This is a genomic window from Pseudomonas alkylphenolica (genome assembly GCF_016009175.1).
In the GTDB taxonomy this organism is placed as follows: Bacteria; Pseudomonadota; Gammaproteobacteria; order Pseudomonadales; family Pseudomonadaceae; genus Aquipseudomonas; species Aquipseudomonas alkylphenolica_B.
Genome location: NZ_JADUCM010000020.1, coordinates 1 through 96,832 on the forward strand (window position 1 = coordinate 1; position 96,832 = coordinate 96,832).

Annotated in this window: 69 protein-coding genes; 44 read left to right on the forward strand and 25 right to left on the reverse strand. The window is 61.4% G+C overall.

All coding sequences use genetic code 11. The annotated features are described in order from the left end of the window. Positions 1 to 105 precede the first annotated feature (105 nt). Positions 106 to 2,325, reverse strand: a complete 2,220-nt coding sequence (locus I5S59_RS17185) for a primosomal protein N' (protein WP_197877676.1) — start codon at positions 2,323 to 2,325, stop codon at positions 106 to 108. Positions 2,326 to 2,493: 168 nt separating this feature from the next. Here I5S59_RS17185 and rpmE point away from each other — a divergent pair, with 168 nt between their 5' ends. The 3 genes from rpmE to I5S59_RS17200 all read left to right on the forward strand — a co-directional run bounded on the left by rpmE (position 2,494) and on the right by I5S59_RS17200 (position 4,980). Beyond that, the gene (gene rpmE / locus I5S59_RS17190) at positions 2,494 to 2,709 is read left to right on the forward strand and encodes a 50S ribosomal protein L31 (protein ID WP_128321752.1); all 216 of its coding nucleotides are present in this window, start codon (positions 2,494 to 2,496) and stop codon (positions 2,707 to 2,709) included. A 2-nt stretch (positions 2,710 to 2,711) separates the two neighbouring features. Continuing rightward, positions 2,712 to 3,533 (forward strand): thermonuclease family protein, encoded by an 822-nt coding sequence (locus I5S59_RS17195; RefSeq protein ID WP_197877677.1) that lies wholly within the window; start codon positions 2,712 to 2,714, stop codon positions 3,531 to 3,533. Between the two features lie 178 nt (positions 3,534 to 3,711). Then, positions 3,712 to 4,980, forward strand: coding sequence for a malic enzyme-like NAD(P)-binding protein (locus I5S59_RS17200; protein ID WP_197877678.1), 1,269 nt, complete (start codon positions 3,712 to 3,714; stop codon positions 4,978 to 4,980). Between the two features lie 187 nt (positions 4,981 to 5,167). Here I5S59_RS17200 and I5S59_RS17205 read toward each other — a convergent pair whose 3' ends face one another. After that, on the reverse strand, positions 5,168 to 7,612 hold the full coding sequence (locus I5S59_RS17205) for a penicillin-binding protein 1A (protein WP_197877728.1): 2,445 nt from the start codon (positions 7,610 to 7,612) through the stop codon (positions 5,168 to 5,170). Between the two features lie 180 nt (positions 7,613 to 7,792). Here I5S59_RS17205 and pilM point away from each other — a divergent pair, with 180 nt between their 5' ends. The 11 genes from pilM to I5S59_RS17260 all read left to right on the forward strand — a co-directional run bounded on the left by pilM (position 7,793) and on the right by I5S59_RS17260 (position 22,822). Further along, complete coding sequence (pilM, locus tag I5S59_RS17210; protein ID WP_197877679.1) at positions 7,793 to 8,728, forward strand: type IV pilus biogenesis protein PilM; 936 nt, start codon at positions 7,793 to 7,795, stop codon at positions 8,726 to 8,728. Next, positions 8,716 to 9,243 (forward strand): PilN domain-containing protein, encoded by a 528-nt coding sequence (locus I5S59_RS17215; protein ID WP_197877680.1) that lies wholly within the window; start codon positions 8,716 to 8,718, stop codon positions 9,241 to 9,243. Before pilM ends, I5S59_RS17215 begins: the two co-directional genes overlap by 13 nt. Before the next feature lie 65 nt (positions 9,244 to 9,308). Beyond that, on the forward strand, positions 9,309 to 10,178 hold the full coding sequence (locus I5S59_RS17220; protein WP_197877681.1) for a pilus assembly protein PilP: 870 nt from the start codon (positions 9,309 to 9,311) through the stop codon (positions 10,176 to 10,178). Between the two features lie 24 nt (positions 10,179 to 10,202). Beyond that, positions 10,203 to 11,492, forward strand: coding sequence for a type IV pilus secretin PilQ family protein (locus I5S59_RS17225; RefSeq protein WP_197877682.1), 1,290 nt, complete (start codon positions 10,203 to 10,205; stop codon positions 11,490 to 11,492). Positions 11,493 to 11,496: 4 nt separating this feature from the next. After that, positions 11,497 to 12,015 (forward strand): shikimate kinase AroK, encoded by a 519-nt coding sequence (gene aroK / locus I5S59_RS17230; RefSeq protein WP_128321744.1) that lies wholly within the window; start codon positions 11,497 to 11,499, stop codon positions 12,013 to 12,015. A 99-nt stretch (positions 12,016 to 12,114) separates the two neighbouring features. Then, a complete protein-coding gene (gene aroB / locus I5S59_RS17235) occupies positions 12,115 to 13,212 on the forward strand; it encodes a 3-dehydroquinate synthase (RefSeq protein WP_197877683.1) in 1,098 nt (365 codons plus the stop codon). A gap of 16 nt (positions 13,213 to 13,228) precedes the next feature. Further along, positions 13,229 to 14,836, forward strand: a complete 1,608-nt coding sequence (locus tag I5S59_RS17240) for an AAA family ATPase (RefSeq protein ID WP_197877684.1) — start codon at positions 13,229 to 13,231, stop codon at positions 14,834 to 14,836. A gap of 366 nt (positions 14,837 to 15,202) precedes the next feature. Further along, positions 15,203 to 19,648: a glutamate synthase large subunit gene (gene gltB / locus I5S59_RS17245; protein WP_197877685.1), complete on the forward strand. Its 4,446-nt coding sequence runs from the start codon at positions 15,203 to 15,205 to the stop codon at positions 19,646 to 19,648. 33 nt (positions 19,649 to 19,681) lie between these two features. After that, positions 19,682 to 21,100 carry an FAD-dependent oxidoreductase gene (locus tag I5S59_RS17250; protein WP_197877686.1) on the forward strand — a complete coding sequence of 473 codons (1,419 nt, stop codon included), beginning with the start codon at positions 19,682 to 19,684 and terminating at the stop codon, positions 21,098 to 21,100. 198 nt (positions 21,101 to 21,298) lie between these two features. Then, positions 21,299 to 22,363, forward strand: a complete 1,065-nt coding sequence (gene hemE, locus I5S59_RS17255; RefSeq protein WP_197877687.1) for a uroporphyrinogen decarboxylase — start codon at positions 21,299 to 21,301, stop codon at positions 22,361 to 22,363. A 111-nt stretch (positions 22,364 to 22,474) separates the two neighbouring features. Then, positions 22,475 to 22,822 (forward strand): YgiW/YdeI family stress tolerance OB fold protein, encoded by a 348-nt coding sequence (locus I5S59_RS17260; protein ID WP_197877688.1) that lies wholly within the window; start codon positions 22,475 to 22,477, stop codon positions 22,820 to 22,822. Positions 22,823 to 22,878: 56 nt separating this feature from the next. Here the strand turns inward: I5S59_RS17260 and I5S59_RS17265 are convergent, their stop codons facing one another. Next, positions 22,879 to 24,138: an MFS transporter gene (locus I5S59_RS17265; RefSeq protein WP_197877689.1), complete on the reverse strand. Its 1,260-nt coding sequence runs from the start codon at positions 24,136 to 24,138 to the stop codon at positions 22,879 to 22,881. A 113-nt stretch (positions 24,139 to 24,251) separates the two neighbouring features. On the opposite strand from I5S59_RS17265, the gene I5S59_RS17270 reads away from it, so the two are divergent. Together I5S59_RS17270 and I5S59_RS17275 are read left to right on the forward strand one after the other, a co-directional pair. Then, positions 24,252 to 25,139, forward strand: a complete 888-nt coding sequence (locus I5S59_RS17270; protein ID WP_197877690.1) for a LysR family transcriptional regulator — start codon at positions 24,252 to 24,254, stop codon at positions 25,137 to 25,139. Between the two features lie 86 nt (positions 25,140 to 25,225). Beyond that, positions 25,226 to 25,999, forward strand: coding sequence for a ParA family protein (locus I5S59_RS17275; protein ID WP_197877691.1), 774 nt, complete (start codon positions 25,226 to 25,228; stop codon positions 25,997 to 25,999). On the opposite strand, the gene trxC is transcribed toward I5S59_RS17275, so the two are convergent. The 7 genes from trxC to betI form a co-directional block, all read right to left on the reverse strand. Next, on the reverse strand, positions 25,996 to 26,430 hold the full coding sequence (gene trxC / locus I5S59_RS17280) for a thioredoxin TrxC (protein ID WP_197877692.1): 435 nt from the start codon (positions 26,428 to 26,430) through the stop codon (positions 25,996 to 25,998). The two genes, I5S59_RS17275 and trxC, sit on opposite strands and share 4 nt — an antisense overlap. 160 nt (positions 26,431 to 26,590) lie before the next feature. Further along, on the reverse strand, positions 26,591 to 28,051 hold the full coding sequence (selO, locus tag I5S59_RS17285; RefSeq protein ID WP_197877693.1) for a protein adenylyltransferase SelO: 1,461 nt from the start codon (positions 28,049 to 28,051) through the stop codon (positions 26,591 to 26,593). 58 nt (positions 28,052 to 28,109) lie between these two features. Then, complete coding sequence (mscK, locus tag I5S59_RS17290; protein ID WP_197877694.1) at positions 28,110 to 31,463, reverse strand: mechanosensitive channel MscK; 3,354 nt, start codon at positions 31,461 to 31,463, stop codon at positions 28,110 to 28,112. A gap of 39 nt (positions 31,464 to 31,502) precedes the next feature. Continuing rightward, positions 31,503 to 33,245 carry a potassium/proton antiporter gene (locus tag I5S59_RS17295; RefSeq protein WP_128321714.1) on the reverse strand — a complete coding sequence of 581 codons (1,743 nt, stop codon included), beginning with the start codon at positions 33,243 to 33,245 and terminating at the stop codon, positions 31,503 to 31,505. A gap of 309 nt (positions 33,246 to 33,554) precedes the next feature. Next, on the reverse strand, positions 33,555 to 35,252 hold the full coding sequence (gene betA, locus I5S59_RS17300; protein WP_197877695.1) for a choline dehydrogenase: 1,698 nt from the start codon (positions 35,250 to 35,252) through the stop codon (positions 33,555 to 33,557). 81 nt (positions 35,253 to 35,333) lie between these two features. Continuing rightward, a complete protein-coding gene (betB, locus tag I5S59_RS17305) occupies positions 35,334 to 36,806 on the reverse strand; it encodes a betaine-aldehyde dehydrogenase (RefSeq protein ID WP_197877696.1) in 1,473 nt (490 codons plus the stop codon). 30 nt (positions 36,807 to 36,836) lie between these two features. Beyond that, complete coding sequence (betI, locus tag I5S59_RS17310; RefSeq protein ID WP_128321711.1) at positions 36,837 to 37,502, reverse strand: transcriptional regulator BetI; 666 nt, start codon at positions 37,500 to 37,502, stop codon at positions 36,837 to 36,839. Positions 37,503 to 37,922: 420 nt separating this feature from the next. Between betI and I5S59_RS17315 the strand changes: the two genes are divergently transcribed. Further along, entirely contained in the window at positions 37,923 to 39,926 is a 2,004-nt protein-coding gene (locus I5S59_RS17315; RefSeq protein WP_232239820.1) for a BCCT family transporter, read from the forward strand. Positions 39,927 to 39,991: 65 nt separating this feature from the next. On the opposite strand, the gene I5S59_RS17320 is transcribed toward I5S59_RS17315, so the two are convergent. Then, positions 39,992 to 41,476: a trypsin-like peptidase domain-containing protein gene (locus I5S59_RS17320; protein WP_197877697.1), complete on the reverse strand. Its 1,485-nt coding sequence runs from the start codon at positions 41,474 to 41,476 to the stop codon at positions 39,992 to 39,994. 147 nt (positions 41,477 to 41,623) lie between these two features. Here I5S59_RS17320 and I5S59_RS17325 point away from each other — a divergent pair, with 147 nt between their 5' ends. Beyond that, complete coding sequence (locus I5S59_RS17325; protein ID WP_197877698.1) at positions 41,624 to 46,330, forward strand: dermonecrotic toxin domain-containing protein; 4,707 nt, start codon at positions 41,624 to 41,626, stop codon at positions 46,328 to 46,330. Between the two features lie 5 nt (positions 46,331 to 46,335). Here the strand turns inward: I5S59_RS17325 and I5S59_RS17330 are convergent, their stop codons facing one another. From I5S59_RS17330 to gpmI, 4 genes are all read right to left on the reverse strand, one after another. Further along, entirely contained in the window at positions 46,336 to 47,112 is a 777-nt protein-coding gene (locus I5S59_RS17330) for a divergent polysaccharide deacetylase family protein (RefSeq protein WP_197877699.1), read from the reverse strand. Beyond that, positions 47,109 to 48,434 (reverse strand): S41 family peptidase, encoded by a 1,326-nt coding sequence (locus I5S59_RS17335; protein ID WP_197877700.1) that lies wholly within the window; start codon positions 48,432 to 48,434, stop codon positions 47,109 to 47,111. The genes I5S59_RS17330 and I5S59_RS17335 overlap by 4 nt, the downstream gene beginning before the upstream one ends. Before the next feature lie 93 nt (positions 48,435 to 48,527). Beyond that, complete coding sequence (locus I5S59_RS17340) at positions 48,528 to 49,811, reverse strand: murein hydrolase activator EnvC family protein (protein ID WP_197877701.1); 1,284 nt, start codon at positions 49,809 to 49,811, stop codon at positions 48,528 to 48,530. A 128-nt stretch (positions 49,812 to 49,939) separates the two neighbouring features. Then, positions 49,940 to 51,475: a 2,3-bisphosphoglycerate-independent phosphoglycerate mutase gene (gene gpmI / locus I5S59_RS17345; protein WP_197877702.1), complete on the reverse strand. Its 1,536-nt coding sequence runs from the start codon at positions 51,473 to 51,475 to the stop codon at positions 49,940 to 49,942. Positions 51,476 to 51,691: 216 nt separating this feature from the next. Here gpmI and I5S59_RS17350 point away from each other — a divergent pair, with 216 nt between their 5' ends. From I5S59_RS17350 to secB, 3 genes are read left to right on the forward strand one after another with little or no spacing between them, the layout of a single operon-like run. Next, positions 51,692 to 52,108 (forward strand): rhodanese-like domain-containing protein, encoded by a 417-nt coding sequence (locus I5S59_RS17350; protein WP_197877703.1) that lies wholly within the window; start codon positions 51,692 to 51,694, stop codon positions 52,106 to 52,108. Position 52,109: 1 nt separating this feature from the next. Then, positions 52,110 to 52,364 (forward strand): glutaredoxin 3, encoded by a 255-nt coding sequence (gene grxC / locus I5S59_RS17355; RefSeq protein ID WP_128321701.1) that lies wholly within the window; start codon positions 52,110 to 52,112, stop codon positions 52,362 to 52,364. 41 nt (positions 52,365 to 52,405) lie between these two features. Further along, positions 52,406 to 52,894, forward strand: coding sequence for a protein-export chaperone SecB (gene secB, locus I5S59_RS17360; RefSeq protein ID WP_128321700.1), 489 nt, complete (start codon positions 52,406 to 52,408; stop codon positions 52,892 to 52,894). Positions 52,895 to 52,943: 49 nt separating this feature from the next. Here secB and I5S59_RS17365 read toward each other — a convergent pair whose 3' ends face one another. Next, a complete protein-coding gene (locus tag I5S59_RS17365; RefSeq protein WP_197877704.1) occupies positions 52,944 to 53,399 on the reverse strand; it encodes a tRNA (cytidine(34)-2'-O)-methyltransferase in 456 nt (151 codons plus the stop codon). Between I5S59_RS17365 and I5S59_RS17370 the strand changes: the two genes are divergently transcribed. Further along, positions 53,398 to 53,835 carry a hypothetical protein gene (locus I5S59_RS17370; RefSeq protein WP_197877705.1) on the forward strand — a complete coding sequence of 146 codons (438 nt, stop codon included), beginning with the start codon at positions 53,398 to 53,400 and terminating at the stop codon, positions 53,833 to 53,835. The two genes, I5S59_RS17365 and I5S59_RS17370, sit on opposite strands and share 2 nt — an antisense overlap. A gap of 325 nt (positions 53,836 to 54,160) precedes the next feature. Here I5S59_RS17370 and ntrC read toward each other — a convergent pair whose 3' ends face one another. From ntrC to glnA, 4 genes are all read right to left on the reverse strand, one after another. After that, the gene (gene ntrC / locus I5S59_RS17375) at positions 54,161 to 55,597 is read right to left on the reverse strand and encodes a nitrogen regulation protein NR(I) (RefSeq protein WP_197877706.1); all 1,437 of its coding nucleotides are present in this window, start codon (positions 55,595 to 55,597) and stop codon (positions 54,161 to 54,163) included. Then, positions 55,594 to 56,679, reverse strand: a complete 1,086-nt coding sequence (gene glnL, locus I5S59_RS17380) for a nitrogen regulation protein NR(II) (protein WP_128321696.1) — start codon at positions 56,677 to 56,679, stop codon at positions 55,594 to 55,596. Before glnL ends, ntrC begins: the two co-directional genes overlap by 4 nt. A 256-nt stretch (positions 56,680 to 56,935) precedes the next feature. Then, on the reverse strand, positions 56,936 to 57,481 hold the full coding sequence (locus tag I5S59_RS17385) for a chorismate mutase (protein ID WP_197877707.1): 546 nt from the start codon (positions 57,479 to 57,481) through the stop codon (positions 56,936 to 56,938). A gap of 142 nt (positions 57,482 to 57,623) precedes the next feature. After that, positions 57,624 to 59,030, reverse strand: a complete 1,407-nt coding sequence (gene glnA / locus I5S59_RS17390; protein ID WP_128321694.1) for a type I glutamate--ammonia ligase — start codon at positions 59,028 to 59,030, stop codon at positions 57,624 to 57,626. A gap of 331 nt (positions 59,031 to 59,361) precedes the next feature. On the opposite strand from glnA, the gene thiI reads away from it, so the two are divergent. The 3 genes from thiI to I5S59_RS17405 all read left to right on the forward strand — a co-directional run bounded on the left by thiI (position 59,362) and on the right by I5S59_RS17405 (position 64,368). After that, positions 59,362 to 60,816 (forward strand): tRNA uracil 4-sulfurtransferase ThiI, encoded by a 1,455-nt coding sequence (gene thiI, locus I5S59_RS17395; protein WP_197877708.1) that lies wholly within the window; start codon positions 59,362 to 59,364, stop codon positions 60,814 to 60,816. A gap of 128 nt (positions 60,817 to 60,944) precedes the next feature. Continuing rightward, positions 60,945 to 62,768: a translational GTPase TypA gene (gene typA, locus I5S59_RS17400; protein ID WP_128321692.1), complete on the forward strand. Its 1,824-nt coding sequence runs from the start codon at positions 60,945 to 60,947 to the stop codon at positions 62,766 to 62,768. 289 nt (positions 62,769 to 63,057) lie between these two features. Then, positions 63,058 to 64,368, forward strand: a complete 1,311-nt coding sequence (locus I5S59_RS17405; protein WP_332262083.1) for a PhoPQ-activated protein PqaA family protein — start codon at positions 63,058 to 63,060, stop codon at positions 64,366 to 64,368. Between the two features lie 5 nt (positions 64,369 to 64,373). On the opposite strand, the gene I5S59_RS17410 is transcribed toward I5S59_RS17405, so the two are convergent. Further along, positions 64,374 to 64,775, reverse strand: a complete 402-nt coding sequence (locus I5S59_RS17410) for a YkgJ family cysteine cluster protein (RefSeq protein WP_197877710.1) — start codon at positions 64,773 to 64,775, stop codon at positions 64,374 to 64,376. Positions 64,776 to 64,986: 211 nt separating this feature from the next. On the opposite strand from I5S59_RS17410, the gene I5S59_RS17415 reads away from it, so the two are divergent. From I5S59_RS17415 to I5S59_RS17425, 3 genes are all read left to right on the forward strand, one after another. Next, on the forward strand, positions 64,987 to 67,437 hold the full coding sequence (locus I5S59_RS17415) for a glycogen/starch/alpha-glucan phosphorylase (RefSeq protein WP_197877711.1): 2,451 nt from the start codon (positions 64,987 to 64,989) through the stop codon (positions 67,435 to 67,437). Positions 67,438 to 67,580: 143 nt separating this feature from the next. Then, a complete protein-coding gene (locus tag I5S59_RS17420) occupies positions 67,581 to 68,591 on the forward strand; it encodes a class 1 fructose-bisphosphatase (RefSeq protein ID WP_128321688.1) in 1,011 nt (336 codons plus the stop codon). A gap of 3 nt (positions 68,592 to 68,594) precedes the next feature. After that, positions 68,595 to 69,191, forward strand: a complete 597-nt coding sequence (locus I5S59_RS17425; RefSeq protein ID WP_197877712.1) for a DUF924 family protein — start codon at positions 68,595 to 68,597, stop codon at positions 69,189 to 69,191. 132 nt (positions 69,192 to 69,323) lie between these two features. On the opposite strand, the gene I5S59_RS17430 is transcribed toward I5S59_RS17425, so the two are convergent. Next, positions 69,324 to 71,216 (reverse strand): methyl-accepting chemotaxis protein, encoded by a 1,893-nt coding sequence (locus tag I5S59_RS17430; RefSeq protein WP_197877713.1) that lies wholly within the window; start codon positions 71,214 to 71,216, stop codon positions 69,324 to 69,326. Positions 71,217 to 71,451: 235 nt separating this feature from the next. Here I5S59_RS17430 and bamE point away from each other — a divergent pair, with 235 nt between their 5' ends. Together bamE and I5S59_RS17440 are read left to right on the forward strand one after the other, a co-directional pair. Beyond that, a complete protein-coding gene (gene bamE / locus I5S59_RS17435) occupies positions 71,452 to 71,706 on the forward strand; it encodes an outer membrane protein assembly factor BamE domain-containing protein (RefSeq protein ID WP_128321685.1) in 255 nt (84 codons plus the stop codon). After that, on the forward strand, positions 71,703 to 72,278 hold the full coding sequence (locus I5S59_RS17440) for a lipocalin family protein (protein ID WP_128321684.1): 576 nt from the start codon (positions 71,703 to 71,705) through the stop codon (positions 72,276 to 72,278). The genes bamE and I5S59_RS17440 overlap by 4 nt, the downstream gene beginning before the upstream one ends. A 52-nt stretch (positions 72,279 to 72,330) precedes the next feature. On the opposite strand, the gene I5S59_RS17445 is transcribed toward I5S59_RS17440, so the two are convergent. Then, the gene (locus tag I5S59_RS17445; RefSeq protein ID WP_197877714.1) at positions 72,331 to 73,695 is read right to left on the reverse strand and encodes a formimidoylglutamate deiminase; all 1,365 of its coding nucleotides are present in this window, start codon (positions 73,693 to 73,695) and stop codon (positions 72,331 to 72,333) included. 143 nt (positions 73,696 to 73,838) lie between these two features. On the opposite strand from I5S59_RS17445, the gene hutC reads away from it, so the two are divergent. The 10 genes from hutC to hutG all read left to right on the forward strand — a co-directional run bounded on the left by hutC (position 73,839) and on the right by hutG (position 85,056). Next, on the forward strand, positions 73,839 to 74,549 hold the full coding sequence (gene hutC / locus I5S59_RS17450) for a histidine utilization repressor (RefSeq protein WP_197877730.1): 711 nt from the start codon (positions 73,839 to 73,841) through the stop codon (positions 74,547 to 74,549). After that, positions 74,546 to 75,124 carry a HutD family protein gene (locus tag I5S59_RS17455; RefSeq protein ID WP_197877715.1) on the forward strand — a complete coding sequence of 193 codons (579 nt, stop codon included), beginning with the start codon at positions 74,546 to 74,548 and terminating at the stop codon, positions 75,122 to 75,124. Before hutC ends, I5S59_RS17455 begins: the two co-directional genes overlap by 4 nt. Positions 75,125 to 75,437: 313 nt before the next feature. Then, positions 75,438 to 77,117 carry a urocanate hydratase gene (gene hutU, locus I5S59_RS17460; protein WP_197877716.1) on the forward strand — a complete coding sequence of 560 codons (1,680 nt, stop codon included), beginning with the start codon at positions 75,438 to 75,440 and terminating at the stop codon, positions 77,115 to 77,117. 132 nt (positions 77,118 to 77,249) lie between these two features. After that, a complete protein-coding gene (locus tag I5S59_RS17465; RefSeq protein WP_197877717.1) occupies positions 77,250 to 78,218 on the forward strand; it encodes an ABC transporter substrate-binding protein in 969 nt (322 codons plus the stop codon). A 30-nt stretch (positions 78,219 to 78,248) separates the two neighbouring features. Then, a complete protein-coding gene (locus I5S59_RS17470; protein ID WP_197877718.1) occupies positions 78,249 to 79,100 on the forward strand; it encodes an ABC transporter permease in 852 nt (283 codons plus the stop codon). Continuing rightward, positions 79,097 to 79,927: a quaternary amine ABC transporter ATP-binding protein gene (locus I5S59_RS17475; RefSeq protein ID WP_197877719.1), complete on the forward strand. Its 831-nt coding sequence runs from the start codon at positions 79,097 to 79,099 to the stop codon at positions 79,925 to 79,927. Before I5S59_RS17470 ends, I5S59_RS17475 begins: the two co-directional genes overlap by 4 nt. Before the next feature lie 8 nt (positions 79,928 to 79,935). Beyond that, complete coding sequence (locus I5S59_RS17480; protein ID WP_197877731.1) at positions 79,936 to 81,459, forward strand: HAL/PAL/TAL family ammonia-lyase; 1,524 nt, start codon at positions 79,936 to 79,938, stop codon at positions 81,457 to 81,459. A 21-nt stretch (positions 81,460 to 81,480) separates the two neighbouring features. Then, the gene (gene hutH, locus I5S59_RS17485) at positions 81,481 to 83,013 is read left to right on the forward strand and encodes a histidine ammonia-lyase (protein ID WP_197877720.1); all 1,533 of its coding nucleotides are present in this window, start codon (positions 81,481 to 81,483) and stop codon (positions 83,011 to 83,013) included. A gap of 23 nt (positions 83,014 to 83,036) precedes the next feature. After that, the gene (gene hutI / locus I5S59_RS17490) at positions 83,037 to 84,242 is read left to right on the forward strand and encodes an imidazolonepropionase (protein WP_197877721.1); all 1,206 of its coding nucleotides are present in this window, start codon (positions 83,037 to 83,039) and stop codon (positions 84,240 to 84,242) included. Positions 84,243 to 84,252: 10 nt separating this feature from the next. Then, positions 84,253 to 85,056, forward strand: a complete 804-nt coding sequence (gene hutG / locus I5S59_RS17495) for an N-formylglutamate deformylase (RefSeq protein ID WP_197877722.1) — start codon at positions 84,253 to 84,255, stop codon at positions 85,054 to 85,056. A 6-nt stretch (positions 85,057 to 85,062) separates the two neighbouring features. Here hutG and I5S59_RS17500 read toward each other — a convergent pair whose 3' ends face one another. Together I5S59_RS17500 and I5S59_RS17505 are read right to left on the reverse strand one after the other, a co-directional pair. Beyond that, the gene (locus tag I5S59_RS17500) at positions 85,063 to 85,890 is read right to left on the reverse strand and encodes an NEL-type E3 ubiquitin ligase domain-containing protein (protein ID WP_197877723.1); all 828 of its coding nucleotides are present in this window, start codon (positions 85,888 to 85,890) and stop codon (positions 85,063 to 85,065) included. Further along, positions 85,803 to 90,572: a leucine-rich repeat domain-containing protein gene (locus I5S59_RS17505; RefSeq protein WP_197877724.1), complete on the reverse strand. Its 4,770-nt coding sequence runs from the start codon at positions 90,570 to 90,572 to the stop codon at positions 85,803 to 85,805. The genes I5S59_RS17500 and I5S59_RS17505 overlap by 88 nt, the downstream gene beginning before the upstream one ends. A gap of 181 nt (positions 90,573 to 90,753) precedes the next feature. Here I5S59_RS17505 and pip point away from each other — a divergent pair, with 181 nt between their 5' ends. The 4 genes from pip (at position 90,754) to mdoH (ending at position 96,703) form a co-directional block, all read left to right on the forward strand. Further along, positions 90,754 to 91,725: a prolyl aminopeptidase gene (gene pip, locus I5S59_RS17510; RefSeq protein ID WP_197877725.1), complete on the forward strand. Its 972-nt coding sequence runs from the start codon at positions 90,754 to 90,756 to the stop codon at positions 91,723 to 91,725. Beyond that, complete coding sequence (gene dtd, locus I5S59_RS17515) at positions 91,722 to 92,159, forward strand: D-aminoacyl-tRNA deacylase (protein WP_197877726.1); 438 nt, start codon at positions 91,722 to 91,724, stop codon at positions 92,157 to 92,159. The genes pip and dtd overlap by 4 nt, the downstream gene beginning before the upstream one ends. 262 nt (positions 92,160 to 92,421) lie before the next feature. Further along, entirely contained in the window at positions 92,422 to 94,137 is a 1,716-nt protein-coding gene (locus I5S59_RS17520) for a glucan biosynthesis protein G (RefSeq protein ID WP_332262084.1), read from the forward strand. Next, the gene (gene mdoH, locus I5S59_RS17525) at positions 94,130 to 96,703 is read left to right on the forward strand and encodes a glucans biosynthesis glucosyltransferase MdoH (protein WP_197877727.1); all 2,574 of its coding nucleotides are present in this window, start codon (positions 94,130 to 94,132) and stop codon (positions 96,701 to 96,703) included. The genes I5S59_RS17520 and mdoH overlap by 8 nt, the downstream gene beginning before the upstream one ends. Positions 96,704 to 96,832 lie beyond the last annotated feature (129 nt).

Here is a 96,832-nt window from a genome sequence, read left to right on the forward strand (position 1 = left end):
TGAACCCGCTTCCATCGACATCTACAGTCTGCTATTCGTCAGAAGCGTCAGATGTGTATAAGATACTGGCGAAAGGTCTTTGCGGATAAATCCGCGCCTGCAGAGTCAATACAGATCGACGGGGTCCACATCCAAAGACCAGCGCACCTGGCGGCCTGACGGCATGTTTTCCAACAGTAGCAACCAGGCACTGATCAGTCGATGCAAAGGCGCCCGTGCATTGGCCTGGAGCAATAGTTGCGCACGAAAACGCCCCGCACGTCGCTCCATCGGCGCCGGTACCGGGCCGAGCAGCTCGATACCGTGCAGGTTGTGCTCCGCCAGCAACTGCTCGGCCGCACTGCAGGCTTCGTCCAGAAAGCTTTCCGCCTGACCCGGTTTGTGCGCCTCGGCGCGCAGCAGGGCCAGGTGGGCAAAGGGTGGTAGCCCTGCGGCACGACGCTCGCTCAACGCTTGCTCGGCGAAGGCGAAGTAGCCTTGCTCGGTCAGTTGTACCAGCAGTGGATGATCGGCCAGGTGCGTCTGGATGATGACTTTGCCCGGTTCCTCGGCGCGCCCGGCCCGGCCAGCGACCTGCACGATGAGCTGGGCCATGCGTTCGCTGGCGCGAAAATCGCCGGAGAACAGGCCGCCATCGGCATCGAGGATGGCCACCAGGGTCACCCGCGGAAAGTGGTGACCCTTGGCAAGCATCTGCGTGCCGACCAGGATGCACGGCTGGCCCCGCTGAATGGTGTTGAACAGCTGGTTCATCGCGTCCTTGCGCGAAGTGCTGTCGCGGTCGACCCGCAGCACCGGGAAATCCGGAAACAGGGTATTCAGGCGCTCTTCGGCGCGTTCGGTGCCGGCGCCTACCGGGCGCAGGTCGACCTTGTTGCACTGCGGGCACTGGCGGGGGACGCGCTCGTCATAGCCGCAATGATGACAGCGCAACTCGTTCGAGCGCTGATGCACGGTCATGCGTGCATCGCAGCGCGGGCATTCGGACATCCAGCCGCAATCATGGCAGAGCAGCGTCGGGGCAAAACCGCGGCGGTTGAGAAACACCAGCACCTGCTGGCCGGCAGCCAGAGTCTGGCCGATGGCTTGTTGCATCGGCCCGCTGATGCCGCTGTCCAGCGGCCGGCTCTTCACATCCAGGCGCAGAAAACGCGGTTGCTGGGCACCGCCCGCACGCTGGTTGAGGCGAAGCAGGCCATAGCGGCCGCTGTGGGCGTTGTGCAGGCTTTCCAGCGACGGTGTTGCCGAACCCAGCAGAATCGGGATGTTTTCCTGGCGAGCGCGCACCAATGCGAGGTCGCGGGCGTGATAGCGCAGGCCTTCCTGCTGTTTATAAGAGCCGTCGTGCTCTTCGTCGATGATGATCAGGCCCGGGTGCTTCATCGGCGTGAACAGCGCCGAGCGGGTGCCGATGATGATATCGGCCTCGCCATCACGGGCTGCCAGCCAGGCGTCCAGGCGCTCACGGTCATTGACCGCCGAGTGCAGCAGGGCGATGCGGGCGTTGAAGCGCTGTTCGAAACGCGCCAGGGTCTGCGGCCCGAGGTTGATTTCCGGAATCAGGATCAGTGCCTGCTTGCCGGCCTCCAGGGTTTCGCGGATCAGTTGCAGGTAGACCTCGGTCTTGCCGCTGCCGGTCACCCCGGCCAGCAGGAAGGCATGAAAACTGTCGAAGCCTGAGCGCACCGCATTGAACGCTGCGCGTTGTTCGTCGTTCAGCGGCAGTTCAGGCTGGGCCAGCCAGTGTTCATGGCGGGCCAGGGGTAGATGGCGCCGTACTTCGACCTGTACCAGTTCCTTGGCCAGCAGCAGGTCAAGGCTGTCCTTGCTCAGCATCAGCTTGCCCAGCAGGGTGTGTGCAACACCATGCGGGTGCTGCGCCAGCGTGGCCAGGGCTTCCCGCTGGCGCGGTGCACGGGCGATGCGCGGGTCGTCCAGGCGTGCGCCTGGCGCAACCTGCCAGAAGCGCTCCTGGCGGGCTTCGGCCGGTTCGCCCTGTCGCAGCAGCACGGGCAACGCCCAGCTCAAAGTGTCGCCGAGGCTGTGCTGGTAGTACTGCGCCGTCCACAGGCAGAGCTTGAACAAGGCCGGTGGCAGTGGCGAAACGGGGTCGAGCAGGGCGATGGCCGGCTTGAGCTTGTCGGCGGGCACTTCGCTTTTGTCGGCGATCTCGATCAGAATGCCGATCATCTCCCGGCGCCCGAACGGCACGCGGATGCGCATGCCCGGGGTGAGTGCCTGGCGCGCCATGTTTGCCGGCGCCCTGTAGTCGAACAGCCGCCGTAGAGGCGAGGGCAGGGCGAGGCGCAGAATGACGTCGGACACGCGAAGAGTTCTCTGAAGGGAATTTCCAAGACCCGGCGAGCCTAGCAGACGACAGCCGGTGCAAGCGACAACTTGCGTTGACTGCATGCTCTGGTATTATTCGCCGCCTAATTACGTGCGGTATTCAACAATGGTGTTGGGTGGCGGCACGCAGTCGAGGAAGTGACCATGAAACCAGAAATTCATCCGAATTATGAAGTAGTCGCAGTCACCTGCAGCTGCGGCAACTCGTTCGAAACCCGTTCGACCCTGTGCGCTCCACTGGGCACCGACGTGTGCAACGAATGCCACCCGTTCTACACCGGTAAGCAAAAGGTGCTGGACACTGGCGGCCGCGTACAGAAGTTCGCAGATCGCTTCGGCATGTTCGGTGCCAAGAAGTAAGATTGCGCGTAGCTGGCCCTGTGGGCTTGGCAATGCTGCTGAAAAAGGCGTCCCTCGTGGGCGCCTTTTTTGTGGGCGCGATTTGGCAACTGCCGGCGCTGGCCTTCTGCGCAGCGCCCGCTGATCCGCAGGTTGTCGGCGTGCGTCAGGTGGTGGACGGCGATACCTTGCGTCTGAATGATGGGCGCAGTGTTCGCCTTATCGGCATCAATGCGCCGGAAATTGGCCGCAAAGGCCGCACCAGCGAGCCCTTCGCCGAGGCTGCCCGTCAGCGACTGCAGGCTTTTGTCAAGGCCAGCGGCGGTGAGGTCGGGTTGGTGCCGGGCGTCGAGTCCAGAGACAAGTACGGACGCACCCTGGCGCATATTTATGGCCGTGCTGGCGACAATTTCGAAGCACAGCTGTTGAGTGAGGGCCTCGGCTTCCGTGTGGCAGTCGCCCCCAACGTGGCGCTGACAGACTGCCAGGGCCAGGCAGAGCGTACCGCTCGTCAGCAACGACTGGGGGTGTGGCGCACACCTCCGGTGGTCGCCGCGGATAAGGTGCAGCAATCCGGTTTTGCGCTGATCGGCGGGAAAGTCGTGGGTATCGAGCGCAATCGCGGCGGAACCTGGATCGAAATCGACAACTCGCTGGTCCTTCAGGTGCCCGCGCGTCTGCAACGCAATTTCCCTGCATCCTTCTTCAACGGCCTCAAAGGGCAGACCATCGAAGCGCGGGGTTGGGTGCTGGATCGTTCCCGCAAAGGCGGCCTGAAAGCCGGGCAGAGACGCTGGTTGCTGCCATTGACTGATCCGTCGATGCTGGAACGGGTCAATCGATAAAAAATTGTGAACATTTTTTTATTCGATTGTACACATTGAAACCCTTGCAGGCTGCGGGTCTTGGCGGAAAGTCGTAGGTTAAAGGCCTTGACACAAGTGACCGGCCAGTCTTGTCGGCCCTTTGCTCTTTGCGTATCCTCGGCGGTCCGTCAGAACAGTAAATAGCGGAATGCCCACCATGTCAGATTTGAAAACTGCCGCTCTCGAATATCATGCTCAGCCTCGTCCGGGGAAACTGAGCGTCGAGCTCACCAAACCTACCGCGACTGCTCGCGACCTGTCGCTGGCCTACAGCCCAGGCGTGGCTGAGCCGGTACGTGAAATTGGTCGCGATCCGGAGCTGGCCTATAAGTACACCGGCAAGGGCAATCTGGTAGCAGTCATTTCCGACGGCACCGCCATTCTCGGCCTGGGTAACCTCGGCCCACTGGCGTCCAAGCCTGTCATGGAAGGCAAGGGTGTTCTGTTCAAGCGTTTCGCCGGCATTGACGTGTTCGACATCGAAGTCGACTCGGAAAGCCCGCAAGCCTTCATCGACACCGTCAAGCGCATCTCCATCACCTTCGGTGGCATCAACCTGGAAGACATCAAGGCACCTGAGTGCTTCGAGATCGAGCGCGCGCTGATCGAACAGTGCGACATCCCGGTATTCCACGATGACCAGCACGGTACTGCAATCGTGACCGCTGCCGGCATGATCAACGCCCTGGAAATCGCCGGCAAGACCCTCTCCGACGCCAAAATCGTCTGCCTGGGTGCCGGTGCTGCCGCTATCTCCTGCATGAAGCTGCTGGTGAGCATGGGCGCACAGATCGAAAACATCTTCATGGTTGACCGTACCGGTGTGATCCACGCCGGCCGTGACGACCTGAACCAGTACAAGGCTGTCTTCGCTCACGCGACCGACAAGCGCACCCTGGCAGACGCTCTGGATGGCGCTGACGTGTTCGTTGGTCTGTCCGGTCCGAACCTGCTGAGCCCTGAAGGCCTGAAGTCGATGGCACCTAACCCGATCGTCTTCGCCTGCTCCAACCCTGATCCGGAAATCTCCCCGGAACTGGCGCACGCTACCCGTAGCGACGTGATCATGGCCACCGGTCGTTCCGACTACCCGAACCAGGTCAACAACGTGCTGGGCTTCCCGTTCATCTTCCGTGGTGCCCTGGACGTTCGCGCCAAGCGCATCAACGAAGAAATGAAGATTGCTGCCGCCAACGCCCTGAAAGACCTGGCCAAGCTGCCAGTGCCCAAGGAAGTGTGCGCAGCCTACGGCGTCGACGCGCTGGAATTCGGCCGTGAGTACATCATTCCGAAGCCAATGGATGCCCGTCTGATCACCCTGGTTTCCGACGCTGTGGCCAAGGCAGCAATCGAGACCGGTGTGGCGACCCTGCCGTATCCGAAGAACTACCCGCTGAAAAGCGTGGATGACGTGTTCAACGGCTAAGCCGTTGTAGCGCTCAACAAAAAGCCCCGGCTCGTGAGAGTCGGGGCTTTTTTGTGGGTGCTTGCCGGTGGGTCCGGTTATCGCCAGCTCCCACATGGGGCACCGATCCTGTGGGAGCTGGCGATAGCCTGCGATTGAGCGCGAAGCGCTCACCTGGGCTTGCTGCCGTGAAGGCTGCTTCCGTCGGTCAGAACAGATCGATCGGTGCCGCCTCATCCGCTGGCAGCGGGCTGCCTGGAGCGGTGCCGTTACCCAGCTCGTTCACCGATGGCGGTGTGTCTTCTGCCTTGAACAGCTCGAAGTAGGCATTAGGCGTGTCCGGCGTTGCCGCTCGGCCGCTGACCGGGTCGATACGCAGGCTCAGGATGCCCTCGGGTTCTGCCGGGGTGTGATTAGGCTTGTCTTTGAGGGCCGGGCCCATGAAGTTCATCCAGATCGGCAATGCCACGGTGCCGCCGTACTCGCGGCGCCCCAGGGTTTCAGGCTGATCGAAGCCACTCCAGACGGTGGTCACCAGGTCAGCGTTGTAACCGGAGAACCAGGCATCTTTGGATTCGTTGGTGGTACCGGTCTTGCCTGCCAGGTCGGTGCGGCCCAGCGCCAGGGCGCGTCGCCCGGTGCCGCGCTTGATCACGTCCTGAAGCATGCTGGTGAGGATGTAGGTGGTACGCCCGTCAATGATGCGTTCGGCAATTGCCGGCGGCTGGGCGGCGGCGTTGCCTGTGCTTGCGGCGGCTTCACCGGGGAACTGCACGCTGATCGGCGCCTCTGGCGCGGCAATGCCTGCCTCGACCTGCTCACCTGTCTGCGGTACACGCGGCGGGTTGGCGGTAAACAGGGTCTCGCCGTTGCGGCTTTCGATGCGCTCGATCAGGTACGGGGTGATCTTGTAGCCACCGTTGGCAAAGGTGCTCCAGCCCGTGGCGATTTCCATCGGCGTCAGGGTGGCGGTGCCCAGGGCCAGCGACAGGTTGGGCGGCAGGTCCTGCTTGTTGAAGCCGAACTTGGTGATGTAGTCGATGGTCCGGCCGACACCCATGGCTTGCAGCAGGCGGATCGACACCAGGTTGCGCGACTTGTACAGCGCTTCACGCATGCGGATCGGGCCCAGGAAGGTATTGGTGTCGTTCTTCGGGCGCCAGACCTTGTCCAGGTATTCGTCGACGAACACGATTGGCGCATCGTTAACCAGGCTGGCGGCCGTGTAGCCGCTGTCCAGGGCTGCGCTGTAGACGAACGGCTTGAAGCTGGAGCCGGGCTGACGCTTGGCCTGCATGGCGCGGTTGTAGTTGCTCTGTTCGAAAGAGAAGCCACCGACCAAGGCGCGAATGGCGCCGGTATTCGGGTCCAGCGAGACCAGCGCGCTTTGCGCGCCAGGAACCTGGCTGAACTTCAGGCTGCCGTCATCCAGGCGCTGTACACGGATCAGGTCGCCAACCTTGGCCACATCGGCAGGTTGTTGCGGAGCGCGGCCCTGGCTATTGGTGTTGAGGAAGGGGCGGGCCCACTTCATCGTTTCCCAGGCCACTGCTTCCTGTTCGCCGCTGCGGGTCAGTACCCGCAGTCCGGTCTTGTCGACGTGAGTGACAATCACCGGTTCAAGGCCACCCAGTGGGCGTTGCTTGCTCAGCTCTTGCAGCCAGGCCGCTTCGGTCTTGCCTGGGAAGCGTGCTTCGGGACCACGGTAACCATGGCGTTCGTCATAAGCGCTCAAGCCATCGAGCACGGCCTTGTTGGCGATTTCCTGGAGGTCGCTCGGCACGGTGGTGGTGACGCGGAAACCTTCGGTATAGGCGTCGCTGCCATAGCGGCCAACCATCTCTGCGCGGGCCATCTCGGCAATGTACGGAGCGCTGACTTCTGGCGTGGGCACGTGGTAGCTGGCGTTGATCGGTTCGGCCAGCGCAGCCTGGTAGCTGGCTTCGTCAATTTTGCCGAGCTTGTACATGCGCCCCAGGATCCAGTCGCGACGCTCTTTGGCGCGCACCGGGTTGGCCAGCGGGTTGAAGCGTGATGGCGCCTTGGGCAGGCCGGCGATCATCGCCATCTGGGCCAGGCTGATGTCGCGGATGGACTTGCCGTAGTACACCTGGGCAGCGGCTTCGATGCCGTAGGCACGGTTGCCCAGGTAGATCTTGTTCACGTACAGCTCGAGAATTTCGTCTTTGGTCAGTTCGCGTTCGATCTGCAATGCCAGCAGGATTTCGTTGGTTTTGCGCGAGAAGCTGCGTTCACTGCTGAGGAAGAAGTTCTTCGCCACCTGCATGGTGATGGTGCTGCCGCCGGTTTGAATGTGCCCGGACTTGAGCAATTGTGTTGCAGCGCGCATCAAACTGCTGGGGTCGACCCCATAGTGATTGGCGAAATTGTCGTCTTCGGCCGAGAGCAACGCCTGGATGAAATGAGGCGGAATGTCGGCGAAACGGATGGGAGAACGGCGCATCTCGCCGAACTCTGCGATCAGCTTTCCATCGCTGCTGTAGACCCGCAAAGGGATCTGCAACTGGATGCTTCTGAGTGCCTCTACCGAGGGCAAGCTGGGGCTAAGATACAGAAACGCGCCGCTCAGACCGAGCACGATGGCGCAAATGACTGCGACGAAAGACCACCAGAAAAACTTCAGCAGACGTATCAAGGCTTTTGGGCGTCCAGGTTAAAGAGTGGGTTGCGCGCAGGACCAGCGGACAAGGAAAAACGCTGGGCATTATAAGCATTTTTCGCGCGGCCGCGTTATCGGCGCCGCCGTCAGGGAATCAGCCAGGTTTACCGGGGGTATGCCCCCTGTTGACCTGCAGCGATCAAGGAAAAACCGATGCTTGGACGCTTTGGCAGGGATGCCGGTTCACTTCTCGGGGTGGAATTTACCCCTCCGTTCATCAGGCTGGTGCAACTGCGACGTCAGCGAGGTCGTTACAGCGTAGTGGCCTGGGCCCTTGAGCCCTTGTCTGAGGCGGTCATGCATAACGGCTGGATTGGCGACCCCGAACAGGTCGGCGCGCTGCTGCTGCAGGCTGTTCGGCGCAGCGCCTGTACCACCCGGCAGGTGGCTGTGGCGCTACCCGGCGGGTTGGTCATCGAGAAGGTACTGACGGTACCGGCCGGAATCGACGAGCACGCCATTGCAGAGCGTTTGCCCGCAGATGCCGGGCCGTTCATTCCCTACGCGCTCGAAGATGTGGCAATGGATTTTCAGGTCCTTGGCACGGCCCTTGGCGATGCTCAGCTTCAGCGCATCAGCGTTGCCGCCTGCCATCAAGGGTTGCTGGAAGTGCTTGATGCTTGCCTTGAGTGTGCAGGGCTGCAGGTGTGCAGCGTGGAGCCGGACGGACACGCGCTGTGTCGTGCTGTGCAGGTCGGTGGCGAGCCGGAGGCGCTGATTCTGCAAATTGAAGGGGATGGGTTGGTTTTTCATGAGCCGGTAGGGGGGATGCTGCAGCGTCGTGAATGCCAATTGCCGCGGCATGAAGACATCGTGCAGTCCTTGGCCGCGGCGGTGGACAGCTACGTGTTATCCCATCCGGGCCGCAGTTTACCGGCTCAAGTGCTGCTCTGCGGGGCGGGGTTGGCGAACGGGCGCGTGCCCGAGCAGCTGCAGTGTCGCCTGGGCATCGATGTACGCCTGGTCAATCCCTTTACGCAGATGGCGCTGGCCAATGGCATAAAGCGCCAAACGTTGCTGGCACAGGCCTCATTGCTGGCCGTTGCCTGTGGCGTTGCCATGAGTGAGGGGCCGCTATGCAGGGGATGAATCTGCTGCCCTGGCGTGAGCGCCAGCGTCGAGTGGCTACCCGTCGTTTGCAGGCACAGTTGCTGGGGGTGGGTCTGGCAGCCGTGCTGATGGTCTGGTTCATCGATGTCCAGGCACGGCAGGCCGAACATCGCCAGCGACTCGACAAGGGCTCGGTTCAGCAGGCCCTCGATGTACTCGACGACCAGCTGGCGCAGCTGGCTCGGCAGCAGATCGAGCACAGCCAGGTAGAGCAGCGGCTTGGCGGGCTGACAGTCCTGCAGGGCAAGCGCTGGGCGCTGGTTGACCTGTTCGAGCGTGTGCAGCGTGCAGTGCCGCAGGACGTATACCTTACAGCGCTCACTCAACACGACGAGCGCTTGAATCTTCACGGGGTGGCTCGTTCGGGGGCTCTGGTCGCACAGCTGATGCGCAACCTGGCCGACGAAATCGGTATGGCTGACATGCAGCAGCTCAAGGCAGTCGACGAAGGCGAGGCGTTTGAACTGACCGTGGTGTTGAGAGGCTTGCCTTGAGCGGGCTGCCACGGCTGAGCTGGCAACGCTTGGCGAGTGTCTCCGGCCCCAGGAAAGCCGGACTGTTGGCCGTTTGCCTGGTGCTGATGCTGGGGCTGGCGTTTGTCTTCCACCTGCGTTCGCTGTTCTTGGCAATCGAGATACAAGGCGAGCAGGCACAACGTCTACGTCTGGAATTGGCAGAAAAAGCGCCTGAGGCCCAGCAGCGCGCGGCCGGTCACGCCCGCTTGATGGCGGCACAGCTAAGCCTCGAGGTGGAGTACTGGCGGCTTGCAGCAGGAGGTGAGCTGGCTGGCCTGGTCGAGGACATTGCCTATCAGGGCCAGTCCCATGGCGTGTTTGTCGAACAGATGGAGTTGATACCGGAGGTGCTGCACGACCACCACATAGAAATGCCGATACAGCTTCGCGTGCGTGGCACTTATGCCGCGTTGTCCGGGTTTTCTCAGGGGCTGGCACAACTGCCACGGCTCATTATTCCGAAGGAATTTGACTTGATACCGACTGAAGAGCAGGGCCCGGCGAGCCTGCAACTGCAGGTTCGCATCAGTGCTTACCGCAGTCGCGAGCAGCGTACGGCGCCAACGTTGCCTGAGTTGGCGCCGGCGCTGGCACGCCCAGTCCCGGGTGTCGTGCGCAGTCCGTTCGAACCGGCGCCATTGACGCAGCAGCGCCAGTACCTGGAAACCTTGCCGCTCGATCAGTTCGAAATGATTGGCAGCCTTGCCCGGCGCCAGGTCCGTCATGCGTTGCTGCGCGTTGGCAGGGTGGTGCATCGGCTGCAGGTGGGTGACCGGCTGGGTCGCGACAATGGCCGGGTGACAGTCATTGAAGAGCATAAGGTGGAAATTGCCGAGAAGATCTTCGTGCCAGACCAGGGGTGGGTCGAGCGGCAGCGCACGTTGCGTTTGAAATCGTCCGCTTTGGCGGGCTAGAGGGGTAGACCAGGGAGGTCGCAGATGGGGGCAAGGTGGTGCAGGGGGGTAATCGCAGGCGTGTTTGCGGTTCAGGCTGTCGTCGCACAATCAGCCAGTGGCAAGCCGGCAGGCGAGGTGTTGTCGCTGAACTTCCAGGACGTCGAGGTACGTGCGGTGTTGCAGGTGTTGGCGGACTTCTCCGGGGTCAACCTGGTTGCCAGTGACTCGGTGCAGGGCGCGATCACCCTGCGGCTGCAGGAGGTGCCCTGGGAGCAGGCACTGGATCTGGTGCTGCGCAGCAAGGGGCTGGAAAAACGCGACGAAGGCAATGTGTTGCTGGTGGCCCCCATTGGCGAATTGAGCGGGCATGAGCGGCAGTTGCTGGAGGGGCGGCAGGAGGTGGCGGGGCTGGCGCAAGCACAACGCGAGCTGTTGTCCATTCACTATGCCAAGGCTGCAGATATCGCCGCCGTGTTCCAGGCGTTGATGGTTGACGACCCGTCAGCGCCCGGCCAGGGCACACTGAGTGTCGACGACAGGACCAATACCCTGGTGGTCAGCCAGACGCCGGCGCGGCTGGACGTATTGCGCCAGCTGGTCGCGCGCCTGGATGTTCCGGTGCGCCAGGTAATGATCGAAGCGCGGATCGTCGAGGCCAATGTCGATTACGAAAGGAGCCTTGGCGTGCGCTGGGGTGCAGAGGTGAACCTGGGTAACGGTCTGGTCCTGGGAGGCGACGGTACCTTTGTCGACCTGGGTGTGGTGCCGGCCGGTTCGGCAATCGGTTGGGGGCTGATCCGCGACAACACCCTGCTCGATCTTGAACTCAGTGCCATGGAAAAGTCCGGTAACGGCGAGATCATCTCGCAGCCCAAGGTGGTCACCGCCGACAAGCAGACCGCACGGATACTCAAGGGCGCCGAGGTGCCCTATCAGGAAACCAGCGGCAGCGGCGCCACGTCTGTGACCTTCCGCGAGGCCTCGCTGTCTTTGGAAGTGACCCCACAGATCACCCCGGACAACCGGGTGATCATGGCGGTGAAGGTGACCAAGGATGAGCCCGATTACCTCAATGCCGTGGACCAGGTGCCTGCCATCCGCAAAAACGAGGTGAATGCCAACGTTCACATCCGAGATGGCGAGACCATCGTGATTGGCGGGGTGTACTCGACAATGCAAAGTAAAGTTGTCGACAAGGTGCCATTTTTCGGTGATCTGCCGTATGTTGGGCGGCTGTTTCGTCGCGATGTTCTACAAGAGAAAAAATCCGAGCTGCTGGTCTTCCTGACTCCGCGTATCATGAGTGACCAGGCGATTGCTGTGAGTCGTTGATTCTGTGCGAAATTTGATACTTGTGGGGCCCATGGGTGCTGGTAAAAGCACCATCGGCCGCCTGCTGGCTAAAGAGCTGCGCCTGCCGTTCAAAGATTCCGACAAGGAAATTGAATTGCGCACGGGCGCCAATATCCCGTGGATCTTCGACAAGGAAGGCGAACCGGGCTTTCGTGATCGTGAGCAGGCGATGATTGCCGAGCTGTGCGCATTCGACGGCGTGGTCCTGGCCACCGGTGGGGGTGCCGTGATGCGCGATGCCAACCGCCAGGCCCTGCATGCCGGGGGGCGTGTGGTGTATCTGCATGCCTCGGTCGAGCAGCAGGTCGGGCGCACGGCGCGTGATCGCAATCGTCCGTTGCTGCGCACGGCCAACCCGGAAGCAACGCTGCGGGCACTGCTGGAAGTCCGTGATCCGCTCTACCGCGAGATCGCCGACCTGGTGGTAGAAACCGACGAACGGCCACCACGAATGGTCGTGCTCGATATTCTCGAGCGTTTGCAGAAGTTGCCGCCCCGTTAAGCCAGGACTATCCTCGGCGACCAGTCATGCCGTGACAGGGCACACCGTTATCGCGCGGGTCGACGCATCGATACCGCGCCTTGTTCATTGTGGGGACACATGCAGACACTAAAGGTCGAATTGGGCGAGCGCAGCTACCCGATCTACATTGGCGAAGGCCTGCTGGACCAGCCTGAACTGCTGGCGCCGCATATTGCCGGTCGGCAAGTCGCCATTGTTTCCAATGAAACGGTCGCTCCCCTCTATCTCGAACGTCTGAGCAAGACCCTGGGCGCCTACTCGGTGCTGCCGGTGGTGTTGCCTGACGGCGAAGCCTTCAAGACCTGGGAAACCCTGCAGCTGATTTTCGATGCGCTGCTCACCGCCCGTCACGACCGTCGTACCACCGTGGTCGCCCTCGGTGGCGGGGTGATCGGCGACATGGCCGGGTTTGCCGCTGCCTGTTACCAGCGCGGTGTGGACTTTATCCAGGTGCCGACCACCCTGTTGTCCCAGGTTGACTCGTCAGTGGGTGGCAAGACCGGTATCAACCACCCGCTGGGCAAGAACATGGTCGGCGCCTTCTATCAGCCCAATGCGGTGCTGATCGACACTACCAGCCTTAATTCCCTGCCACCGCGCGAGCTTTCCGCCGGCCTCGCCGAAGTGATCAAGTACGGCCTGATTTGTGACGAACCGTTCCTGGGCTGGCTCGAAGCCAATATGGATGCGCTGCGGGGGCTGGAGCAAGCGGCGCTGACCGAGGCGATCCGTCGCTCCTGTGCGGCCAAGGCAGCGGTGGTCGGTGCGGATGAGCGTGAGTCGGGCATACGTGCCACGCTCAACCTGGGCCACACCTTCGGTCACGCGATCGAGACCCACATGGGGTATGGTGTCTGGCTGCATGGCGAGGCCGTGGCGGCGGGGACGGTGATGGCGCTGGAGATGTCCATGCGTCTGGGCTGGATCAGCCAGCAAGCGCGGGATCGCGGCATTCGCCTGTTCCAGCGTGCCGGTCTGCCGGTAGTGCCGCCCGAAGCGATGACGCCCGCCCAGTTCATGGAACACATGGCGGTCGATAAAAAAGTACTCGACGGTCGTCTGCGTCTGGTTCTGCTGCGCCAAATGGGCGAAGCGGTGGTCACCGACGACTATCCGAAAGAGATTCTTCAGGCCACGTTGGCCGCGGATTACCGCGCGATCGTGGCCCAGCTTTGAGGTTGATGAGCGTCCGATGACTAGTTTGCATGCTGACGAGGCCTTTCTCGGCCATTACCAGTTGAATCACGACCCCTTTGCTGCGCGGGTGCCCGGCTTCAAGTTTTTCCCGGCGCAACGCAAGCCTGTGCTGGGTCAACTGCATCACCTGGCGCGCTACAGCCAGCTGTTGCTGGTGGTAACCGGCCCGCAAGGCAGCGGCAAGACCTTGCTGCGCCAGGCGCTGGTGGCCAGCACCAACAAGCAGTCGGTGCAGAGCGTGGTGATTTCCGCGCGTGGCGCCAGCGATGCTGCCAGCGTGCTCGCCCAGGTAGCCCAGGCCCTGGGCGTTGCCCAGCCCGAGGTCCCGGAGTTGCTGGCGCAAGTGGTGCAACTCGCACTCACCGGCCAGGAAGTCTATCTGTTGGTGGATGATGCGGAACAACTGGACGCGTCGGCACTCCAAGCCTTGCTGGAATTGGCAGCGGGCACTCCTGAAGGGCGTCCGCATGTGTTCCTGTTCGGTGAGCCGTCATTGATCGCCGGGCTGGAAGAGCTGAGTGAAGACCTGGAGCGTTTCCATGTCATCGAGCTTGCGCCCTACAGCGAAGAAGAAACGCGGGAATACCTTGAGCAACGCCTTGAGGGTGCGGGGCGTGGCATCGAGGTGTTCACCAGTGAACAGATTGTCGATATTCACCAACATTCGGACGGCTGGCCTGGCGCAATCAACCAGGTCGCTCGCGATACCTTGATCGAAGCCATGATCGCCAGCCGGACAACGGCCAAGCGACCATCAATGGGGTTCAATATGCCTAAGAAACACGTGCTGGCACTCTCTGCTGTGGTGGTCGTTGCTGTTGCGGCTGCCGTGCTGATGCCGAAAAAGGGCGACCAGGCGCCCACCGCACCGGCAGAGCAGGCTCAACTGCCGCTGGGTCAGGGCCAGCCAGGTGCTGCGCAGTCGAACAATGGTGGCCCTGCCATCGAATTCGCCGGCAACTCGCAACCGATGCCACTGCCGCTGGTAGGCCAGTCGCAGCCGGTGATGCGTGGCCCGCTGGCCGAAGCGGCTGGCATGAATGAAGGTGAAGAGGGTGGCCCGGCTGGCGATACCGCGCTGCAGCCGCCTACCGTAACCACCATTGCGCCGCCTGCAGGTGTGCAGCCAGGCCCTGCACCGACGCCGGCACAACCTGTTGTTGCCCAGGCACAGCCAGTGGCGCCTGCGGCTAAGCCGGTTGCTCCGGCTGCCAGCAAGCCGGTTGCGCCAGCTGCCAAGCCTGCCCCGACCCAGGTTGCGACCGCCAAGCCTGCGCCGAAGCCTGCCGAGAAGCCCGCAGCCAAGCCGGCCGCTGGCGGCAGCTGGTACGCCGGGCAGAAGCCGGGTAACTATGTCGTGCAGATTCTCGGCACCAGCTCCGAGTCTACGGCCCAGGCCTACGTGAATGCCCAGGGTGGCGACTATCGCTACTTCAAGAAAACCCTGCAGGGCAAACCCCTGTATGTCATCACTTATGGCAACTTCGCCAGCCGTGATGCAGCGCTGGCTGCAATCAAAGCCTTGCCAGCCAAGGTCCAGGCTGGTAAACCTTGGCCACGTACCGTCGCCAGCGTCCAACAAGAACTGGCCGCGACCCGCTGATAAAGCTGGGTGGCATTACCCCCGCCACCCCTGCTGAGCGACTCCTGAATTACGGTCAAGCCTGCTGCGTGAATGCGCGGCAGGCTTTTCTGTCCCAGACTGCCGGCCACAAGCCCATCTTGCAGTCCAGGCTGAAACGCTTCAGACTCAAGCCATGCTGTTACCACGGCGCACGCTTAAAAACATTCAAAAATGCGACATGGACTTACGACATTTCGTCGTAAATTTGTGGGCTTCCCTGTCGCTGTGCAACAATGGCTCCCCTATTGCCCCCGCAAAGCTGGCATTCGTTCGGCGTGGATGGTAAGTGGTTGTACTAAAAAGAGATTTGCCTTGGTGAGAGGCGAACCTGGTGAGAAAGTGTCTATGAAAACAGGTCTGTACCATCCCGAAGAATTCAAGGATAACTGTGGTTTTGGCCTGATCGCCCATATGACGGGTGAACCCAGCCACCACCTTCTGCAAACAGCTATGCAGGCACTGACCTGCATGACCCACCGCGGTGGTATCAACGCTGACGGCAAGACCGGCGACGGTTGTGGCCTGTTGATGCAAAAGCCTGATCAGTTCCTGCGCGCAGTCGCCCAGGAGCAGTTCGGCGTTGAGCTGCCCAAGCAGTACGCGGTCGGCATGGTGTTCTTCAATCAGGACGCCACCAAGGCAGAAGCGGCACGCGACAACATGAACCGCGAGATCCTCGCCGCGGGCCTGACACTGGTGGGCTGGCGCAAGGTGCCGATCGACACCAGCGTCCTCGGTCGCCTGGCGCTGGAGCGCCTGCCGCAGATCGAGCAGGTGTTCGTCGGCGGTGACGGCCTGAGCGATCAGGAATTCGCCATCAAGCTGTTCAGCGCCCGTCGTCGCTCGTCCGTGGCCAACGCCGCCGACACCGACCACTACATCTGCAGCTTTTCGCACAAGACCATTATCTATAAAGGCCTGATGATGCCGGCGGACCTCGCCGCCTTCTATCCGGACCTGGACGACGAGCGCCTGCAGACCGCCATTTGCGTGTTCCACCAGCGCTTCTCGACCAACACCCTGCCGAAATGGCCGCTGGCGCAGCCATTCCGCTTCCTCGCCCACAACGGCGAGATCAACACCATTACCGGTAACCGCAACTGGGCCCAGGCCCGCCGGACCAAGTTCGAGAACGACCTGATCCCGGACCTGGAAGAACTCGGCCCGCTGGTAAACCGTGTCGGCTCCGACTCTTCGAGCATGGACAACATGCTCGAGCTGATGGTTACCGGCGGCATCGACCTGTTCCGTGGCGTGCGGATGATCATTCCGCCAGCGTGGCAGAACGTCGAGACCATGGACGCCGACCTGCGCGCCTTCTACGAATACAACTCCATGCACATGGAGGCGTGGGACGGCCCGGCCGGCGTGGTATTGACCGAAGGTCGCCACGCGGTCTGCCTGCTCGACCGCAACGGCCTGCGTCCGGCGCGCTGGGTCACCACCAAGAACGGCTACATCACCCTGGCGTCGGAAATCGGCGTGTGGGACTACAAGCCTGAAGACGTGATCGCCAAGGGGCGTGTCGGCCCGGGCCAGATCTTCGCCGTGGACACCGAGACCGGCCAGATTCTCGACACCGACGCCATCGACAACCGTCTGAAGTCGCGCCACCCGTACAAGCGCTGGTTGCGCCAGAATGCCCTGCGCATCCAGGCCGACCTCAGCGACGACCAGGGCGTGGCCAGCTACGACGCCGACCAGCTCAAGCAATACATGAAGATGTTCCAGGTCACTTTCGAAGAGCGTGATCAGGTGCTGCGTCCGCTCGGCGAACAAGGCCAGGAAGCGGTCGGCTCGATGGGTGACGATACGCCGATGGCGATCCTCTCCCAGCGCGTGCGTTCGACCTACGACTACTTCCGTCAGCAGTTCGCCCAGGTCACCAACCCGCCGATCGACCCGTTGCGTGAAGCAATCGTCATGTCGCTGGAGATCTGCCTGGGTGCCGAGCGCAATATCTTCCAGGAATCCCCTGAGCACGCCTCGCGGGTCATTCTCAGCTCGCCGGTGATTTCGCCAGCCAAGTGGCGTTCGCTGATGAACCTCGACCGCCCAGGCTTCGAGCGTCAGCTGATCGACCTCAACTATGAAGAAAGCCTGGGTCTGGAAGCCGCGGTGCGCAACATCGCCGACCAGGCCGAAGAAGCCGTGCGCAGCGGCAAGACCCAGCTGGTGCTGAGCGATCGTCATATTGCTCCGGGCAAACTGCCGGTGCATGCCTCGCTGGCTGTCGGTGCGGTGCATCACCGCCTGACCGAACTGGGCCTGCGTTGCGACAGCAACATCCTGGTTGAAACCGCCACCGCGCGTGACCCGCATCACTTCGCCGTACTGATCGGTTTCGGTGCTTCGGCCGTATACCCGTACCTGGCCTACGAAGTGCTGGCCGACCTGATCCGCACTGGCGAAGTGCTCGGTGACCTGGACGAAGTGTTCAAGTACTACCGCAAGGGCATCTCCAAGGGCCTGCTGAAGATCCTGTCGAAGATGGGTATCTCGACCATCGGTTCCTACCGTGGTGCGCAGCTGTTCGAAGCCGTCGGCCTGTCCGAAGAAGTCGTCGAGCTGAGCTTCCGTGGTGTCGCCAGCCGCCTCAAAGGCGCGCGCTTTGTCGACATCGAGAACGAGCAGAAGCTGCTCGCCGCCGAAGCCTGGAGCCCGCGCAAGCCGATCCAGCAAGGTGGTCTGCTGAAGTTCGTCCACGGCGGTGAGTACCACGCCTACAACCCGGATGTGGTCAACACGCTGCAGGCTGCCGTGCAGCAGGGCGACTACGCCAAGTTCAAGGAATATACGGCGCTGGTCGATTCGCGTCCGGTGTCGATGATCCGCGACCTGCTCAAGGTCAAGGTCGCCGACCAGGCTCTGGCGCTGGAAGAAGTCGAGCCGTTGCAGGACATCCTCAAGCGTTTCGACTCCGCCGGTATTTCCCTCGGCGCACTGTCGCCGGAGGCACACGAAGCCCTGGCCGAAGCAATGAACCGCCTCGGTGCCCGCTCCAACTCCGGTGAGGGCGGTGAAGACCCGGCCCGCTACGGCACCATCCGTAGCTCCAAGATCAAACAAGTGGCCACCGGCCGTTTCGGTGTCACGCCGGAGTACCTGGTGAACGCCGAGGTGTTGCAGATCAAGGTCGCTCAAGGCGCCAAGCCGGGCGAAGGCGGTCAGCTGCCAGGCGGCAAGGTCAACGGCCTGATCGCCAAGCTGCGCTACGCCGTGCCTGGCGTGACCCTGATTTCGCCACCGCCGCACCACGACATTTACTCGATCGAAGACTTGTCGCAGCTGATTTTCGACCTCAAGCAGGTCAATCCGCAGGCGTTGGTTTCGGTCAAACTGGTGGCAGAAGCCGGTGTCGGCACCATCGCCGCCGGTGTGGCCAAGGCCTACGCTGACCTGATCACCATTTCCGGCTACGACGGTGGCACCGGCGCCTCGCCGCTGACCTCGATCAAGTACGCTGGCGCGCCGTGGGAGCTGGGCCTGGCTGAAACCCACCAGACCCTGCGCGGCAACGACCTGCGCGGCAAGGTCCGGGTGCAGACCGACGGCGGCCTGAAAACCGGCCTCGACGTGATCAAGGCCGCCATCCTCGGTGCCGAAAGCTTCGGCTTCGGCACTGCACCGATGATCGCCCTGGGCTGCAAATACCTGCGTATCTGTCACCTGAACAACTGCGCCACCGGCGTGGCGACCCAGAACGACAAGCTGCGCAAGGACCACTACATCGGTACCGTCGACATGGTGGTGAATTTCTTCACCTACGTGGCCGAAGAGACCCGCGAGTGGTTGGCCAAGCTGGGCGTTCGCAGCCTCGGCGACCTGATCGGTCGTACTGACCTGCTGGAAATGCTGCCGGGCGAAACCGAGAAGCAGAAGCACCTCGACCTCAGCCCGCTGCTGGGCAGCCCGCACGTGCCGGCCGACAAGCCGCAGTTCTGCGAAGTCGACCGCAACCCGCCATTCGACAAGGGCGTGCTGGCCGAGAAGATGGTGCAGATGGCCTTGCCGGCGATCCGCGACCTGTCCGGTGGCGAATTCGAGCTGGATATCTGCAACTGCGACCGCTCCATCGGTGCACGCATTTCTGGTGAAGTTGCCCGTCTGCATGGCAACCAGGGCATGGCCAAAGCGCCGATCACCTTCCGCTTCAAGGGCACTGCCGGTCAGAGCTTCGGGGTGTGGAACGCCGGTGGCCTGAACATGTACCTCGAAGGTGATGCCAACGACTATGTCGGTAAAGGCATGACCGGCGGCAAGCTGGTCATCGTGCCGCCTGCGGGCAGCCCGTTCGCTACCCAGCACAGCGCCATTGTCGGCAACACCTGCCTGTACGGCGCCACTGGTGGCAAGCTGTTCGCCGCCGGTACCGCGGGCGAGCGCTTTGCTGTGCGTAACTCCGGTGCCCACGCGATTGTCGAGGGTACAGGCGATCACTGCTGTGAATACATGACCGGTGGTTTTGTCTGCGTACTGGGCAAGACGGGCTACAACTTCGGCTCTGGCATGACCGGCGGTTTCGCCTACGTGCTGGACATGGACAACAGCTTCGTCGACAAGCTCAACCACGAGCTGGTGGAAATCCAGCGCATCACCGGTGAGGCCATGGAGGCGTATCGCAGCCACCTGCACCGCGTGCTGACTGAGTACGTCGAAGAAACCGGCAGCGAATGGGGACGCGAGCTCTGGGAAAACCTGGACGACTACGTGCGTCGCTTCTGGCTGGTCAAGCCAAAGGCGGCCAACCTGAAGAACCTGCTGTCCAGCACCCGTGCCAATCCGCAGTGATATGCGCCTGAAGAGTTTGATGAGGTTTTGAACATGGCTGAACGTCTGAGTAATGACTTCCAGTTCATCGAGGTCGGGCGCAAGGATCCGAAGAAGAAACTGTTGCGTCAACGCAAGAAAGAGTTCGTGGAGATCTACGAGCCCTTCAAACCCCAGCAGTCGGCCGAACAGGCCCACCGCTGCCTGGGCTGTGGCAACCCGTACTGCGAGTGGAAGTGCCCGGTACACAACTTCATCCCCAACTGGTTGAAGCTGGTTTCCGAAGGCAACATCCTCGCCGCCGCCGAGCTGTCGCACCAGACCAACACCCTGCCGGAAGTGTGCGGCCGGGTGTGCCCGCAGGATCGCCTGTGCGAGGGTGCCTGCACCCTCAACGACGGGTTCGGCGCGGTCACCATCGGTTCGGTGGAGAAGTACATCACCGACACCGCCTTCGCCATGGGCTGGCGCCCGGACATGTCCAAGGTCAAGCCGACCGGCAAGCGTGTTGCCATCATCGGTGCCGGTCCGGCCGGCCTGGGTTGTGCCGACGTGCTGGTGCGCGGGGGTGTGGCCCCGGTGGTGTTCGACCGCAACCCGGAAATCGGTGGCCTGCTGACCTTCGGTATCCCCGAGTTCAAGCTGGAAAAGACCGTGCTGAGCAATCGTCGCGAAGTCTTCACCGGCATGGGTATCGAGTTCCGCCTCAACACCGAGGTGGGCAAGGACATCAGCATGGAACAACTGCTCGAAGAGTTCGATGCAGTGTTCATGGGCATGGGCACCTACACCTACATGAAGGGCGGCTTCCCCGGTGAAGACCTGCCAGGTGTGCACGATGCCCTGGATTTCCTGGTGGCCAACGTCAACCGCAACCTGGGCTTTGAAAAGTCGCCGGAAGATTTCGTCGACATGAAGGGCAAGAAGGTTGTGGTGCTCGGTGGTGGCGATACGGCAATGGACTGCAACCGCACCTCCATCCGCCAGGGCGCCAAGGCCGTGACCTGTGCCTACCGCCGTGACGAAGCGAACATGCCAGGCTCGCGCAAAGAGGTGAAGAACGCCAAGGAAGAAGGCGTTAAATTCCTCTACAACCGCCAGCCAATTGCCATTGTCGGTGAAGACAAGGTCGAAGGCGTAAAGGTGGTCGAGACCCGTCTCGGCGAGCCGGACGCCCGTGGCCGTCGCAGCCCCGAGCCGATCCCGGGCTCCGAAGAGATCATCCCGGCCGACGCCGTGGTCATCGCGTTCGGTTTCCGTCCGAGCCCGGCTCCGTGGTTCGAGCAGTTCAGCATCCAGACCGATAGCCAGGGCCGCGTTGTGGCACCGGAGAAGAACACCTACAAGCACCAGACCAGCAACCCGAAGATCTTCGCCGGTGGCGACATGGTCCGCGGTTCTGACCTGGTGGTGACGGCGATCTTCGAAGGGCGCAATGCCGCCGAGGGAATCTTGGATTACCTGGAGGTCTGACAAGGCCTCATCGCTGGCAAGGCCAGCTCCCACAGGTCCTGGAGACACCTCAAACCTTGTGGGAGCCGGCCTTGCCGGCGATGCTTTTAACTAAATCTATTGACCTGTCACAAGTCGATAGACAAAAGGCACGGTACTTACCGTGCCTTTTCCGTTGGTGTCTGAGAAAATGCCCGCACTTTTTTTCCGGATGCCGACATGACTGCCCTGAAGAACGATCGTTTCCTGCGTGCACTGCTCAAGCAACCCGTAGACGTCACGCCTGTCTGGATGATGCGCCAAGCCGGCCGCTACCTGCCGGAGTACCGCGCCAGCCGCGCCAAGGCCGGTGACTTCATGAGCCTGTGCATGAACCCGCAGTTCGCCTGTGAAGTGACCCTGCAGCCGCTGGACCGCTACCCGCTGGACGCCGCGATCCTCTTCTCCGACATCCTCACCATTCCCGACGCCATGGGCCAGGGCCTGTATTTCGAGACCGGCGAAGGTCCGCGCTTCAAGAAAGTCGTCAGTACCCTGGCCGATATCGAGGCGCTGCCGATCCCTGATCCGCAGAAAGACCTCGGCTACGTCATGGACGCGGTCAGCACCATTCGTCGCGAGCTCAATGGCCGTGTGCCGTTGATCGGCTTCTCCGGCAGCCCGTGGACGCTGGCCACCTACATGGTTGAAGGCGGCTCGTCGAAAGACTTCCGCAAAACCAAGGCCATGCTCTACGACAACCCGCAGGCCATGCACCTGCTGCTCGACAAGCTGGCGCAGTCGGTGACCACCTACCTCAACGGCCAGATCCTGGCAGGTGCACAGGCGGTGCAGATCTTCGATACCTGGGGCGGCAACCTGTCGGCGGCGGCGTACCAGGAGTTCTCCCTGGCCTACATGCGCAAGATCGTCAGCGGCCTGATCCGCGAGCACGAAGGTCGCAAGGTGCCGGTGATCCTCTTCACCAAGAACGGCGGCCTGTGGCTGGAAAGCATTGCCGACGCTGGCGCCGATGCCCTGGGCCTGGACTGGACCTGCGATATCGGTGAAGCCCGTCAGCGGGTTGGCAACAAGGTTGCCCTGCAAGGCAACATGGACCCGACGGTGCTGTACGCCAAGCCGGAAGCCATCCGTGCTGAAGTCGGGCGTATCCTGGCCAGCTATGGCAATGGCAGCGGCCACGTGTTCAACCTCGGCCACGGCATTACCCCGGAAGTCGATCCTGAGCATGCCGGTGCATTCATCAACGCCGTGCACGAGCTGTCGGCGCAGTACCACCAGTAAGCTTTTCAGCAGTATGAAGCGCCCGGCCAATGCCGGGCGTTTTGCTTTTAAGCTTCAGTTCAGCCTGCCCGGATAACCTGTCTTCATCAAAACCCGGACAGGATCTTCATCATGAAAACCCGCTACCTCGCACTGCTGCTTGCCCCGCTGTTCAGTACCGCTGCCCTGGCCGCTGGCTATACCGGCCCGGGCGCACAACCGGTAACCACGGTTGCTGCCGCCAACGACGCCGCTGATGACACGCCGGTGGTGCTGCAGGGCTATGTGGTGAAGAAGCTGAACAACGATGACAAGTTCGAGTTCAAGGACACCACCGGCACCCTCACGGTCGAGATCGACAAGGAAGACATGCCGCCGGTGGCCTTCGACGAAAAGACCAAGGTCAAACTGACCGGTGAAGTCGAGAAGCACCTGATGAGCCGTGAAGTGGATGTGGATCTGGTTGAAGTCATCAACTGAAAGCCCTGGCTCCAACCTGCGTTGGAGCCGGCTTGCTGGCGATGGTGTGACGATACTCACGCCTTGGGCGGCAATCGGCTCAGGTGCACTGCCACCAGCAAGGCCACCACCAGCAAGCTGCCGATGAACAGACCGATGCCGTTCCAGCCGGCTTCATGCCAGAAAATGCCACCGGCCGTCCCGGCCACACTCGACCCCGCGTAATAGCTGAACAGGTACAGCGACGAGGCCTGGCCCTTGGCTTTGGTCGCGCGCCGTCCGATCCAGCTGCTGGCCACCGAATGTGCGCCAAAAAAGCCGAAGGTGAACACCAGCATGCCGACGATCACCAGCAGCAAGGGGCTGAACAGGGTCATCAACAGGCCGCCGAACATCAGCACGATGGTGCCCCAGAACACCTTGCGCCGTCCCAGCTTGTCGGCCAGGGCACCGATCTGTGCCGAACTGTAGATGCCCGACAGGTACACCACCGACAGCAGGCCGACGAGCGCCTGGCTCATGTGGTAGGGATCAGCCAGCAGGCGGTAGCCGATGTAGTTGAACAGGGTGACGAAGGCCCCCATCAGCAGGAACGCCTCAAGGAACAGCCACGGTAGGCCGGCATCACGAAAGTGCTGGGTAAAGCCCTCCAGCAGGCTGCGCGGATGCATCGACTGCGGGCGGAAGTTGCGTGACTCGGGGAGCACTTTCCAGAACACCACGGCGGCGATAAGGGCCAGGCAGCCAATCACCAGCAGGGCCGTGTGCCAGCTGACGAAGTCGATCAGTACGCCGGTAATCAGCCGGCCGCTCATGCCGCCAATCGCGTTACCGCCGATGTACAGGCCCATCGCCAGGCCGATGTGTTGCGGGTGGATCTCTTCGCTCAGGTAAGTCATGGCCACTGCCGCGAGGCCGCTCAATGACAGCCCCAGCAGCGCCCGGGTCAGCAGCACGCCGTGCCAGCTGGGCATCAGCGCGCTGACGATGGTGCACAAGGCGGCGCAAAACAACGCGAAGACCATCACCGGCTTGCGGCCGATGCGATCGGAGATGGGCCCGGTGATCAACAGGCCGAAGGCCAGCATGCCGGTCGACACCGAGAGGATCAGGCTGCTTTGTGCGGCATTGATCGAGTACTCATGGGACAGCATCGGCATCATCGGCTGCACGCAATAGAGCAGCGCAAAGGTGGCAAAGCCGCCGCAGAACAGGGCCAGCACCGTGCGCAGAAAGGCCGGTGTGCCTTTTTCTATCCAGCGTTCAGCAAGGGCGGCGGGGGCGTCGACAGGGAGCGGGGGAACATCGTGGACGAGTGGAGCAACAGCAGTTTTCACGGGTGACCTCGGGCGTCACAACCAGAAGTGAAAAAAGCATATAGCTGGCTAATGATCATTTCCAATATATTGTTCGACCTGTTTGAGAGGTTTTGCGACCTATTGGAGCGATCATGGAATTGCGGCACCTGCGTTATTTTATCGCCGTGGCCCAAGAGCTGCATTTTGGCCGGGCTGCCGAGCTGCTGGGCATCTCCCAGCCGCCCCTGAGCCAGCAGATCCAGGCGCTGGAACAGGAGCTGGGCGCGCGGCTGTTCGAGCGTACCAATCGTCGGGTCGCGCTCAGCGAGGCGGGTCGGCTGTTCCTCGAGGAGGCGCGCCTGGTGCTGGCCCAGGTGGACAAGGCTGCCGATGTAGCCCGGCGCGCGCAGCTCGGAGAGCTGGGCGAAATGAAGATCGGCTTCACCTCGTCGGCGCCGTTCAACTCCAGTATCCCCAAGGCCATTTATGCATTTCGCCAGCGTTTTCCGGCCGTGCACCTGAATCTTGAAGAGATGAGCAGCCAGGCGGTGGCCGATGCTTTGCTCGACGAGTCCATCGAGATCGGCTTGATCCGCCCCTTGTCGTTACCCGACAGCCTGGTGGCAACCGAGCTGTTCCGCGAACCGCTGGTCGCGGTCATCAACGCCGCTCATCCTTTGGCCGGTGGCAGCGAAGGCGGGTTGCACATCGCGGCGCTGGCTGACGAGCCGTTTGTGTTCTTCCCCCGCAGCTATGGCAGTGGCTTGTACGCGCAGTTGCTCAACCTCGCCCGGCAGGCGGGCTTCAGCCCGCATTTTGCCCAGGAGGCGAGCGAGGCGATGACCATCATCGGCCTGGTCTCGGCAGGCCTTGGTGTATCGGTGCTGCCGGCGTCGTTCCAGCGCATGCGCATCGACGGCGTGGTCTATCGCCGGTTGCTCGACGAAGGCGCGGACACCGCCGTGTGGCTGGTGCAACGACGTGAGTCGGCGTCGGTGATGGCCGACGCTTTTGCGGCACTGCTGTGCGCTGAACCGTAGCGCCGCATCGAAGGGCTGGATGGTGCTGGATAATCCGGCGCCGCGCCGACATACTCGGGCCTTCCCTGAAACACGGAGGTCTTTCCATGCGGCGCGTGGTGTTCAATCAGAAAGGTGGTGTGGGTAAATCGAGCATCGCTTGCAACCTGGCGGCGGTAAGTGCCAGTGAAGGCTATCGAACCTTGCTGATCGACCTGGATGCCCAGGCCAACTCGACCCAGTACCTGACCGGGCTGACCGGTGAGGACATTCCCATGGGTATTGCCGACTTCTTCAAGCAGACCCTGTCTTCCGGGCCGTTTGCCAAGAAGAACAAGGTCGATATCTACGAAACGCCTTTCGACAACCTGCATGTGGTCACCGCCACCGCCGAACTGGCCGACCTGCAGCCCAAGCTTGAGGCCAAACACAAGATCAACAAGCTGCGTAAGCTGCTCGACGATCTGGACGAAGACTACGACCGGATCTATCTGGATACGCCACCTGCGTTGAACTTCTATGCGGTTTCTGCGCTTATCGCCGCTGATCGTGTACTGATCCCCTTCGACTGTGACAGCTTTTCCCGTCAGGCACTGTACGGTCTGCTGGCTGAAATCGAAGAGCTCAAGGACGACCACAACGAAGACCTGCAAGTCGAAGGCATCGTCGTCAACCAGTTCCAGGCACGGGCCAGCCTGCCCCAGCAGATGCTCGACGAGTTGCTGGCCGAAGGCCTGCCGGTATTGCCGGTGTACCTCAACAGTTCAGTGAAGATGCGTGAATCGCACCAGGCCAACCTGCCATTGATTCATCTGGAACCCCGCCACAAGCTGACCCAGCAGTTTGTCGAGTTGCACGCACTGCTCGAAGAGAACGCCTAGACCCCTTGGCTGCGCAACCACTCCAGGAGTTGCTGGAGTGGGAATGCGCCGCTCTGGCGCGCCACTTCCCGGCCATTTTTGAACAGGATCAGGCTGGGGATCGAACGTATCGCCAATTGCCCCGCCAGTTGCTGGTTGGCCTCGCTGTCCAGCTTGGCCAGGCGGCAGCGCCCGCTCAACTGGCTGGCAGCCTGCTCGAAGATAGGTGCAAAGGATTTGCACGGCCCGCACCAGTCAGCCCAGACATCGATCAGAATCGGCAGGTCGCCTTTGATCTGGCTGGCGTAGTCGCCTTGCTTGAGATCGAAGGGTTTGCTCAGCAGCACCGGGTTTTTGCAGTGGCCGCATTTGGGCGTGTCGCCGAGGCGCTCGGCGGGGATGCGGTTCAGGCCGTTGCAGTGGGGGCAGGGTATTACCAAAGGTTCAGTCATGAAAGGCTCCTTGCAAATTAACGGTTGTTCAAGGGACTGTAGGAGCGTGCGGGCGGCGATCCGACTTGCCCGCGAATAACGATAACGCGATGCAGCAGGTACACCGCAGCGTCTGTTTCGCCGGCAAGCCTGGCGCCTGCGGATCACACCGCTGTCACCATTACGACGAGCAACTGATCTCCAGGTGCTTGCCCCATTCTGGCGGTCGTTCGGCATAGGTCTGCATGCCCGGCTGTTCCTCGAACGGCTTGCACAGCACCTGATGCAGGCGCCGCACTTCCTCATAGTCACCGCCTTCAGCGGCCTCGATGGCCCGTTGCGCCAGATAATTGCGCAGGATGTAGAGCGGATTGACCGCATGCATGCGTTCGCGGCGCCCTTCGGCATTGCCAGGCTCGCGGGCGATGCGGGCCAGGTAGTCGTCTGCCCAGCGGTCGAATCCGGCCAGGTCGATGAAGTCATCACGGACCACGCGCACCGCCTCGTCGGCAGGCTGCTCGCCGAGCTTGCGGAAGAACAGGGTGTAATCCACCGCGCCGGGCTGCATCAGTTGCAGCAAACGTTCGATCAGGGCCTTGTCGTCTTCGTGTGCCTCGGTCAGCCCCAGGCGACGGCGCATCAGGTGCAGGTAGTGCGCTTCGTACAGTGGCAGGAACAACGCCAGGGTCTGCTGCAACGCCTCGACGCTGATGAACGGCGTCAGTGCCTGGGCCAGGGCACTGAGGTTCCAGTGGGCGACCGGCACCTGGTTGCTGTAGCTGTAACGGCCCTGGTCGTCGGAATGGTTGCAGATGAAGTTGGCGTCGAAGTCATCGAGGAAGGCGAACGGGCCGAAGTCGAAGGTGATGCCCAGAATCGACATGTTGTCGGTGTTCATCACGCCATGGCAGAAACCGTAGGCTTGCCACAGGGCAATCAGCTCGGCGTTGCGCTCGACGATGCTGCGAAACATCGCCAGATAAGGTTCGGGCTCGGTCTGGCACTCAGGGAAGTGCTGGCTCAGCACGTGCTCGGCAAGGATGCGCTGTTGCTCGGGCTGACGGGTGTAATAGAAGTACTCGAAGTGACCGAAGCGCACATGGCTCGGCGCCAGGCGCAGCACCATCGCCGCGCGCTCCTGGGCTTCACGCCATACCGGCGTGCTCGAGCCGATGACGCACAAGGCGCGGCTGCTCGGGATACCCAGGGCGTGCAGGGCTTCGCTGGCCAGGAACTCACGGATCGACGAACGCAGCACGGCCCGGCCGTCACCCATGCGCGAATAGGGGGTTTGCCCGGCACCTTTGAGGTGCAGGTCCCAGTGCTCGCCGGCGTCGTTGTAGACCTCACCGAGGAGCAAACCGCGGCCATCGCCCAGGCGCGGGCTGTAGCCGCCGAACTGGTGCCCGGAATAGACCATCGCCCGGGGTTCGGCTTCGCTCCAGAGCTTGTGGCCGCCAAACAGTTCGGCAAATACCGGCGAGTGCGCCTCGGTCGGCTCCAGGTCGAGCAAGGCCATGGCGGCGTCGCTGGCAACCACCAGGCGCGGCTCGGCAATCGGCTCGGGCAGCACCGAGGTTGAGAAGGCATCGCCCAGGCGGGCGAAACGGTTGTCGAAGGTCAGTTCGTCGAGGGCTTTCAACGGCCATCTCCTGAAGAAAACCTGAGTATTCTGCAAGGGTATGGCCGTCTGCGTCCAGTCAGGCCAGTTTGCCTGGCGCGGTGTCGTCCGGTTTGTCGTCACTCTCTGACGGTTTCACGATCACCGTCTTGTCGTGCTGCTCCACCGGCACCATCTTGTATTCCTGGCCCTGCATGTTCTTCAGGTAGACCTCCATCTGCCGGAACGAGATGTTGATCTTCTGCTTCTTGAACTCCTTGTTGATGAAGCGGTTGATCTCGTCCAGTACCGGGTTGCGGTCACCCAGGTCGCGCACGTGCATGCGCAGTTCATGGTCGAGGGTGCTTTCACCGAAGTTGAGGAAGTAGACGATCGGCTCCGGCTCCTTGAGCACCCGCGGGTTGTCCTTGGCCGCCTTGAGTAGCAACTCGCGCACCAGGTCCAGGTCCGAACCGTAGTCGACACCCAGCTTGAGGGTGACGCGGGTGACGGTGTCGGTCAGCGACCAGTTGATCAGTTGCCCGGTGATGAAGGTCTTGTTCGGGACAATGATGTCCTTGCGATCGAAGTCGGTGATGGTGGTGGCGCGGATACGGATCTTGCTGACCGTACCGGACAGGTTGCCGATGGTGATGGTGTCACCGATACGCACCGGGCGCTCGAACAGGATCATGATGCCGGAGATGAAGTTGGCGAAGATCTCCTGCATGCCAAAGCCCAGGCCGACCGACAGTGCGGCGACCAGCCACTGCAGTTTGTCCCAGCTCACGCCCAGGGCCGAGAGTGTCGAGACGAAACCGACCCCGGCAATCACGTAGGAGAGCAGGGTGGTGGTGGCGTAGGCGCTGCCCTGGGCCAGGTTCAGGCGGGACAGCACCAGCACTTCCAGCAAGCCCGGCAGGTTGCCGGCCAGGGCGATGGTGATGCCGATGATCACCAGCGCGCCGAGCAGGTCGCTGAGGCTGATCGGCACCATGCTCATGGTCGCGCCGGTGCCGCTGGTGTATTCGTACAGGGTGATGTTGTCGAGGTAGGCGACCACGCTGATCAGGTCGGACCAGACCCAGTAGAGCGCTCCGATAAAGCCGCCGAGCAGAGCCAGGCGGATCAGGCGCAGCGACTGCTGGTTGACCTGTTCAATGTCCAGGGTCGGCTCTTCAACGATGACCTCGCCGTCCAGGCCTTCCTTGGTGGCCTGGCGCTTGCTCAGGGCGCGCTGGTACGCCAGGCGGCGGGCAGCCACCGCCAGGCCGCGGACAAACGCCGCCTCGATGACCAGCCAGAACATCAGCAGGTAGAGGGTGTCGATCAGGCGATCGGTGAGCTTCAGGGCGGTGTAGTAGTAGCCAAAGCACACGGCGATGAACAAGGCGATCGGCAGGGCGGTGAAGGCCACCCCCACCGCCTGGCGAAACAGCGAAGTGTTGCGGTGGGCCGGGCTGCTGATCAGCAGGCGGCTGAGCAACCAGGTCATCAAGGCGTAGCAGGTCAGTACCACGCCAATACCCAGCACGTCGTCAGCCAGTGCCGACGGTTGGTGCTCGGCCACGGCGACGACGCCGACCAGTGCCAGGACCACAGCGCCAAGACGCCGGATCCACCCGCGCAGGAACTCGACCTGGGGCTTTTCCCAGCGGAAATGCAGTTCGGCCACGCCGCCAGGAGCCAGGATGCGGTAGGCGGTGTAGAACACCATCCAGGCCTGGGCGACCTGCCAGAGCGCGGCGCCGAGGTTGGCATTCTGCCCGCGGGCGTCGATCTGCAGGGCGAAGCCGCACAGCGCCAGGCCGAGGCTCACCGGCAGGGCCAGGAGAATGTTGATCAGGATCGCCTGCGGTGTATGCCACTGGCTGTCACGCTTGAAGTGACCAACGTCCTTGTGGACCTTGTTCAGACGGGCATACAGGTATTTGCGGCGCCACAGCAGCGCGCCGATCAACAGCAGCAGCGGCAGGAACAACAAGGGGCGCTGCAGCAGGCCATCGCCCAGTTCCTTGATCCCGGCGCCCCACGGCAGGCTGATCAGCTGCTTTTTCAGGCGCTCGGGCACCGTGCTCAGCCACTCCAGGTCCAGCGGCTTGTTGCTCGGAATCCAGAACATCTGCTCGTCGAGGGTCTTGCGCAGGCTCTGCGAGGTGCTGAGCAGTTGTTTCTGGTTCAGCTGCAGGGTGATGGACTCGTTCAGCAGCGCACTCAGTTCGCGGTTCAGGCGTTCGAGCAGGTCGTTGCGGGTGAACGCGACTTCCAGCAGGGCCTTGCGCAGTTGCGGGGTGACGTTTTCCTCGGGCTGGTTGGCCAGCAGTTTGTCGACGTAGGCGCTCGGGCTGGTGATCTGCTCACGCTGCTGGTTGATCTCGAACTGATACAGGCGGATATCGGCAATCTGGTCGGCGAGGTCGCGGTCGACCTTCAGGTGCGGCAGCGACTGCTTCTGCTTGTAGAGAATCTTCGACAGCAACAGGCTGCCGCGCAGCACGTTGATCTGTTCATCCAGGGCCTGGTCGGCCTGGGTCAGGCTGTCCAGTTGCTGCTTGGTCTTGAGGTTCTGCTGGGTGAGTTCGTTGAGGCGGTCGGTGCTGCGCAGCAGGTAGTCGGAGAGCTTGAGGTTGGCCGCGCTTTCGGTGGCCAGCAAGGTACTGCCGCCGGCTTTCTGGGCTTCCAGCGACTGCTCGGTAACCGTCTGCTGGGACTGCGCCAGGCGCTTCTGGTTGATCAGGGTCTGCAGGTCCTGGATTTCCTGTTCCAGGCGTGCGACGCGCTCGATCAGCAGGTCGTGCTGGCTGTTGCCCAGGTCTTGCAGCAGGCTGTTGCCCGCCAGTTCCTGGCGGCGCAGCACGGTGATGGCATTGATCGCGGCCAGTTCGGCGTTGAGCTGGTTGCGCTGGTCGGCGGACAAGGTCTTGCCACCGTCCTTGCCAATTTTCAGGCTGGTGTTGATCTGCTGTGCGCGGGTCTGGTTGGCGCTGATTTCGGCCTGGGCACGCTCGGGGCGGGTTTGCGAGGTGATGGTCAGGCTGTTGGCTTCAGACAGGGCCTTTTGCAGCTCACCCTGCTCGGTGTTGCGTTCGGACAGTATCTGTTCCAGCTGCGGTACGTTCAGGGTGGCATAGCGCTGGGCGACCGGCACGACCTTGCTGTCATTGAGCTTGCGCAGTTCGCGCTGGTTCTCGCTGGTCTTGTGCGGTGCATCGGCGAGCTGTTGCTTGAGCGCAACCAGCTTTTTCTCGGCGTCTTCCTTGCTGGAGAGGAAGGCCAGTGTTTGCTCGAGCACCTGCTGCAGGGCTTTCTGCTCGGCCTCGGGCAGTTTGCGCTCGGCGATCTTGTCCAGGCTGTTTTGTATGGACGCACTGGTCGGCGGTTCTGCCGCCCAGGCGGAGGAGAGTGACAGGCACAGCCCGAGCAGGGCTGCGCATACAATGGTGCGCAGGGACATAGGCAGAATGTTCTAGCAAGCAGGGGCGAAGTAATGAGTTTAAAGGAACAACCCGGGGCCGGGTCGAGTTCCTTCGGGGAATTTGACGCCCACTTTGCTGATCTTGTTCCCTTCCATTACCGCCACGGTCCACAGCGTGTTGTTCCATTCGATCTGGTCGCCGACCACCGGCGCGCCGCCGACCTTCTGCGCAATGAAGCGGCTCAGTGGCATGTGCGGGTCCTGGCCGGCCAGTGGCAAACCGTACAACGCCGCTACAGCCCCCAGTTCTGCGTCACCTTCGAGCACAAAGTCACCGAAGAAGCGCAGATCGAGACCACGCTGTGGCGCCTGGCTGAACAGCTTGCCGAGGGCTGGAAGGTTGTGTTCGTGGCCGATCACGCAGAGCAGATCATCGACTTCCAGGGTGGTACTTCCCGACGGATGGAGCAGTTGCTGGCCGCGAAACAGGGCCGCAATACGGGTGCCTTCAGGCATTTTCAGTTCACGCAGGGCGGCGCCGATGCACCATTTTTCCGCACCCAGGCGATAGACGAACAGTTCCCACTCGCTGGTGATGTGCACTTCCAGGGCCGAGCGCGAGATGGGCGCAGGGTCTGGTGGTACCGTGACCTTGAGCAGCTTGGCCACCCACGGCAGGCTGGTGCCTTGCACCAGCAGCGAAACCAGCACGATAAAGAACGCCAGGTTGAAGAACAGCTGGGCATCGGGTAGCCCGGCCATCAACGGGAACACCGCCAGAATGATCGGTACCGCACCGCGCAATCCGACCCAGGAAATAAAAGCTTTCTCGCGGCCGTGGAAGGCCTTGAACGGCAGCAGGCTGGCCACCACCGACAACGGCCGGGCGAAGATGATCATCCACAGCGCCAGGCCCAGGGCGGGCAGGGCGATGGGCAGCAGGTCGTGTGGGGTGACCAGCAGCCCCAGCACCAGGAACATGCCGATCTGGGCCAGCCAGGCCATGCCGTCGAGCATGTGCAGAATGCCGTGTCGGCTACGGATCGGCCGGTTGCCCAGCACCAGGCCGCACAGGTAGACCGCAAGGAAGCCGCTGCCGTGCAGGGCGTTGGTCAGGGAGAACACCACCAGGCCGCCAGCGACTACCAGGATCGGGTACAGGCCGCCGGCGAGGTTGATGCGGTTGACCAGTTGCAGCATCAGCCAGCCGCCACCCAGGCCCAGCAGGCCGCCAATGCCGAACTCGCGCAACAGGTGGGTCAACAGGCTCCAGTGCAGGCCGGTCTGGCCGCTGGCGATCATATCGATCAGGGTCACGGTGAGGAACACCGCCATCGGGTCGTTGCTGCCCGACTCGATTTCCAGCGTCGCGGTTACCCGCTCGTTCAGGCCTTTGCCGCCGAGCAGGGAAAACACCGCTGCGGCATCGGTTGATCCAACGATCGCGCCGATCAGCAGGCCCTGTATCAGACTCAGGTTGAACAGCCAGGCGGCGACCATGCCGGTCAGGCCGGTGGTGATCAGTACGCCTACCGTGGCCAGCGACAGCGCGGGCCAGAGGGCGACGCGGAAACTCGCCACGCGCGTGCGCAAGCCGCCATCGAGGAGGATCACCGCCAGTGCCAGGTTGCCCACCAGGTAGGCGGTCGGGTAATTGTTGAAGATGATGCCGCCGCCATCGACGCCGGCGAGCATGCCGACGGCGAGAATGATGACCAGGATCGGAATGCCCAGGCGCGATGACAGTGAGCTGACCAGAATACTTGCACCTACCAGCAATGCGCCGATCAAGAACAGGCTATTGATGGTGGACGCATCCAAAGGCAGTACTCCGGGGAAAAGCAGGAAGGGGGCGATCAGCTGTGGATAAGCAGTTCGCGTGCCAATCGATTCTAACCTGATGAATTGGCGGCATGTAAAGCGTTTCTGCAGATGAAAAAAAAGCACCGCGATGGGTGCCTTTTTTTGTGTTGCCTGGGATGGCCCTTTCGCGGCTAAAGCCGCTCCTACAGGTAGTGTGCTGCCCTTGTAGGAACGAGGCTTGCCCGCGAAGAACGATAATGCGGTGTAACCAACACACCGCAGTGCCTGTTTCGCCGGCAAGCCTGGCTCCCACGGATCGCAGGGTTATTACGCCTGCTTGACCTCACGCATCGCTTTGCCTTTTACCGGTGCATCCTTGGCAACGTAGTACTTGGCAGTGCTGCGTGGCAACGACTGGCGGCCACGGATCTTGTCGGAGATTTTCTCGGCGATCATGATCGTGGTGGCGTTGAGGTTGCCGGTGATGATGATCGGCATGATCGAGGCATCGACCACACGCAGACCCTGGATGCCATGCACGCGACCCTGGCCATCGACCACGGCCATGTCGTCGGTGCCCATCTTGCACGAGCAGGACGGGTGGAACGCGGTTTCGGCGTGCTCACGGATGAACGTGTCGAGTTCCTCGTCCGTCTGCACGTCGGCACCCGGGCTGATTTCGCGACCACGGTAGGCGTCCAGCGCCGGCTGGGCCATGATTTCGCGGGTCAGGCGGATGCCGTCACGGAACTCCTGCCAGTCCTGCTCGGTAGCCATGTAGTTGAACAGGATGCTCGGGTGCTGGCGTGGGTCTTTCGACTTGGCCTGGATGCGGCCGCGGCTTGGCGAACGCATCGAACCCATGTGCGCCTGGAAACCGTGTTCCTGTACGCCATTGCTGCCGTTGTAGTTAATCGCCACCGGCAGGAAGTGGTACTGGATGTTCGGCCACTTGAACTCGGGACGAGTACGGATGAAACCGCCGGCCTCGAACTGGTTGCTGGCGCCGATGCCGGTACCGTTGAACAGCCACTCGGCACCAATGGCCGGCTGGTTGTACCAGAGCAGCGACGGGTACAGGGAGACTGGTTGGGTGCAGGCGTATTGCAGGTACAGCTCGAGGTGGTCCTGCAGGTTCTCACCGACGCCCGGCAGGTCGTGGACCACCGGGATGTCGAGGCTTTTCAGCAGTTCGGCCGGGCCGACACCGGAGCGTTGCAGCAGCTGCGGCGAGGCGATGGCACCGCTGCAGACGATGACTTCCTTGCGCGCACGGGCTTCCACGCGCTCTTCGCTGGCGCCGACCAGGTAGGTCACGCCAACGGCACGCTTACCGTCGAACACGACGCGATCAGTCAGGGCGTGGGTGACGATGGTCAGGGTCGAACGCTTCTTGGCGGTGTCCAGGTAACCGCGGGCGGTGCTGGAACGACGGCCTTTGGGCGTCACGGTACGGTCCATCGGACCGAAACCTTCCTGCTGGTAGCCGTTGAGGTCTTCGGTACGCGGGTAACCGGCCTGTACGCCGGCTTCGACCATGGCGTGGAACAGCGGGTTGTTGCCGGCTTTCGGCGTAGTCACGCTGACCGGGCCTTCGCCGCCGTGGTAGTCGTTCGCGCCGATGTCGCGGGTTTCCGCTTTGCGGAAGTACGGCAGGCAGTCCAGGTAGGTCCAGTCTTCCAGGCCTGGCAGTTCAGCCCAGCCGTCAAAGTCCATGGCGTTACCGCGGATGTAGCACATGCCGTTGATCAGCGACGAGCCACCCAGGCCCTTGCCGCGACCGCATTCCATGCGGCGGCCGTCCATGTGCGGCTCCGGATCGGTCTCGTAGGCCCAGTTGTAGCGGCGGCCCTGCAGCGGGAAAGCCAGGGCGGCCGGCATCTGGGTGCGGAAGTCGGCGCGGTAGTCCGGGCCGCCGGCTTCGAGCAGCAATACAGTGACGCCTTCGTCTTCGGTCAGGCGGGTCGCCAGGGTGTTACCGGCAGAACCGGCACCGACGATGATGTAATCGAATTCATGGGACATTGCTGTTCCCTCATGTTGGCAGTAGGCAGGAAAGCGGGATAGCGCCCGGGCCTTGCGGACCGGGCGCGGCTACAGGGGTGCTCAGAACACCGAGTTGTAGCTGCCCAGCTCTACCTGTACCGATTTGATGCGGGTGTATTGCGCCAGCGAGCTCACGCCGTTCTCACGGCCGACACCGGACTGCTTGTAGCCGCCAACCGGCATTTCAGCAGGCGACTCGCCCCAGGCGTTGATCCAGCAGATACCGGCTTCCAGCTGGTGGATGATGCGGTGGGCGCGGCTGATGTCGTTGGTGCAGACGCCGGCGGCCAGGCCGTATTCGGTATCGTTGGCGCGACGAATGACTTCTTCTTCGGTTTCGTAGGAGAGGATGCTCATCACCGGGCCGAAGATCTCTTCCTTGACGATGGTCATGTCGTCACGGCAGTCGGTGAACACGGTCGGTGCCACGAACGCGCCCTTGGCGAAATCGCCCTCGGTCAGACGCTCGCCGCCGCACAGTACGCGTGCGCCTTCTTCCTTGCCCTTGGCGATGTAGCCGAGCACGCTTTCCATGTGGGCGAAGCTGACCAGCGGGCCGAAGTTGGTGTTCTCGTCTTCAGGGTTGCCAACGCGGATGCGTGCAACGCGCTCGGCGATCTTGGCTTCGAAGGCCGCTTTCATCGAGGCAGGGATGAAGACGCGGGTGCCGTTGGTGCAGACCTGACCCGAGCTGTAGAAGTTGGCCATCATGGCGATGTCGGCGGCGCGATCGAGGTCGGCGTCTTCGCAGATGATCAGCGGCGACTTGCCGCCCAGTTCCATGGTGACTTCCTTGAGCGTCGAGCTCGAAGCGCTGGCCATGACTTTCTTGCCGGTGGTGGTGCCGCCGGTGAAAGAGATTTTCTCGATGCGCGGGTGCTCGGTCAGCCAGGTGCCGACTTCGCGGCCGCTGCCGGTCAGAACGTTGAACACACCGTCCGGCAGGCCGGCTTCGGTGTAGATTTCGGCCAGTTTCAGGGTGGTCAGCGAGGTGACTTCCGACGGCTTGAAGATCATCGCGTTACCGGCCGCCAGGGCAGGTGCGGATTTCCACAGGGCGATCTGGATCGGGTAGTTCCAGGCGCCGATGCCGACGGTTACGCCCAGTGGCTCGCGGCGGGTGTAGACGAACGAGCTGTCGCGCAGCGGGATCTGCTCGCCTTCGATGGCCGGTACCAGGCCTGCGTAGTATTCCAGCACGTCTGCACCGGTGACGATGTCGACGTAGCGGGTTTCGGAGTACGACTTGCCGGTATCCAGGGTTTCCAGGGCGGCCAGTTCGTCATTGCGCTCACGCAGGATGTCGACGGCACGACGCAGGATGCGCGAACGCTGCATGGCGGTCATTGCTGCCCAGACTTTCTGGCCGCGCTCGGCGCTTTCTACAGCACGCTCGACGTCGGCTTGGGTAGCACGTTGTACCTGAGCGAGGACTTCGCCGTTGGCCGGGTTGATGGCGTCAAAGGTAGCGTCGCTGGAAGCGTCGACATAACCACCATCAATGTAGAGTTTTTGCAGTTCGAAACGGGCCATAGTGTCCTCGCAAGTGCAGTGTGTTTTTGGCTATCCGAGCGGCGCTCCTGCCCGTTGGGCATTTGCGGCGCGTGATGGTTCAGAGGCCCGGGTTTGTGTGTTCGGGCTCGTCTGCTTCGCCAGTTGTAGATCCATGTATTCGTAAGCGATTTGCTGCGCCTGGTCGGTGTCGAAGGCGTCTCCGGACAGCGCACCGCGCAGCCACAGACCGTCAATCAACGCTGCCAGTCCACGGGCCGCGCTGCGCGCTTCGGCGAGCGGCAGTACACGGCGGAACTGACAGCACAGGTTGGAATACAAGCGGTGATCGTTGATCCGCTGCAACCTGTGCAATGACGGCTGGTGCATGCTGGTGGACCAGAACGCCAACCAGGTTTTCATTGCCGGGCCGTTGACCTGACTGGCGTCGAAGTTGCCTTCGATGATCACCTGCAGGTGGGCACGCGGGCTGTTGTCCTTGAGCGCCTGCCGGCGGGCGGCGACGTTCTCGTTCAGCACGCTCATCAAGTACCGCATGGTCGCTGCGATCAGGCCGTTCTTGTCCTGAAAGTAGTGACTGATGATGCCATTCGACACACCGGCCAAACGGGCGATCAGCGCAATGCTGGCATCCCCCATGCCGACCTGGTCGACCGCCAGCAATGTGGCTTCGATCAACTGTTGGCGGCGAATGGGTTGCATACCGACCTTGGGCATTTTGCAAATCTCCTCAGGCCTGCGAGCAGTCGACGAGCGGCTGCCTCGGCGAAGGCCAGTCTATTTTGTTTTGATTGAACGTTCAATCAACAAAGAATAAGCTCTGCGACAATCTGTGCCATTGACAGCTTTTTCCTACAGTCGATTGGCCCAAATTGGCACCCCAAAAAGACGTGGAACCCCCGGAACACAAGGTGTTTACGGGCGCAAACGGTGCGTTGAACAGATCTGCCGAGCGGTCGCTGACTGCGCGGTCAAGCCTCGAAGAGGGACTTTTGATCTGATTTTTTCAATGCAATCGATTCGGGATCACGGTTTTTCAGAGTGCTTTTATAACACCTGCTGCTGTGGGGCTATTGCACCATTTGCTCAGGGAAAGGTTGTTTTCGTTTCTCTCGCACTGCCCGGAGCCTACGTGCAATGAGTTCTGCCTCCCTTATCAAGACCCCCACCGAGAGGGTCCGGGTCAATAGCGTGGTGTTCGTCACCTCCGCGTTGCTGATCCTTGTGTTGACTGCCTTGCTTATCGCTGTACCGGAAAAAGCCGGCGAAGTGCTCAATGTCGCCCAGACCTGGCTGACGCGCAGCTTCGGCTGGTATTACATGCTGGTGATCGGCGGCTACCTGGTGTTCGTCATCGTTCTGGCCTTCTCCAGCTTCGGCAAGCTCAAGCTGGGCGGCAAGGATGACAAACCCGACTTCAGCTACGGCGCATGGGCCGGCATGCTGTTCTCTTCGGGTATCGGTATTTCGCTGCTGTACTTCGGCGCTTCCGAGCCGCTGGATCACTATTTCAACCCGCCAGAAGGCACGTCGGCCAGCGCCGAGGCCGCGCGCCAGGGCCTGCAGCTGACCTTCCTGCACTGGGGCCTGCACGGCTGGGCGATCTATGCGCTGGTCGGCCTGGCTGTGGGTTACTTCGCCTACCGTCACAACCAGCCGCTGGCCCTGCGCTCGGCGCTGTACCCGCTGATGGGTGAGCGCTGGGTCAAGGGTGGCGCCGGTCACGCCGTGGACATCTTCGGCATGTTCGTGACGCTGCTGGGTCTGGTGACCAACCTGGGTATCGGTTCGATGCAGGTGGCCTCGGGCCTGGAATACCTGTTCGGCATGGACCACAGCAAGACCAACCTGCTGATCGTGATCCTGGTCATGGCTACCGTGGCCACCGTGGCTGCGGTTTCCGGGGTGGAGAACGGCATCCGTCGCCTGTCGAACCTGAACATCATGCTGTTCAGCGGCCTGCTGATCTTCGTGCTGCTGGCGGGCGACACCCTGCACCTGCTCAATGGTTTCGTGCAGAACATCGGCGACTACCTCAACGGCATCGTGCTGAAGACCTTCGACCTTTACGTCTACGAAAGCGAGGCGGGCAAGTCCGAGCGCTGGCTGGGGCTGTGGACCGTGTTCTACTGGGCCTGGTGGATTTCCTGGGGTCCGTTCGTCGGCATGTTCATCGCACGTATCTCCAAGGGCCGCACCGTGCGTGAGCTGGTTGCCGGGGTGCTGCTGATCCCGCTGGGCTTCACCCTGGCCTGGCTGTCGATCTTCGGCAACACCGCGCTGGACCTGGTGATGAACCACGGCGCCGTGGAGCTGGGCAAGACCGCACTCGAACAGCCGTCGATGTCGATCTACCAACTGCTGGAGTTCTTCCCGGCGGCCAAGATTGTCATTGGTGTGGCAGTGTTCGTCGGCTTCGTGCTGTTCCTCACCCCGGCCGATTCTGGCGCAGTGATGATGGCTAACCTGTCGTGCAAAGGCGGCCAGGTCGACGAAGATGCGCCGCACTGGATGGTGGTGTTCTGGTCGGTGGTGATCACCCTGGTGACCGTCGGTCTGCTGTTTGCCGGTAACTTCGCCGCCATGCAGACCATGGTGGTACTGGCCGGGCTACCGTTCTCGGTGGTGCTGGTGCTGTTCATGTTCGGCCTGTACAAGGCCATGAAACAGGACAGCCAGATCGAACAGGAACAAGCCGAGCTGGCCGCTCGCGGTCGCCGCGGCTTCAGCGAGCGCCTGAGCCAGCTCGATCTGCAACCGACCCAGGCCATGGTCCAGCGTTTCATGGACAAGCAGGTCAGCCCGGCGCTCAAGGATGCGGCGCAGCAGTTGCAGAACCTGGGTGTCGAGGTGGAAACCCGGGTCGGCCAGTCGCGTTCGACCATGGGCCTGCGGGTGATGATGGAAGAAGGTAACCCGTTCGTTTACGAAGTGAGCCTGGACGGCTACCTGGCCGCGCCAAGCGAAGCGCCGGTCGAAGGCGAAAGCGAAGTGCGCCAGCGCTTCTACCGTGCCGAGGTGTACCTGCAGAACGGCAGCCAGGAATACGATCTGATGGGCTTCACACCTGACCAGATTACTCGCGATGTGCTCGATCAATTCGAGAGCCATCGGCAGCTGCTGGGACGGGTGTACAGCTAACCCGTTCGGTGCATGACCCCAAAGGCCCTGTTCGCGAGAACAGGGCCTTTGTCGTTTCAGGGGGTTCAGTCGTCACTGGCATTGATGATGTCGGCTTGCGGCGCGGACTCCTGCTTGAGGATATCCACAGCCTTGGTGCAGAACTTGATCGGTAGCTTCGCCGCTGCGAGGGTATGCCGGTTGCGCGCCAGCGCGCGATAGCCCTTGGGGTCATCGCAGTCGACGGCGTCCGGGGCGCCGCGTTTGATGGTGTACAGCAGCAGGTCAGGGGTTCGATGCCAGGCTATGTCAACACCGCCATCAGGCCGCCGCACGCTGGTGAAGTTGATAACAGGCGGGCCAGCGGGAAGGAGTTTGACCGGCAGGCTCAAGGCATTGCCCATGAGTGCGTAGGACGGCCGCTCGTCCGGCTCCTGAACGCCGATTACGCACAGGAAGTTCCAGCCCGGCTGCGGCCCGATGGGCACATCGATCAGGTTTTCGCTGGCGGCAACGGCACCGCTGTAGCCGATCGGGTCTTCACAGGCCAGGGCGTCCAGGCTGGTTTTGTAGCGATAGCTCGGGGTGTCGATCTGGAACGGCAGATTCCAGGAGGGCAGTACCGGCTCACCCTCCGCGCTGGTAGCAATCTTTTGCAAGCGGTTGATGGGCGCCAGCGCCTTGAATTGAAAGGCCGGGAGCAGGTCGCAGCTCTCCAGACTCAAATCGGCCCGACCGTCCTTGAAGCAGCCTTTGATACGTTGAACCGGTGCGGCGTAATTGGTCGTGCGGTTGTTCTGCGTTTGGTTTTCCTGTGGCGTACACGGATTGTCCAGACCGCAGCGGGGCAGTTTGCTCGTCTCGCTTGCGACGCTGTTCACCACGCTGACGACAAGGTTGTCAGCCGCTGTGACAACCGGGCTGCCTGAAGCACCTTCGGCCAACCCGGGGCAGTGATTGCGTCGGACGTTGCGCCAGACCCAGGGCGTTTCGATGACCACGTCTGCGTTATCTTCTGCACAAGATCCAAGACGAAGACCTTGATCAGGCTGGCTGGGTTCGCCAATCACCCTGACCGCGCTGCCGGCGGCAGGGCTGGCGCCCAGTGCAAGTGGTGTTACAGCCTGGGCGATGACCTCTTCCAGGCTGCTTTCCAGCTCCAGCAATGCCAGGTCGATGCCTTGCATGCTGCTCCATACGATGCGCTTGAGGGGAAAGGTTTGACGCGCCTCTTGGGTATCGATGAAGAAGTTGAAGCTGACAGTGCCTTCCAGTAACTGATCCTGGACGATGACGCCATTGCGCTTGTCCACGCAATGACCACTGGTTATGACGTAGGCAGGCCCATTCGATGAGGTGAGTGGGTCGCGACTGTCGATCAGTGTGGCGATGCATTGCGTGTTTTTCGGAAGGGACAGGCGCCCGATTCCACTCCACTGGCTGTTTTCGCCTTGAGCATTGGTCAGCGTCACGGCGCTGGGGGAAGGGGTTGACTCGGTTTGCTCCGCAAGTGTCTGGAGTGACGTGCAGATCAAGGCTGCCCCGAACAGGCGTTGGGTGATTGTCGGCATTGAAAGACTCCTTTGTGGGTTGCCGACGTCAATGTGCGTTGTTGTGCGAAGGGCCTGCGGTACATAACGCTCAAGCAATATCTAACACCGCCGCAAAAGGCCGGGTGGCTAGCGTAGGGCTTACCGTTTGTATGGAGCACTACGTTTATGAGCAACCAGACAATCCATTTGCCGGCGCAGGACTTCAAGCGCGCCGTGGCCCTGCAGTTCGCCAGCCGCCCCACTCTGCGCCAGGTGCTCGGACGCAAGGCCCTGCAGCTTCTGGTCGAGCGCCATCCGAGCCTCTCCACTGTCCGGCCACTATTGACCGACGCTGAGCCACTTCGTCTGTTGATTCCTCAGCCTGGGCCGGGAAATGCTCAAGCGTCAGCGCCGCTGACTGAGGTTCTGTTGCAGGCCGTACTGGATGGCAAAGCGCTGGATCTGGAGAAGATCCATGATCAACAGCATGGACTGACGTTTGTTGAGCCCTACCGCTTCGAAGGCAGTGATGGCTTTGAGTTTATCGCCCTGAAAGGCATCACCGACTCGATCAACGATCTGCTGGCCGAGTTGCCGTACCACTTCCAGCAAGCCCAGATCGATTACTGGCGTGGCATATCAAGTGTCGGCGTCAGCCGGGATCGCTGGCTGCAGCAGACACTGAAATCGGCACTGCTGCGCAACTTGCCACTTCAAGGGCTTGGCGACTCGCAAGCGGCCTGCATCTATGGGCTGTTGAAAGGCGGTGACGAGCAGCCCGATGTGTTCACCGTGGAAGTGCAGCTCGAAGCCAACGGGCAGACCTTCCTGCGCATGCTGCCGAACCTGCTGGTGGTTGGCGAATGGGATGAGCGCACGGTGGTGTTGTGGTGCGCGCCGTCGAGTGTGGTGAGGGTCTTTGATTCGCTGGACGACTTTGCCTTGGCGCTGCAAAGCGAAATGGCAGGCCGATGCACATTTGGGTCGATGCGCTGGAACCGTTATCAACTGGAAGGTGACCCCTTCTCCCAGCAAGCTGCGTTGCTGCTCAATATCATGCTGGAGAACCTGCAGCGCCTGCATGGTTCGCGGCAGGCCGGCGTTGCGGATATGGAGGCGTTGTACGGTGCGCTGACTGACCCGGCGCAATGGTTTATCGAAGGGTATGTGGCCAGCGGTGATGCGAACGTTGCGGTACCGCCGGGCTTAATGAACGCTTTGGCGGAGGACAGTTTTGCATACCAGTGTGGGCTCTTCGAGCTTGCCCTGGCCCAGGCGCAATCGAAGGGCAAGGCTGCACTCGACGATGTGCAGGACCTGCACAGCTATGCCAGCGCTTGTTTGCGCGCGCAACTGCTCAGAGATCATCCGGACGATGCCAATTACTTTCCCGACGACCTGAACCTGACGCTTACGCTCGCCAAAGGAACTCCAGGTGGCGCGGGTACAGGTGTCGGCGGCGGCGTGGTCGAGACCCGCAGCATGACCCTCACCCAGTTCGCCATCGGCAATCTGAGTTCACTGCAAGGCGCAACGTTAACTGCGATCGAGCACCGCAACGAACAGCTGATCATGGACTGGATGAACGTTGACTATGTCCGTTCGCTGGTCGAGAAGGTCGATATTGGCGGCCATTATCCGGGGTATGTCGCACAGCAACTGGATGACCCGGCCACCCGCGAACAACGGGTGAGTTGCTTTGCCCGGGAATGGCGCTGTTCGCTGCTGTTCAGCGCGCTGACCGCTAAATTGGGCGGAACGCTCAGTGAGGCAGGTCTGCAGTGTGTGGTCGACTACTGCGGCCATCATGTCGACCGGGCATTGCCAGGCATCATGTTGATGCCGCTGGCGTTCGGTCGTGTACCGGCAGACCGTGAACCTGATCAGGTCAGTGGCATGTATGTACTGTTTTCGACGGAGCCGGAGACCGTGCTGCTCTACCGCCCGCTGTACAGCGCTGCTGCATTGAAGGAATTCACCAGCCTTGCAGCGATGATGGAGGCGATTCGTCAGCCCGGCACACTGCAGGACAGCATCCTCGAGTGGCTGAAGCCGCAAGCGCGAAGCATCTACGATCAAGGAGGATTCAGTGAACCGCATCTGGGGTTGCCCATCGTGGATACCCAGTTGTTGCCTGAGCCGGTGAAGCCGGCAAGTTTCTTTGCGCAGTTCTGGCAATTCGATGTCGATGCCAAGCTCTACATGGCTAACCGTGATTTGCTGGTTGAGCTGGCTGATCGTCAGTCGGTTTCCAGCGCCGAAAGCCATTGGGCTTTGCTTGTGCAAGGTGCCTGGTTGCTGTTTGACGTCGCCACCTTGTTGTTGCGTGGACCTGTGGCCAGCGTGGCCTGGCTGGTACAGGTCATCAAAGGCTTGGAATCTGATGTGAGAGCACTCAACCGAGGCAGCGAATTTGAGCGATCGGCGGCTGTGGTTGATTTGATCCTGAACCTTGGCATGGCCATGTTCCACGCCCGCTTGCCGAAAGGGGACGCGGTGGCGACACGAAGTTTGCCCGATGCAGTTGTATTTGACGGTCTGCCGCCTGGGCCTGGCCCGGTAAGCGCTGCCCAGGCGCCTGTGATGGGAAAACAAGGCTTGCCAGGCTCGCTCGCCGAGCGCCCCGGTTTGCAGCTGGATTTTACCTGGCGTGGCAGACAAGGGTTCAACGTACTCCCGACGGAGCAACGCAAGGCGCTGCAAGGACTGCGCTCCAGCGTGTCCCTAAATGGCGTTGAGGCACTTGAGTCCGGGCCTGAACGCGGTTTGTACCGGATCGGTACGGATCATTACGCCAGCCTGGTTGGCGACGCTTACCTTGTGGAGGTGTCTGATCAAGGTGTACAGGTTCTAGGCGCTGAAGGGAAAAAAGGTCCCTGGCTGCATTACCGCCATGGACTCTGGCGTGTCGAAGCGGGCTTGCGATTGCTTGGAGGGGGACCGAAGCGACGGGCGGACCTGCTCCGGGAAGAAAACCAGAAAGAGTTCTTGCAGCTCAAAGCGCAGGAGAAGGCCCTTAATATCGAGAGTAACCGCGCCGGGGAGAGTTTCGGCCTGAGCAAATCCACCTGGGACGACCGGCAAAGTCATGTGGACAAGCTCAAAGCCCAGCGGGACAAAGTACCCGAGAACCCTGCAGGCCTTACCCTGATTCAGGCGTTTGACGAAAAAATCAAGATTGCTCGCGCCGATGTTATTCGAGCCAAGTACCAGGTGATGGCAGATCTGAAAGTGATGCTTGAGGTGGACCTGAAGCTGGATCAGCTCTTGAGCCAGATGGTCCAGCCCAGGTTCGCCCGACAGGAATTGATGCCCGCCATCAAAATTCATCGAAGCGCGGTGCGTCAGCAACTCATCGATAGCGCTATTGCGTTTTATAACGATACATCAGTAACCATCAATGACATCGATGTGAAAGAGCTCATCGACGAGATGGTGGCGCGTCCAATCAGTGACACTGAACTGGAACACTATGACTATGTCCGGTCTCTGGTTGAGGAAGTTGTCACCAAGCAATTCGATCTAGTCTGGATATCGAAGCATCTGGACAGGCTGCTGGCAGAAGCACTCAAAGATGACGATATCGTTTTCAAGGATGAAGGCGGCGAGCGACAGGACAAACAGGTCTTGCTCGAGGATTACATCATAAGCCGCCAGGTCAGTTTTACCGAGCTCCAGATGGTTTTGCTCGAAGACCTGGCTGAGTTGAGCCTGAATCGCAGAGCCGGAGACGATGAAGAAACGCTCATCCACTATCACGCACAGTTGTGGAACGAGGCACTGAAAAGTGCTGGAAGCGAGCATGGCAAATTGGCGGTGATCGAGGTGCCAGCAGCGCAGCGGCTCGAGCTGCTGAGCGAGGTCCTGGACAGTTACAAGGCTGCCCAGGGGCATGCAGTGTTGTTCGCCGAGTCAGGTGATGAGGTGATCCAGACGGGTCCCCTTAACGATTACCTGAAGGTGCTGGACACCTTGATTGACTCGGCGCAGGAAGAAATGGCCATGGCCATTCGCGAATCTGAGCTTTTCGATCCGGTGCAGCTCAAAACACAGGTGTACCGGCGTCGAACGGGCAAACATCAAGTGGTCAAGACACACAGCGGGCGCAGTGTCATTGGCGAAGAAGTACAGGTCGATGGTCACGATGTCGTGCAGCAAAAGGATTCATCGGGCACTAAAGTCCTCAAGACTTTCCGCAAGCAGCAGGATGTCTGGGTGGAGGACCTCGAGGAACCTGTCGATGAAAGCCAGCCAAGCGCCAACAGTCATGATGTAGGGGCTGCCAGGTCAATGGCGCGTAATGCTCTTGGGCAGGTGGAGCCCACGCTAAAACTGGCCCAGCGCTACATCGGAAAGGACGAGCCAATTGGCATGCAGTCGATCGTGGAGGGGCTTGTCGAGCGGCTCAAGGAGGCTTCCGAGGCGCTGGACAGCACGGGTGTCTCGGCAGAGTTTGGTGCGAAGTTGTCGGATGCCATCGAGCGTCTGGAAAATACGCAGCACGACCTGCTGACCAGCTATTACTTGACGACCAGCCACCCAACAGCGACCGGGCTGCGTTTCCTGTTTGAGGAGAAGCAGATCTCCATCCTGCCAACCACACGCCGGAAAATGCTCTCGGCCAATGACTACCTGGATATTTATGAGGTCCACCGCTTGCCATCCCGGGGTAATACCAGGGGTACCGGCATTTGGGAGGCGCATTTCCATTATCCGGACGCCGATGTTCCGGCACGCCAGTTTGCCAAAGGCCACCTGAAGATCTGGTCGCAGCGCAAAATTGGCCAGAAAGCACAGATGGAAGCCGTGCGTGGTAACTCGCGTGCTTTGCTGGCGGTCTACCGAGGCAACCTGGTATTGAGCGAGGTCGAAGGGATCATTCCGTTCGACTGAGGGGCTCAACGGTTGCGGTAGACACCGTGGCTGCCATGCGCCGGCATGGCCTGGTTGCTGCGCTCGGCAATCATCTGCTTGAGCGTGATCAGTTCAATGCCCTGGCTCTTTAGCCGGGGCATTTCTCGTTCCAGCACTTCAAGCGTCTGCGGGTAGGGGTGGCCGATCAAAACGGCTGATCCCTGTTTGCGCGCCAGGTCTACACCTTGCTGCAATTGCCCGGCAATGGCCTCGGGTGTGCGCACATCATCCAGGAACACATCCCGCGATACATGCGCGAGACTGATGGCTTGGGCCTTGGCCGCCGCCACGGTGGCGGCACTGGTGCGGCTGTCGACGAAAAACAGGTGGCGGCGTTGCAGTTCGGCCATCAGCCACGCCATCGGCTCGGCTTGCGAGGTCATGAGGCTGCCCATGTGATTGTTGATTCCGGCGGCATACGGCACTTTGGCCAGGGCAGCATCCAGGCGCTGGGCCAACTCCGGCAATGGCGTCCCCGGATGCCAGGCGTAGGGGCCGGTGGCCGGGTCCATGGGCATGTGCAGGATCACCGTCTTGCCGGCTTTGTGAGCCTGACGGGCGAAGTCGCTGGCATGCGGGGTGTCGGGCATGATCGCCATCGTCACCGGGCCGGGCAGGGCCAGGGTACGGTCGTCGCGAGCACTGTTCTGGCCCAGATCGTCGATGATCAGGCTCATGTACGCCTTGCTCTGATGGGCGGGCGCCGCCAACGCGGCGCCGCTCACCAGGTACAGCAGCAGGCACAGCAGGTAACGCGTCACTTGCTGTGGGTAATGCTCAGGCCCTTGAGCAGGCTGATGGCCTGGCTGAGCTGGAAGTCATTGTCCTGCGGGCGCTCCTTGCGCTTGGCAGTGCTGCTGGTTGGACGGTCGGCGCCGCCGTTGCCGTTGCCCAGGTGTCCTTGCAGGTCGGCTTCCTTGAAGTTTTCGCTGTCCGCTTCGGCGGTCAGCTTGGCCTGGCGCACCTCGATGTCCGGGATAATGCCCTGGGCCTGGATCGAACGGCCGTTCGGGGTGTAGTACAACGCGGTGGTGAGCTTGAGGGCGCGATCATTGTTCAGCGGCAACACGGTTTGCACCGAGCCTTTACCGAAGCTGTCGGTGCCCATCAACACGCCGCGCTTCTGGTCCTGCAGGGCGCCAGCAACAATCTCCGAGGCCGAGGCACTGCCGCCGTTGATCAGCACCACCAGTGGCACGCCCTCGCTGGCGTCGGCCGGGTCGGCAGAGAAACGCAGTTCGGAGTTGGCGATACGGCCCTTGGTGTAGACGATCAGGCCCTTGGTCAGGAAGTGGTCGGCCACTTCAACGGCCGATTGCAGCACGCCGCCGGGGTTGTTACGCAGGTCCAGGACCAGGCCGCGCAGTTTCTTGCCGTTGTCCTTGCGCAGCTTGGCCAGGGCCTTGCCAACTTCTTCGCCGGTTTTAACCTGGAACTGGGTGATGCGGATGTAACCGTAGCCGTCTTCAAGCAGCTGGCTCTTGACGCTCTTGACCTGGATGACCGCACGGGCCAGGGTCACGTCGAAGGGCGTGCCGCCGTCGCGTACCAGGGTCAGGGTGATCTTCTCGCCGATCTTGCCGCGCATTTTGTCGACCGCTTCGGTCATGGTCTGGCCGCGGGTCGGCTGGCCGTTGATCTTGACGATCAGGTCGCCGGCCTCGATACCGGCGCGGGTGGCGGGGGTGTCATCGATAGGCGAGACGACTTTGACGAAGCCGTCTTCCATGCCCACTTCGATCCCCAGGCCGCCGAACTCACCACTGGTGCTCTCCTGCAGCTCCTGGAAGTCTTCCGGGCCCAGGTAGGCGGAATGCGGGTCGAGGTTGCTGAGCATGCCCTTGATGGCATTCTCCAGCAGGGTCTTGTCATCCACAGGCTCGACATAGGCTGCCTTGATCCGGTCCATGACCTCGGCGAAGGTGCGCAGCTCATCCAGCGGTAGCGGCGCCTTTGCTGGCGCAGAAACCGTCGTGGCCGGCACCGCAGTTGGCTTGGCAGGCTCGGCCGCACGGGCCAGGGGCGCACCGAGGACCATGGCAATGGTCAGGGCCAGCGAGGTGAGGCGAGGCGAATGCAGCATGTCGAACGAACTCCTGATCCTGGTAGCGCTCCGGCTGGAGCCTCGGCATAGCCCGATATCGCGCTATGCCGTCAAATAGAGAGTGGCGGGTACCTATCCCTGGGCACGGCACCATTGTGCGGGGTCGCTTGGGCGACCTTGCTGGCGGATGGCGAAATACAGCCCTGAGTTGTCCTGGCCGCCGCTGTTGCCGACGGTAGAAATCGCCTCACCGGCCTTGACGACATCCCCGGCGCTCTTGAGCAGGCTCTGATTATGGCCGTACAGGCTCAGGTAACCATTACCATGGTCGAGAATGACCAGAAGTCCAGCGCCGCGCAACCAGTCGGCAAACACCACCCGGCCGCCATGTACCGCATGCACCTGGCTGCCTGGCGAGGCGCTGATCATCACACCATCCCACTTCGCCCGGGAGTCGTCACCCCGGGTTTCACCAAATCGTGCCAGCAATCGACCATTGACAGGCCATGGAAGTTTTCCGCGGGCTGCAGAAAAAGCCCCGCCGAAGGTTTCGCCACTGCTTGAAACCAGCGGGCCGGGAATGGCCCTGGGCTTTTTCGGTGCATCGCTGCTGGCCGCCAGGGCTTCGCGCTGGCGCTGTTTTTCGGCTTCCTGGGCAGCGAGCAAGGCTTTTTGCCGCGCTTCTTCCGCTTCACGGGCCTGACGCGCGAGGGTTTCCTCAATGGTCTTCAGCACCCGGGTCAGGTCGGCCTGGTCTTGCTCACGGGCCTGCAGCTTCTGGTCACGGGCCTTGACGTCGGTGTTCAGCTTGGCCAGCACCTGCTGGCGCTCGGCGCGGACTTTTTCCAGTTCCTGGCGCTGGGTATCGAGGGTGCCTTGCTGGGTCAGCAACTGCGCTTGCTGCAGGCTGATGTCCTGCTCGACGTTGGCCAGCTGGCGCAAGGTTTCGTTGAAATTGCGCAACTGTTCCAGGCGCGCCTGGCTCAGGTAATCGTAATAGGTCAGGGTGCGCGCGAATTTTTCCGGGTTCTGCTGGTTGAGCAGCAGCTTGAGGTATTCCTCGCGGCCGTTCTGGTAGGCCGAACGGGCCTGGATGGCAATCAGGCGTTGTTGTTCAACGCGGGCGCTCTGGAGTTTTTTTTTCTCGTGATCAAGGCGCTCCAGCTCGCCCTCGGTCTTTTTTAGTTCTTGTTGCAGGGCCTCCACCTGCTTCTCCAGCTTGCCGATGTCGGTTTCAGTGCTGCGCAGGTCTTTCTGCACACCGGATTTTTCCTGCTGCAACTGGCCGAGCATTTTTTTCAGCTCGGCAATGTCCTGACGCGTGGCGTCCAGTTGCTGCTGGGTTTGCGCGCGCTCGTCGGCTAACGCCGGGCTGAGCAGGCAAGTCAAGGCAAGTAGTATCAGGGCGCGAAACATGGAGTGGGCGACACCAGGGATAGAGACTGGCCTAGTATGCCCGCCGCAGGCGGCAAAAAAAACGCCTCAAGGCAACTGCGTTGAGGCGTTGGTCCGGAAAACCGACCGTTGCGGCCGGTTTACGGGCTTCAGGCGTCGATCAGAATCGAGGTGCCAGTCATTTCTGCAGGCTTTTCCAGGCCCAGCAGTTTCAGCATGGTCGGCGCCACGTCAGCCAGCACACCGCCTTCGCGAACCTGGACGTTGCGCTTGCCGACATAGATGAACGGCACCGGCTCGGTGGTGTGCGCGGTATGCGCCTGGCCGGTGCAGGCGTCTTCCATTTGCTCGACGTTGCCGTGGTCAGCGGTGATCAGGGCTTCGCCACCGACCTTGTCCAGCGCCTCGACGATGCGTCCGACACACAGGTCCAGCGCCTCGACGGCTTTGACCGCGGCTTCGAAGACGCCGCTGTGGCCGACCATGTCGCCGTTGGCGTAGTTGACCACGATCACGTCGTAGCGTTGCTGCTCAATGGCTTCGACGATGCGGTCGGTGACTTCCGGGGCGCTCATCTCTGGCTGCAGGTCGTAGGTGGCGACCTTTGGCGACGGGATCAGGATACGTTCTTCGCCTTCGAACGGCTCTTCGCGTCCGCCGGAGAAAAAGAAGGTGACGTGTGCGTACTTCTCGGTTTCAGCAATGCGCAGCTGGGTCTTGCCATTTTTTGCCAGGTATTCGCCCAGCACGTTGTTGAGGCTGCCCGGTGCAAAGGCGGCCGGGGCCGGGATTTTTGCCGAATACTGGGTCAGGCCGATGTAGGCGGCCAGTTTTGGCAGGCGGGCGCGAGGGAACTCATTGAAGTCGGCTTCGACGAACACCCGCGACAGTTCGCGGGCACGGTCTGCGCGGAAGTTCATGAAGATCACCGCATCGCCGTCTTCGACCTGAACCGCATCACCGATGCGCGTGGCCTTGACGAACTCGTCGCTCTCGCCACGTGCGTAGGCGGCTTCGAGGCCGGCCTGGGCGTTGTCGGCGCTGTACTCGGCGACGCTGTCTACGATCAGGTTGTAGGCCGTCGATACACGGTCCCAACGGTTGTCGCGGTCCATGGCGAAGTAGCGGCCAATCAGACTGGCGATGCGGCCCTTGCCCAGTTTGGCGAAGGTGGCATCGAGCAGTTCGATGGACGATTGCGCGCTTTTTGGCGGCGTGTCGCGCCCGTCGAGGAAAGCGTGCAGGTAGATTTTTTCGGCGCCACGCTGGGCGGCCAGTTCGACCATGGCTACCAGGTGGTCCTGGTGGCTGTGCACGCCGCCATCGGACAGCAGGCCGAGGATGTGCACGGCTTTGCCGGCACTGGCTGCCTTGTCTACGGCGCCGCAGAGCACGGGATTTTCAAAGAACTCGCCATCCTTGATGGCCTTGGTGACCCGGGTGAAGTCCTGGTACACCACGCGGCCAGCGCCGAGGTTCATGTGGCCAACCTCGGAGTTGCCCATTTGCCCGTCGGGCAAGCCGACGTCCATGCCGGAGCCGGAGATCAAGCCGTGCGGCTGGGTAGCGCGCAGGCGGTCGTAAACCGGCGTGTTGGCCGAGTAGATGGCGTTGTATTCGTGGCTTTCGCTGTGACCAAAGCCATCCAGGATGATCAGGACCAAAGGTTTTGGCGTGCTCGTCATCAATCCCACTCTCGGTTGTTCAGATGATAAAGGCACGCATTTTAGGGCAAATTGGCCAAGAAAGACGAATTTACCTCACGTGGCAGCGGGCGCCGTCCGACGGGCTGCACGGGGTAAAGAAGAATTGCCGGCAACTAGCCGGTCGGGCGGGCTTTGGCCGACCTTGGGGGCTGTGTATACTGGCCAACATTTTTAATGGCCTGGAAACACCCTCCGATGGTTGCTCACCTGATTGAATTCGCAACAAATCACTATCTGCTGGTTGGTATCTTCGTCGTTCTGCTGGTGCTGCTGATCATCACCGAAGCGCGCAAAGGCGGACGTAGCCTGAGCACCGGTGAACTGACTGCACTGGTCAACAGTGAGAAAGGCCTGGTAATCGACATTCGTTCGGCCAAGGACTACGCGGCAGGTCATATCGTCGGCGCCCTGAACATTCCGCAGGACAAGTTCGCCGCGCGTATCGGCGAGCTGGAAAAACACAAGGCCGGCAAGACCCTGATCGTCGTTGACGCCATGGGCCAGCACGCCGGCACCACCACCCGCGAACTGCTCAAGGCCGGCTTCAACGCGGCCAAGCTGTCCGGTGGCGTGTCGAGCTGGAAAGCCGACAACCTGCCATTGGTGAAGTGATATGAGCGACGTCATCGTCTACTCCAGCGACTACTGCCCTTACTGCTCGCGGGCCAAGCACCTGCTGCAAAGCAAAGGTGTGGCGTTCGAAGAGATCAAGGTCGATGGCAAGCCGCAGGTGCGCGCCGAAATGAGCCAGAAGGCCGGCCGTACTTCGGTGCCGCAGATCTGGATCGGTAACACCCACGTCGGCGGTTGCGACGACCTGTATGCCCTTGAGCGCGCCGGTAAACTCGACGGCCTGCTCAAGGCTTGAATCAGAACCCCTATTAAAGACCCTGGAAAGAAGGATCTGTCATGACTGATCAACTGAACAACGGCGCAGCTGCAGAAGACGATGGCGCACCTCAGTTCTCGATGCAGCGCATCTATGTTCGCGACCTGTCGTTCGAAGCGCCGAAAAGCCCGGCGATCTTCCGTCAGCAGTGGGAGCCGAGCGTTGCCCTGGACCTGAACACCAAGCAAAAAGGCCTGGAAGGCGATTTCCACGAAGTCGTCCTGACCCTGTCGGTGACCGTGAAAAACGGTGACGAGGTGGCGTTCATTGCTGAAGTCCAGCAGGCCGGTATCTTCCTGATCAAGAACCTGGATGCGGCATCGATGAGCCACACTCTGGGTGCGTTCTGCCCGAACATCCTGTTCCCGTACGCCCGTGAAGCGCTGGACAGCCTGGTGACCCGTGGTTCGTTCCCGGCACTGATGCTGTCGCCGGTCAACTTCGACGCCCTGTACGCGCAGGAAATGCAGCGCATGCAGGAAGCCGGCGAAGCGCCTTCGCTGCAGTAAGTGTTGCGATGTGCCGAAAAAGCGCCCTGAGGGGCGCTTTTTTCTTGGCTCAGGCAAAGCCCTGCTGGCGCCAGGCCTCGTAGACCGTCACCGCGACGGTATTGGACAGGTTCAGGCTGCGGCAGCCCTCGCGCATGGGCAGGCGCAGGCGCTGCTCGGCAGGCAGGCTGTCCAGTACCTCGGCGGGCAGCCCACGGCTTTCCGGGCCGAACAGGAAGGCGTCGCCGGGCTGGAAGGCGGTTTCGTGGTAGGGGTGCGAGGCCTTGGTGGTGAAGGCAAACAGGCGTGGCTGGCCGAGGCTCTCCAGGCAGCTGGCAAGGTCCGCGTGGCGCTTGAGGGTGGCATACTCATGGTAGTCGAGCCCGGCGCGGCGCAGGCGCTTGTCGTCCAGCTCGAAGCCGATGGGCTCGATCAGGTGCAAGGCACAGCCGCTGTTGGCGCAGAGCCTGATTATGTTGCCGGTATTCGGCGGAATCTCTGGTTGGAAGAGGATGACGTGAAACATGCACGGCTCCGAATATAAAGATGGCGAGCATTCTACTCCTGAACCGGACCCGCGTTCGAAGCTATGGCCGCGTGTGCTGTTTTCTCTGGCCTTGTTCGGCATGTTGGTGGGTTTGATGATCGGTCGGTTGACTGCGCCCGAACCGCGCGTGCTGGAGCAGGTTCAGGTCGTGGAGGGCGGTCTGGACCTGTGGTTCAACGAAGCGCCCAACCTGCACGGGGAAACCGTCGAAGGGACGGTAGCGCTGCTGTTCGAGGCTGAAGGCAAGGCTGCACGCGGTCAGTTGCGTTTGCAGGGCAAACCGGTGAGCTGGCGGGTTCAGAAGAGCGATGGCGGGTTGTTGATCACCCTGGTGGCGGCCCGCCCCCTACACGGCGAGTGGGCCGGTGCAGAGGACGATGGGCGCTGGCGTGTGCAGGTGAGGCTGCACGAATAAAAGAGGGGAATCCCCGGCCTGCCTGTACCAAGGCCCCCAAAACTGGAAGTACTGATACTAATGCAGGCTGTGTGCCAATTTTGTTGCAGCCCGTAAAACAAAGGGTTTTGCTGTCTAGTACGGGGTTTTGGCGAGGGTTTGTGCCTTCAGACGGTGCGCAGAAGACTGGTCGGGTCCAGCATTGGGGCATAAACGCTGTACCTGTCCTGTCTCATCGATCCTCGCCGTAGGAGCCAGGCTTGCCGGCGAACCTGGCACTGCGGTGTACCAGGCACACCGCGTCATCGTTCTTCGCGGGCAAGCTACGCTCCTGCCGGGGCACGGCTCAGGCTTCGTCGTCGCCTTCTTCATCGGCGCCATCGACCTTCATGCCCAGTTCCTTGATCTTGCGGGTCAGGGTATTGCGTCCCCAACCCAGCAACACTGCAGCATCGCGGCGGCGGCCGGCGGTGTGCTTGAGGGCTGTTTCGATCATGATGCGCTCGAAGCTCGGCACGGCACTGTCGAGCAGGCTCGACTGGCCGCGGGCCAGTGCCTGGTCGGCCCATTGGCGCAGCGCCTGTTCCCAGTTGGTCACCGGTGCGGCGTCCTGGGGCAGGTTGAGCAGTTCGGGCGGCAGGTCACCGACATGCACTTCACGACCCGAAGCCATCACGGTGATCCAGCGGCAGGTGTTTTCCAGCTGGCGGACGTTGCCGGGCCACGGCAGATTGCGCATGTACTCTTCTGTCTCGGCCTTGAGCAGCTTGGGCTCTACGGCGAGCTCCTGGGCGGCGCGACCAAGGAAGTGGCGGGCCAGGGTCGGTATGTCTTCGCGACGGTCGGCCAGGCGCGGGATGTGGATGCGGATCACGTTCAGGCGATGGAACAGGTCCTCGCGGAACTTGCCGGCCTGCACCAGGGTTTCCAGGTTCTGGTGAGTGGCGGCGATGATGCGTACGTCGACCTTGACCGGCACATGCCCGCCCACCCGGTAGAATTCGCCATCGGCCAGCACGCGCAGCAGACGGGTCTGGGTGTCGGCCGGCATGTCGCCGATTTCATCGAGAAACAGCGTACCGCCATCGGCTTGTTCGAAACGCCCGCGCCGCAGGTTGGCAGCACCGGTGAACGCGCCTTTTTCGTGACCGAACAGCTCGGACTCCATCAGGTCCTTGGGGATCGCTGCCATGTTCAGCGCAATGAATGGCGAGGCGGCGCGCGGGCTGTGGCGGTGCAGGGCGTGAGCGACCAGTTCTTTACCGGTACCCGACTCGCCGTTGATCAGCACGGTGATGTTGGAGTGGCTCAAGCGGCCGATGGCGCGGAACACCTCCTGCATCGCCGGGGCTTCGCCAATGATTTCCGGGGTGCGGGTCAGCGTCGGCGCGACGTCCAGGCCTTGCTGTTCCTGCGCATGTTGATTGGCGCGCTTGACCAGCGATACCGCCTCATCGACATCGAACGGCTTGGGCAGGTACTCGAATGCGCCGCCCTGATAGGACGCCACCGCACTGTCGAGGTCGGAGTGCGCGGTCATGATGATCACCGGCAGGCGCGGATGCTGATCGCGGATTTGCGCGAGCAGATCCAGGCCACTGGCCCCGGGCATGCGGATGTCGGAAATGATCACGTCGGGTTGCTGGCGGGCCAGGCGGCTCATGACGCCGTCGGCGCTGTCGAAGCTTTGCGTGGTCATGCCTTCTTGTTGCAGGGCTTTTTCCAGTACCCAGCGGATGGAGCGATCATCATCGACGATCCAGACGGTTTCACTACGGCTCATGAGGCGGAGGCTCCTTGTTCCAGCGGCAGAAAGATCGAGAACGTGGTGTGGCCAGGATGGCTGTCACACTCGATCAGGCCCTGGTGCTGGCTGATGATGTTCTGGGTAATGGCCAGGCCCAGCCCGGTGCCATCCGGGCGGCCGCTGACCATGGGGTAGAAGATGGTTTCCTGCAGCTCGGCAGGGATGCCCGGGCCGTTGTCGATGATTTCGACCTTGGCCACCAGGCGATGGCGGGTGTGGCCGATGGTGAACTGGCGCATGGCCCGGGTGCGCAGGCTGATGCGGCCCAGGCGCAATTCGTTCTGGCCGCTGATGGCCTGCATGGCATTGCGTACGATGTTGAGCACCGCCTGGATCATCTGCTCGCGGTCGATCAGCACGTCCGGCAGGCTGGGGTCGTAATCGCGCACCAGGGTAATGCCGCCCTGGCTTTCGGCCTCGACCAGGCTGCAGACCCGCTCCAGCACTTCGTGGATATTGGTCATGGCCAGCGATGGCAGCTTGTTCGAGCCGAGCATGCGATCGACAAGGTTGCGCAGGCGGTCGGCCTCTTCAATGATCACATTGGTGTAATCCTTGAGGCTTTCTTCGGGCAACTCCCGGGACAGCAATTGCGCGGCGCCGCGGATGCCGCCCAGGGGATTCTTGATCTCGTGGGCCAGGCCGCGCACCAGCAGCTTGGTGGTTTCCTGCTTAGACAGCTGGGCCTCTTCCTTGGTGATGCGTAGCAGCCGGTCGCGCGGGTGCACTTCCAGCAGCAGCAACGTGCGCCCGCTACTGAGGATCGGTGTCACGGCATAGTCGACGGTCTGGGTTTGCCCGGTCAGCGAGGTCAGCTGCGCTTCACGCTTGGTAAAAGGGTGAGCGTGCTCCACGGCCTGGCGCAAGGAGTTGAGCGCTTCGGGGGACTCCGTAAACAGCTCGCTGATGAATTGCCCATGGCTGCGCTGGCCGCTGATGGCCAGGAGCATTTCCGCGGCCGGGTTCATGTACTCAAGGCGCAGTTCGGCATTGAGCAGGATGGTGGCCGTGGTCAGGTTGTCCAGTAGCAGTCGGTGCAGGGCATCGCTGATGGTCATGGGGCGTCGGTGACCTCTTTTGGCTCATGACGACCCCGGTGGTGCCAGGGTCGCGGGCGCTGGTTGTCTGCTGGTAACAAGAAAATGCAAAAAACAAACCAAGGCTCCGAAAAGAAGCGGATTTGCCGGATAAAGACCTGTAATTGCGCTAAATATGGCTGTAAAGCCCTGATGTTGCCGTGAGATTGAACCAAAATGGGCTGCTTTGCTCACGTGCACGCTGTTGCGTGCACCAATATAGAGCATAGAGGATTGATCAGCGGCTGGCGCACAAATGGACGGTGGCGCGTACCAGGGCCAGATTGCGTTGTGGGGCGGTTGCGCGCTGGGCGATGGCGTGCGCCAGCGCAGAATCGCAGCGTGCAGGCGGGTTGCGGTCGAATTCGGCCAGCTCGCTGAGCAGGCTGCGCTGCAGACGGTCCAGTTGTGGACGCAATTGTGTGGCAAGGTCGATACGCGTTGTCGTTGGGGCGCTGCCGGCTGCGTGCCAGCGCGACAGGGCGCTGTACTGCAGCAGTTTATTGGCCTCGATCTGATCGCTGAAGAACAGGCCGGCCCGTTGGCTGTCGACGCCAAAGCGCGGGGCCTGGGTCTGGGCATTGGCGATGACCTGTTGTTCACGCTCGGTGGCCTGCACCGGCTGGCCTGAATCCCATTTGTTCAGGGCAACCGCTTCGGCGATGTCCAGGCGTTGTTCAATGCTAGTGAGCAAGCGCTGCAAGGCAGTGTCGGGTGGAGGTGTGGATGTGCAGCCCTGGATCAGCAAGAGCGGGGCGAGCAGCAGGGTAAGCGGTGAGCGCATGGCAGGTGTCCTGACGGGAAAACCTCAGTGTGCGTCCTTCTGGCTGTCTGACCTGTCAGCTGAGTCCTATAAAATTGTCAGAAAAAGAAAAGGCCTCCTGAAGGAGGCCTCTCGTTACGCTGCTTGCGCAGGCGTCACTGGATTAGCAGCTGTAGTACAGCTCGTATTCCAGTGGGTGTACGAAGGTACGGACCTTGATTTCTTCTTCGCTCTTCAGCTCGATGAAGGCATCAATGAAGTCGTCAGAGAACACGCCGCCCTTGGTCAGGAATGCACGGCCTTTGTCCAGTTCTTCCAGCGCTTCTTTCAGGCTGCCGCAAACTTGTGGGATGTCTTTCGCCTCTTCAGGCGGCAGGTCGTACAGGTTTTTGTCAGCGGCATCGCCAGGGTGGATCTTGTTCTGGATACCGTCCAGGCCGGCCATCAGCAGTGCTGCGAAGGCCAGGTACGGGTTGGCAGCCGGATCCGGGAAGCGTGCTTCGATACGGCGGGCTTTCGGGCTCGACACGTAAGGAATACGGATCGAAGCGGAACGGTTACGGGCCGAGTAAGCCAGCATGACCGGCGCTTCGAAGCCTGGTACCAGACGCTTGTAGGAGTTGGTCGAAGGGTTGGTGAAACCGTTCAGGGCCTTACCGTGTTTGATGATACCGCCGATGAAGTACAGGGCAGTATCGGACAGGCCGGCATAGCCTTCGCCTGCGAAGGTGTTCTTGCCTTCTTTCCAGATGGACATGTGAACGTGCATGCCCGAACCGTTGTCGCCGTACAGCGGCTTCGGCATGAAGGTGGCAGTGCGGCCGTAGGCATCGGCAACGTTGTGCACGACGTACTTCAGAGCCATGACTTCGTCAGCTTTCTTCACCAGGGTGTTGAACTTGACGCCGATTTCGTTCTGGCCGGCAGTCGCCACTTCGTGGTGGTGGACTTCGACGGTCTGACCCATTTCTTCCAGTGCGTTGCACATGGCAGTACGGATTTCGTGGTCGTGGTCGAACGGCGGAACCGGGAAGTAGCCGCCTTTGACGCCTGGACGGTGGCCTTTGTTGCCGCCTTCGACGTCCTGGTCGGACATCCACGAGCCTTGCTCGGAGTAGATCTTGAACATCGAACCGGAGATGTCCGACTTGAACTTCACTTCGTCGAAGATGAAGAACTCAGGCTCTGGACCGGCGAATACGGTGTCACCGATGCCGGTGCTCTTGAGGTACTCCTCGGCACGCTTGGCGATCGCGCGCGGGTCACGGTCGTAGCCCTGCATGCTCGAAGGGTCGACGATGTCGCAGGTCAGGATCAGGGTCGGCTCTTCGGTGAACGGATCGAGAACGGCGGTATCGTCAACCGGCATCAGGATCATGTCGGAGGCTTCGATGCCTTTCCAGCCAGCGATGGAGGAACCGTCGAACATTTTGCCGACTTCGAAGAAGTCGTCTTCCAGCGCATCGCGGGCCGGCATGGTCACGTGGTGCTGGGTGCCTTTGGTGTCCGTGAAGCGCAGATCAATCCATTTAACGTCATGATCTTTGATGAGTTGAACCGACTTCGACATAGTGTCCTCCGGGTGGGGTAGAGCTTGCCTGTGCAGCCCTTTAATTTGGGTGATGCCGGGCGCGAATAGTCGGCCAAGGCAACCTGCCTCACAAGGGAGCAAATTGCATGCCAGTGCCCCGGTTTGGAGTTTTTGCCCGATTCCTGAGCGTTGCGAGGGTGTTTAACCAAAATGAAGGTGGTTTTGTGCACCCTTAAGTGGCGCATTTGTGGTGAGGCGCCTCATTTTGGTGCGTCGAAAACCTTCTGTAGATTAATTGGTTAAACCTTGAGCAATTTCCGCTATAATCCGCGCCCCACTTTTTTAGTCGGCATCGCGCGCGCTGTATTCAATGAAACTAATCGTAAAAGTCTTCCCAGAGATCACCATCAAGAGCCGCCCGGTTCGCAAACGCTTCATCCGTCAACTGGGCCGCAACATCCGTACCGTGCTCAAGGACCTCGATCCTGCGCTCGCGGTTGACGGTGTCTGGGACAACCTCGAGGTGGTCACCCGCATCGAGGACGAGAAAGTACTGCGCGAGATGATCGAGCGTCTGACCTGCATGCCGGGCATCGCCCATTTCCTGCAGGTCGACGAGTACCCGCTGGGCGATTTTGACGACATCGTCGCCAAGTGCAAGACCCACTTTGGTCACCTGCTGCCCGGCAAGCGCTTTGCCGTGCGCTGCAAGCGTGGCGGTCACCACAGCTTCACCTCGATGGACGTCGACCGTTATGTCGGCAGCCAGCTGCGCCAGCAGTGCGGCGCCGCCGGTATCGACCTGCGCACCCCTGAAGTCGAGGTGCGCATCGAGGTGCGCGACAAGCTCTTGTACGTGATCCACAACCAGCACAAGGGCATCGGCGGTTACCCGCTGGGCACGCTGGAACAGACCCTGGTACTGATGTCCGGTGGCTTCGACTCCACCGTGGCGGCCTACCAGATGATGCGCCGCGGCCTGATGACCCACTTCTGCTTCTTCAACCTTGGCGGTCGCGCCCACGAGCTGGGGGTGATGGAAGTCGCCCACTTCCTGTGGAAGAAATACGGCAGCAGCCAGCGCGTGCTGTTTGTCAGCGTGCCATTCGAAGAAGTGGTCGGCGAGATTCTCGGCAAGGTCGACAACAGCTACATGGGCGTGACCCTCAAGCGCATGATGCTGCGAGCGGCGACCAACATTGCCGACCGTCTGGAAATCGATGCCCTGGTGACCGGTGAAGCCATCTCCCAGGTATCGAGTCAGACCCTGCCCAACCTGGCCGTGATCGACTCGGCCACCGAGAAACTGGTACTGCGTCCGCTGCTGGCCAGCCACAAGCAGGACATCATCGACCAGGCCAACCAGATCGGTACCGCCGAGTTCGCCAAGCACATGCCGGAATACTGCGGCGTGATTTCGGTGAACCCGACCACCTGTGCCAAGCGTCATCGCGTCGACCATGAAGAGAAGCAGTTCGACATGGCCGTGCTCGAGCGTGCGCTGGAGCGCGCGCGCCTGGTGTCCATCGACAATGTGATCGATGAACTTGGCCAGGATATCCAGATCGAAGAAGTCAGCCAGGCGCTGGCCGGGCAGGTGGTCATTGATATTCGCCACCCTGATGCCCAGGAAGACCAGCCTCTGGAACTGGACGGTATCGAGGTCAAGGCCTTGCCGTTCTACGCCCTGAACAGTCGCTTCAAGGAGCTGGATGCCACGCGCCAGTACCTGCTGTATTGCGACAAGGGTGTGATGAGTCGCCTGCATGCCCATCATTTGCTCAGTGAGGGACATGCCAATGTGCGCGTTTATCGTCCGACATAAAACGCCGGGGTTGTATGGTGGGAGCATCCGCCATCGCCCTCCCGACCTGCGGGCCCGTTGAGCGCCATTCATTCATATTCGCCGCCTAGACTGGGCGGCAACCCGAATCCTCTGATCGAGATACACACGTGATCGAAAATCTGCGTAACATCGCCATCATCGCCCACGTTGACCATGGTAAAACCACCCTGGTCGACAAACTCCTGCGTCAGTCCGGCACTCTGGAGCGTAACGAGCTCAACGACGAGCGCGTCATGGACTCCAACGACCAGGAAAAAGAGCGCGGTATTACCATTCTGGCGAAAAACACCGCCATCAACTGGAACGGCTACCACATCAACATCGTCGACACCCCCGGCCACGCCGACTTCGGTGGCGAGGTTGAGCGTGTAATGTCGATGGTCGACTCCGTGCTGCTGCTGGTCGACGCCCAGGACGGCCCTATGCCGCAAACCCGTTTCGTGACCAAGAAGGCGTTCGAAGCCGGCCTGCGTCCGATCGTCGTGATCAACAAGGTTGACCGTCCGGGCGCGCGTCCTGACTGGGTTCTGGACCAGATCTTCGACCTGTTCGACAACCTCGGTGCCACCGAAGAACAGCTGGACTTCAAAGTCGTCTACGCCTCGGCCCTGAACGGCATTGCCGGTCTGGACCACACCGAAATGGCCGAAGACATGACCCCGCTGTACCAGTCGATCGTCGACAACGTTCCAGCGCCTGCTGTTGACCGTGACGGCCCGTTCCAGATGCAGATCTCTGCCCTGGACTACAACAGCTTCCTCGGTGTTATCGGCGTTGGCCGTATCGCCCGTGGTCGCGTCAAGCCGAACACCCCGGTTGTTGCCATCGACGTCGACGGCAAGAAGCGCAACGGCCGTATCCTGAAGCTGATGGGTCACCACGGTCTGCACCGCGTTGACGTTGAAGAAGCCCAGGCTGGCGACATCGTCTGCATCAGCGGTTTCGACGAGCTGTTCATCTCCGACACCCTGTGCTCCCCGGACGCAGTAGAAGCGATGAAGCCGCTGACCGTTGACGAACCAACCGTTTCGATGACCTTCCAGGTCAACGACTCGCCGTTCTGCGGTAAAGAAGGCAAGTTCGTCACCAGCCGTAACATCAAAGAGCGTCTGGACAAAGAGCTGCTGTACAACGTTGCACTGCGCGTTGAAGAAGGCGACTCGGCTGACAAGTTCAAGGTCTCTGGCCGTGGTGAACTGCACCTGTCGGTACTGATCGAAACCATGCGTCGCGAAGGCTTCGAAATGGGTGTTGGTCGTCCGGAAGTAATCATCCGTGAAGTCGACGGCGTGAAGAACGAGCCGTTCGAAAACGTCACCATCGACATCCCTGAAGATTCGCAGGGCAAGGTCATGGAAGAAATGGGTCTGCGTAAGGGCGACCTGACCAACATGGTTCCGGATGGCAAGGGCCGTGTGCGCCTGGAGTACAACATCCCGGCCCGTGGTCTGATCGGTTTCCGTAACCAGTTCCTGACCCTGACCAACGGTGCAGGCATCCTGACCTCGATCTTCGATCGTTACGCTCCGATGAAGTCCGGCCACATGTCCGGTCGTCAGAACGGCGTACTGGTTTCGGTTGAAACCGGCAAGGCGCTGACCTACTCGCTGGAAACCCTGCAGGCTCGTGGCAAGCTGTTCGTAGAGCACGGCCAGGAGATCTACAACGGTCAGATCGTTGGTCTGAACAGCCGTGACAACGACCTCGGCGTCAACCCTACCAAGGGCAAGAAGCTCGACAACATGCGTGCTTCGGGTAAAGACGAAACCATCGCCCTGGTTCCACCTGTTCGCTTCACCCTGGAACAGGCTCTGGAATTCATCCAGGACGACGAGCTGTGCGAAGTAACGCCTAAGTCGATCCGTCTGCGTAAGAAGATCCTGGACGAAGGCGAGCGTACCCGCGCTGCCAAGAAAGCCAAGGCTAACTAAGCCAGGCTGAATAAAAACGCCCCCGGTCGAAAGGCCGGGGGCGTTTTTTTTGGTCGCCAAAAAGCCGCATTCGTGAGAAAGAGCCCGACATATTGTCGGGTTCTTCGTTAGAAGCTTGCAGCCCATTGATGCCAGCAGAATCGGGGGCTAGCTTGACTGGCTTTCCCAAGGAAGCTGGATCATGAAGCGAATTATAGGATGGGTAATCCCTTGTTTTTTTACGAGCCTGCACGTCGGCGCCAGTGAGGCGTGCTCAGATGTTCGCGCGCAGGAGGTGGTGAGTTGCTACGTGAAGGCGGCCCAGCAGGAACCGCTCGATCATGTATTGCGAGCACAGGAGTCCGATGCGGGTTATGAGTGGCGTCACTATCGCATGACCTCGCAAACCTGGCAGCCCGCTCCGGTAGTCAAGCCCGCACGCTGGCGGCATAGCGTCGAGATGCACATTCCGCCCGGCGCCCTGCCGGAAAAAGCCCTGCTGGTGGTCAACAACGGCGTACGCTTCGGGCCCGAACAATCGCCTGATTATTCTCGCGAGGTCTTGCGAGAAATTTCCCTGCTGACGCGCACAGTGGTGGTGATGATCACTGACGTGCCCAATCAGGCCCTGTCATTCAGCGATCTGGACGTGCCCGTGAAAGAGGATGAAGCCGTCGCTCATACCTGGGCCCATTGGATGAGCGATGAGGCGGCCCCTGCCGAGTTGCCCCTGCATGTACCGATGGCCGTGGCAGCGAGCCGGGCAATGGATCTGGCAGTACAAGCGTTGCCTGATTTGAGGGTTGAGCGTTTTATCGTCACCGGTGCCTCCAAGCGGGGATGGAGTGCCTGGCTCACGGCGTTGTCGGACGAGCGTGTTGTGGCCATCGTGCCAGCGGTCATCGACGTTGCCGATACGTCGTCAATGCTGGCCGGACTGCGCAAACGCTACGGTGGAGAGTGGCCGCTCGCCTTGTGGCGCTACCAGGCTGCCGGGGTGTTGCCGCAACTGGGGACGCCAGCCTTTGACAGGCTGATGCAACTGATGGACCCCATGCAGTACCTGGAGGAACCCGGGCGACGCCTGGACATTCCCAAATACCTGGTGTCCGCCAGCGGAGATGATTTTTTCTCGCCCGACCCTGTCACGAATTACCTGGCGCGGCTGCCAGGCCAGACGAGCCTGAGGGTGTTGCCCAATTCGGATCATTACGGCGTGCGCGCCCATGTCGCCACCACCCTGGTGCCTCTGGTTCAACGTATCCAGGCAGGTCGTGATTTACCAGCCCTGCAAGTCGCTGCTGCGGGTGAGGGAGGGCTGGTTGAGGTCCGCGCTTCTGAGCTTCCCGCGGCGGTTCGGCTATGGACGGCAGCCAACCCCGACGACCGGGACTTTCGATATGCCTGCGGTGTTCGCTTCGCCTCTCAAACACTGCAAGTGCGCAACCAGGCTTTCAGCCTGCAGCTGCCCAGCGTTGCGTCAGGCTGGCAGGCCTGGTTTGTAGAGGCGCGGTTTGCCGATGGTTTTGTCGCCACCAGCCCGGTCAGCGTGTTGCCCGAGACATTCCCGGCGCACCCGCCGAAGGCAGTCGGTGAGGCCTGCAAGACCTTTCCAGGCTGAGGGGCTTACCTGGCGGATTTTGGCATGTAGGCGCAATAGCCCGGGCGCGGGCCGATCCGCGGGTGGTTGCGGCAGGTGTCCGGGCGTTTGTCATAAATGGTGCACAGGCGGCTTTTACGATCCAGATAGAGGCAGTCGTCGTTGCTCATCTGTGCCAGGGTGAAGATGCCCGACTTCTGGTTGAAGCGCTGGATGATCCCGTCCTTCTGCAAGCGCTTGGCAATGTTCTTCGGCGGCTCGCCCACTTCGAACTCATCGACAACGCCCATGCGGATGAGGTCTTTGATTTTTACCTCGGTCGGCAAGGTGCAGCAGGTCGATTTGCAGCCCCCGCACATATGGCTTTGGTACTTTTGCCAGGTCTCCAGGCGGTCGACTTCGGCGGCGGCAATCAGGGTCGGTTTCATCAGGCTCGTTTCAGATGTTTTTTACTGGGCGCGCGATCATACCGGAGTTGATCAAAATGTGAACAACCATTTGCCCGTCGGTACCTCAACCGGTACTGCTTTTGCAGGAAGTATTCACAGAAAGCTGCCGAACCTGCGCTTTCGCTCTGTGTCGAACCGTCTAGGCTGAGAAGTCTCCATCCGCTTTCGTCAACTTGCCCGAGGACGTTACATGTCTCAGGAACCGCTCGCACGTGACGCAGAGGTGGCTGCCTTTCGCACCGCTGTGCTGGAAAAACTGACCTACGCCGTCGGCAAGGACCCCGAGCATGCCTTTGAGCACGACTGGTTCGAGGCTATCGCCCTGGCGGCCCGCGACCACATGGTCGATCACTGGATGGACCACACCCGGCAGATCTATCGCAGCAGCCAGAAGCGCGTGTACTACCTGTCCCTCGAGTTCCTCATCGGCCGCTTGCTGTATGACAGCCTGAGCAACCTGGGCCTGCTGGATATTGCCCGGGAGGCGCTGAGTGGCCTGGATGTCGATCTTGAGCGTATTCGCCTGCTGGAGCCGGATGCGGCCTTGGGCAACGGTGGCCTGGGCCGCCTGGCCGCCTGTTTCATGGAGAGCATGTCGACCTTGGGAATTGCCGCCCACGGTTACGGTATTCGCTACGAACACGGACTGTTTCGCCAGGCGCTGGTGGATGGCTGGCAGCAGGAGCAAACCGAAAACTGGCTGGATTTCGGCAACCCGTGGGAGTTTGAGCGGGCGGAGGTGATCTATCCGATCAGCTTCGGCGGTAGCGTCGAAACGGTGCATGACGGCAACGGCGAACCGCGGCAGGTATGGTGGCCGGCCGAGACCGTGCGGGCAGTGGCCTACGATACACCGGTGGTCGGCTGGCGGGGTGCCAGCGTCAACACCCTGCGGCTGTGGCGTGCACGGGCACTGGAAGAGCTGCACCTGGAGCGTTTCAACGCCGGTGACCACCTCGGCGCCGTGGCAGAAGTGGCGCGCGCCGAAAGCATTTCGCGGGTGCTGTACCCGGCCGACAGCACCGAAGCGGGCCAGGAATTGCGCCTGCGTCAGGAATATTTCTTTGTCTGCGCCTCGTTGCAGGACCTGCTGCGCCGGCACCTGAACATGCACGACAGCCTGCTCAACCTGCCAGACCAGGCGGCGATCCAGCTCAACGATACCCACCCCTCGATTGCAGTGGCCGAGCTGATGCGCCTGCTGGTCGACCAGCATGAGGTGCCCTGGGACACCGCCTGGCAACTGACGGTCGGGACACTGGCCTACACCAACCACACCCTGTTGCCCGAGGCCCTGGAAACCTGGCCGGTCAGCCTGATGGAGCGCATGCTGCCGCGGCACATGCAGATCATCTACCTGATCAATGCTTTTCATATCGATGACCTGCGTGCCAAGGGCATCCACGATTTCGATGTGCTGCGCGCGGTGTCGTTGATCGAGGAAGACAACGGCCGGCGGGTGCGCATGGGCAACCTGGCGTTTCTCGGCTCGCACAGTGTCAACGGTGTGTCGGGGCTGCACAGCAAGCTGATGCGCAGCACGGTGTTCGCCGAGCTGCACAAGCTGTACCCCGAGCGGATCAACAACAAGACCAACGGCATTACCTTCCGGCGCTGGTTGTACCAGGCCAACCCGCAGCTGACCGCCATGCTGGTCGAGGCGCTCGGCGAGGATGTGCTGGATAACCCTGAAGGGCGCTTGCGGGACCTTGATCCTTTTGCCGAAAAAGCCTCATTTCGCAAGCAGTTTGCCGAGCAACGGCTGCACAGCAAGCAGGCGCTGGCCAGCCTGATCCAGGAACGCCTGGGGATTACGGTCAACCCGCAGGCAATGTTCGATGTACAGGTAAAGCGCATCCACGAATACAAACGCCAGTTGCTCAACCTGTTGCACACCGTGGCCTTGTACCAGGCCATTCGTGCCGAGCCCGGCGCTGGCTGGGCGCCGCGGGTGAAAATCTTTGCCGGCAAGGCTGCTGCCAGTTATCACCAGGCCAAGCTGATCATCAAATTGTCCAACGACATTGCCAGGGTGGTGAACAACGACCCGACCGTGCGCGGCCTGCTGAAAGTGGTATTCCTGCCCAACTACAACGTGAGCCTGGCCGAAAGCATCATTCCGGCAGCCGACCTGTCCGAGCAGATTTCCACAGCAGGTTACGAGGCATCCGGTACCAGCAACATGAAGTTTGGCCTCAACGGCGCCCTGACTATCGGCACCCTGGACGGCGCCAACGTGGAGATGTGCGAGCAGGTGGGCGCCGAAAACATGTTCATTTTCGGCCTCACCGCTCAGCAGGTGGAGGCGCGCAAACGCAGCGGCGACTTTGGCGCCAGTGCCGCGATCGGCGCTTCGTACCGTCTCAATGATGTGCTCCAGGCCATTCGCAGCGGGGTGTTCTCGCATGATGATCCGGCCCGTTACGTGGGCCTGGTGGATGGCCTGGTGGCGCATGACCGCTTCCTGGTGTGTGCCGACTTCGATGCCTACTGGGAAGCGCAAATGCGTGTTGAAGCGCTCTGGAGCGATCCCCAGAAGTGGTGGCGCATTGCTGTGCTCAACACCGCACGCATGGGCTGGTTTTCCTCGGACCGGACCATTCGCGAGTACGCCACGCAAATCTGGAAAGCCCTCGACTAAGCTGTGCAGAACGGCCCCGGGGCGATGAACTCTCGGGCCAAACAGCCGTCTGATCGGGCAAGCGCGTCGGATAGCTCGCTAGCGCCGCACTCTCCCTGTAAACTGCGGGGGTTTTTATTACCCCCCATCCTTCGGAGCCTTACATGTCCCGCGTTACCCTGAGTCGCTATTTGATTGAGCAGACCCGCAGCAACAGTACCCCTGCCGATCTGCGCTTCCTGATCGAAGTGGTGGCGCGTGCGTGCAAGGAGATCAGCCACAACGTTTCCAAGGGCGCCCTGGGCGGTGTTCTGGGCAGCATGGGCACCGAAAACGTGCAAGGCGAAGTCCAGAAGAAGCTGGACGTGATTTCCAACGACATCCTGCTCGAAGCCAACGAGTGGGGCGGTCACCTGGCCGGCATGGCGTCCGAAGAAATGGACAATGCCTACCAGATCCCGGGCAAATACCCGAAAGGTGCCTACCTGCTGGTATTCGACCCGCTGGACGGTTCGTCGAACATCGACGTCAACGTCTCGGTCGGCACCATCTTCTCGGTACTGCGTTGCCCTAACGAGTACCTGAGCCAGAACGAAAGCCTCAACGAGCAGGCGTTCCTGCAACCGGGCACCAAGCAAGTTGCCGCCGGTTACGCAATCTATGGTCCGCAGACCATGCTGATCCTGACCCTGGGCAACGGCGTCAAAGGCTTTACCCTGGACCGCGAGCTGGGCAGCTTCGTGCTGACCCACGAGAACATCCAGGTACCGGAAACCACCGCTGAGTTCGCCATCAACATGTCCAACCAGCGTCACTGGGAAGCCCCGGTGACCCGCTATGTGGGCGAGCTGCTGGCCGGTGAGACCGGTCCGCTGAAAAAGAACTACAACATGCGCTGGATCGCCTCGATGGTTGCCGACGTGCACCGCATCCTGACCCGTGGCGGCCTGTTCATGTACCCGCGCGACGCGCGTGAGCCGTCCAAACCGGGCAAGCTGCGTCTGATGTACGAAGCCAACCCGATGTCGTTCATCATCGAACAGGCTGGCGGTGCTTCCACCGACGGCAACCAGCGCATCCTCGACATCCAGCCAGACAGCCTGCACCAGCGTGTAGCGGTGTTCCTCGGCTCCAAGCAGGAAGTCGAGCGCGTTACCGGTTATCACCAGGAGTAAATCATGCTCGCACCTTGGCAGCCGTTACTGGAGTGGTGGTTCGGATGGGGCGCCAGTCCCCAGGACGTCGCTGACGAGAAGAGCACGCTGTGGTTCGGCAAGCACCATGACGTCGAAGCGCATGAGCGTTTCGGCGACTTGGTCGAGCAAGCTCTGGCCGGTGGTCTGGACGAATGGCTGCAAAGCCCGCAAGGCTGGCTGGGCCTGGTGCTGTTGCTGGACCAGCTGCCGCGGATGATCCACCGCGACACGCCGCGCGCCTTCGATGGCGACCGGCGTGCCCAGGTGCTGGTGATGCAGGGGCTGGACAAGGCCTGGGACTATCAGCTGTTGCCGATCCAGCGGGTGTTCATCCTGCTGGTGCTGGAGCATGCCGAGGTCCTTGACTGGCAGAACGTCAGTGTCGAGCGCTATCAACTGTTGCTGGACGCCCAGCCGGATGCAGACCGACGTCTGTTTGAAGGCTTTCTTGACTACGCCGAGCAACATCAGCGGGTGATTGCCCGCTTCGGCCGTTTTCCGCATCGCAATCTGATTCTGAATCGGCCGAGTACCGATGAAGAAATGGATTTTCTGCTGGAGCCGGGTTCCAGGTTCTGAAGAAGTGGTTGCTTTATCGCTGGTCGGTGGAAGCCAGGCTAGCCGGCGAAGCGGGCACTGCGGTGTACCTGGTACACCGCACCATCGTTATTCGCGGGCAAGTCGGAGCGCTGCCCGCACGCTCCTGCATCATCAGATCCTGAAGCTGCCCACCAACTGCTTTAACCGGCTGGCCTGATTCTCCAGGTCATTGCAGGCACGCAACGTCGCTTGCAGGTTCTCCACCCCTTCCTGATTCAGCGTATTGATCTCGGTGATGTCGACATTGATCGACTCGACCACGGCGGTCTGTTCTTCCGTGGCCGTGGCGACGGACTGGTTCATGCCGTCAATCTCGCCGATGCGCAGGGTCACGCTGCTCAGACGCTCACCGGCCTGATTGGCGATGCCGACACTGTGCTGGCTGTGGCTCTGGCTTTCGGTCATGGTCGAAACGGCCACCTGGGCACCGGCCTGCAGCTCTTCAATAATGCGCTGAACCTGCTGTGCCGAGTCCTGGGTACGGTGGGCCAGGTTGCGTACTTCATCGGCGACCACTGCAAACCCGCGGCCGGCTTCACCGGCCCGTGCGGCTTCAATGGCGGCGTTGAGCGCCAGCAAGTTGGTCTGTTGCGAAATACCACTGATCACTTCGAGGATCTGACCAATGTTCACCGTGTTGGCATTGAGGGTCTCGATGTTGTCGCACGAGTCACTGATCTTGCTCGACAGCTGGTTCATGACCTCTATGGTCTGTTCAACCACCTGCTGACCTTCTGCGGCCAGGTTGCGTGCATCGCTTGAATGCTGCGAGGCGAGGGCGGCGTTCTGGGCAATTTCCTGGGCGGCTGCGCCCAGCTCGTTGATGGCCGCCGCGACGCTGCTGGTGCGGCTCGACTGCTGGTCGGCGTTGTGGATCGAGGCATTCGAGGCGCTGACCACGCGCAGGGCGACTTCATTGACCTGGCCGGTAGCCGAGGCTACTTCGCGGATCGATTCGTGGATGCGCTCGACAAAGCGGTTGAAGGAAAGGCCAAGGCTGCCGAACTCGTCCTGGGCGTGAATGCGCAGGCGGCGGGTGAGGTCGCCTTCACCTTCGGCAATATCGTGCATGGCCCGGCCCATGACGTGCAGCGGTTCCATCAGCACGCGGATCAGCAGGCCCAGCAGGACGATGATGATCAACACCGCAATCACCGTGGCAATCAGCGCCGAGGAGCGCAGCTCACTGAGCATGGTGAAGGCATAGTCCTGATCAAGGACCAGAGCGACATACCAGTCAGCCGAAGGCACGCCGCTGACCTTGGTGAAGGTGATGAATTTTTGTCCGCCGTCTTGCTCGGTTTCTTTCAGGCCGGCACCGATGGTCGGGGTGTGCTGTGGGTACGCCTCGCTGAGGTTCTTCAGCACCAGCCTGGCGTCAGGGTGCACGAGGATCTTGCCATCGCCGTTAACAATGAAGGCCTGGCCGTGGCCATTGAAGTTCAGTGCGTTGATGATCGAGCTGATGCTGTCCAGGTCAGTGTCGGCACCGTTGACGCCGATCAGCCGGCCTTGTTGCAGCACCGGGGTCGCCAGGGTAATCACCAGCTTGTTGGCGGATGCGGAAATGTAGGGCTCGGTGACGATGGTCTGGCCGGCACTGCTGGCGGCCTTGTACCAGCCGCGTACCCGCGGGTCGTAGTCGGCGGGGCGGCTGCCCAGCGGCACGGATTGCATGTAGCCGTCCTGGCCACCGAAGTAGGTCAGCAGAAAGTTGCTGCCATACACCGGCAGATTGAGGCTGCGGGTCAAGCTGTCTTTGCTGGCGCCGTCGATGGCCACTTGCTGGGACAGCGACTGCAGGATCTGCATGCGGCTTTGCAGCCAGGTCTGGATGTTGCTGCTGGTCAGGTTGCCGAGTTCCTGCATGGATGACTCGGTGTTGCTGCGCAGGGTCTGGCGCTGGCGGTAATCGTTGAACAGGACAAAGCAGGTGAAGGCAACAGCAACCACCAGGGCGGCGGCGAGCAGGATTTTGTGGCTGAACTTTAGGTTTTTTGTCATCGCGGGGATCTGTTTGCACACGGCGGGTCAACGGGAGGGGCGCGGCAATACGTCGCAGCGCGACTCTGTGTCGTCCGCCAACGGGAAAAGATTAATCGACGAGCGCACTAAACGACCGAAGGCATGCAAATGGCCGCAGGAAAGCAATAAAGCTGGGGAACCCACGGCGCTTTTTCCCTTCTAAGCTGTCGGTAGGCCATCGCGCCTGCACCCTCATGTCCAGGAGTGACCTTTCATGTCGTTGCGTTCCCTCGCCCTGCTGTCCTTGTGCGTGTTTCTGACTGCGTGCAACAAGATCAATCAGGAAAACTATTCACAGCTCAAGGCCGGTATGGCCAAGGCCGAGGTAGAGAAGCTGCTCGGTACTCCCAAGGAATGCTCCGGCGCACTGGGCATGTCCAGTTGCACCTGGGGTGACGACAAGAGCTTTATCAGCGTGCAGTACGCCGCCGACAAGGTGCTGATGTATTCCGGGCAGGGCCTCAAATGAAAGCGTTACACCTGTTGCTCGTTCTGTGTGCCGGCCTGATCCTGGGTGGCTGCGCCAATACGGGGGCAGGCCCGATACCGCCAAAGACTGCCGCCAGCGTCGACCTCAAGCGTTACCAGGGCAAGTGGTTCGAACTGGCGCGCCTGCCGATGTTCTTCCAGCGCGATTGCGCCCAGTCCGAGGCCCATTACAACCTCAAGCCGGATGGCACGGTCGGCGTCCTCAACCGTTGCCAGACCCTTGAAGGTGAGTGGCAGGAAGCCAGTGGCACGGCCACGCCGCAAGTGCCGGGCAAAACCGACAAGCTCTGGGTAGTGTTCGACAACTGGTTCTCGAAGGTGCTGCCCGGCGTCGCCAAGGGCGAGTATTGGGTGCTTTACGTAAGTGACGACTACCAGACCGCGCTGGTCGGCAATCCGGACCGCAAATACCTGTGGATACTGTCGCGCAAGGCCACTGTTCCGGCCTGGCAGCGTGAAACCCTGCTGGCCAAGGCGCGTCAGCAAGGCTACGACACGAATCGCCTGATCTGGCGGGTAGCCGACAGGGACATTGCTGCACATACGCCCTGAGGCGATCGCAAAAGACGATGCGGCGGTGCAGCAGGTACACCGCCGAATCAGGTCAGCCCAACACGTTGCGCAGCACTTCGGCGAATGCCCGTGCGCTGTCTTCTTCCTGGGCATGGCGTCCCTGGCGCACCACCCACTGGCCGTTAACCATTACATCGCGCACCTGACGATCGCCGCCGGCAAACAGCCAGCGATTGAGAATGCCGTCCCCGCTGGCAGTCGCCAGATACGGATCACTACCCTCCAGCACCAGCCAGTCGGCGCGCTTGCCAACCGCCAGTTCGCCGATCGGTTGCCCCAGCGCCTGGGCGCCGCCGCTCAAGGCTGCGTCATACAACGTCCGCCCAACCATTGGCTGGTCACCGCGATAGAGGCGGTTGCGTCGTTGGTCGCGCAGGCGCTGGCCGTATTCCAGCCAGCGCAGTTCCTCGACCACGCTCAACGACACATGGCTATCGGAGCCGATACCCAGACGACCGCCCTGGGCCAGGTAGTCCACTGCCGGGAAGATGCCGTCACCGAGGTTGGCTTCAGTGGTCAGGCACAGGCCGGCGATTGCCCCGCTGCGCGCCATTCGTTGAACTTCATCCGGCTCCGCGTGGGTGGCATGCACCAGGCACCAGCGCTGATCGACCTCGGTGTTGTCATACAGCCATTGCAGCGGCCGGCGCCCGCTCCAGGCCAGGCAGTCGTCGACTTCCTTCTGTTGCTCGGCAATATGGATATGCACCGGGCAGGCCTTGTCGCTGGCCGCGAGTACCTGGGTGATCTGCTCCGGGGTCACCGCGCGCAGGGAGTGGAAGCACAGGCCTAGCGCTTGTGCCGGTTGTGCCGCCAGCTGTGGCGCCAGGCGTGCTTGCAGGTTGAGGTATTGCTCGGTGCTGTTGATGAAGCGCCGCTGGCCTTCGTTGGGTGCCTGCCCGCCAAAACCGGAGTGGCTGTAAAGCACCGGCAGCAAGGTCAGGCCGATGCCGCTGGCACTGGCCGCCTGGCTGATGCGCGAGGACAGTTCGGTCGGGTCGGTGTAGGCCTGGCCCTGGGTGTCGTGGTGCACATAGTGGAATTCGGCAACAGAGGTGTAACCGGCCTTGAGCATCTCGATGTACAACTGGCGAGCGATGACCTGCAACTGTTCGGGGCTGATTTTACCGACCAGGCGGTACATCAGCTCACGCCAGGTCCAGAAGCTGTCGTTGGGGTTGCCGGCCACTTCCGCCAGCCCGGCCATGGCGCGCTGGAAGGCGTGGGAGTGCAGGTTGGGCATGCCGGGCAGCAGCGGGCCGGCCAGGCGTTCGGCGCCGTCGGTCGAGCCTCCGGCTTGAATGTGGGTCAGCATGCCATCGGCGCCGACCTCGATTCTGACGTTTTCGGCCCAGCCCGTGGAGAGCAAAGCGCGTTCGGCAAAGAAGACGGACATCGACGCGGCACCTCGTTGTGATTATTTGTATATACATATACAGACGTTTGCCTGCTGGGTAAACTCCGGCAAGCTACCGTTCACACCAACCGAAAAGGATACGCGCCGTGCCGACACCTCCTGTCTCCGCGCTGGTTGCCCAGATGGGCGAGGGGCCGGCGCCGCTGTACGCCCGGGTCAAACAGATGATCGTCCAGCAGATCCAGAATGGCAGCTGGCCGCCGCACCACCGGGTACCTTCTGAAAGCGAACTGGTCAGCCAGCTGGGATTCAGCCGCATGACCATCAACCGCGCCCTGCGCGAGCTCACGGCCGAAGGTCTGCTGGTGCGCATGCAGGGCGTTGGTACTTTTGTCGCCGAGCCCAAGACCCGCTCAGCGCTGTTCGAAGTCCACAACATTGCCGATGAGATCGCCGCCCGTGGTCATCAGCATAGTTGCCGGGTGGTGACCCTCGCCGAAGAGGCGGCCGGTTCCGAGCGCGCCCTGGCCCTGGACATGCGTGAGGGGCAACGGGTCTTTCATTCGCTGATCGTGCATTTCGAGAACGGTGTGCCGGTGCAGATCGAAGACCGCTTCGTCAATGCGCAGATCGCCCCGGACTACCTCAAGCAGGACTTCACCCGGCAGACGCCGTATGCCTACCTGTCCCAGGTGGCGCCCTTGACCGAAGGCGAGCACGTCGTCGAAGCGATCCTGGCCGAGCCGGAAGAATGCAGCCTGTTGCAGATCGAGCCAGGCGAGCCGTGCCTGCTGATTCGCCGGCGTACCTGGTCGGGCCGCCAGCCGGTGACGGCTGCACGCCTGATTCACCCGGGTTCCCGCCATCGCCTTGAAGGACGCTTCAGCAAATGAGCCAGCTGCAGGTATTACGCGCCAAGGATTACCCCCGCATGCCATGGAAGAATGGCGGCGGCAGTACCGAAGAAATCACCCGTGACGGTGGTGCGGGCCTTGAAGGTTTTGGTTGGCGCCTGTCGATCGCCGATATCGCCGAGTCTGGCGGTTTCTCCAGCTTCAGCGGTTATCAGCGGATCATCAGCGTGTTGCAGGGCGACGGCATGATCCTGCAGGTGGATGGCCAGCCCAGTCGTGACCTGTTGCCGTTCGATGCCTTTGCGTTCAGTGGCGAGAGCCAGGTGAACTGCCGGCTGCTGGGTGGTGCGATTCGCGATTTCAACCTGATCTACGCGCCGCAGCGTTACCGAGCGCGGTTGCAGTGGTTTGGCGAACCGACCCGCTTGTTCAGCGCGGCCAACACCTTGTTGCTGTTCTGTGCGCAAGACGCCGTGAACCTTCGCATTGCCGGGCATCCACAGCAGGTGCTGGGGTTGTATGACTGTGTACAGCTGAGCGATAACGCGCAGTTGCTCGAACTGGAAGTTGACGGCCGTTGCTGCGTCGTCGAGCTATCGGACGTTTCTCGGTAACGCCCCTTTTTTACCCAGGCTGTTACCGATTGCCTCAAGGTGGCGCAATGCCGCCTTGGCAACAACGTGTTTCCTGTATGTCTCCCGGCCAATTCCCCTTTCTCGCAGCACCTTGTAATTCAAGGGCTTCGTCATTGCTCAAGGTTTTTTCAACAAGGCCAGCGCTGACTTGGCCGCTCAATTGCATATGCTTGTATGTACAAGTAAAGATGTGTGCGTATGAGTGGATAGGCCGTCCCGTCTGCGCTGTTCAAACCGCCCACTGACCCGCTGCCGGGTCGGGTCTGGATAGATCGTTTTAGGAGCCCTTTTCGTGACTGACAACAACCTGAACAAATTCCGTGATGTCGAGATCCGTGCCCCGCGCGGTAACAAGCTGACGGCGAAAAGCTGGCTGACCGAAGCGCCACTGCGCATGCTGATGAACAACCTCGACCCGGAAGTGGCGGAAAACCCGAAGGAGTTGGTGGTATACGGTGGCATTGGCCGCGCGGCACGCAACTGGGCCTGCTATGACAAGATCGTTGAAAGCCTGACCCACCTGAATGACGACGAAACCTTGCTGGTGCAGTCGGGCAAGCCGGTCGGCGTGTTCAAGACCCACAGCAACGCCCCTCGCGTACTGATCGCCAACTCCAACCTGGTACCGCACTGGGCCAACTGGGAACACTTCAACGAACTGGACGCCAAAGGCCTTGCCATGTACGGCCAGATGACCGCCGGCAGCTGGATCTACATCGGCAGCCAGGGCATTGTCCAGGGTACTTACGAAACCTTCGTGGAAGCCGGTCGTCAGCATTACAACGGCAGCCTCAAGGGCAAGTGGGTACTGACCGCCGGCCTGGGCGGCATGGGCGGCGCACAACCGCTGGCAGCCACCCTTGCCGGTGCCTGCTCGCTGAACATCGAATGCCAGCAAAGCCGTATCGACTTCCGCCTGAGCAGCCGTTATGTCGACGAGCAAGCCAAGGACCTGGACGACGCCCTGGCACGCATCGCCCGGTACACCGGCGAAGGCAAGGCCATCTCGATCGCCTTGCTGGGTAACGCCGCAGAAATCCTGCCTGAACTGATCAAGCGCGGCGTGCGCCCGGACATGGTCACCGACCAGACCAGCGCCCACGACCCGCTCAACGGTTACCTGCCTGCCGGCTGGACCTGGGAACAGTACCGCGACCGCGCGCAGACCGAGCCCGCTGCCGTGGTCAAGGCCGCCAAGCAATCGATGGCCGTGCACGTCAAAGCCATGCTCGAGTTCCAGAAGCAGGGCGTGCCGACGTTCGACTACGGTAACAACATCCGTCAGATGGCCAAGGAAGAGGGCGTGAGCAATGCCTTCGACTTCCCGGGCTTCGTGCCGGCCTACATCCGTCCGCTGTTCTGCCGCGGTATCGGTCCGTTCCGCTGGGCGGCGCTGTCGGGCAATGCCGAAGACATCTACAAGACCGACGCCAAGGTCAAGGAACTGATCCCGGACGATGCTCACCTGCACAACTGGCTGGACATGGCCCGCGAGCGCATCAGCTTCCAGGGTTTGCCGGCCCGTATCTGCTGGGTGGGCCTGGGTCAGCGCGCCAAACTGGGGCTAGCCTTCAACGAAATGGTCCGCCGCGGGGAGCTGTCGGCGCCGATCGTGATCGGTCGTGACCACCTGGACTCCGGTTCGGTGTCGAGCCCGAACCGCGAAACCGAGTCGATGCAGGATGGTTCCGACGCCGTGTCCGACTGGCCACTGCTCAACGCCCTGCTCAATACCGCCAGCGGCGCGACCTGGGTGTCGCTGCACCATGGTGGTGGCGTCGGCATGGGCTTCTCCCAGCATTCGGGCATGGTCATTGTCTGTGATGGCACCGACGAGGCTGCCGAGCGTATCGCCCGCGTGCTGACCAACGATCCGGGTACCGGCGTTATGCGCCACGCGGATGCCGGCTACCAGATCGCCATTGATTGCGCCAAAGAGCAGGGGCTGAACCTGCCGATGATTACCGGCTGATCCTGCGTTGCGGGGGTGGGCCGCAGAGCGTACCCCCGCTGACGTCGTTTCAGGGAAAGGGACGACCGCACGCATGGCTGCGTTTGCCACTGGACTGCCGATATCCACTTTCATGTTTGGGAGCGTCACGCAATGAAAACCACCAAGACCCTGCTCGCGTCGCTGTTTGCCCTTGGCCTGCTCGGCGCTGCCGGTGCCAGCCAGGCGGCCAGCTGGTGCGAATCCGGCAAACCGGTGAAATTCGCCGGGCTGAACTGGGAAAGCGGCATGCTGCTGACCGACGTGATGCAGTTTGTGCTCAAAAACGGCTACGGCTGCGAAACCGACAGTCTGCCGGGCAACTCCATCACCATGGAGAATGCCCTGGGCACCAACGACATCCAGGTGTTTGCCGAAGAGTGGGTAGGGCGCAGCGAGGTCTGGAAGAAGGCGGAAGCGGCCGGCAAAGTGGTCGGTGTCGGTGCGCCAGTGGTCGGTGCGGTTGAAGGCTGGTACGTGCCGCGCTACGTGATTGAAGGCGACGCCAAGCGCAAGCTCGAAGCCAAGGCCCCAGACCTCAAGAGCATTGCCGACCTGAGCAAATACGCCGCTGTGTTCAGGGACCCGGAAGAGCCTGGCAAAGGCCGTTTCTACAATTGCCCGGCCGGATGGACCTGCGAGCTGGACAACAGCCAGATGCTCAAGGACTACGGCCTGGAGTCGAGCTACACCAACTTCCGCCCAGGCACCGGCCCGGCCCTGGATGCGGCGGTGCTGTCGAGCTACAAGCGTGGCGAGCCGATCCTGTTCTACTACTGGACGCCCACCCCGCTGATGGGCCAGGTCGACCTGGTCAAGCTGGATGAAAAGCCCGGCGTGGACAAGAGTGTGTCGATCAAGGTCGGGCTGTCCAAAGCGTTCCACGAGCAGGCCCCCGAGCTGGTCGCGGTACTGGAAAAGGTCAATCTGCCGATCGACCTGCTCAACCAGAACCTGGCCCGCATGACCAAAGAGCGGATCGAGTCGCCGAAGCTGGCCAAGCTGTTCCTCAAGGAACATCCTGAAGTCTGGCAGGCATGGGTCAGTGAAGACGCGGCCAAGAAGATCAATGCGGCGCTCTGAGCGCTCACTTCGACCTGACGAGTGAACCCTATGTTTCCCGAAAACTTTACCTTCTCCATCGCCGACTGGGTCAATGGCTGGGTCGATGCGCTGGTGACCAACTACGGCGATGTGTTCCGGCACATTTCCGACACCCTGCTGTGGGCAATAGTCAACCTTGAAGGCTTGCTGCGTGCCACGCCCTGGTGGTTGATGCTGGCGGTGGTCGGGGTGATTGCCTGGCATGCCACACGGCGCGTGCTGCCGACCGTGGTGATCGTCGGCCTGCTGTTTCTGGTGGGCGCTGTCGGGCTGTGGGACAAGCTGATGCAAACCCTGGCGCTGATGCTGGTGGCCACGTTGATATCGGTACTGGTCGGCATTCCCCTGGGGATCCTCTCGGCGCGTAGCAACCGCTTGCGCGCCGTGCTGATGCCGCTCCTGGACATCATGCAGACCATGCCCAGCTTCGTGTACCTGATTCCGGTGCTGATGCTGTTCGGCCTGGGCAAGGTACCGGCAATTTTCGCCACCGTCATCTACGCCGCGCCGCCGCTGATCCGCCTGACCGACCTGGGTATCCGTCAGGTTGACGGTGAGGTCATGGAAGCGATCAATGCTTTTGGTGCCAACCGCTGGCAGCAACTGTTCGGAGTGCAATTGCCGCTGGCGCTGCCGAGCATCATGGCCGGCATCAACCAGACCACCATGATGGCGCTGTCGATGGTGGTGATCGCCTCGATGATCGGGGCCCGTGGCCTGGGTGAGGATGTGCTGGTGGGGATCCAGACGCTCAACGTCGGCCGCGGTCTGGAAGCGGGCCTGGCGATTGTGATTCTGGCTGTGGTGATCGACCGTATTACTCAAGCCTATGGCCGTCCACGGCATGAGGTGAGCAAATGAGCACGCAGGCGATGAACAAGATCGAAGTGAAGAATGTCTTCAAGATCTTCGGCGCACGCGCCGAGGACGCCCTGCAACTGATTCGTCAGCAGCGCAGCAAAGAGCAGGTGCTGGCCGAGACCGGTTGTGTGGTGGGGGTCAATGACCTGTCGCTGTCGATCGGCAGCGGCGAGATTTTCGTCATCATGGGCCTGTCCGGCTCAGGCAAGTCAACGCTGGTCCGCCACTTCAACCGCCTGATCGATCCTACCAGCGGGGCGATCCTGGTCGATGGCGAAGACATCCTGCAGTACGACATGGAGGCACTGCGCCAGTTCCGCCGCCGCAAGATCAGCATGGTGTTCCAGAGCTTCGGCCTGCTGCCGCACAAGACGGTGCTGGACAACGTTGCCTATGGCCTGAAAGTGCGCGGTGAGAGCAAGCAGCTGTGCAACGAGCGCGCGCTGCACTGGATCAACACTGTGGGCCTGAAGGGCTACGAAAAGTCTTACCCGCATCAGCTTTCTGGCGGCATGCGCCAGCGTGTCGGCCTGGCACGGGCGCTGGCGGCAGACACCGACATCATCCTCATGGACGAAGCCTTCAGTGCCCTCGACCCGTTGATCCGCGCCGAGATGCAGGACCAGTTGCTGGAGCTGCAGAAAACCCTGCACAAGACCATTGTGTTCATCACCCATGACCTCGATGAGGCCGTGCGCATCGGCAATCGTATCGCGATCCTCAAGGATGGCCGGCTGATCCAGGTGGGCACACCAAAAGAGATTCTCCATTCGCCGGCTGACGAGTACGTCGACCGCTTTGTCCAACGCCGTGCGGCAACTGTGTGAGGGCCAACCTGTTGAACGTTGAAACTGTCGTCATCACGGACGCCCCGGTGCGTTGGCAAGACCTCGTCGCGGTAGCGCGCCATGGCGCACGCCTGGAACTGTCGGCGCAGGCCTGGGCACGTATCGAAAACGCCCAGGCCATCGTGCAACGCATTGTGCAGAGCCGCGAGCGCGCCTATGGGGTCAATACCGGCCTGGGCGCGCTGTGCAACGTGTCGCTGGAAGGCGAACAACTGAGTCAGCTGTCGCGCAACACCTTGCTCAGCCATGCCTGCGGTGTAGGCCCGGCGCTGGCAGACGAACAGACCCGGGCGATCATCTGCGCTGCCATCGTCAACTACAGCCAAGGCAAGTCTGGCCTGCAACGCAGTGTGGTCGAGGCGCTGCTGGCGTTGCTCGAGCGCGGTATCACTCCACAGGTGCCGGCCCAGGGCTCGGTGGGTTATCTGACCCATATGGCCCATGTCGGCATCTGCTTGTTGGGTATCGGCAAGGTCAGCTACCGCGGGCAGATCGTCGAGGCTGCACACGCCTTGGCCGAAGAAGGCCTGGCCCCGGTAAAGCTGGGTGCCAAGGACGGGCTCTGCCTGGTCAACGGTACGCCGTGCATGACCGGCCTCAGCTGCCTGGCCCTGGATGACGCGACGCGCCTGCTGCAATGGGCCGACGTGATTTCGGCCATGAGTTTTGAAGCCCAGCGCGGCCAGATTGATGCGTTCGACGCCGAGATCATTGCGCTCAAGCCTCACCCGGGGATGCAACGGGTCGGTGAAAATCTGCGTGCGCTGCTCGATGGCAGTGAAGTGATTGCTGCGAGCAAAGGCATTCGCACCCAGGATGCGTTGAGCATCCGTTCGATTCCGCAGGTGCACGGCGCGGCCCGCGATCAGCTGGTGCACGCTGCCCGGCAGATCGAGTGCGAGCTCAATGGTGCCAACGACAACCCGCTGCTGCTGGGCACTGTGGATAACTTCCGGGTGATGTCCCAGGCCAACCCGCACGGCCAGTCGGTGGCCCTTGCCGCTGACCTGTTGGCCATTGCCATGGCAGAAATCGGCTCGATTGCCGAGCGTCGCCTGGACCGCCTGGTCAATCCGCATGTCAGTGGCTTGCCGGCGTTTCTGGTGAGCAACCCCGGGGTCAACTCGGGGATGATGATTACCCAGTACGTTGCCGCCTCGCTGTGTGCGGAAAACCGTCAGCTGGCGCAGCCTGCCGTGCTCGACAACTATGTGACCTCCGGCCTCCAGGAAGACCACCTGAGCCTGGGCACCAACGCGGCGCTGAAACTGCACAAGGTGCTGGAAAACTGCACGCAGATCCTGGCGATCGAGTACTTGCTGGCCGCCCAGGCCTTCGAATTCCTCAAGGCGCAGGGCTTCGGCACCGGCACCGGCGCTGCCTGGCACCTGCTGCGCGAACACGTGCCGGCCTACCTCGAAGACCGCTGGCTGGCGCCGGATATTGCCCGCGCCGCCGAGCTGCTCAGACAACCCCGGTTGCTGCAGCGCGTGCTGCCGGCCCTGCATTGAACAACTACAAGGAGTAAGGTCATGAATACATTCAATCTGGTGCCTGGGCAGCTGACCCTGGCACAGCTGCGCGAAATCTATCGCCAACCCGTGCGCCTGACCCTGGACGCCAGTGCTGGCGCGGCGATTGACGCCAGTGTTGCCTGCGTCGAGCAGATCCTTGCAGAAAACCGCACCGCCTACGGGATCAACACCGGCTTCGGCCTGCTGGCTTCGACCCGCATTGCCAGCCACGACCTGGAAAACCTGCAGCGCTCGCTGGTGCTGTCGCACGCCGCCGGTATCGGTGCACCGCTGGACGACGCCATGGTGCGGCTGATCATGGTGCTGAAGATCAACAGCCTCAGCCGTGGTTTCTCCGGCATCCGCCGCAAAGTCATCGACGCCCTGATCGCCCTGGTCAACGCCGAGGTGTACCCGCACATCCCGCTGAAAGGTTCGGTCGGCGCCTCCGGCGACCTGGCACCGTTGGCGCACATGTCGCTGGTACTGCTGGGCGAAGGCAAGGCGCGTTACCAGGGGCAGTGGCTGTCGGCTACCGAAGCGCTGGCGGCTGCAGGCCTTGAACCGCTGACCCTGGCAGCCAAAGAAGGCCTGGCGCTGCTCAATGGCACGCAGGCATCCACCGCCTATGCGCTGCGCGGCCTGTTTGAAGGCGAGGACCTGTTCGCCGCGGCTACCTCGATCGGTGCGCTGACAGTCGAAGCCGTGCTTGGTTCGCGCTCGCCGTTCGATGCCCGCATTCATGCTGCGCGCGGCCAGCGTGGGCAGATCGATTCGGCTGCCTGCTACCGCGATCTGCTCGGCGATGGCAGTGAGATCTCGGCCTCCCACGAAAACTGTGGCAAGGTCCAGGACCCGTATTCGCTGCGTTGCCAGCCGCAGGTCATGGGCGCCTGCCTGACCCAGTTGCGCCAGGCCGCCGAAGTGCTGGCGGTCGAAGCCAATGCCGTTTCCGACAACCCGTTGGTGTTTGCCAGCGAAGGCGACGTGATTTCCGGTGGCAACTTTCACGCAGAGCCCGTGGCCATGGCCGCCGACAACATGGCCCTGGCCATCGCTGAAATCGGTTCGCTGAGCGAGCGCCGCATCTCGTTGATGATGGACAAGCACATGTCCCAGTTGCCGCCGTTCCTGGTGGAAAACGGCGGGGTCAACTCGGGCTTCATGATTGCCCAGGTCACCGCAGCAGCGCTGGCCAGCGAAAACAAGGCGCTGTCCCATCCGCACAGCGTCGACAGCCTGCCGACCTCAGCCAACCAGGAAGACCATGTGTCGATGGCGCCGGCTGCCGGCAAACGGCTGTGGGAGATGGCCGAGAACACCCGTGGCGTGCTGGCCATCGAATGGCTGGGCGCCTGCCAGGGCCTGGACCTGCGCGAGGGCCTGAAGACCTCGGCCAAGCTGGAACAGGCACGCCAGGTTTTGCGCAAGGAAGTTGCGCACTACGACCGCGACCGGTTCTTCTCGCCAGACATCGAAGTGGCCAGCGCGCTGCTGGCTGAAGGCAAGCTGAGCGGACTGTTGTTGGCGGGCGTTCTGCCGAGCCTGTAACGGACTGCAAACGGAGATATTTCATGAAAACCCTCTGGCAGCATTGCCATGTGGCGAGCATGGCGCACGGCACGTACTCGATCATCGAGGATGCGGCGATGATCACCAGCGCCGGCCATATCGAGTGGATCGGCCCACGTCAGGCACTGCCGGCGGTCAACGCTGAGCGCAGCGTCGACCTGGGAGGCGCCTGGGTCACACCAGGGCTGATCGATTGCCACACCCATGCGGTGTTCGGTGGTAATCGCAGTGGTGAGTTCGAGCAGCGCCTGCAGGGCGTCAGCTATGCCGAGATCGCCGCCCAGGGCGGTGGCATTGCCAGCACGGTGCGGGCGACGCGTGCGGCCAGCGAAGATGAACTGTTCGCCAGCGCCCGCCAACGCGTGCAGGCATTGATGCGCGATGGCGTCACCACCCTGGAAATCAAATCCGGCTATGGCCTGGATCTATCCAGTGAGCGCAAATTGCTCAACGTGATCCGCCGTCTGGGTGAAGAGCTGCCGCTGACGGTGCGCAGCACTTGTCTGGCAGCGCATGCCCTGCCACCTGAATACAAGGACCGCGCCGACGACTACATCAACCACATCTGTGATGAGATGCTGCCGGCGCTGGCGGCCGAAGGCCTGGTCGATGCTGTCGACGCCTTCTGCGAGTACCTGGCATTTTCCCCGGCCCAGGTCGAGCGGGTGTTCATCAAGGCCCGTGAACTGCGGTTGCCGGTCAAACTGCATGCCGAGCAGTTGTCGTCGCTGGCCGGATCGAGCCTGGCGGCACGCTATCAGGCCTTGTCGGCCGATCACCTGGAATTCATGACCGAAGAAGACGCCATTGCCATGGCTGCAGCGGGCACCGTTGCGGTGCTGTTGCCGGGCGCTTTCTATTTTCTGCGTGAAACCCAACTGCCGCCGATGGACGCCCTGCGCAAACACGGGGTGAAGATCGCCATCGCCAGTGACCTGAACCCTGGCACCTCACCGGCGCTTTCGCTGCGGCTGATGCTCAACATGGCGTGCACGCTGTTCCGTCTGACGCCGGAAGAGGCGTTAGCGGGTGTCACCCTGCATGCCGCTACGGCGCTGGGAATGGGTAGCAGCCATGGTTCGCTGGAAGTGGGCAAAGCCGCAGACTTCGTCGCCTGGCAGATCGAACGACCGGCAGACCTGTGTTACTGGCTCGGCGGCGACCTGCCCAAGCGGGTCGTGCGCCAGGGCCGTGAACTGTTCAATTGAGGGAGGGTGAATGGACAAGGTACTGAGTTTTCATCAGGGCAGCCTGCCGTTGCTGATCAGCATGCCGCACGCCGGCCTGCGCTTGACCCCGGCGGTCAAGGGGGGCCTGGTGGCGCAGGCGCAAGGCTTGCCGGACACCGACTGGCATATTCCCCGGCTATACGATTTTGCCCGTGAACTGGGGGCCAGCATCGTCGCCGCCGAGTACTCGCGGTTTGTCATCGACCTGAACCGTCCCGAGGACGACAAGCCGTTGTACGCCGGTGCGACAACGGGCCTGTACCCGGCCACCCTGTTCGAAGGCGAGCCGCTGTTCAAGGAAGGGCAAGTGCCCTCGGCAGCTGAGCGCGCCACCTACCTGGAACAGATCTGGCGGCCTTATCACGACACACTGCGCAACGAACTGCAGCGCCTGCGTGAGCAATTCGGTTATGCGCTGCTATGGGATGCGCATTCGATCCGTTCGCACATTCCGCACCTGTTCGACGGCACGTTGCCGGACTTCAACCTGGGCACTTTCAATGGTGCCAGTTGCGACCCTCAACTGGCCGAGCGCCTGCAGGGTGTCTGCACCGGGTTTGCGCACTACAGCCACGTGCTCAACGGCCGCTTCAAAGGCGGGCATATCACCCGTCACTATGGCGACCCGGCCAACAATATCCATGCCGTACAGCTGGAGCTGGCGCAGCGTACCTACATGGAAGAGCGCGAGCCGTTCGCCTATGACGAACAACTCGCGCAGAACACTCGGCAGGTACTGCGCAAGTTGCTTGAAACGATCATGGCCTGGGGGCTTGAGCGCTACGGGCGTTGAACCGGGTTATTCGCTTGAAGCGCGTGGCCTGCGATCAGGGTCAGCGAAGGCGGTAAGCTCGCGGATCAGGTGTGATTCGCGGACTTGCCGGCTTCGCTCCAGGGCGTTGAACTCTTCAGTCAGTTCATCCAGTGATCGTCCTGGATAGCGCTCGGTCAGAGCATTCACCTGGTCCCGGTAGCTGCTTTCGATCTGCGCGAAGCGCTCAGCGTGGGCCTGGCGCAAATGCTGGACCCACACATCGTTGGCGGCGGCAAAACGCAGGAAGTCCTCGCCGAGTTCGCCACGCTGAACCTGCAACTCTGCATCGATCAATTCCTCGACACTGGGGTTGATCGCATAGAGCAGCCTGTCCACGGGCTGGCCAAGTTGCAGTGGTCCGTTCAGTTCACGAAGGTAAGTCAGGCGCACCTCGGCTACATCCCGGTCGCCGGCTTCCCGCGTGGCCAGCTCATCCACCGTGTGCACCCGATACAGACGGCGCAGCTCACGGTACAGGTTCGCCTCGTTGTCCGCGCCATCGAACTGCAAGTGTTCGCTGGCGATGAAGAACTCGATGTTCTTGAAGGTCAGCAGCGCGCCGTCATGGCAGGTATGGCTGCCGTCTTCCCGGGTCAAGGCTTCGCTGGCCTGGATGTTGAATAGCGCCCGATCGTCTGCGTTGAGCAATGCCCTGACCAGCACCTTGCGCACCCTTGTACAGAACGCTGCGCGAGTTTCGCCATTCTGGTAGGTGGAGGTGTTTTTCAATCGGCCGACAAGGGCAAGCAAGTCCTGGGCATCGCCTGCTTCCTCAAGTTGCTCCCAAGTGTCGCGCAGGGCTTGGTTTTCCACTTCTGATAGCTGGAGCCAGTCTGTGAGCTGGGGCGTGTCTTCGATAGCCAGCCCCCCAAACTCGCCGCGATACTCGTTGAGCAGGTCCTCGTACCAAGCGTCAAGGGCATCGAACCTGAGCGTGTAGCTGCTCCGGCTCTCCGATGCCACGCGGGCACGGTGAACCACATTTTCCGCCAGGGGATTGCCGTGGAGGCCGATCGTGCTGATGAGCACGTTGTTATCGAGGTTTCCAGGATGAAACTCGGCAGCTCCGTGAGCCGGTTATCGCTCAGGTCGAGCATCTCCAGAGGCAGCAGGCGATTCACCCAGGTTGGCCACTGCTCAAGCCCCATTTCGTTGAGTTCAAGGCGCCGCAATCGCAGGAGTGTGCGGGGGGCATTGTCGACCGAGCCCGCGCGGTTGTTGCTGAGGTCCAGCACTTCGAGTTGTTCCAGTGGCTCCAACGCGTCCATGAAGGGCTGATCGACCTCCAGCCCGACATTGCGCAGTGCCAGGTAGGTGAGCTGGGAAGAATCCCGCAGCGCCATTGGCAGGTCTTGGGGTGCCCGCACGAAAGTGTCCAGGGTCAGGCGGGTCATGCGAGGGAAACGCCTGAGCAGAGCTTGCAATTGTTCGGTGGTACCGCTGACATTTTCGAGGCTCAGATTGATTACTCGCTCAGTGAAGAATGCGGGTAATCGCGTCGGGATCAGATCCAGTGCCACACCTGTAAGACGCAGCGGCATGCTGAGCTGGCTGGTTTCCTGGCTGCTCCAGAATTGCCGCAGCGCCGAAGCTATGCGCGATCGGCCGGTCAGCACGGCCTGGCTGACCACCGTGGTCGAGGAGGAAGCATTGACGTAGTTGTCGAGTAGGTCGTGCAGCGTCTGGCGCAGCTCCAGTTGCTGATTGAGGCGTTCACGGAAAGCATCGGGCTGGTCCCACTCGAAGCGTGTTCCAAAGCCGTCCTGGTTGAGCATTACGGACAGCATGTGGTCATGGCTGATAGCGTTGCCTTGCAAGAAGATCTCAGGGTGTTCGGTGACGCCGAAGCTGCTTTCCAGCAAGAAGTGGGGCAGTAGCGTGATCCGGTTGTTACGCAGAGAGATCTGTTGCATGCGGGACGCGCTACTGTAGGCGAGTCCGTCCGGCCAGTGTTGCAGTTGCATGTTGTCGAGGCCTAGATACGTCAGCCTCAAGTCACTGAAGTTGGGCGGGTAGTCCTCGGAGACGTGATTTCCGCTGAGGTCCAGGTGGCGCAGGCCGGCCAGGCTGGCGAGGCTGTCGATATCTGACGTGGAAATCTGAATGTTCTGGTTAGTCAGGCTAAGCGACTGCAGCGAAGGTAGCCACTCTGCAATCAACGGCAAGCTGAACTGGAATGGCGAAGGTGGTGCCTCTTGCCGGTAGGCGCGGCTGATTTCCAGTGTTCTCAAACCGGAGAATTGCCTGAGAAGACTGATCAGGCGTGGTGTGTGCGCGCGCACGCTTTCGTAACGGTCAGGCTGGATTTCGAGCAGTTGCAAGTCGCTGACGCTTGCGGTCAAGAACGCCGGCAACTCAAGGGGAAAGTCCAGCAGTGATAACCGCTCCAGGCGCAAGGGTGCCGCCACGCTGCCGTTTGCTGCAAAGGCTCGATCATACCAATGCTGAGTGATGGCATTCGCCATTTGCTCAAAGTCGTTAGCGTTGTAGCTAGGCAAAACGGCCGCCATCTGCCGCCAGTTACTCAGGCTGGACTGCAATTGGCTGCGTTGCTCCAGCAGGCTGTCGAGCAGGTTGTTTATCGCGTTGCGATCGAGGTTGCGGTACTCCAGTGCTGCCAGGGTCTGCTCGGCAGGACGTGGCGTGGGGGCGTACAGACCGATCTGCCTGATCCTGGCGAGCAGTGTTTGACGTGAGATGCTGTTGGCACGCGGGCGAGTGCCGCCCAAGGGGTAGCCTATACGCCCGTCGGCCAGGCGCATGGGCGAGCGGAAACCAGGCTCCAACGGCTGCATGCCCAGTATCTGCCTGAGTGCCGGGCGTGGCAGCAAGTCGGTTTGTAGAGTCAATGCCTTGAGTGCCTGCTCGTCATCGATCCCCAGCGTCGCACGTTGCGATTCACTGAGTGCTTCGAACAGGGCGCCATGCAGCGAGGCGTGGGCGTTAAGCGGTGCATCGGAGGTTTCGCTGCGCATCAGTATATAGCCGGCCCGGGCACTGATGATTGTTGGCCCCTGCGGAGCATCGGGGCCGATGCGGGCACTTTGGTTGGGTGAGTACATGCGCTGTTCCACGGTGATGCCAAGATCCGCTGGCCAGCCGGGTAATTGCTCAAGGGTGTGGAGTACCAACCGATCGGTGTCCCAGTTGCGCAACCCGTCCAGGTACAGCCCTTCATAAGCCCTGTTGAGCCTGATCTGCTGCTGGAGCAGGCGAACTTCAGCGGCCAGGCGCCTGGGAATTTTACCGTTGCTCAGTTCCTCCAGTTCGTTAGCGGTAGCATGTTGCAGCAGTTCTTCTGTCACCGGGGTAGGAAGCTGCGGATAGCGCGTGTAGATCCTCTCGGCGCCCGGTGCCTGGCTTGCGGGCAGGCTCCGGTATTGCTGCTGGAAGTCGCTGTTGATCGTCCCCGGATCTTTCTGCGGGCTTGCCTGTTCGATCCTGCGATACAAGTCGAAGCGGGTCAGTGTGTCTTGCAGCTGACCAGGCAGGCGCTGGTTCTCGCAGAGCACTTGGCGTAGCACATCCTCTTCTATGTTGCTGACTTGCAGAATATTCCGCACGTTGGCTTCGTCGAGCTCTCCGTTGTGTCCCCCCGAGCGTCGCAACAGTTCGACCTCCTGCCATTGCTCGGGGCGATCCAGCGGGTGCAACCAGGTGCCTGCGCCATTGTGGCGTAGCGCAGGTTGGTAGGCGTTTACCCGGGTAGGATGTTCGATATGGTAACTATCGGCCTGTGCTGAGCGCACGATCGAGTAAACCTGGTCGTCCAGTTGCAGCCAGGCTCTGCCTTGGTGATGACGCAGCCCCAGGTTGTCTCGCGGTAGCGAGTCGGGAATGTCGATGGACTGGGCGTAGGGCCTGAGGTCAGCTCGCCAGAGCCTGGCCTGACCATCCGACAGTTCCACATCTTCGAGTTCTTCAATAAATGAAGGTGTTTCCACCGGCATGGGTTCAGGTAAGGGCGTTGGCGGGTTCGATCCATCGACAGCCGCACCCAGACCGTCCCCCACCGCTTTGATGGCCAACGCGAATGCGGCCATCTCCGCCACGTTTTTCACTACGTCCAGCATGTACTGGTAAGCCTGTTGCTGATCGTCATGGACCCAGCTTTCGATACCCTCGTAGACCTCGTAAGCCAGTTGCAGTGCACAGACACCCAACATGACCTCGCCGACCGCAGGTACGAAAAAGCCGGCGATATTGAGTGTGGTCAGGGCCTTTTGCAGCAAATGCTCGCGGTATTTAACCGCAGTGATGGTATCGATGATCGTTGTAGGTATGGCGTGGAAGGCGGCGTCTTCTTCATGGCGGAAGACCTTTTCCGTGACCAGCCCCTGCAACAGGGAGCCACTCAACTGGCGTGTTTGCAGGTGCAACTTCGCGAGTGGATCTACGGCGCGTTCATGCGTGCCTTTCACCGTCAGCGCCAACGGCATCAACCGGTCCAGCAACCTGGCCTGCAACTGGACCTTGTCGCGCTCTTTCATGCAGTGGTCGAGGTACCTGATGTCACTGAGCAAGCGGTCACGCAGCCATTGTTCGCTTTCCGCCGGCGATGCGAATTCCCTCAGCGGTGCCTCGGGATCACCGGGAATATAGAGCGCCACCGAGTGTTCCCCATCGGTGGGTCTGAAATCGAACAGGCGCATGCGCGTCAGTTGCACATCCCATAGCGAGATGACACTGAACGTCAGGATGGAGGATTGCGCCGGAACGTCCAGAGGCAACGCCAGGGCAGCCACGTAGAGGCTTTGACTGATGTCATTCTGCAGCCGGGCAAGGTGCAGGCTTTGTGTGAAAGTGCAATGTTCCAGCTCGGCAATTTTCTCGAAGGTCGCCTGGTTGCTCGCACCGGTCTTGATGTCGCTGTAGTAAATAGCATGCAGTTTTGCCTGGTACTGGCCACCGATATCCAATTCACGGCACATGCGGGCAAACCGCTCGGGTGCCATGTCGAGGGTATTGGAGATTGGTACTGTGCCCATGAACCCCTTGTGGTCGAGGATCACCGACTTCTTGAGCAGGGCATTGTCGTTGTCCATTCCACCGGGCGTGGCTGCCCCGGCTTCGAAGTTTCGCAATGCACTGTCCAGCAGGGAGCGGGGGGCGTGCTTGTAGGTCTCCACATCCTGTCCTGGTTGAGCCTCGAGTTGCCTGACGTCCAGCAGGTAGCTGTTGGTGATGTCCACCTCGAAGCCAAAGGTTTCCTTGATGGCCGTGGTCAGCTGTTCTTTTGCGAATGCCTCCAGGTTTGGCAAGGCTTGATACAGGGCCTGTACCTGGGTCATGGCTGTTTGCAGGCGCTCATGCCCGGTAGCCAGTGCTTTGGCGATGGCGGGTTGAGCCTGGCAAGCCTGTTCCAGCATCGATGTACGCGTGCTCATTACCTGTTTCATCAAGGCATGAGTCGATGGAGGCGCGCTTTTCAACCAGTCGGGGGTTTTCCCGGTGATCAGCGCATGCGGGATGTTGGTGTCAATTTCCAAGGTCATGATGAGCCCTATGCTAAGTGGAAGGCTCAACGACTATGTTCAAGCGAACAGCACGAGTGTGGTAGATATTTACGTTCGGTGGACCTTCGAAGGTTGGCGTTCGAAGCGACGAGAACATGCTCAAAGCACAATTCAGGTTTATGATGCCCAACGGCAGAATAATTCCCACACGGAGTGCGCAATGCAGACCCTGTACCCGCAGATCAAACCCTACGCCCGGCACGATCTGGCCGTCGAAGCACCGCATGTGCTCTATGTCGATGAGAGCGGTTCGCCGGAAGGTCTGCCGGTGGTGTTCATCCACGGTGGTCCGGGCGCGGGTTGCGATGCCCAGAGCCGTTGCTACTTTGATCCCAACCTGTACCGCATCATTACCTTCGATCAGCGCGGCTGTGGTCGCTCCACGCCTCACGCCAGCCTGGAGAACAACACCACCTGGCATCTGGTCGAAGACCTGGAGCGCATCCGCAAGCACCTGGGCATCGAAAAGTGGGTGCTGTTCGGCGGCTCCTGGGGATCGACCCTGGCGCTGGCTTATGCCCAGACCCACCCCGAGCGCGTCCACGGTCTGATCCTGCGCGGCATATTTCTCTGCCGCCCGCAGGAAATCGAGTGGTTCTACCAGGCTGGTGCCAGCCGCCTGTTCCCGGACTACTGGCAGGACTACATTGCGCCGATTCCGGTAGAAGAGCGCGGCGACCTGGTCAAGGCCTTCCACAAGCGTCTGACCGGTACCGACCAGATCGCCCAGATGCATGCCGCCAAGGCCTGGTCGACCTGGGAAGGGCGCACCGCGACCCTGCGGCCCAACCCACTGGTTGTGGATCGTTTCTCCGAGCCCCAACGCGCCTTGTCGATCGCCCGCATCGAATGCCATTACTTCACCAACAACGCGTTCCTCGAGCCGGACCAGCTGATCCGCGACATGCCGAAGATCGCCCACCTGCCGGCAGTTATCGTGCATGGCCGCTACGACGTGATCTGCCCGCTGGACAATGCCTGGGAACTGCACCAGGCCTGGCCGAACAGTGAGCTGAAGGTGATTCGCGATGCCGGTCATGCCGCTTCCGAGCCTGGTATCACCGATGCCCTGGTGCGTGCCGCCGACCAGATGGCCCGTCGCCTGCTCGACTTGCCACTGGAAGAAGCATGAAGGGGTTGCTTCAACGGGTGCGCGGTGCGCGGGTGGATGTCGACGGTCAGACTGTCGGCGCTATCGACCAGGGGCTGCTGGTGCTGGTAGCGGTCGAGCCCGGCGACACCCGCGCCCATGCCGACAAGCTGCTGCACAAATTGCTCAACTACCGGGTGTTCAGCGACCCTCAAGGCAAAATGAACCTGTCGCTCAAGGAAATTGGCGGTGGTTTGCTGCTGGTGTCGCAGTTCACCCTGGCCGCCGACACCCAGAGCGGCCTGCGCCCCAGCTTTTCCACGGCGGCGCCACCGGCCCTCGGCGCGGAGCTTTTCGACTATCTATTAGGGCGGGCACAGGAACTGCACACCACAGTTGCCAGCGGCCAATTTGGCGCTGACATGCAGGTGCACCTGGTCAATGATGGCCCTGTAACATTTATGTTACAAATATGATGGCAAAAAACCCCTGTTTGTAGGAAAACAAGGGGGTTTGTAGCAGAAATAGTTCGTTTGCCCTGATGCGTTGTAACGCTGCCTGCTGGATAATCGCGCGCTATGTGGACCTGCGTTCGTGGGTCCGTTTCACTCTGACTTGAGCCTGTCTGGAACCGTTTGGGGAATCATTGCGCCCTTTCGGAGTCCGAACAGTGCTCGCCAACCTGGCATTTGTCGCTGGCCGTTGGTTCTTTAGATCTGTTTTCGGCGAGGGTTGCTCGTGATTGTAAGTCCCTGTAATGCACCAAGAACTCCCGGCAATCGGCTGCGCAAGGCCTTGTTGGCAGGCGCAACACTGGTCAGCCTGCTCAGTGCAGGCCAGCTCTGGGCGTTCAACCTTGACGATGTTGCCGCCAAGGCGAAGGATCTTGCCGGGCAGAAATACGAAGCGCCGAAAAGCAACCTGCCGGCCGTCTTCCGTGACATGAAGTACGGGGACTACCAGCAGATCCGTTTCCTGACGGAAAAAGCCGAATGGGCCAACGACAAGACCCCGTTCAAGCTGTCCTTCTACCATCAGGGCATGCATTTCGACACGCCGGTGAAAATCAACGAAGTCACTGCCACTTCGGTCGACGAAATCAAGTACGACCCGAGCCGTTTCGACTTCGGCACCCTGCAGTTCGATGCCAAGGCCACCGAGAACCTCGGCTATGCCGGCTTCCGGGTGCTGTACCCGATCAACAAGGCCGACAAGCAGGATGAAATCATGACCCTGCTGGGTGCCAGCTACTTCCGGGTAGTGGGCAAGGGGCATGTGTATGGTCTGTCCGCCCGTGGCCTGGCTATCGACACCGCCCTGCCGTCCGGCGAAGAGTTTCCGCGGTTTACCGAATTCTGGATCGAAAAGCCCAAGCCGGCCGACAAGCACCTGGTGATCTATGCGCTGCTCGATTCGCCGCGCTCCACCGGCGCCTACAAGCTGACCCTGCGTCCCGGCAGCGACACCATTGTCGACGTCAAGTCCAAGGTGTTCCTGCGTGATCACGTCAGCCGTCTGGGCATTGCGCCGCTGACCAGCATGTTCCTGTTCGGCGGCAACCAGCCGTCGAAAGTGCTCAACTACCGTCCGGCGCTGCACGACTCCGAAGGTCTGTCGATCCATGCTGGCAATGGCGAGTGGCTGTGGCGCCCGCTGAACAATCCGAAGCACCTGGCCGTGAGCAACTTCAGCGTCGAGAACCCGCGTGGTTTCGGCTTGCTGCAGCGTCAGCGCGAGTTCAGTCAGTTCGAAGACCTCGATGACAACTACCAGAAGCGTCCAAGCGCCTGGATTGAACCGGTCGGTGACTGGGGCAAGGGTACAGTCGACCTGGTCGAGATTCCGACGGCCGACGAGACCAACGACAACATCGTTGCCTTCTGGAGCCCGGAGAAGCTGCCGGAGCCAGGCACGCCGTTCGAGTACGCGTACCGCCTGCACTGGACCATCGACGAGTCCGACTTCCATTCGCCGAACCTGGGCTGGGTCAAGCAGACCCTGCGTTCGACCGGTGACGTCAAGCAATCCAACCTGATCCGCCAGCCAGACGGCAGCCTGGCCTTCCTGGTCGATTTCGAAGGCCCGGCGTTGGCTAAACTGCCAGAAGACACGGCGGTCCGTAGTCAGGTGAGCGTCGACGACAACGCTGAACTGGTCGAGAATAACCTGCGCTACAACCCGGAAATCAAAGGCTGGCGCCTGACCCTGCGGTTGAAGGTCAAAGACCCGAGCAAGAACGTGGAAATGCGTGCAGCGCTGCTGCGTGATGTTCCGGTCGAGCCTGCCAAGCCAGCAAAACCGGCCAAACAGGACAAGGCCGCTGCCAAAGCTGCCAAGGCCGAGAAGCCTGCCGAGCAACCTGCCGCCGACGCGGCGTCCACCACCGGGACACCGGCCACCACCGAACAGGTGTTGACCGAGACCTGGAGCTATCAGTTGCCTGCCGATGAGTAACTCTCAAATACGGCCAGAATCGCTTGGCGAGTACCTGGCCCACCTACCACTGAGCGATGAGCAGCGGGCAGAACTTGCCAGCTGCAACTCGTTCAGTGAGTTGCACCAACGCTTGTCCAGCAAACCGGGTGTATTTGATGCCGAAGCCGTCCAGGCTTCGGTAGGCGAGCGCCTGACGCTGGGCAGCGCCGCAGACATGGAAGACGCCGAGATGCTCGGTGTCGATGCCAGCGGCCGGCTGTGCCTCAAGGCCACGCCGCCGATCCAGCGCACCCGGGTGATTCCCGAGCCATGGCGTACCAATATCCTGGTTCGCGCCTGGCGTCGCCTGACCGGGCGCACCAATGCGCCGCCACCCGTCAAGCGTGAGCTGCCAAAGGCGCGCTGGCGCTGGGTCGGCTCGATGCGCCGCTACATTCTGCTGGCGTTGATGCTCGGGCAGACCATCGTGGCTGGCTGGTACATGAAAGGCATCCTGCCGTATCAGGGCTGGTCGTTCGTCGAACTCGACGAAATCATGCAGCAATCGCTGTGGCAGACCGCCACGCAGGTCTGGCCGTATGCGTTGCAGACCAGCATCCTGATTCTGTTCGGCATCCTCTTCTGTTGGGTCTCGGCGGGTTTCTGGACCGCGTTGATGGGCTTTCTCGAACTGTTGACCGGCCGCGACAAATACCGCATTTCTGGCAGCAGTGCCGGTAACGAGCCGATCGAGCCGGGTGCCCGTACCGCCCTGGTCATGCCGATCTGCAACGAAGATGTGCCACGGGTGTTTGCCGGTTTGCGTGCCACTTTCGAATCGGTGGCCGCCACTGGCGACCTGGACCGCTTCGACTTCTTCGTACTCAGCGACACCAACGACACCGATATTGCGGTGGCCGAACAACAGGCCTGGCTGGAAGTCTGCCGCGAGGCCAAAGGCTTCGGGCGGATCTTCTACCGCCGTCGCCGTCGCCGTGTGAAGCGCAAGAGCGGCAACCTCGACGACTTCTGCCGTCGCTGGGGCAGCGAGTACCGCTACATGGTGGTCCTCGACGCCGACAGCGTGATGAGCGGCGAATGCCTGACCAGCCTGGTGCGGCTGATGGAAGCCAACCCTGACGCCGGGATCATCCAGACCGCGCCGAAAGCGTCGGGCATGGACACCCTGTATGCGCGCATGCAGCAGTTTGCGACCCGTGTCTACGGTCCGCTGTTCACCGCCGGCCTGCACTTCTGGCAGCTGGGCGAGTCGCACTACTGGGGGCACAACGCGATCATCCGCATGAAGCCCTTTATCGAGCACTGCGCCCTGGCGCCGTTGCCGGGCAAGGGCGCGTTCGCCGGTGCGATCCTCTCCCATGACTTCGTTGAAGCAGCGCTGATGCGCCGTGCCGGCTGGGGCGTGTGGATTGCCTACGATTTGCCGGGCAGTTACGAAGAGCTGCCGCCGAACCTGCTGGACGAGCTCAAGCGCGACCGGCGCTGGTGCCACGGCAACCTGATGAACTTCCGCCTGTTCCTGGTCAAGGGCATGCACCCGGTGCACCGTGCGGTGTTCCTCACCGGGGTGATGTCGTACCTGTCGGCGCCGTTGTGGTTCTTCTTCCTGGTGCTGTCGACCGCGTTGCTGGCGACCAACACCTTGATGGAGCCGCAGTACTTCCTTGAGCCGCGCCAGCTGTATCCGTTGTGGCCGCAGTGGCACCCGGAAAAAGCCATTGCGCTGTTCTCCACCACTATCGTGCTGCTGTTCCTGCCCAAGCTGCTCAGCGTCATCCTGATCTGGGCCAAAGGTGCGAAGGAGTTCGGCGGACGCTTCAAGGTGACCCTGTCGATGTTGCTGGAGATGCTCTTCTCCATGCTGCTGGCGCCGGTGCGGATGATTTTCCACACCCGCTTCGTGCTGGCCGCGTTCCTTGGCTGGGCGGCAACCTGGAACTCGCCGCAGCGTGACGACGACTCCACGCCGTGGAGCGAAGCGGTACGCCGGCATGGCCCACAAACCTTGCTGGGTGTGGCCTGGGCCTTGCTGGTGGCCTGGTTGAACCCAAGCTTCCTGTGGTGGCTGGTGCCGATCGTTGGCTCGCTGATGCTGTCGATCCCGGTGTCGGTGATTTCCAGCCGCGTGCACCTGGGCTTGCGTGCCCGGGACGAGAGCCTGTTCCTGATCCCTGAGGAATACGCCACGCCGCAAGAACTGCTGGCAACCGACCGCTACACCCACGAAAACCGCTGGCATGCCCTGCATGACGGTTTCGTCCGGGCCGTGGTCGATCCGCAGCAAAACGCGCTGGCTTGCGCGCTGGCAACGGCTCGCCATGGTGTCGCGGCGCCGATCGAGTCGCTGCGTGCCGAGCGCATCGACAAGGCACTGGAGGTCGGCCCGGCGGGCCTGGACGGCGCTACGCGTCTGGCCCTGCTGAGTGATCCGGTGGCCCTGGCGCGTCTGCACAGCCGTGTCTGGAGCGAGCAGAACGAAGCCTGGCTGGGGGGCTGGCGTCGTTCGATCGCCAACGACCCGCACTCGCCGCTGTTGCCGCTGCACCCGGAGCCGGTGGCACAGCCTTCATTGGCCAGTGCCTGACTGATCGCCGGGGGGGGGGCCGCCCGCCCCCGGGGCGGGGGCCCCGGGGGTGTAGCGCCATGCCCGCCCCCCCCGGCCCCCGGGACCACGGGTGGGCGGGGGGGGGGGGGGGATTAAAAGGGGGGGGGG

Excerpts from the sequence above, each read along its gene's own strand:
- rpmE (WP_128321752.1), top strand. The coding sequence starts at position 2,494 with ATGAAACCAGAAATTCATCCGAATTATGAAGTAGTCGCAGTCACCTGC.
- I5S59_RS17200 (WP_197877678.1), top strand. The coding sequence starts at position 3,712 with ATGTCAGATTTGAAAACTGCCGCTCTCGAATATCATGCTCAGCCTCGT.
- pilM (WP_197877679.1), top strand. The coding sequence starts at position 7,793 with ATGCTTGGACGCTTTGGCAGGGATGCCGGTTCACTTCTCGGGGTGGAA.
- I5S59_RS17215 (WP_197877680.1), top strand. The coding sequence starts at position 8,716 with ATGCAGGGGATGAATCTGCTGCCCTGGCGTGAGCGCCAGCGTCGAGTG.
- I5S59_RS17225 (WP_197877682.1), top strand. The coding sequence starts at position 10,203 with ATGGGGGCAAGGTGGTGCAGGGGGGTAATCGCAGGCGTGTTTGCGGTT.
- aroB (WP_197877683.1), top strand. The coding sequence starts at position 12,115 with ATGCAGACACTAAAGGTCGAATTGGGCGAGCGCAGCTACCCGATCTAC.
- I5S59_RS17240 (WP_197877684.1), top strand. The coding sequence starts at position 13,229 with ATGACTAGTTTGCATGCTGACGAGGCCTTTCTCGGCCATTACCAGTTG.
- gltB (WP_197877685.1), top strand. The coding sequence starts at position 15,203 with ATGAAAACAGGTCTGTACCATCCCGAAGAATTCAAGGATAACTGTGGT.
- I5S59_RS17250 (WP_197877686.1), top strand. The coding sequence starts at position 19,682 with ATGGCTGAACGTCTGAGTAATGACTTCCAGTTCATCGAGGTCGGGCGC.
- hemE (WP_197877687.1), top strand. The coding sequence starts at position 21,299 with ATGACTGCCCTGAAGAACGATCGTTTCCTGCGTGCACTGCTCAAGCAA.
- I5S59_RS17260 (WP_197877688.1), top strand. The coding sequence starts at position 22,475 with ATGAAAACCCGCTACCTCGCACTGCTGCTTGCCCCGCTGTTCAGTACC.
- I5S59_RS17270 (WP_197877690.1), top strand. The coding sequence starts at position 24,252 with ATGGAATTGCGGCACCTGCGTTATTTTATCGCCGTGGCCCAAGAGCTG.
- I5S59_RS17275 (WP_197877691.1), top strand. The coding sequence starts at position 25,226 with ATGCGGCGCGTGGTGTTCAATCAGAAAGGTGGTGTGGGTAAATCGAGC.
- trxC (WP_197877692.1), bottom strand. The coding sequence starts at position 26,430 with ATGACTGAACCTTTGGTAATACCCTGCCCCCACTGCAACGGCCTGAAC.
- mscK (WP_197877694.1), bottom strand. The coding sequence starts at position 31,463 with ATGTCCCTGCGCACCATTGTATGCGCAGCCCTGCTCGGGCTGTGCCTG.
- betA (WP_197877695.1), bottom strand. The coding sequence starts at position 35,252 with ATGTCCCATGAATTCGATTACATCATCGTCGGTGCCGGTTCTGCCGGT.
- betB (WP_197877696.1), bottom strand. The coding sequence starts at position 36,806 with ATGGCCCGTTTCGAACTGCAAAAACTCTACATTGATGGTGGTTATGTC.
- betI (WP_128321711.1), bottom strand. The coding sequence starts at position 37,502 with ATGCCCAAGGTCGGTATGCAACCCATTCGCCGCCAACAGTTGATCGAA.
- I5S59_RS17315 (WP_232239820.1), top strand. The coding sequence starts at position 37,923 with ATGAGTTCTGCCTCCCTTATCAAGACCCCCACCGAGAGGGTCCGGGTC.
- I5S59_RS17320 (WP_197877697.1), bottom strand. The coding sequence starts at position 41,476 with ATGCCGACAATCACCCAACGCCTGTTCGGGGCAGCCTTGATCTGCACG.
- I5S59_RS17325 (WP_197877698.1), top strand. The coding sequence starts at position 41,624 with ATGAGCAACCAGACAATCCATTTGCCGGCGCAGGACTTCAAGCGCGCC.
- I5S59_RS17335 (WP_197877700.1), bottom strand. The coding sequence starts at position 48,434 with ATGCTGCATTCGCCTCGCCTCACCTCGCTGGCCCTGACCATTGCCATG.
- I5S59_RS17340 (WP_197877701.1), bottom strand. The coding sequence starts at position 49,811 with ATGTTTCGCGCCCTGATACTACTTGCCTTGACTTGCCTGCTCAGCCCG.
- gpmI (WP_197877702.1), bottom strand. The coding sequence starts at position 51,475 with ATGACGAGCACGCCAAAACCTTTGGTCCTGATCATCCTGGATGGCTTT.
- I5S59_RS17350 (WP_197877703.1), top strand. The coding sequence starts at position 51,692 with ATGGTTGCTCACCTGATTGAATTCGCAACAAATCACTATCTGCTGGTT.
- grxC (WP_128321701.1), top strand. The coding sequence starts at position 52,110 with ATGAGCGACGTCATCGTCTACTCCAGCGACTACTGCCCTTACTGCTCG.
- secB (WP_128321700.1), top strand. The coding sequence starts at position 52,406 with ATGACTGATCAACTGAACAACGGCGCAGCTGCAGAAGACGATGGCGCA.
- I5S59_RS17370 (WP_197877705.1), top strand. The coding sequence starts at position 53,398 with ATGCACGGCTCCGAATATAAAGATGGCGAGCATTCTACTCCTGAACCG.
- I5S59_RS17365 (WP_197877704.1), bottom strand. The coding sequence starts at position 53,399 with ATGTTTCACGTCATCCTCTTCCAACCAGAGATTCCGCCGAATACCGGC.
- ntrC (WP_197877706.1), bottom strand. The coding sequence starts at position 55,597 with ATGAGCCGTAGTGAAACCGTCTGGATCGTCGATGATGATCGCTCCATC.
- glnL (WP_128321696.1), bottom strand. The coding sequence starts at position 56,679 with ATGACCATCAGCGATGCCCTGCACCGACTGCTACTGGACAACCTGACC.
- I5S59_RS17385 (WP_197877707.1), bottom strand. The coding sequence starts at position 57,481 with ATGCGCTCACCGCTTACCCTGCTGCTCGCCCCGCTCTTGCTGATCCAG.
- glnA (WP_128321694.1), bottom strand. The coding sequence starts at position 59,030 with ATGTCGAAGTCGGTTCAACTCATCAAAGATCATGACGTTAAATGGATT.
- thiI (WP_197877708.1), top strand. The coding sequence starts at position 59,362 with ATGAAACTAATCGTAAAAGTCTTCCCAGAGATCACCATCAAGAGCCGC.
- I5S59_RS17410 (WP_197877710.1), bottom strand. The coding sequence starts at position 64,775 with ATGAAACCGACCCTGATTGCCGCCGCCGAAGTCGACCGCCTGGAGACC.
- I5S59_RS17415 (WP_197877711.1), top strand. The coding sequence starts at position 64,987 with ATGTCTCAGGAACCGCTCGCACGTGACGCAGAGGTGGCTGCCTTTCGC.
- I5S59_RS17420 (WP_128321688.1), top strand. The coding sequence starts at position 67,581 with ATGTCCCGCGTTACCCTGAGTCGCTATTTGATTGAGCAGACCCGCAGC.
- I5S59_RS17425 (WP_197877712.1), top strand. The coding sequence starts at position 68,595 with ATGCTCGCACCTTGGCAGCCGTTACTGGAGTGGTGGTTCGGATGGGGC.
- I5S59_RS17430 (WP_197877713.1), bottom strand. The coding sequence starts at position 71,216 with ATGACAAAAAACCTAAAGTTCAGCCACAAAATCCTGCTCGCCGCCGCC.
- bamE (WP_128321685.1), top strand. The coding sequence starts at position 71,452 with ATGTCGTTGCGTTCCCTCGCCCTGCTGTCCTTGTGCGTGTTTCTGACT.
- I5S59_RS17440 (WP_128321684.1), top strand. The coding sequence starts at position 71,703 with ATGAAAGCGTTACACCTGTTGCTCGTTCTGTGTGCCGGCCTGATCCTG.
- I5S59_RS17445 (WP_197877714.1), bottom strand. The coding sequence starts at position 73,695 with ATGTCCGTCTTCTTTGCCGAACGCGCTTTGCTCTCCACGGGCTGGGCC.
- hutC (WP_197877730.1), top strand. The coding sequence starts at position 73,839 with ATGGGCGAGGGGCCGGCGCCGCTGTACGCCCGGGTCAAACAGATGATC.
- I5S59_RS17455 (WP_197877715.1), top strand. The coding sequence starts at position 74,546 with ATGAGCCAGCTGCAGGTATTACGCGCCAAGGATTACCCCCGCATGCCA.
- I5S59_RS17465 (WP_197877717.1), top strand. The coding sequence starts at position 77,250 with ATGAAAACCACCAAGACCCTGCTCGCGTCGCTGTTTGCCCTTGGCCTG.
- I5S59_RS17470 (WP_197877718.1), top strand. The coding sequence starts at position 78,249 with ATGTTTCCCGAAAACTTTACCTTCTCCATCGCCGACTGGGTCAATGGC.
- I5S59_RS17475 (WP_197877719.1), top strand. The coding sequence starts at position 79,097 with ATGAGCACGCAGGCGATGAACAAGATCGAAGTGAAGAATGTCTTCAAG.
- hutH (WP_197877720.1), top strand. The coding sequence starts at position 81,481 with ATGAATACATTCAATCTGGTGCCTGGGCAGCTGACCCTGGCACAGCTG.
- hutI (WP_197877721.1), top strand. The coding sequence starts at position 83,037 with ATGAAAACCCTCTGGCAGCATTGCCATGTGGCGAGCATGGCGCACGGC.
- hutG (WP_197877722.1), top strand. The coding sequence starts at position 84,253 with ATGGACAAGGTACTGAGTTTTCATCAGGGCAGCCTGCCGTTGCTGATC.
- I5S59_RS17505 (WP_197877724.1), bottom strand. The coding sequence starts at position 90,572 with ATGACCTTGGAAATTGACACCAACATCCCGCATGCGCTGATCACCGGG.
- pip (WP_197877725.1), top strand. The coding sequence starts at position 90,754 with ATGCAGACCCTGTACCCGCAGATCAAACCCTACGCCCGGCACGATCTG.
- dtd (WP_197877726.1), top strand. The coding sequence starts at position 91,722 with ATGAAGGGGTTGCTTCAACGGGTGCGCGGTGCGCGGGTGGATGTCGAC.
- mdoH (WP_197877727.1), top strand. The coding sequence starts at position 94,130 with ATGAGTAACTCTCAAATACGGCCAGAATCGCTTGGCGAGTACCTGGCC.